Source organism: Ruegeria sp. CE9, assembly GCF_056537425.1.
The window spans coordinates 1-113232 of sequence record NZ_JBQFRO010000012.1; the positions used below are offsets into that span (position 1 = coordinate 1).

The window sequence follows — 113232 nt, forward strand, 5'->3', positions numbered from 1 at the left end:
ACGGCCGTCGACTGTGGACCAGAAAATTCAAAAATGAAGTGGGTCAACGCATGAGAACCGGACGTCTGTCAACACGCGATGTCGCAAAGACCTGTGGCGTCAAACACGAGACCGCAGCCGGGTGGAAGAAAGCGTCCGAGAAAAAGGCGTCAGGTCCGCATTCCACGTTAAAACCCAAATCCAAACCGACGTTTCGCGCCTTTTTCAAATGGTGGATAGAGCAGGCAGGAATTGATGAGGCGATTTCCATTTGGCGGCAGGTTCAGGAAGTCGCGAAACGGTTCATGCTTTGATCGCAGCTCGGATAATGCCTGATTTGCATTTCTCGAAGTAATTTCAGGTAAGCCGGAAGTGGCCACACGAAGAACGTCACCAGCAAGTTCTACATCGATTGCCGTTGTCTTGTTCGACATTGAAAAAGGTGCCATTTAGCTATCCAACCCGCCCTTCAGGCGTCGTCTAAATCCATAAGTTCGAAAACGCAATTTGGGCTCGTTAGTGTTTTTTGTGGCGTGCATGAGAGGCTGAGCGACCGGGCACGAGTCTGTCATTCGGTTTGATTTGGCGTACCTATCAATACCCACGGGCAGGGTTCACGACATTGAGCAGTTCTTCACCGCGTAACCAGCGACCGAGGTTTTGCATGAACAACTCGAATGAAGCTTGTTCCCAATCGGAAAAGACCGATGAGCAATGCGGTGAGATGATCACGTTTTCAAGCGCCCAGAGCGGATTAGTCTCGGGCAAGGGTTCGGTCTCGAACACATCGAGCGCCGCAGCCGCTATGTGTCCGGCCTTCAGCGCGTCGTACAGCGCGCTCTGATCCACTACGCCTCCGCGCGAGACATCCGCGAAGATGACGCCGGGCTTCATCGCCGCAATCTCTTGCGCGCCAATCAGACCGCGCGTTGCTGGGGTAAGCGGTGTCGAGACTGCGATGAAATCTGCACGATGCATGAGGTCGTGTAATTCATCCGCTGCATGAACCTCATCGACATGCTCCATCGGCACGGGGCGGGCGCGGGTTCCCACGACTTTCATGCCAAAGGCCTTAGCGCGCGCCGCCACCGCCTGGCCGGTATGGCCCAGCCCAACGATCAGAAGCGTCTTGCCCGATAACGGTCTAACCATGCGGGTGTTCCAAACCCGGGCGGCTTTGTCCTTTTGCAGCCCCGGAATATCCAGCGTGAAATGCAAAAACCCACCGAGGATATACTCGGCCATCATCCCAGCAGCCACGCCTGCGGCATTGGTGATGGTGGTCTTCTGGGGATCCCATTGGCCGTAATGGTCAGTGCCGGCACCGCCATTGGCGATCCAACGTGGGCCATCAGGCCCAATCAACGCATCCCGCGGAAAGCCTGGCGTACCCGCAAAGCGGACAGAATATACAATCTCGGGGCGGTAGCTTTCGATCAGGGCGGGGAGCGCTTCATAACTGTTGCATTCGCGGTAATCTGCATGCGGGTATTCAGCGCGCAACCATCGGACCAGCGGAGTAGTATCGCCGTTATGTAAAACGATACGCGGGGTGTCAGACATGGTTTTCCTCCGTCGGGGCGCGGACAAGCTGAGCCAATTCATCGAACTTGGCCTCCGGCTGCAATAAACGCTCGCGCATTTTCCACAGCGCCATGACGCGAGGCTCGGGGAGCGACGCAGCCATCACACGGAATTTCGCTTCGACTTCGCTCAGCGCCATTGGTGCTTCGGGCCCGCCGCGCGCTTGTACATCGCCCGAGGCAAGCTGGGAGCCATCTTTCAACGTGACAACGACATCAGACCACCGCCCGACGGGAAAGCGCTGGCTGTGCCGGGGCTCCTCGCGCACCGAGACCTTTGCCAGAACAGCGGCTATCTTCGGATCGCTCAGTGCAGCTCCGGAAATGTCCTTTGGCCCGATGCGGCCGCGCACCAGCATCACCGCAAGCGCGAAGGGCAGGGAGTACTGCGCTTGCGATGTGGTCGCGGGCATGTCGGGAAACAGCGCCGCCGCTTGCGAAAACGTGTTCACCTCGATCCGGATTACGTCGTCTGCGCAGAAGGCATGATCGCGCATCAGCCCGGACAGGGCATCAAGTGCTGCATGCGCCCAGCGGCAAATCGGATAGGGTTTGATGTAGTTCCGCTCAATCGTCCAGACCTCGCCCAGATCGGCCCAGTGCTGGGCAACGTCATCGGCCTCGACCGTGATCGAAGGTGCGCCTTCAAACCCGTCCTGCGCCATCAACGCTGCCATTGAACCGACCAATGCACCCATGCCCGAGCCGTCGTGCAGCATGGTCGGGTTGGCAATCTCGCGCATCATCTGGCTGCGCGGGCCGTGGTATTCGGCAATTCCCAGCGCATGCCGAAGATGATCGGGATCTGTACCCAACAGGCGACAACCCAGCGCAGCCACCCCCAGCGCATTCCATGCACCGGAGGTGTGATAGTCGCTGACCGTCGCATGAAGGGCCAAGGCAGCCCGGGCGGCGACCTCATAGGACATGACCAGCGCAATCAGTGCATCGCGCGCGGTCAGTTCTGGCCGGGTTTCGGCGAAGGCAAAAAGCGCGGGCACCACGGCGCATCCGATATGGCCCTTGGTCGGGTTATATCCGTCATGGGCATCTAGATTGTCGATCTGCGTGGCCCCGGCAAAGGCCGCCCCCGGGGACGAAGCACGGCGACCATCGAACATCATGTGGGCGGCGTGATCCGGGGCACCTGCGCCGTGAAAGGCAAACGCATGATCGCGCGCGATCCGCCCTGCGTCCATGTCGGCGGCCCCTGCCGCTACGCCAACCGTGTCAATAAGCAGCGTTGCTGACATGTTAATCGCGCTTTGCGGCATGTCCTGGCGCGAGAGCACAAATTCTGCGATTTTATCAAAACTCATAGCAGCGTTCTCTCCAAGAGCTGGCCATATCCCGGTAAGGCCTCACCGAAACCTGCAAGCTGCATGGCCTGAAAAGCCATCGCCTGATTTGACGTGATGACCGGTTTGCCTACAGCCTGCTCAAGACGCGCGACAATCTCGACGCTGCGCATGTCAGTACAGGACAGCACAATCGCTTCGGCCTTGGGATGGTTGGCGGCAAGGCCCAGATCGAACACCGCCTGCGGGTCCAGATCGCCTTGACCGTAATTGTCGAGCTCACCACTCACCTCCGACCGGGCTACGGTTTCAATACCGGATGCGGCCAGAAATCTGATGGCCATGTCGTTTATCGTGGGCACGTAAGGCGAGGCAAAACCGATGCGGGTCGTACCCAGAGTTTGCAGCGCATGCACCAATGCCCCAGCTGCCGTTACCGTCTCGGCCCCGCTTTGGGCTTTGATCCGCTCAGCGAGTCCCCGGTCGAAGGCCGGGCCATGGGTCAGCGTGGCTGAGGTGCAGCCATACATGATTACATCCGGGCGCACGCCCTGCAGCAGGCCCAAAGGCTCGTCCAGATCGGCCGCGCCAAGCCCGTGCATTTGGTCAGCATCCGGAATCTCATCCTGATCATAGCCCCCCATTCGGGCGAAATGCAGCGACACACCATCGGGCCGCAGCAGCACCATGTCAGGTTCGAGATTGGTGTTGGTGAAAGGCACCAGAATGCCAAAGCGGGCGCGTCCGCGAGAACTGTTCATGGCGTTTCCTCCTTTGCCCAGCGTTCCAATAACCCGGCTGCGATGTCGAGATGACCTGCGACACCAATGGTCGCGCGCAGGCAATTGGCAAGCCCGGCGCCGCCCTGTGGACGTAGAAAGACACCTTCGCTGCGCAGTGCTTCATCGGCGCGATTTGCCACCTCGGGGTTAGCCATTCGGATCAGCACGAAATTGGTGTAGCTTTCAGGCACGTCGAACCCGGCCTGTCGTAGCCTGTTCCGAAACCTGTCGCGCAATGCAGCCGTTTCCCTGCAGGTTGCGACCATGTAAGCCCGATCCGCCAACGCAGCAGCGGCAGCGGCCTGTCCAGCGACCGATATGTTGTTGGGGTTCATCACCTTGCGAAGCTCGCGCGCGATGTTGAGAGGGAACAGGCCCCAGCCCACCCGCATTCCGGCCAGACCGTATGCCTTGGAGAAGGTGCGCAGAATTACCGTGTCGCCTCGCGCGACTAGATCGAACGTGTGCTCACCCAGATGATCGGCGAATTCACCATAGGCTTCATCGATCACCAGCAATATATTGCCCGGCAATCCGTCGCGAAGGCGCAATAGCTCGGCGCGCGGGATGCGGGTACCGCCGGGGTTGCCGGGATTGGCAACAAATACGATGCGTGTGTCTGGTCGGACAGCCTCTAGCAGGGCATCCACTGATACGCGGCCATCCTCCTCCAGGGCAGTGTCGAAACGCGCCCGCACCAGCTGCGCGGCAGTTCGGAAGAACGGATAGGCATGCGCCGGGGCCAGTACTGCATTTCGCTCATCGGCAAAGACTTGCGTCAGACCAGCGATCAGTTCCATCGACCCATTGCCGCAAAGGATGCCCTCGGCCGGGATGCCGTGCAGTGCGGACAGGGCAGCACGCAGTTCGCCCCAGTCCGGATCGGGGTAAAGATGCCCCGCCTCCAAAGCCTTGGCAGCAGCCTGGATTGCACGCGGGCTAGGTGGGTGCAGGCTTTCGTTCTGCGACAGCGAGATCAGGCGCTTGCCTTCGGGCACGTTCAGCTCGGCCAGTGCATATGGCGACATAGCATTGATATGGGCGACGGGGTTGATCATGGATCGATACCATAAATTTCGCGCGCCACTTTTTGACTTATCAGTCCCTCTTCAAGGTCGCGCTGAACATCTTCGCGCGGACGATCCTGCGGATCCCCAAAGCCGCCACCCCCCGGAGTTTCAAAGATCAGAGTTTCGCCCGCCTTCACCCGGACCTCGCCTTTGCCCGGCAGATCAGATCCATCCTTGCCAATGCGGATGCGTCCAGGTGCGCCTTCTCCTCCGCCGAACCGGCCCCGCGCGGGGTTCAAGACCCGTTCAACCGAAAGGAACAGCATGAAATCCTCGTCCTTTGACGAGCGCATTTCGATATGCTGTCCCAAACCTCCACGTGTCCGTCCGGACCCGCCGCTGTCCGGCTTGAGCTCGCGCCGGGTGATCAGGACCGACGCGACCGCTTCGGTGGTTTCCACCTGGCTTCCCCAGACGCCTGACGGAAACGCGGTGGCCGACAAGCCGTCCAGACCGGGTCGCGCGCCTGTTCCACCGCTGAACACAAGCTCTAACGCAAACTGCTCATCGCCGCGCGAAACCGCCTCGGGCGCATGCCGAAGGGGTAAATCATACATACACGATGCCCCTTCGGCCGGTACGGAATCCGGCGCAGCCTGCGAGAGGCAGCCATAGACCAGATCGGGCGTCATCTGCCCCAGCGTATGACGCATGGCCACTGGTGCGGGAGGCTGAGCGTTCAGGATGCAATCCTTCGGCCCGGTTACGTGAAACGGTGCAAGTGAGCCTGCATTGTTTGGAATATCCGGCCCGATTATGCAGCGAAGGGCAAAAACCGAATAGGCGGTCGCATAGTTGAGCGGCACGTTGATGCCCTTGCTGGACAGCCCCGATGTTCCGGTGAAATCCAGCTCAACACGATCCTCGCCGATGGTCAGGGCTGCGTGCAGATCAATCCCATGCTCATAACCGTCCACCTTCAGCACATTGCACCACGTCCCTTTCGGAAGTTCTGCGATGGCTTCAACGGTAGCGCGATATGAGGCATCGATGATATAGTCGGCAAGTTCATCCAAATGGTCTATGCCGAACTCATCCATCATGCCCGCAAGCCGCTTTGCGCCAGCTTCGCAACACGCGATCAGCGCATAGATGTCGCCCTCGTTGGCGACGGGTTCGCGTGAGTTGGCTTTGACGATCTCCATCAGGAGGGTGTTCAACACACCCTCTTCCATCAGTTTGCAAGGCGGGATCAGCAGACCTTCGTCATAGATATCTGCACCCTCAGGGCCCATGCCTAGCCCACCCAGATCGACCAGATGCGAGGTGCAGGAGGTGAACCCGACCACCTGATCCCGGTAGAACACTGGCATCATCAGCAGAAAATCGTTCAGATGGCCCGAGGCGATCCATGGGTCGTTGGTAAGGTAGATATCACCTGGCCGCATGTCCTGAAGCCGGAAGCGCCCGCGCAATGTTTTTACTGCCTCGGCCATAGTGTTGATATGACCCGGTGTGCCGGTCACCGCCTGGGCCAACATGCGGCCCTGCAGGTCGAAGATACCAGCTGAAATGTCCCCGCATTCACGCACGATCGGGCTGAAAGCCGCTCGGATCAGTGCCTGTCCCTGTTCTTCAACCACGGCCAGAAGCCGGTTCCACATCACCTGAAGACGCGTGTTTGTTGTGTTCATCGGTTGCCCTCCCGATTGCGTGTGAGCCAGATATTGAGGCCGCCGTCGATTTCGGCGGAGAAATCGGCGCTCACGAAAGTTGTGGTCTGCGGCTCGATGATCAGGGCGGGCCCGCCCAGTTGATCGCCCGGGCGAAGCGCAGAGCGATCATAAAGCTCCGCGTTGCGCCATTCACTGGATACATCACACAGGATTTGGCGCTGACCGGTTGGTTGTGCAGGCTGTTTCGCAAGAACTTCAGAATGGGACGTAAGCGCGGGCGGCTCCGAGGAGACCTCAAGAGCCCAGTTCAGGATCTCGACCGTCATTCCTGGAACGGCACGGCTGAACTGGCGGCTGTATTCCTTTTCGAATGCCCCAAGCAATGCAGGCATGTCTGTCTTTTCCAGCGCCCGGTCAGGCAGCGGGATTTCAATCTCGTGCCCTTGCCCGTGATAGCGCATGAAAGCCCGCCGTCGTCGGGTCAGCCGTCCCTCAGGCGCGCCTGCCCTTACCACGGCCTCAGCTTCTTCAATCATCGCGTCAAAGAAGGCGTTGAGCGCGTCGAGATCGAGCACCTCAAGCGTGGCATAGCGCGACCGTATGATCTCAAAAGATACGGGTGCGAACAGAAATCCGACCGCTGAGCCCACGCCGGGATCGCGCGGGATCAGGATGCGATCAACCTGTGCGCGCCTTGCAACCCGAGTTGCATGCAAGGGTCCATTCCCACCGAAAGCAATCATCAGCCGCGCGGCCAAATCCTTGCCCGATTCCACCGCGTGCATCCGCCCGGCGGCGGCCATATTCTCATCGACAATTTCGCTGACCCCATTGGCCGCCTGCACCGCGCCAAGCCCCAGAATCTCTCCAATACCCGAGGCAAGCGCGGTTTTCGCCGCGTCCATGTCGATCCTGAGCCGCCCTTCGGCAAAGCGCTCGGGTTCGATCAGCCCTTGCACCACATCGGCATCTGTCACTGTCGGTTCGGTTCCGCCCTTGGCAAAAGCGGCCGGCCCGGGCTCAGACCCTGCGCTTTCTGGTCCGACCTGCAGGCGACCCAAACGGTCGACATGCGCAATAGATCCGCCGCCCGCGCCAATCTCGATCATCTCGATCACCGGAATGCGTACCGGCATGCCAGAGCCTTTGATGAACCGCGCAGCGCGCGCGATTTCAAACTTGCGGGCTGCCTGTGGGCGATACTGGTCAATCAGGCAAAGCTTGGCGGTCGTGCCGCCCATATCGAAACTCAACACCTCGCGCTCACCAGTCTCGGCGGCGAGGCGCGCGGCCAGAATCGCCCCGCCCGCAGGACCGGATTCAATCAACCGGATGGGCAGACGCGCTGCGGTTTCTATCGTCGTCATGCCCCCGGCCGCAGTCATCATCAGGATTGGGCAAGTCAATCCTTCTTGGTTAAATCGCGCCTGGAAATCAGCCAGATAGCTGGCCATCTGCGGTTGGATATAAGCGTTGGCAATCGTGGTTGAGAGCCGATCGAACTCGCGTGCCTCGGGGCTGACTTCGTGAGATAGTGAGATCACCAGATCGGGCAACCTCGCGCGCAGAAGATCACGCAACCGCAGTTCATGCGCCGGGTTGGCATATGCATGCATCAAGCAAATCGCCACGGCCTCGGCGCGACAGGCCACAAGCTCTGCGGCCAATCGGGAAGCGGCTTCCTCTTCAAGCGATTGCAATTCCTGCGCGCGCGCGTCCATCCGTCCACGGATAGTAAAGGCACGCGAACGCGGCACGATCAGATCAGGTTTGACAAGGTTGATCTCGTACTGGTTGTAGCGGCGTTCATAGGCGATCTCGAGAATATCGCGAAATCCCTCGCTCGTGACCGTTGCCACAACCGCGCCGCGCCGCTCGATCAAAGCATTGGTGGCCAGGGTCGTGCCATGGATGAAACCAACGATCTGTGACCAGTCCGACCCGGATTCAGCTAACACATGTTTTGCACCCGCAAGTGCTCCTAGGGTCGGGTTTTCTATGGTGGTCGGTGTTTTAGTGGTGGCAAGGATGTACCCACGGCCATCAACCAGAACCGTATCGGTGAAAGTACCGCCGATATCGACGGCAAGGCGTAGCCCGTTCTCTTCGCGCATGTAGGGATACCAGAAATGGAGAGAAATCAGAAGGAATGCACACTCTCGCTCCGGCACCGGCCGAAGCGACAAAAACCAGCTTCACGTCAGACGACGAGATCGCAGCCGGTCGCCCGGCGCCCCTGATTTTCCGTCATGCCTTGCGTCATAGATGACCGCTCTCGCGCAATTCAGTTTCGAAAAAATGCTGCCCGAGCACAGGACGGGCTGTCAACATAAATTTGAAACCGTCCAGCAGGCATTCGCGATCTCAGCGGCGATCGCAGAAAGCGGCCAGCTACTCATATGGTGTTGGCCGAAATTCAGGAATTCTTCCTAAGAATGCTTCTTGATTTCACTGTATTTCGTAACTTCGGGCAATCTGCAGCATTTGTATTTATGGACCCAACGGAAGCCTTGGCGTTGTCTTTTGCAGCAGGATAAGTGCCACGTCATGCCTTGGTGTTTTGATGCGTTGTCCGCAAAACTGATCGCACAAGCAGGGTATGAACTTGACATTCATGTCAGGATTTGGCGGCTTCGGCGAGCCGGATTGGGACGCCTGATCTGAGTTTGATGAGCTATGGTGAAGTCGTCGATCAGGCCCGCAACATTGCCGACGCGGTTGATATCCCTCTGATTGGTGATGGCGACACGGGGTATGGCAACGCCATGAATGTACGCCGCACCGTCGAAGGCGGTGAAACGCCTGACTAAAGTTGCATTCGCTACGATACAAAATTGGCAACAAAGCGAACCCGGGCATTGCGGCGCGAAGTGGACCTTAGTTGTCATCGCAAGAATTGTGGCGTCGTGCAAAATCAAAAACTTGACCAATGCAGTAACTTTGCTGAACAAGCCCTAGCAGTTTGACATCGATGACCATTCGTACCCATTTGAACTTATGAAACAACTAGATCGAAAAATCGCGTTAGTCACTGGCGCCTCCGCACCTCAAGGGATTGGCCGCGCAATCGCAATGAGATTGGCTGCAGATGGCGCAAAGGTTGTTGTGACAGACCGTGTGGGCACGTCCTGTAAGGACAAGACGATTGTGCGCCTCGAAGAGATCGCACAGGAAATTCGAGATGCTGGGATAGAAGCGCTGGCGCTGGCGCTCGATGTGACCAAGGCCGAGGAAGTAGCTTCCGTGGTTAACCGGTGTATCTCCGAATTCGGCAGTTTGGACATTCTGGTCAACAATGCCGGGTCCCTCGCAGGCTCGGCAGACTTTCTGACGACAACGCCAAGCGAATGGGAGATGAGTTATCGCGTAAACGTGCTGGGGCCGATGATGCTGGCGCAAGCAGCCATCCCACACATGCAAAAGCATGGTGGAGGGAGGATCATCAATATTGGTTCAACGGGCAGCCTTGGAGCAGAGCCAGGCTTTGGTGCATATACGGCGACGAAACACGCGCTCGTCGGCCTCACAAAGACGCTTGCGGCAGAATTTGGACCGGATGGCGTTCTCTGCAATACCGTTTGTCCTGGCTATATAGAAACCGACATGCATGAGGCGGCAAATGCACGGCTCGCGGCGGAAGCAGGAGAAAGCCTGGCGGAGACACAAAAACGCCGATACGCAAGCGTTGCGCTTCGTTCCGCTGGCCTTCCCGATGATGTTGCCAATGCCGTCGCATATCTGGCGGGCCCAGCCGGACAGTATGTCACCGGTATAAGCCTACCTGTCGCAGGTGGCGTTCCGATGGGTATCTGACACCTGTGCTTACTGCTCGTTGCCGCACCCGCTTCTGTGGCCATATTCCTTTGAAAACTCTTGGTTGGCGATGTCGTAAGTCGCTGACTCAATCCTTCCTAAGAGGAGGGATCGGCAATAATGGGGCCGAGGCAGGAAGCATAGGTGGCACTGCGAAGATGGGCATCTGAACCTCAGCTAACAGGCGGCGTCCGTTGGGCTGTGCACTGTTTCAGAACACGCGAGGGGGGCAATGATTGGTCAGTTGTGAATGGCGTCGTCGGATTGGCGCGACAGTGTTTCTTTGATGCCATTTACGCCATCAGTTTATGTACGGTCATACGAGAGGCTCTAAAGGTCAGATCCCGCAAGCGATCATGGGGTGTCCGATTTGACAAATCCCTTGGCGCAAACCTAACAGATGCGTGAGAATTCGGAGCTAGCACCAAGAAAGCTTTGCGCTCATCTCAGTCTCAATCCAATACTGATGTAAATGGCTTGGATGTCGGAGATTTAGTTGCGATTTAGCGTGGGCATTGCAGTGTCAATTCTGGTGGCTGTGTCCATTGGGGTCTCGACCTTTATTGTCCATTCCCTGTGGTGGACGACGGCGCGCGACAACAGCCGTATGCTGGCGGCTGAAATAAACGGCCAGATTGCAAATACCGTCCGTATCGAGGTCGGCGTGACCCTTAGATCAGCCGAGGCAGCCTGGGCCGCCGTTCGCACCATCTTTGTCCAGAACGTCATCGCGACACGGCAAGCCGACAAGCGAGAGTTTGTGTTTTTGTCCCAACTGCAGGCGCAGCCAAATATCTCGTGGATGTTCTTTGGCTGGCCAGATGGGAACTTTTTTGCGTCACATCGCCTGGGTGACGGCGGGCTTGAGATGATTGAGATCGACAGCGCGATCCGAGACCGCATGCTGCGTAAAGACCGCTACATCTTCATTCCCGGTGACATCCAGTTTGAAGATCGGACCTTTACGGAAACAGCCTATGATCCGCGCGAACATGCCTGGTTCGAAAACTTCATGGGCCTCAGCTCTGCCGGATGGATAGAAGTGCGAGACCTTCCCGATAGTGACAAAACCATTTACGCATATGCAGGTCCGATAGACGTTAACCGAACGCGGCAAGGGGTTCTGGCCGTTGCAATCGAAACGGACCGTTTGTCTCGCTTTCTTGCCACTCTGGCACCGGGCGAGTTTGGCGCAGCGTTCATTCTGAATGCCGATGGAAAGGTCATTGCTGTACCTGATGCCCAAGCGGATGAGACAACTCCGGCGCGCATGGGCGAGGGTAAGCTTTACGAAGCCGCCATGATCTCGGGCGAGAGGCTGTTGGCTGACCCTGAAACAAATTCACCGGGTACGTTGACGAAGCGTATCGTCATCGACGGAGTGCCTTATGCGGTGGCCCTTACGCCCCTGGGGTTTTATGGCTGGCGCGTTGCCACCGTCATTCCTGAAGCGGCCTTTCTTTCGAGCATTGATGAAACGCTGATTAACCTGATTTACGTGTTGATCATCGTTGTGGTTATTGCAACCGGACTGGCGATCTGGCTGATCCGCAGTATCGTGGCAAACCCGCTGGCCCGCATTGCCGAAGATCTGGGCAAAATCGAACGCTTTGATGTCGAGCGGATTGCGCGCAGGCCTTCCAAACTGTCTGAGCTCGAAAATCTATCTGCAGCGACCGCGAGTATGGCTGCGGGACTGTCTGCCTTCCGGAAATACGTGCCTACCGATCTGGTGCGCATGCTGGTCGCAGAAGGTATCAAGACGCAGCCGGGTGGTGACGTAAAACAGATTTCAGTGCTGTTTTGCGATGTCACGGGGTTCACGGGAATGTCTGAGAAACTCGGCCCCAAAATTGTCCACTTGATGGAGCCATTTTTCAGCGCGGCCTCAGCGGCGATCATTCAAAACGGTGGCACGATCGATAAATTCATCGGCGATGCCGTGATGGCGTTTTGGGGCGCGCCGCGCAAAGATGCCAACCACGCAGTTCATGCCTGCCGCGCAGCGTTGGACCTTGTCGCTGCTGTGGACGCGTCTGGTATCAAAGATGAGGCTGGCAATCCCCTGCGTGTGAGGATCGGGCTGAATAGTGGTGATGCTCTGGTGGGAAATATCGGCTCAAAGGAACGGCTAAATTACACGGCAATCGGAGATGTGGTGAATGTTGCCAGCCGATTGGAAGGCGCCAACAAAGACTATGGCACCTTGATCCTGATCGGGCCGGAGACGAGACGCCAGGCGGCCGACGCCATAGTGGTTCGCGAGTTGGACACGGTGGCCGTATTTGGGCGCGCCGAGGAACTGGTGATTTATGAACTAATCGCGATGCAGGATGGGGTTGACGGATCACTTGACTGGATAAAGCTTTATGAACAAGGTCTTGAACACTATCGGGCGAGGCGGTTCGAAATGGCTATTTCCAACTTCGAGGCCGCAGACCAGGCGCGAAATGGCGACCCCGTTTCAGTCGCAATGGCGGCCCGCGCCCAAAGCCTTTTGGCCAGGCCTCCTACGGAGGACTGGCGCGCAGTATCGAGGACAAAGAAAAAGAGCTAGTTACCTTCGTTCAAACCTAACCGCTTCGATCCCAAGATATTTCGTTGACTGTTTGTTTGTTGGCTGCCCTTGACGCATACGCGAACTGGATTGCGAGTTGCGGACGATTGCCGCGGTTCGAATGGTGTATGTTTAGCAGGAGGAAGACTTCGTCTTTGAAGTGAAGGTCCAGAACAAAAGCTAACAGCGGTACCGCAATACTTAGCCAAATGACTGATCTGGACCGAATTTGGCTAATTGTCGAAAGCCAAAAGAATGACACTAGTTTCGCACGCCGAAAACTGCTCAAAATTATCGAAGCAGTTGAAAGCTAAATTCTGATTCAGGCCATAGTCTTCAATTCTTGGCGTGGTGCGTTAATCAGCTCTGTGCGAGATTACATTGTCGAACCTTCTACTTGATCCTCACTTCCTTATCTTTGGGGTAGACTAACGCAAAAGCGTAGCGTCATCGCAATCTCCATCTGGATATCACTTACTTTCTTGTTAGTGTGCTGCCAGTACAGGCATTTATCTGCAGTCATTGCGCCCAACGTTTTTGCCGGAGTTGCCCTTTGATTATTCCATTTCATGTGCGCGAGATGCTGCGACGTATTAAGATGCGATACGATGTTGATCGCACGCCAAAACAAATGGCTCCAAGCGATGAAGTGTTTTCGCCTTTACGCCCGTCTCGCAAGGCTGATGGCACGACAGTCGCACGCTTCTGGGGTCAGTTGAAACCGAAGGCAAGCGATGCAGATCAAGCATTGATCGCGGACAATGCAACCATCGAAGCAGCTGAGGTTTACAGCGCCAATATTGAAAACTTCATAGGTACCGTCAAAGTGCCAGTTGGGATCGTTGGACCGCTGCGTTTGAACGGAATGAACGCCAACGGAGATTATTTTGTGCCGCTCGCAACGACCGAGGCAGCGCTTGTTGCTTCCTATGCGCGAGGGGCCTATGCGGCTGGTCGATCCGGCGGTGTAAGTACAGCCGTCCTGTACGAAGGTGTGTTGCGTACGCCAGCCTTTGTGTTCGAAAGCCTATTACAGGCGGGTCAATTTGTGGATTGGGTAGTCAGCAATGTTGACGATCTCCAGTCGGCAGCTGAAGTCACAACGCGGCATGGCAAACTTGTCTCTCTGGAACCTTTTATCGATACGAACATTGTTTTTCTGATCTGTCGTTACACAACGGGTGATGCGGCTGGTCAGAACATGGTGACAATTGCAACGGATGCGCTGTGCCAGGCCATTGCCGCAGAGTGTCCAGTTCCAATTGATAATTGGTACATCGAAGGAAACTTTTCGGGTGACAAAAAAGCTTCTGCTCTGGGCATGGTGACCGGTCGCGGGCGCAAGGTGAGTGCGTCAGTTACTTTGCCTGCGGATATTGTCGAAAAGACGCTTGGTACTACGGTGGATGCGATGTTGGCGTATGGGCGCGTTGCCAATCTTGGTTCGCACCTGTCAGGTCAGCTTGGGGCCCAGGCCCACTATGCCAATGGTCTTGCAGCCTTTTACATCGCGACCGGGCAGGACGCGGCCTGTGTCGCCGAAAGCGCGATGGGGGTGACACGGATGGAACCCAGAGGAGACGATCTTTTCTGCTCGGTAACGCTGCCAAATGTTCTTGTTGGATCGGTGGGTGGCGGCACCGGCTTACCCAGCCAATCTGCGGCGTTGAATATTTTAGGGCTGAAGGGCGCGGGCCACGGGACAGCATTAGCCGAAGTCGCCGCAGCCGTCTGCTTGTGCGGAGAAATTTCGATTGTCGCTGCGATCGCCGCGGGGCATTTCACGCGGGCGCATGAAAGCCTGGCACGTCAAAGATGACCTTTTTGAACCGCGTATGGATTTATCAATCTGAACGCTTTCCACTTAAGAAAACTGTACCACTTTTGCTGGTGTTTTCAGCGGCAAGTATCTGCGTCTCAGCGCGGCTTGCTGATCGCCCGTTGCCCGAATGGCCCGCTTTTGTGGTTGGTTTTGTGTTGGCAATGGCGCTGTTTTTCCAGATGCGGGTTTGCGACGAATTCAAGGATGCCGAAGACGACCGCCGCTACCGGCCGGAGCGCCCTGTTCCAAGTGGGCTGATATCCCCGGCAGAGCTTCTAACCCTTGGCCTACTGACTGTGCCGATCGCAGCAGCAGCTGCATGGTTATGGTACCTGCCGGTTTTGTGGTTTCTTTTATTGGTTTGGGTTTGGCTGGCAGCGATGACAGTCGAGTTTGGCGTTCCTATCTGGCTAAAGGCGCGACCAGTTCTGTATCTGATCAGCCATATGTCGATCATGCCGTTGATCGACTTACTGCTGACAAGCATCGAATGGCTTCCGGCTGGTGCCGCTGCATCAAATCTGTGGTTGTTTCTGGCACTGTCTTTCGTCAATGGCTGCGTTCTTGAGATCGGACGCAAATTATGGGCGCCTGAGAACGAAATTGACGGGGTAGACACTTATTCGCGCCATTGGGGGTATCGCCGTGCCGCCATCGTCTGGCTGTCCTGTGTCGTGTTATCTTTCGTGTTTCTGGTGGCTACAGGGTTTGCGTGTGGCGTTGGCTGGTTAACCGTCGTGGTCGGCGCCGCTGCGTTTGCACCCTGTTGTTTAATTGCCCGTAGCTACGTGAAGGCGCCAACGCCCAAGGCGCAAGGCAGAATGGATACAATCGCAGGGCTTTGGGTCTTTTTTTGCTATGCCACAGCAGGTTTTTTACCGTTTCTGGTCGGAGGCTTTAGATGACCTTTATCGTCAATCAATCCGATGCAACTGACCCGACATTGGTCGGTGGGAAAGCGGCTGCGCTGGCACGTCTTGCGCGTCACGGTTTCAATCCACCTGCGTTTTTTGTCATCACTGATGCTGCATTCCGCGCGGGCAAGTCAGGGCCTGTCGCGGCAAATGAACTGAGTGTGGCGCTTGCTGCCGCATTGGATGCGCTGGGTCCAGGGCCCTATGCGGTGCGCAGTTCCGGTCGGGCGGAAGATGGTGCCGATCACAGCCATGCTGGGCAGTTCGATACGGTCCTGAATGTCACTGGCAGTAAGGTCTTGCAGGCCGCTAAGCGGGTCTGGCAATCAGGTTTTTCGGATACACTTGAAGCTTATCGCTCGGTCACTTCCGGGGGCGAGGCAGAAGCCCCCGCGATCATTGTGCAGTGTATGATTGATGCAACGACGGCCGGTGTTGCTTTCTCGGCCGATCCGGTGACCGGGCAACGAAATACCGCAGTTGTGTCTGCCGTCAAAGGGTTAGGCAATGCCCTCGTGGCAGGTGAGGTTGATGGTGAGGATTGGACCATTGATCAAACCGATCACGTAGCGTGCTCCCAATCCGAGGCTCAAGTTCTGACACCCGATCAAGCGCTTCAGGTCGCGAAGTTGGCACGCAAAGCGGAAGAGGCTTTTGGCATCCCACAAGACATTGAATGGGCATTCGATGCCGCGCTGGGACTGCACATTCTGCAGGCGCGACCGATTACGACCCCGCTGCAACCCAAAGCGGTGCCGGATGATGCGCTAACCATTTTTGACAATTCAAACATCGTTGAAAGTTACCCCGGCATGGTCAGTCCGCTGACCTACTCCTTTGCCCTGCACGTATATTCTCGCGTCTATCGGGCATTTGTTCGGCTTTTGGGCGTATCAGATAAAACCATCGCGCAGAACTCAACCATCTTCGACAATTTCCTCGGGCGCATTGATGGGCGCGTCTATTACAATCTGGTCAACTGGTACCGAGCGCTGGCGCTGCTGCCGGGGTTCTCGCTAAATCGCGACTATATGGAGACAATGATGGGTGTGTCCGAGCCCATGCCGCGTGAAATCACGGATGGGATCGGGCCTGCTCCTGCCAAAGGTGCGCGCAAGATATTGGAATACGCAAAACTGGCTTTGGTTGCGGGTAGCTTGACCTGGCAGGCCGTGTGTTTGCCTCGAACCCGGCGCAACTTTTATGCAAGGCTGAACGAGGTTCTGGATCGTGATCTCGACATAGAATCAGCGAATGCGACTGAGTTGGCCGCCGAGTATCGCCATATCGAAAGCGCCCTGTTGGATCGTTGGGACGCGCCGCTTGTAAATGATTTCCTCTGCATGATCGCATTTGGTGCCTCGCGCAACCTGTTGCACAAGTGGTTGGGTGAAGAAGGGCTGTTGCTGCATAACGATGTTATGATTGGTCAGGGCGATATTGTCTCAGCTGAACCGGCGCAGCGAATTGCGCACATGGCTCACTTGGTCCGCGAGGCTGGAATTACTGGTCAACTGAGCGCGGAATGTCGGGTTGAAACCCTTGCCCCCTTTCCGCAAATCGAGGCTGAGGTTCGCTCCTATTTAGACAAATTCGGGGATCGATGCACAGAGGAGTTGAAACTGGAGAGCATTCCGCTGCGCGATGATCCCACCAGTCTGTTGATGGCCGTTGCAGCCAGTGCCGCCCGTCCTGAAGGTAAACGACACATCGGCACTGAACCTGAATGGAAAACCCTGTTTCCCGCCAATCCGCTGAAACGTCGCCTATCCAAATGGATCGTGGGCTGGGCCAAGGCCCGTGTACGTGACCGAGAAAACCTGCGATTCGAACGCACTCGAATCTTTGGTCACGCCCGGCGTGTCTTTCTGGGGATCGGTAGGGAGTTTTCAGCCAGGGGGCTGCTCAATAAACCCCGCGACGTGTTTTATCTGACGACCCATGAAGTCTTGGGAGCCGTCGAAGGGTTCAGCCTTTCGCCTGATCTGAAAGCTATAGTTGCGCAACGACAACATGAAGATGTCGCTGCGTCCCAGCGTCCGGACCCACCAGAGCGGATTGAGGTCAGGGGCCCGGCCATCGCTCCGATCTGGGTGGATAACGAAGAGGTCAACAGCGATCCGGAACGTGTGAAAACCGGCACCGGCTGTTCGGCCGGACACGTGACCGCTCGGGCGCGTGTGATCAGCGATCCGCGTACTGAGGCATTGCGGCCTGGCGACATCCTTGTGGCGCGTCACACCGATCCGGGTTGGATCGCAGTGTTTTCGAATGCTGCGGCCATAGTCGTGGAGCGGGGGTCGTTGTTGTCACATTCCGCAATTGTGGCGCGTGAGTTGGGCATTCCATGCGTTGTCGGTCTGAAAGGGGCTACGCATTGGATTAAGGATGGCGAAACCCTTTCGGTTGATGGTGCAAACGGCAAAGTGGAACGATGCGATGGCGCATAGCGAAATCGCAAGCAAGGCAGATTTCGACTACATCCGATATGCGCAGCTGTGGGAGGATGCGGACGTTCTGACCGACGCGCTGTGCGATTGTGCAGGCGGTACACTGGTATCCATTTGTTCTGCAGGGGACAATGCACTGGCTATGCTGACGCTGGACCCTGCGAAGGTTGTGGTTGTCGACCTGTCACCGGCGCAGATTGCCTGCCTAAAGCTAAGGATCGGCGCATTCCAAAGCCTGACGCACCCCGAGTTTCTGGAACTGACAGGATCGCGGCCCAGCAAGAGGCGAACAGAGCTGCTGACGAGGGCTTTGAAGGCCACTGATCCTGAAACAAGCGCCTTCTGGGCCGGTCTTGCCCCAGATGTGGAGCGGTACGGGATAGGCGGGGTCGGCAAGTTCGAGCGGTACTTCCGCATCTTCCGTACCAGGCTTTTGCCGTTTGTACATTCCAGACGTACGATTGATGACGTCTTTGCGTCCCGGTCGCCGGATGCGCGCGAGGTTTTCTTCGATACGCGCTTCAATACCTTCAGATGGCGGCTGTTACTGAGTGTATTCTTTTCCCGCTTTGTGATGGGACGCATGGGGCGCGACAAGGCGTTCTTCGATCACGTTGAAGGTAGCCCCGCTCAGCACGTGGCTCGTCGTATTCGCCACGCGGGCGTTGATACTGATCCGTCGCAAAACCCTTATTTGCACTGGATCCTAAAAGGTACGCATGGTGACGCGCTGCCGATGGCCTGGCGGCCCGAAAACTATGAAACCATTCGCGCCCGCCTTGATCGTCTCGATATCAGGCCCGGATCATTAGAGGCTTTTGTGTCGACCGGTGAAAGAGCAAACGGATTCAACCTATCCGACATTTTCGAATACATGTCGCCCGATGTGTTTGAGCAGGTCTACGGATCAATTTTGTCAGCTGCCGCGCCAAAGGCGCGTCTAGTTTATTGGAACATGATGGCACCGCGCCGCGTGCCCGCTTCATTTGCGGGCGAAGTCGAAACACGTCGCGCGATTGAGGATCAGCTAAAAGCGCGCGACATGGCCTTTTTCTACTCGGACTTTGTCGTCGAAGAGGTGCTGGCGTGAGTGTTCTGGCTCAGATCCTGCTGGCCTTGGTGTCTATTCTGGCCCTGTTGGGATTGATGGCAATTGTCCGACGGCTGGCGCAAAAGGTTGGCTTGAACGCTGAAGTACAACGTAAACTGATGCATGTTGGAACCGGTTTGTTCACGCTGGTTCTGCCGTGGATTTTCCCGGATCGATGGCCGGTCTATATGCTGATCGGAGTAACCATGATCGTTATGATGATTTTGCGTTTACCCCGTTTCTCAAAAGGTCTGGGCGCAGCGTTGCACGGCGTCGAGCGCACCTCATACGGTGATTTCTTGTTGGCGCTTTCCGTGGGACTTTGTTTTTTGCTGGCCGGGGAAAACACTCTGTACTACGTGCTTCCGATCGCCGTTTTGACCCTGGCGGATGCTGCTGCTGCGCTTGCCGGTACGACATACGGAACCAAGCGCTACGTGGTTGAAGACGGTGACAAGAGCCTTGAAGGGTCAGTCGTGTTCTTTGTCGTAACGCTGTTGGTCTCGATCATCTGCTTTTTGTTTTTGTCGAAACTCCCGCCGTCCAACATCATGATGCTGTCCCTCATGGTTGCGGCCTTTGGCACATTGGTCGAGGCACAAAGCTGGCGGGGCTTTGACAATCTGTTCCTGCCGCTAGGCTTGTTGGTTTTTCTGAAAGCCCATTACTACAGCTCGTTGGCAGAGCTGGCGGTGCTGACCATTTTGTTCTTTGCTGCCCTGGTCAGTTTCGGCGTGGTGGGAACAAAGCTGGGCCTGACTAAACATACGACCCGTGTCTATGTTGTTGCGGTATTTCTGCTGCTCGCCGCAGCAAAATTACAGAACACGGTACTGCCAATCATGGTTCTTGCCGCGCACGGTTGGGCGCGAACCGCTTCTCCTTGCGACAGTAAGTATCCAGATCTGGATGTCGTCGCCGCCTTGGGGCTTTTGGGGTTTGGTTGGCTTGCGGCGGGAAATGCAACGGGATGGGATGCGATATCCTTTTTTGGGCTCAGTGCGATGGGGTTGGCCATGGGGCTTGTTGCTGTAGCATTGCGTACCATTCCGATTGCAATACCGATTGCTGCTGCAGTTTTGTTCCTTACTCGAGCCTGGGCCGTATCCCTGAATTCTGAACACTCAAATTGGGCCGAGCCCTTGACCACGCTCTCGCTTGTATCACTCGCGATCATGGCGATTGTGCCTTTGTTGCTTCCGCAACTGCTCCAAAAGAACCGTGTTTCGAAGCTCACGCTTTTGGCCCTAATCCCCCCGCTGGCCTATTACATCTGGTCCACAGCAGGGTTTTTTGGCGACGAGATTATCGCTGGAGCTGTATCATGACGAAAGAAAGCATTCAGACCGACGGTGCTAAACTGTGTGTTTATCTGCAGGGACCGGATTGGGATGGCGTACCCGCTGCTACAATCGGCGATTTTTCATGCCAGAGCCATGAGGCTGGTTTAGAGGCTCTGCAAATGGCTATTGGGCGTGTCCGGCACACCGGGGTTGATCGGATCATTGGACCGATGTCGGGCGATACGTGGCACAGCTATAGGTTTGTATCCGACAGCGACGGTTCAGCTCCGTTTTTGATGGAGCCGACGAACAAGCCCCATGAGCCCGACGTGTTTGAGGCAGCGGGATTTACCACCATCAGCAAGTATTTCTCGGCACGTGTGTCATTGGAACAAACGGCCCAGTCTACTCCTGCCGCAACCGACGCATTTGATGTCGAACCCTGGGACGGAACCAACCCAGAAGAGTTGTTCCGGCAGGTTCATCAACTATCTGTTGAGGCGTTCGCCCGAAACGCCTTTTATAAACCCATTTCTGAGCGCGATTTTCTCGCAATGTACATGCCTGTTGTTCCGATGTTGAAGCGCGAGCTTATCTTCTTTGCCCGTCGGCCGGATGGCTCATTGGCGGGCTTTCTGTTTGGCATTCCGAACTATGCAGAAGGCCCAAATCCGACAACGGCAATCCTGAAGACTTATGCAAGCCTTGAACGTGGCGCAGGTCGCCATTTGGCCAGTCATTTCCACAAGTCTGCCCTGAAACTTGGTTTTGGAACTGCCATCCATGCGTTGATCCATGATGATAACCAATCCGCTGACCGCAGTGTCGTTGAAGGGGCCAAGATATTCCGGCGGTACAGCCTGTTGGGGCTGCGGTTGGATGGCTAACCTGCTGGACCATTTTGCCGCCGCTGTCGATCGACACCCAGACCGGACGGCCATTATTGAAGGCAGTGGCCGTGAGATCACCTTTCGTAAGCTTCAGAAACGCGCGCGACAACTGGCCAACGTGTGGAGGCGTAAGGGCGTCGACCCCGGCGATCGCGTTCTGCTGGCGATGCCAGTCAGCGCTGATCTCTATGCCAGTCTTGCTGCCTTATGGTCATTGGGGGCAACGGTGGTTTTGCCTGAACCGGCGATGGGGCTTGCGGGATTGCGCCACGCAGCGAGAGCGACCCGACCCAAGGCTTTTTGCGCGTCTGGTTACTTTGCTTTGCTCAAATTCGTTGTGCCGGAGCTATTGAAACTGCGCCTTTTGCGGCCAAGCAACGCCAGCAAGTACCCCGGGGTTGTGGTTGTTCAAGACAGTGACACGGCGCTCATTTCATTTACATCGGGAACCACAGGCCGGGCTAAGGCCATCCCCCGAAGCCATGCGTTTCTGATGGCTCAACACGATGCGATTGCGCCGCTTCTTGACAGCGATGCCGTCGAACGGGATCTGGTCGCATTCCCCGTGTTTACGCTGATCAACCTTGCAGCTGGGCGTACGACTGTTCTGCCAAACTGGAATATGAGCAATCTGGATCGAGTATCCCCCGAGCAGTTATCGAGCTTGATATCGAAGCAGCAAGTTACGCGGCTATTGATCCCTCCGTCTTTGTGCGAAAAGCTTGCTCAGTGTAATGATACGGGCCCTTTGCACACAGTTTTCACTGGCGGGGGGCCGGTGTTCCCAGATCTGATCGAGAGGCTTCTCGCCAAAACCCGACTGGACGTAGTCTGCGTATATGGGTCGACCGAGGCAGAACCGATTACGCATCTTGATGTGCGTGACATCACTGAAACAGATCTACGTGAAATGGAGACGGGTAAGGGGCTTCTCGTCGGTCGTCCGGTTTCGCAGATCGAGCTCCGAATTCGGGATGATGAAGTTCAGGTGGCGGGCAATCACGTGAACGATGGCTATCTTGACCCCACCCACGCCGAGGAAAACAAAATCAAGGAAGACACCAAAATCTGGCATCGAACCGGCGACGCGGGCCAGTTGGACGGTCAGGGACGATTGTGGCTGTTAGGTAGGCTAGGGAGCGACGTGACAACCTCGACTGGTCGCATCTTTCCTTTTGCAATCGAAATAGCTGCCAGGCGATGGCCGAGCGTGACGAACAGCGCACTTATGAACCTCGACGGAAGTCCCGCTTTGTGCATCGAAGGTGACAAGGATCAGCTTTCAAACTGGGGTAATCTAGCGCAGAAGATAGGTGTTGCCAAAGTGATCCATGTGAAAAAAATACCAATGGACAAGCGACACAGATCCAAAACTGACCGGGCAAAGCTCGCCCATATCTTAGGTTACTAGTCGACGATATATTTCCTTCAAGGTTTCGACAAATAACTCCAGTCGAGCTAAGTTTTGTCATTGCGGGCTACCAAAAACATATTGCCAATCGTTATGTTCTTTCAAACCATTCCGAGCCACCAGATCACCGATCTCAGAAAAGGCCGTTTAGCCACTTGCGCCCGGCATCACGAGATCCATCAGGTAAAGCCCACAGGTTTCATCGGGCATCATTTATCGTGCCGCCGGCACTATTGGCATGCGGGCTTCCCCTGGGGCTGTTGAAATCAGAACCATGGATGGTAAACCCGGTTTGCTCGCCAGACTACTGGTCAGCATGTCACGAATATGCAGGCTTTAGATTACCTTTCGCCGGAACTGGAACGCATGACGCAAACTCGTACGATACCTTTGGAAGACGCTGTCCAATTGGGTGTGTCGCATTTCAATAAAGGCGACTATCAAGCATCAGGAACCATTTTTTCCAACATCGTTCAAAAGGTTCCTGCGCACGCGCTTTCCCACCAGATGCTTGGGCTGATCGCCTTTCGTTCTGGCAAGAGAGAAGAAGCGGTACGGGCGATGGCGGAAGCCGTTCGCCTTCAGCCAGCTGACGCGGGTTTCCTCGCGAATTACACCGAGATATTGCGCTCTGCAGGGGCGGTCAATGAGGCCGTCGAAGCCGGGAAAAAGGCGGTCACTATTGCTCCGGACAGCGCTATTGCGCAGTCCAATCTCGGCCTTGCATATTATGATCAGGGCAATTTGGACGAGGCTGAAGCATCGCAATCCCGTGCTCTGGCTTCGGATCCGAAATTCGACCGCGCGCTCAACAATCTGGGCAGTATCGCAAGGGATCGCGGGGATCGAGAGAAGGCGGCCGAATTCTATCAACAAGCCTTGGATATCGCGCCTGGGTCGGCTGAAACCATCAACAATCTGCTTTCGGTTCTCATCGAGGACGAAAGACTGAAGGACGCGCGCGCATTCGCCGAGGCGCAGCTCAGACAATTGCCGCGAGACCCAGAACTTCACCGAAACTTCGGGCGCATATTCCTGTTGGAAGGCGATTTGGACAAGGCCGAGAGCGCCTTTCGCAATTCAATCGCTTTGGATCGAAACAAAGCTGACAGCTACACCGGTCTGTCGCAGGTATTGTTTGAAAAGAACCACCCCAAGCTTGCCCTGGTTGAGGCCGAGCAGGCGGTACGCCTTGATCCAGACTCCGCTTCGGCCATTCACCAGCTTGCTATAGCGACGGCACATCTTGGCGATACCGACCGTGCAGTCGCTTACTATCACAAGGCACTTGAGCTGAAGCCAGACATGGTGGCAAGCCGATTGGCGCTTGGGCACCTTGAACTGGAACAGGGAAACTCTGAAAGCGCGCGCGCACATTTTGAGATCGCCGCTGAAATGGACGGCGACAAACTGAGCGCCCTTATTGCCCTTTCCAAACTGGAAAAGGCAACGCCTGACGGTGAGGTGTTCACAGCGCTGCAGCAGAAAATCCCGTCAGCAGCTGAGATGCTGCCCCAAAAAGCCGTCGCGTTTCATTTTGCGATAGGGGAATGCTTCGAGCAATTGAAAGACTTCGATAAAGCGTTTCAGCACTTCGATACAGGTGCAGGACTAAAGCGGCAGTTGATCAAATACGATCCCGATGAACTGGATCGTCTGACGGACTCACTAATCGACACCTTTGGTACCCAGACAATCAGTCGTCTCCGAAGATGCTCGAACGATAGCAGCTGTCCGGTGTTCGTGGTTGGTATGCCCCGATCTGGGACAACCATGACCGAGTCCATTCTGAACGCGCATCCCAGCGTTTTTGGAGCCGGTGAACTCAACGATCTCCAATTCCAATTTGGTTTGGTCGGAGACCAGCAGACAGATGTGCCCGACGCGCTCGCAAGGTTGTCAGATGCTGAGCTGAAACGGCGTGCGGAGAATTACGTTGATGTTCTGAAGCAACACGCCCCCGAAGCCGCATATGTCGTCGATAAGATGCCCGCAAACTTCCAGCTGGTGGGCCTGATTCACAGTATCTTACCAAACGCCAAGATTATCCACGTTGCCCGCAACCCCTTTGATACCTGCCTGTCCTGCTACACCAGATTGTTCGAACGCAGCCAGTTGCACAGCTATGACCTTGTCGAACTCGGACGTTATTTCAACAATTACGTCCGCATCATGAACCACTGGCAGCGTATCTTGCCGTCAGATGCTTTTCTGACTGTGCATTATGAAAACCTTGTCGATGACCTTGAACACGAAGCACGGCGGATCATTGCACATTGCGGGCTGGACTGGGATGACGCCTGCCTGGACTTTCACAAGTCAAAGCGCCGCGTGCGTACCGCAAGTGTACAGCAGGTGCGAAAGCCATTGTACAACTCGTCAAAAGCGAAATGGCGCAATTACGAAACGCAGCTACAGCCCCTGATCGATACGATTGGCGACAACGCTATCCGGTTCTGAACATAGGGTTACGGACGAAAATGGCCGGTCGACTGACCGGCCATTCTTGCTGCGACTAATATGGCTTGTTGTCCAGTTAGAACCGCCACTCATATGACGCCCAGACCGCCTGGGTCGTCACATCGGCACCTGCAGTTGAACGGGCCTCAAGATTTAAGGTGCCGCCGTGGTCAAACGCTTTTTGGTAGCCCAAACCTATCTCGCCAAAGGTCTCGCTGCCAATGCCGCCGGACGCCAAAGCAAGCGTGTTGCCAAAGATCGTCACATCAAACGTAGACGGGGTTTCCGAGTCGCGGTGCACCGCCGCAAGCGAAGCTGAGAATGTTCCACCCGCAACTGAGGTCGAATAGATTCCGCCCAAACGTGTTTCGTTAAATGTGACGTCTCGCTCGCCGACCGTTGCGTTGGCGGATGAACCGGTTTCGGTATAGCCGTCCAGATCTTGCCGACCGTACAGGAAGCTCGCCCGAGGCGTAAGTACAGCGCCGTTTTGCAATGAGAAATCCCGCTGAGCCGCAACCAATGCCGTGATCATGTCGCTGGAATAGTCAGCGCTTGCATCCGAGCCGTCAACGGCGCGCGTTTCATCGTGATCAAGATGGCCATAGCCCAGCCCGAAACTCAGATCCGCGAAGCCGAAGTTTTGGGCGACCAGCCCGCTGAGATACACACCCGATGTATCGAAAGATGTCGTACCGAAGGTCCCATCATTTTCCAGGTAACTGACCCCGATACCATATCGCAAACCTGTACCCAGATCGCGGGTGACGCCGGCACTGACGCTCCACATATTTGATGACAGCGCGGGCGCATCTGATCTCGCATCTGCGTCACTTCGGCTTCCGCTGATCAGGAAATAGGGGCGGTAACCTTCGATCGGGCCGCTTCCACTTGTGCTGAGCACCGTTTGTTCATTGCTACCGCCCAGATTAGGGGCTCCTTGCACCTGATTGGCAAGGTCATAGGACAAGCCTGCGATCTCGAAGGATTGGCTCAGGTTCGGGCGGGCGTCCTCGGTGTCAAAGGACGCATAGACCGGCGCTGATCCGCCTTCGCCCTCTACGAACCAACCTTGGGTTGGTGCTGTGACGCGAGTGCTAAAAGTACCTTGCGAGGTATCATCGTCTTGAAAGCGATAGACCTCTCGACCACCCACGTTGATCAGATTGACATCGTGATCGCTGACCCTGAGCTTTCCTTCGATCGAAGCCGTGGTCTCGACGTTCAGCGTGCCGCCTCCGTCACCCAGAAACACGGCATAGCTTTCGCCCGACGACGTTGCCGAGATATCGCCGGTGATGTTGACCGTACCTTGCGCCTCTTCGACGTATATGCCGTAGGCTTCTGCAATGTCGCCATCAGCCGATGCATTGATCTCACCGCTATGGGTAATCACGCCGTCCATTGACAGCTGATCAGCATAAATCCCGTAGGCGTAGGCCTCTCTCTCCCCGGACACAGAAACATCGATATCACCGCGGTTCTCCAAGGTGCCATCAATGTCATTGGCTGATATCCCTAACGTCGCTGTCTCAAAAACAGATTGCGTCGTCGCGCTGACAGTTATTGAGCCACTGTTCACGAACGAGCCCCCGGTCTCGATATCGCTTGGTTCGATGCCCACGGCCTCCGCTCGCGATGCGTTGTTCGCACCTAGCGAAACCAAGATATCGCCCGTGTTATGATAACTGCCCTCAACGTCAGAAATATCGATCCCGTAAGCGAAAGCGCCCCACAGGTTTTGCGCAGTCACATCGACTTGGATCGCACCGGTGTTGTTGAATGAACCGGAGGTCGAGATGTCGCCCAAATCCAGACCAAAAGCCTCGGCGACAAATCCGTCCTGAGTTTGCAGTGTCACTTCTATGTCGCCGGTGTTTGAGAACGCTCCGTCGACATCGTCTCCGTCGATACCATTTGCTGAGGTTATGAATGATCCATTGGATTCAACTGAAACAGATAAAGTCCCTGAATTCGAGAAGGATCCTTCGTCTTCAAGCGTGCCCATGTCGATCCCGGCACCATAGGCTGACGAAGAGTTGCTAATTGCACTGACTTGAATAGCGCCCGAATTGGTGACGCTGCCGCTAATGTCGTCGATTTCAAGTCCGGCCGCATTGGCCGAGGAACTACCAATCGCCTCGACTGTGATTGTGGCCGAGTTCTGGAAGACTCCGGAAACTTCGCCTGTCTCGATGCCATCTGCATAAGCAAACTCACCATCAGCGATAACCTGGATCGAACCAGAATTGGAGACCTGCCCGGTAATGTCGCTCAGGTCGATACCGTTGGCATGCGCGGATGATCCGGCATCAGCCCGAACCTCGATACTTCCGCTGTTTACGAGAGTGCCCGAGACATCGCGCAGATTGATGCCCTCGGCGAATGCGCTGGTTCCATCTGCACTCACGGAAATCGTGCCCGAGTTTGTTAACACCCCGGAAACATTGCTGCCATTGATCGCGGCTGCCGTAGCCGAAGTTGTTGCATTGGCCGAAATCGTCAGGTTACCGCTGTTTCGCAATTGGCCGGAAATGTTGCCAACGCTTATTGCATCACCATTTGCTTGGGTCGCGTTGTTAATGCTGACACCTATCGCTCCGCTGTTTTGAAGGCTTCCAGAAATGGTGTTCGCCGAAATGCCTTCGATACGTGCGTCAGACCCGTTAGCACTGATGGCGATTGTGCCGCTATTGGTCACGGACCCCGAAATGGTAGACAGGCGCAACCCGTCTGCCTCTATGCTGGATCCCTGCACATTTATTCGGATCGTTCCGGAATTTGTAAGGCTGCCTGATACATCCCGTGTTTCGATCCCGTAAGCAGTTGCGTGGCTTGATGCGGATATAGTGAGGTCCAGCGTGCCCGAGTTGTTCAACGAACCTGCAATGCTTCCGGCGACAATTCCGTAAGCTTCACCACTGGATGCGTTAACAGCACTTGCAACGATATCTCCGGTGTTTGTGAGGCTCCCACTTATGTCGTCAACCACAATACCGAAAGCGTCAGCACTGGCGCTTGTGTCGACGTTGATGTCAATGGTACCCGAATTCGAGATTGCTCCGACCACGTTGCCGGCCAGAACACCCGTAGCTGTTCCGAAAGTCAAAGCCGAGTTTGCAATGTCGATTGTCCCGGTGTTTTGCAGCGTACCGTTAACGTCGCCTTGGACATCGACACCTCTCAAATCGGCCGAGTCACCAATCGCGGCACCCATTGTGATTGTGCCTGAGTTCAGAACCGAACCGGACAGGTCTCCGTTTATGTCAATCGCTGCGCGGGTTCTGTTGATCCCTTCTGGTGACGACAATAGCCCAGCATTGGTAAGGTTGCTGGTATAGTCCGGCACATTTACGACGACCAATCCCGATCCGGGCAGCGGGTCTACTACGATCGACCCCGTACTGGTGATCGTATGGTCTTCGTCCACTGCGCTGACTAAAGGAGTAGTCCGTGCGGTCGAGATGACTTCGGCGCTGCCGTTTCCTGCGGTAAGCGCCACCAGGGAGACCGTGCCCAGGAAAAACGATGGCGCGATACTTGCCACTTTACCTTTAAATTTCGTCAAACGACCACTGCGCGCAACCGCGCGTTTACTTTGCCCAGTCAGCATAAAACCCCGCCTCAACCAGCTATGTTTCCATTCCCCGTGCCCTCGGTTTGCTCCGAAGTACACTCACGTAACGCTTCCCTTTTAGGCACGCGTTCGAAAATGGTTAAAGGGTTAATAGAGGCAGGAATAAGGCTGAATCAGCACTTTAGAACTTTGGTTTATGCCTTATTTTATTAGGCTTTATGCCATTTTGAGACTTGAGGCTCGATTTCGGGCCTGTTGACTTCCCAAGCGTACCGCAGATGGTACCAAACACTCAGGCGACTGATCCGCCATCCGTCAAGTCTTCCAGTAGTGCGCTCAGCAGCTGCGCCTTCCCGGCGTATCCCGATTTTTTATAGATCGAGTTGGTTTGGGCCTTGATCGTACCTTCCTTGGCATTGCGAATCTCGGCCATTTCAGCAGTCGAGCAACCCTTGATCAAAAGCCGAGTGACTTCTCGTTCGGCATCCGAAAAAGACCACTCTTCGAAATAGGCGTTCAAAAGATCTTCGAACGCGCCAGAGGCCCGTGCGACCTTGTCCTCCAGCGTCTCTTGATAGCGACGCAGTTTGCGGACCTCATTCCCAAGCACCAAGATCGCGCCGAACAACGACATCATGATCAGCACTTCCCAGACATGGATATCGTCCCACTCGTCAATCCATGCCACCCCCATTGCTTCGCCGATATCTTCAAACAGCATCACGCACGCGCAAAAGAGCGAGGCGAAGAACGAGAATGTCAGACGTTTTATTGAAGGCATCGTTGGGACCATGGCAGTTTAGAATTGTCGTGGCTGCCTAAGTAAATCCCGTAAGACGTACAAGCCCACGAAAGGCGTTTCGATCAATATGTCGGCTGAAATTCCGGGGGTAGCGTGTGAGCCCGTTAAGTTTGCCTCGGGCAATGTTCATTTTTTAACAATGCGAACCGGGGCCGGCAATGGACATTCCGGCACGCAGAATAAGGGCACACGCCGTGACCACTGTAATTAGAGTTTTTTTCCCTTATGTCTCCTTCAGATGGGCAAATGATCAAAAACCCGGTTTAGTCAGCCCCCACACGGTGAGTACTTATGGTGGTGGATGCCGATAGGTGGAAGCTCGCTGCATTGACCCAAAAGACCCGGTTCAAACTCTTTGTTGATCGCCGCCTGAGGGGTGTCATTCACTGCAGCCTGGCCTGCGCCATCCAACCCGACCATTGGCAACTCATCATTGAATGTTTGATTTGACTCGATCTGAGTCTCCAGATTGGTATGAGACAGTTCGCCCCCTTTAAACACACTGCGACCTATCGCTGGGTGAGCGAGAGACATTCCAGCATTCAGTACAAGGGCGATCGCTGTTGCGGTTGTTATCGTCGCCTTTTTCATTTTCGTCCCCTTTCAGTTAAGCGTGTTTGAAACGCGGTGTGTGCAACCAACTTGGCAAACTGCGGTTCAGATTTATTGCGATGGCAGATCAAGGTTTTGGGAAAAGGCATCAAACTAAGATCAGATTGCCTCGACTATTGCGGTGAGCAACGAACCGCGAATTTATCAAACTCGGGATGTTTGTGCGCCGATCCTATGTAGGTCCTGCCGTATGTTGATTTTCAGAGCGAAGAGGTTCTCCGAAACATTGTCGCCTCGAATGGAGCGATGAAATGAACTTGAATTGGTCGCCCGCTCAACGATTGGAAGCAAAGATCAGATTTGCGCAGGCCTACGGCACCGAATACGCCCGCAGAAAGTCAATCTTGCTAGAAGGTGTTCATCTGGGCATGGTCAGGGGAGTTTGAAGCCGGTGTCGAACCTCTGCTTCTTAACTATCGATCAGGAACGCAGATGTGAAATCTAAGGCAAATCAGGATCAGACCACCGTTCAACTGAAGATCATTGTGACCCAAGGCTTTAATCTGGCTGCCACGATGAGCTTCATAGATCCCTTTCGCGCAGCTAACTATCTTGAAGGCCAACCCCTTTTCAACTGGGAGCTCTATTCGGAATCAAATGGGTCATGCCTCTCTAGCAGTGGCGTCAGTGTTGCGACCAAAGCAGTGCATGAAATGCCGGATGTTTCGGAAGGAATACTTCTGGTTTCCTCAAGCTGGACCCCCGAAGCCCATGCGACACCGGCGCTGTTGTCAAAGCTCCGAAAGGTCGCGCGCAGGAACATGGTGATTGCGGGGATCGATACAGGCGCGTTCATTCTGGCCGAGGCTGGTCTGCTCAGCGGGCGAAGCGCTACGGTGCATTATGAACATATGGATGCCTTTCAAGAACTCTATCCAGATGTAACCTGTACTGAGGCGCTGTTTGAACTTGATGGCGATCGACTCAGCTGTTGCGGCGGGGCGGCATCGGTCGATTTCGCCTTGCACATCCTGCAGGGCACGCATGGTAACGCAGTCGCCAACGCGGCGGCGCGCTATGTCTTTCATCCCACCCTGCGCGAGCGGGGCGCGCCACAAAACCCGCAACAGGCCGAGCCATTGGGCGCGCATGTTCCGACTACGGTGCGCCAGGCGATCAAAGTGATGGAAGAAAACCTGGAAGACCCGATGCCGATCAGCGAAATCTGCCGAGAAGTGAAGATTTCGCAACGCCAGCTTGATCGGATGTTTGCAAAATACCTTCAGAAGACGCCGAAGCTGTACTATCGCGACATCCGGCTGGATCGGGCGCGCGGTTTGGTCACTCAGACATCGCTTCCGATGTCAGAGATCGCTATCGCATGCGGATTTTCCAGCCAGGTCTACCTTAGTCGCGCCTATAAAGAGCGATTTGGCCTACCGCCAAGCAAAGATCGGATTGAAGGACGTGTCCCGTTTGAGTTCCGCGCATGGCCGATGCACCGTAGCCCAATGCGTGAAGAATAGTTGTCCATTTAATGACAAAGTATGGCCATTCAGGTAAAGTTCTACTCGTACTCTGAAGGCAAAATATCTTCATCCGGTGGAACATGAATCACCACCCGGCTGCGATTTGATGAGGATCACCATGACCGACCTGCCATCGGCAAAGGAATTCGCGTGCATCGATCAGGGGTTCGATGAAAATGCCTCGCGTTCGATGTCTTTGCGCAAAGAGGCTTATGTCGAACCGGCTTGGTACGCTGCTGATTTGCAAGCGATCATCGCCAAGACTTGGCAATGGGTTTGCCATGTGGAAAAGCTGCGCGCGCCGGGGTCGTATACGACGACCGAAATTGCGGGACAGCCTATTGCCGTGGTGCGCGATCGCGAAGGCGTACTGAGGGCGTTTTATAACGTTTGCAAACACAGGGCGCACGCGCTTTTGTCTGGTGACGGAAACACCACCCGGATCATGTGCCCCTATCACGCCTGGGTTTATAAACTGGACGGTGCGCTGGTTCGGGCGCCAGAGACCGACAACTTGGAGGATTTCTCTCCCAAGGACATTTGCCTTGATCAGGTGCAGGTCGAAGAATTCTGTGGCTTCATCTATGTCAATCTGGATCCAGATGCGGCACCTCTGGCTGAGATAACAGAGGACTTGGCGACGGAAATTCGCCATTGGGCCCCGGACATTGACCAACTGACATTTGGCCATCGGCTGACCTATGACATCAAGTCAAACTGGAAAAACGTCGTCGATAATTTTCTGGAATGCTACCACTGCCCAACTGCGCATAAGGACTTTTGTGAGCTGGTTGATATGGACACCTACAAGGTGACCACTCACGGCATTTATTCCAGTCATATGGCCGACGCGGGCAAGACCGAGAACAGCGCCTATGATGTGTCGAACGCCACGGTGAAAACGCATGCGGTTTGGTGGCTGTGGCCGAACACCTGCATCATGCGATACCCCGGCCGGTCGTCGATGATCATCCTCAATATCATCCCGGCGGGTCCGGACCGGACGCTTGAAACCTATGATTTCTTTCTCGAAACGCCCGAACCGAACGAGGCCGAGGTTGAGACCATCCGTTATCTGGACGAGGTTCTGCAGGCAGAGGATATCGCCATTGTCGAAAGCGTCCAGAAAGGGATGACGACGCCGGCCTTTACCCAAGGCCGTATTGTGAATGACCCTGATGGCTCGGGCAAATCCGAACATGCGGTGCATCATTTTCATGGCCTTGTTCTGGATGCGTATAAGCGGATCGCCGGATGACAGCCCCTCGAAAACCCATGCGATTTGAACCGCCGCCCATTTGAGGCAGTGTTCAAAGAGGATGTGGCCAACAGGGAAAACGAATATGCCAAAGCAGCCCAATATCGTCGTCGTGATGGCAGACCAACTCGCCCCGCATTTCTGCGGTGCATACGGTCATCCGGTGGCAAAGACGCCTCATATGGATGCTTTGGCCGAGCGGGGAATGCGGTTTGACGCCGCTTATTGCAACTCACCCCTCTGCGCCCCGTCCCGGTTTGCATTCATGTCGGGCCAGTTGATCAGTCGCATCGCGGCCTATGACAATGCTTCGGAATTTCGAGCCTCGGTTCCGACCTTTGCGCACTACCTGAAAGCATTAGGGTATCGCACCTGCCTAAGCGGCAAGATGCATTTTGTCGGCCCGGATCAAAAGCACGGATTTCAGGATCGCGTAACAACCGACATTTATCCGTCCGACTTCGCCTGGACCCCCGATTGGGAGGCCCATGATGAGCGGATCGACAAATGGTACCACAACATGCAGACGGTCAAGGAAAGCGGTGTCGCCGTGGCGACGTTTCAGACCGACTATGATGACGAGGTTGGCTTTGCCGCGCGGCGCTGGCTGATCGACCGAGGCAGGGACCGGGCGCAGGGCGATGACGACCCGTTCTGCTTGGTGGCGAGCTTTATCCACCCGCACGATCCCTATGTGGCGCAGCCCGAGTGGTGGGATCTGTATTCCGATGAAGAAATCGACATGCCTGATCATGTGTTGCAGGCAGAAGATCAAGACCCGTTTTCGCGCCGATTGATGGACGGCATTGAGGCCAGTTATGTGCCGCTTAGCGATGAAGAAGTCCGGCGTGCCCGGCGCGCCTATCTGGCCAATGTCAGCTACTTCGATAGCAAACTTGGCGAAATCGTACGGACACTCGAAGACATCAACGAATTGGACAACACGATTGTCATCGTGACCGCGGACCATGGCGATATGCTGGGCGAGCGCGGTTTGTGGTACAAGATGAACTTCTTTGAACACTCCGCCCGTGTGCCATTGATCATGGCCGGGCCGGGTGTGGCGCATGGCGTTGCAGAACACGCGTGCTCGCTCGTTGATCTGTTGCCCACCTTTGTCGAGATTGGTGGCGGTGATGCGGTTATGTTTGGCGAGCCGGTCGATGGGCGATCTCTGCTGCCCCTAGCTCGGGGAGAGCATGACCCCATGGATGAGGCCATCGGTGAATACTGCGCCGAGATGACACCTTATCCAGTGCTGATGATCCGGCGTGGCGTATACAAATACATCCATTGCGATGTCGACCCACCGCAGCTGTATGATCTGAACGCTGACCCATCCGAGATACGCAATCTGGCGAGCGATCCTGCCTATTCAAAGGTGGCCAAAGCCTTTGCGGCTGAGGTCCAAGAGCGGTGGGACAGCGAAAAGCTACGCGCTGACGTTATGGCAACACAAAAGTCGCGCCGCTCCCTGCATGCCGCGATGGAGGCCGGGGCCGGAGAGCACTGGGACTACAACCCGCCCTCGGACGCCAGTCAGCAATATGTACGAAACCACATGGATTGGACCGAAGCCGCCGGACGCTATCGGTTTCCTCCTTTGAAAGACGGGGATTGAGATGAAGCTGCAAGGTAAGACCGCGCTGGTCACGGGTGGCCGCGGTGGCATAGGCCGGGCCATTGTCGCCCGCTTTCTGCTGGAAGGGGCCAGGGTCTACGCGGCTGATCTGACGCCCCAAGGCTCTTTGTCCGCGCATGACGATGACGGCAGCCGGTTTCTTTCGATGAATGTGGCGGACGAGCAGGCGGTGATTGCTGCGATGGCCAGGGTTCATGAGGAATGCGGCCAATTGGATATTCTGGTCAATGCCGCGGGTATCGAGATTGAAAAAACAATCGAAGATACGACGCTGGAAGAGTGGAACAGATCCTTTGCCGTGAATTGCACCGGTACGTTTCTGACATCCAAATACGCGCTGCCCTTGCTGCGAGCGGCTGCAAAAACCGGCGCCAGCGCGTCCATTATCAATTTCGGTTCTTATGACGGCTTCATCGCCGATCCCGGGCTGGCGGCCTACTGCGCAACCAAAGGTGCAGTACACGCATTGACCCGCGCCATGTCCTGCGATCACGGGCCAGAGGGCATCCGCGTCAACGCCATCTGCCCCGGCTATATCGACACCCCCATGCTGCAAAGCTTTTTCCAGGGCGATGGGTCCGGCGCTGGCGGCAAGACCATCGACCAGTTGCAGCAAGCCGTGCGTGATGTGCACCCCATGCGCACCTACGGCACACCTGAAGATATCGCAAATCTGGTCAACTGGCTGGCCTCGGACGAGGCGCGCTATGCCTCGGGTCAACTTTGGGTTCTGGACGGCGGGCTATCCGCGCAGGTCCAGCAGATGAAGCTTTAGGGGCGGGGCCATGACTAAACAGAAATCCGTCATCATCACCTGCGCCCCAACTGGCGGGATTCACACGCCCACCATGTCCGAGCACTTGCCAATTACACCAAGCGAGATTGCCACCGCCAGTATCGAGGCGGCCGAGGCCGGGGCTTCGATCATTCACCTTCATGCGCGCAATCCAGAGGATGGGCGCCCCGATCCCGACCCGGACCTGTTCATGGAATTCCTGCCACGGATCAAGCAGGCGACTGATGCGGTGATCAATGTCTCAACCGGGGGCGGGTTGGGCATGTCGCGCGAAGAACGACTGCGCGCTGCCGTCACCGCCTCGCCCGAAATGGCAAGTATGAATATTGGGTCGATGAATTTCGGCATCTTCCCGATGAAACAGAAATACACGCGGTGGAAACATGCCTGGGAGCCTGAGTTTCTGGACATGACTCGGGATTTCATTTTCAGAAATACGTTTGCCGATATCGAATATTGCCTGAAAGAACTGGGGCAGGGGCATGGCACCCGGTTTGAGTTTGAATGCTATGATCTTGGGCATCTCTACAACCTGGCCTGGATCAGGGATCAGGGTTGGATCAAAGGGCCGATATTTGTCCAGATGGTGTTTGGCATTCTGGGTGGCGTTGGCGCTGATCTCGACAATCTGATGCACATGCACACCATTGCCAACAAGTTGTTTGGGGACTCGTACGAATGGTCGGTTCTGGCCGCAGGTCGTCATCAGATGCCATTCACGACGCAAAGCGCCTTGTTGGGTGGAAATGTCCGCGTCGGACTTGAGGACAGCTTGTATATCGGACCGGGTGAAAAAGCTGTTTCCAGTGCGCAGCAGGTCACAAAGATTCGAAGCATCATTGAAAACTTGGGCCACACCGTGGCCACCCCGGCCGAGGCGCGTGATCGTCTCGGGCTGAAGGGTGGCGATCAGGTCGCGTTTTGACGGAGGGACAAATGCAGACAAACCTTTTGATCAATGGCGAACTTGTTCCGGGTGATGGAGAGGCGATCGCGATCGTGAACCCCGCTAATGGGGAAGAGATCACTTCGATCGCAGCTGCCTCGGCGGAACAGGTGGATGCCGCTGCCGCCGCCGCGCATGCGGCGTTCGAGAGCTACGGTCAGACCAGCCCCGCAGAACGGTCTGCGTTGCTAACCGCCATTGCTGATGTCTTGGAGGCCAACGCTGAAGAGCTTGCCGAACTTGAAAGTCTGGATGTCGGCAAACCCTGGCCATCAGCTTTGGACGATGAAACTCCGCTGACCTTGGATACATTCCGGTTCTTCGCAGGTGCGGCCCGTACTATGGGTGGCGTTGCTGCAGGGGAATATGTGGCGGGCCACACCTCGATGATCCGTAAAGATCCGGTTGGCCCTGTGGCCGCCATCGCGCCCTGGAATTATCCGTTGATGATGGCTGCGTGGAAACTGGCAGCACCTCTTGCTGCTGGATGCACGGTGACCCTGAAACCATCGGAAATGACCCCGCTTTCAACACTTAGAGCGGCGCAACTGATCGCAGAAGTCGCACCGAAGGGCGTGGTCAACGTACTCCATGGTACGGGCGGTACTGTTGGCCAACAACTGATCAACGATCCGCGAAACGAGGCTATTACCGTAACCGGATCAAACGCCACCGGTCGTGCAGCGATGCAGGCGGCATCTCGCCAGATTAGACATGTGCATCTTGAACTGGGCGGCAAAGCACCAGTGATCGTGTTTGATGACGCCGATATTGATGCCGTTGCTGAAACCGTGCGGTTCGGATCGTTCTTCAATGCAGGTCAGGACTGTGCCCAGCCTTGCCGGATCATGGTTGCTGAGGCGGTATACGACAAGGTTTTAGCCGCCATCGTGGATCAGGTTGGCCAGATCAAACTGGGGGCACCAAAGGCCCAAGGGACCGAGATGGGGCCAATCGTGTCTTCGGCTCAACGAGACAGGGTCGCCGGATATGTGGATCGTGCTCGGGCGAGTGCCGAGGTCGTCTTGGGCGGCAAACTGGTTGAGGGACCGGGTTTTTTCTATGAACCCACTGTCATTGCGGACGTGGATAATGATGCCGAAGCCGCTTGCACCGAGATATTCGGGCCCGTCGTAACCATCTCGCGGTTCAAGGATGAAGAGGACGCATTGCGGATCGCCAACAGCGGACCCTACGGGCTGGCCTCATCCGTTTGGACGCAGAACTCTGGCCGGGCAATGCGGATGTCTTCGAAGCTGCGCTACGGTTTCACCTGGGTGAACACGCATGGCGTTGCAACGCCGGAAATGCCCTGGGCTGCGATGAAATCTTCAGGAACAGGATGCGACATGAGCGTCTATGCATTGGATGCTTATACGGCGGTTCGGCACGTCATGATCGCACACGGGTGAGGAATTATGGAAAAACCAACCGTAATCGTAACAGGCGGCAGTCGCGGCATCGGGCGCGCAATTGTTGATCGGTTTCTGGCTGATGGAGCCAGCGTTCTAACTTGCGGACGCGGGCCGCGTCCGGGTGACTTGGCTGAGGATGTTCTGTGGCAAACGACGGATGTCTCAGAACCCGATCAGGCAAATGAACTGGTCGGGTTGGCGACCAAGACGTTTGGCCAGGTGGACCATCTGGTTAATAACGCAGGGGTTCAGGTCGAGAAAACCGTGACTGACAGCTCGGACGCGGATTGGGACTTGGTCATGAACGTCAATTGCAGAGGCGTTTTCAATATGTGTCGGGCTGTGTTGCCTCAGATGAGCCTACATGGCGGCACCATAACCAATATCGGATCGATCTCGGGTGTGGTCTCTGACCCGTCTATGGCGCTCTACAACGCGTCCAAAGCCTTTGTTCACGGTCTGACGCGATCCATAGCCGTTGATCACGGCCCCCAGGTCCGCTGCAACGCCGTGCGACCGGGATGGATCATGACAGAAATGGCTGAAGACGCCTTTGCCCTGGCCAGGGATCCCCAGGTCGCGATGGATGACGCGCTGGCCCGCCACCCCGTTGGCCGCTTTGGTCAACCAGCGGACATTGCGAACATGGTGGCATGGCTGGCATCCGATCAAGCTGCTTATGTGTCGGGCGAATGCTTCACTGTGGATGGCGGCATGACGGCGGCGTCTCCTCTCAATCCGGGTTTGTTTTGATGAAGTATCCTCACACAGCGTGCCTGGGCGGCGGCGTCATTGGTGCAAGTTGGGCAGCCCTTTTTCTGGCCTCGGGACGCTCCGTCGCCCTGTTCGACCCTGCGGCTGACGTGGAAAAGCGTGTCAGAGAGTACATCGAGAATGCTTGGCCAACACTGACCGAACTGGGGCTGAACGACAACGGAAACCCGAATGCCATCACCTTTCATGCAACAGTTGCTGAAGCGGCGGCAGGTGCCGGGTTCATTCAGGAAAACGTACCAGAACGGCTAGCAATCAAAACCGCCACATTTGCAGAGATCGAGCCGGTTCTGGATCGCGATGCCATTGTCGCCAGTTCGGCCTCGGGATTAATGCTAAGCCAGATGCAGGGCGGCTGGGGAAATCCTGCGCGTTTCGTATTGGGGCATCCCTTCAACCCTCCGCATCTTATTCCGCTGGTTGAAGTCATGGGCAACGATCTGACGGATGAAAAGGCCGTAGCTGATGCAGAAGCGTTTTATCAATCCGTCGGCAAGGTCACGATCCGACTGCGCAAAGAAAAGAATGGGCATGTGGCCAATCGCCTGCAAGCCGCAATCTGGCGCGAAGCCATTTCCCTTGTGGTCGAAGGCGTGGCTTCGGTCGAGGACATCGACAAAGCCGTATGGGCAGGCCCCGGCCTGCGCTGGGCGGCCATGGGCCCGACGATGCTGTTCAACCTTGGCGCAGGGGAGGGTGGACTACAATCCTTCTGCGATCACTTCGCTGAGACCTTTAATGGTTGGTGGGACGATTTGGGTGAAGTTACGCTTGACCAGCAAACAGCCGATATCCTGATCAGAGGTATCGCAGATTCCGCTCGCGGCAAGACCCCTGCAGAACTGTCCGCTGAACGAGATGCGCTTATCACCGCGATGCAGAAATCCACGAGAGATTTGCGCTGATTCACCGTGCTCTGTCCACGACCTAAACCCACCGAGCTTGTAGGAAGCGTGATCCTGAGTTCTTAGTCTTGCATGGCTTGGCCATGGCACAATCGCCGACCCTAAGAGCGCTCGGTTTCGGTTTTCAAGATTCTTGGGAATGGTGCCCGGGGGCGGAACCACTGTCACAAAATTACCTTATTTTTCTCAGTGACTTAACGGCATAAATGCGCGATCACAGTCCAAAAACTGTACATAGAGCTGTCTATAGGATTGGCCCATTTGACCCGCACCCTGCACAAGTTGAAAGACAGCGCATTGCGCGCCGCCATGAACAAGGATGTCACACTGCATGACGGGGGCGGCCTGTACTTCGTCAGCACTGCGACTGGTGCTGCGTCATTCCACTACAGATACCAAATCAACAAACGTACATCTCGGATCAACTTCTGGCCTCAGCGAGATGGCAGAAGATGAATGGGAAGACCTAGAAGAACACTTGCAAGCGCCTTCCAGCGACCCACGATCAGACTGGGAGCTTGCTGCGGCATGTCTAGCAGCCCATGAACTCTTTTCAGAACATGGGTTGCACGTCGATCTGACCTGTCAAAACTGGCAACCGACCAAGAAGCAAGCAGCGATCCTGATCGACTTTGTAGAACAGAGGTTTTCCGATTGGCCTCTGGGCGACAGAACCTTGGAGTTCGCATACCGCGATGCACGCTGCATCCTTTTCCAACAAAAGTTGGAGGTCTATGATCGTCAAAGAGTGGCTAAAGAGAAATCAAGGCAGCCACGAGCCAAGGCAAAGAAACCTACGGCCTTCGCACAGATCGACAAAGCCCTTGCCGGGGTCAAGGCGCACGTCGACTCGCTGGAACTCGACGCCCTAATCCGCCGCCTGTGTCGGTCGATCAACTTCAAAACCGACCTTCAAGCGCTAAACTACCTTGTGGATCGCTTTGTCGAGAGCAATCACATCCACTTGGGGAAGCGCGATGCGCGAAAAGTTGTAAATCGAGTTGTGGCCGAACAGGCCTCGGCAAACCGCCCAAAGCGCGGAGCGGATACAATCCCTGTGGTGAACGAATGGTCTGACCATGAAATGGCTGAGTTCGCACAGGATCGGCTTGGCGACGCATTAGATGCAAATGGTGATCCTGTAATCTATGTGTTCAAGGGCGATGTATGTGATCTGCACGAAGGCAGTCGCAGAATGCTCAGTGAAGCACAATTCGGTACAATTCTCGACTCAAATACGCAGTGGCTTCGCAGGAAAGGCGAGGATGACGAGAGGATTGAATTCGCCCCAAAGCAGATCGTGAGACACAACTACAATAGGCTGGACAAGAAATATGCTGCCCTTTCTGAGGTAAAGTCTTCGCCCTTCTTTGCTTCGGACGGACGTCGGGTCGACACTGCTGGATATGACAAATTATCCGAGACGTTCCTTGACTGCGAGTTAGATGTGCCAGCCGTTAGCGCTGTACCTTCGCCCGAGGAAGTCAACGAGGCCAAGCAGTTATTGATCGAAGAAATGATGGGCGATTTCCCCTTTGAAGGGATTGTTGACCGACACGAACGCATGAATCGCGGTTTGCACAATGTACCCGGCAGCCAGCCGATGCCTTCTATTGCTCACGCTGTTTGTATGTGTATCGAACGCTCCGTTCGGGATCTAATCGCAGGCCCAACTCCTGTTTACGCTCCGACAAAGCCTGCACCCGGGACCGGAGCTGGCAGATTAGTAGGCGCAATTACACTCGCAGCGACGGGAAGAAAGGCAGCGGCGGAGCCTATGCCGACGTCAGATGAAGAGTACGCCAAGGTAATGGGCGCACACATCAATCATTCATCTGAGTTCACCTTCTTCGACAACATGAACGCAGCAATCTCTCTGGGTTCGTTCGCGTCAAACGTGTCTGAAGGCAGGGTGCGGACGCGCCTTTTGGGGTCCAGTCGCATGGTGGAGGCAGACGTCCGCCATACATGGGTCGCCGCCGCGAACAACATCAAGGGATCTAGCGAAATCCTTCGCCGAATGGTCATGATTGAACTCGACGCGAAGACGCCGAACCCTGAAAACAGGACGGGCTTTCGCCATCCTGATCTGGAAGCTTGGACTCAGGAAAGCCGACCCAAGCTGGTTTGGGCGATCTTGACATTGGTGCAGAACTGGGTCGCCAAGGGAATGAAACCATGGACCGGGAGACCGAAGGCGAGCTTCGAGTCCTGGAGCCGCGTTATGGGAGGAATCCTTCGCGACGCGGAAATCCGAGGGTTCTTGGAGAACGAGGCGCGTCTCCGCTCATATGGAGCGACCGGTGGCGACAATGGCGTCGAGATGTTCATTCAGCACCTTGCATCTACCCATTGCGATGGAACCTTGTTCCGAGCTGGCGGTACTGCTGAGATACGCGGACGTAGAGGAATTGCAGTCTTTAGCATAAAAGATGAGTTGAACGTAGCGGATGACGGCAAACCTCTCCCGTTGGACGGCTGGGGTTACAACCGTGATGACGGGAGTTACAATCATGCGCGCGGCATCGTCACTGCTTTTCGCGAAACTGCCCGCCGTGCATACGAGGTGACTTCGTTCGAAGGTGATGAGGAAGTGCGGTACGCGATTAGTTTTGCGGAGGCTCCCGACCCGCAGTCTCAAAACCAATACTTCTGGGAAATGAGCAAGCGTCGGATCGACTGATGCTCCATACTTACCACCTCCCGCGTTAGCGGGGGGGGGCAATCATGTGCCGAGTAGCGGACCGAGTTGGCGATTGCGGGGTTCAGCGGGCTTGATGGTCCGCAGCCCCGCCCCCCTATTTTCCTTGGTTCTGTTGCATCGAGGGACCCCTTTGCGGGCTTGCAATTCGTCTTAGGTGTTCTTTCGGATTCTGATTTCTTTCGGTGCATCAACAGATAGGACCGCTTCGGTAGGCACGACGAACGATCCGATCAGGTGAAAAAATATACTCACATCTATCCGTAGGTTCTCGCGGAATATAGTCCGCAGTCCGCAGGCTTCGACCAAATCCATGAAATATATAGCTTTATTGATGCGGGCATGTGCCCGCACATCCCCGCTACTAGCCCGCGCGTTCAGATGGTCGGGAGTGCTAGGCTGGACACTTCTCGGCTGCAAGGCGCTCACTGCAATGTGTCCGAATTGGGTTCAACTTTTTGGTCGCCTTTGATCATGCGTTGCGCCGCGTCCGAAAAGGGTCGGAATAGGCTCACGCTCGACATCGGTTTTGCTAATCTGACCTACTATTCGGGGTTTGTATTAGTCAATTGAAGCTGTGTATAAGGCGGCTCAACTAACTGAAAAGTAATAAGGATCTACAATGAAAATCTATGGCGTTGCCCTAGTACTGGCATCACTCATCCTGGGTGCGGTCGGATTTGCAAATCTCGTCAGCGATCGTACACCAAAGAACTACAGCGATGCCTTTGTGGTCATGCTAAATTCCAATTCATTGTTTGCGAACTCAAACTCGTTTGAAAGCGCTGCACACATGAAGCTGCACGAGGAAATAATAGGTAATTGCGCCAATGCGGTGTATCCGTCTTTATCAAGAAAGGCACTTGATGCAAAAATTGGACTTACCCTCGACCGCCTTCCTATTGCAGGTGCGCTCTCGGTTGGTGACATAAATACCGCTCTTGGCGGACCCATTCAAACAAAAGAGACCCCTGCAGAACTCCGCTGTCTGATCGCCCTCAATATCTACTTCACGAGATTTCCAGAGTCTTGGAATCTGATCTTTTCCTTAAGCGAGGATGCCAAATCTGCTCGCCCGGAGATTGAGGCGCTCTTGGAGCAAAGGTCTACAAACTAAGGATCTCGAAAGAGAGTAATGTATTTTGCTCTTATGCCCGCCATTGGAAAGCGGGAATGCCGGAAAATCGAAGGTCGAGTCCAATGAGCTGATTGAGCGACCTTCAAAGCTGATCAGGCCAACGGGGAAGCTCAAGATGCAGCTCTTGCGCATGTTGTAACCGTCGAAACGCTGCTGCTGAACGGAGTCGGTTTCTACCGGCTCCGTATTGTCCGTTTTGTGTATACTCGAAAAGGACGCCCCAAGTTTCTCCAGATATGTCCTAATAGACTTGAATCTATACTTATCGGACACCATATATTTTTGAGACACTCTAATCGGACGCAGGAGGACAACATGGGCGAACTCATTGGATATGCTAGGACCAGTAGCCGTTCTCAGTCTCTGGATGTACAGAAGGATGCACTAATGCGCGCTGGCGTAAAGCCCGAGCACCTCTATGCCGAACAAATATCCGGTACATCACGCAAAGGCCGCGAGGCTCTTCATGAACTTTTGAACCGTGGCGTGCGGAAGGGCGACACGGTTGTATGTGTTCGTTTGGATCGTTTGGCAAGATCCACCCGCGACCTGCACAACATTGCGCACACACTAAATGAGAAGGGTGTAGGCCTTCGCGTGCTAGAACAAAACATTGATACAACTTCTCCCGAAGGGCGCCTCTTTTTCTCGATGCTTTCCGCCATTTCTACTTTTGAAACCGAAATTAGGCAGGCTAGGCAACGTGAAGGCATTGATGCAGCCCTTGCCAAAGGATCAGACAGCCCGTTCAAGGGTCGACCAGCCACTATTGATGGTGACGAAATCCGGATGGCGGCAAACAATGGGGAAAGTCCGAGTGCGATTGCCCGACGGCTAGGTATCGCCCGTTCTTCAGTGTATCGGTACCTCTCTCCCAGCGCCTCCTAGACAAGCTTAAAGTGGAACTTCTGTAAGGTGACATCTTGGCCGGTTTGTCCTAAAAGCGTTGGCTGATAAAATCCTGTGCTTGGCCGCCTTTCAATTCAACCGTTGCTGCGACCGAACGAATGTAGAAACGTTCTTCGTTTCCTTCTTTAAGGTATACCGGTGAACGCGCCGGGAGACATTCAACAACAAGGACGCGCTTGTCTTCATACTCATCGAAATGCGGATGGATGTAGAGCATGTATTTCGCGCCAATCCGGTCTTTGATCAAGTTGTTCAAGTGTAGGTACATTTTGTCTTCGTTCTTGAACGAGTCCGCGTCAATACCAAGGGCAACTCCATCATCCGTCACACCGATAAACAGGGTCCCACCTCCCTTAGAGTTAAGGAACCCGACGATAGTTTTTAAGGCTGAGTTCTCCATGCGGATGTCGTTATCGCCGGTATGAAGGTTCTTACGCAGAGTAGATTTAAACTCAGTTAATCGTCCATAGGACTGTACACTGACTAGTATGCATTTTTCATCAAGCATTTGTAATATAAACGATATTCTTGGAGTAGTGGTGCCCGGGGGCGGAATCGAACCACCGACACGAGGATTTTCAATCCACTGCTCTACCCCTGAGCTACCCGGGCACGGGAATGGCGTTTGCCATTGGGTGGAGGCCTTCTATGACTTGCTACTGGCAGTGTCCAGAGGCTTTTTGACATTTTTTCAGTGTGGGCGTTGCGGTCGGCTTTCAACGGGTTCGGAACCTGCCTCTGCGTCTTCTTCGCGTTGTGATGGTACCGCATATGAACCGTTCAGCCACTTTGCCAAATCGATATCCGCGCAGCGCTTTGAGCAGAATGGGCGAAAGGCATGGCGGGAGTCTTCGCCACAGATCGGGCAGCTCATTTCAGTATCTCCGTCAATGGGATACGACCACGTTTGCGCTGAAGTTCGAAATGACCCAGCGGGGTCCAACCGGCCAGAATTGTCTCGTCCGGATCGGACTTGAATGCGGCGCGCAAGGCAGACTCAAAGCCCCGGCGGTCTTTCTTGGGCATGGGTGCGAGGTCCAGAGTGATCTGCCCTCCCAGCCCGCGCACGCGCAGGGCGCGCGGCAAGGCCTTCGCGCAGGCGAAGTTGGCTTTGGTGCCTGCGGCCAGAGATGTGTCAGCTCCGGTGTTCACGTCCACCGCGACCAAGGCCCGGGTTGGTTGGATATAGAGATGACCGCCGCCGGGCAGCGTCTCGGAAATCCCTTGCGCAATATCAAGCGCATCTAGCACGCCATGATCTTCGAAACTGCCGGATGCAGTCACCACCTCGGCCGGATCGGTCCAGTCGCGCCATGCAAGGATATGTGGACCGTCGCCCTCGCTGAGTAATTCGGTATCCGAACCGGAATCGCCCAAGACCTGATCGGCCAAGGCAAGCATGGCCGAAATATCCTCGGCAATCTCGTGGGTCTCGGCCCCTTGGCAGCAAGAGCGGAGGATCAGGCCGTGTGCGCTGTCACCCATCTGTTCATGGGCAATTTCGAGCAATTGGTCTCGGACATCTTCGTCCCGAATGCGGCGTGAAAGGTTCAGGCCCGGCGCATCCGGTGTCACAATCGCATAGCGGCTTTTGAACAGGATGCGGTTGGTCACCGGGATGGCTTTGCCGGGCTCGGCATAGCCGGTTACCTGAACCAGCAGCGTGGCGCCGGGGGCCAACCCCTTGACTTGCCGCAAAAATGCTTGGCCATCAGGGGTTGAAAGGAACATGCCGCCCTGACCTTTGACCGGTCGATCGGCGCGGGCGCGATAGATTGTACCGGGCGCAGGAGCGTCGGTGGCGATCAGGAAATCATCAAGAATGCCGTCCACCATCAAGGCTGCGGCCTCACGCCCCTGGATGTGATCCAGAATGATGGTCCGACCCTTCATGATGCCTCGCGATACAACGGATAGCCGATGCCCTGCAGCAATGCGGCGGTTTCGGACAGGGGCAGGCCGACGATACCGGTGAACGATCCTGAAATCCACGGGATGAAGGCGCCGGCAGGGCCTTGGATGGCATAGGCTCCGGCTTTGCCTTGCCAATCATTCGTCGCAAGGTAGGCGTTGATCTCGGTGTCGGACAGGCGTTTCACCTTGACTTGAGAAACAACGTCTCGCTGCAGGATCTTTTCTCCGCACCGGACTGCGACCGAAGTGATAACCCGGTGGCGCCGACCGGATAAGGCGTACAGAAACTCGGCCGCCTCGCCAGCATCTGAGGGCTTGCCCAAGATGCGGCGTCCAAGGGCAACGGTTGTATCTGCGCACAGCGTGATATCACCGATATTCGATTGAATAGCCTGCACTTTTTCGCGAGTTATACGATTGCAATAAGGAACCGGCAGCTCGCCCTTTAGCGGCGTTTCATCGATATCCGGTGGGCGGATCGCATCGGGCTGTACGCCAAGCTGCGCCAACAGGTCCAGCCGCCGTGGGCTGCCCGATCCGAGGATAAACGCCATGTGTCGGGCGTTACTTGAAACGATAGTTGATCCGACCCTTGGTCAGATCATAGGGGGTCATCTCGACCTGAACTTTGTCGCCGGCCAGAACACGGATGCGGTTTTTGCGCATCTTGCCTGCCGTATGTGCGATGATCTCATGGCCGTTTTCCAGCTCGACCCGAAACGTCGCATTAGGCAGGAGTTCCTTCACGACACCGGGAAATTCGAGCGTATCTTCCTTGGCCATGTTGTCTCCACATTTAAGTTGCACCTGCAGAATCTGCAGTTCGTGCGCTTAAATGAGCCTATTTCGGCCTTATTTCAAGGGCGGAATCGCCTAAAGGGGTGATATTGTGACGGAATTGACTCGCGGTTCTTGCTCGGTCCAGTGGGCGCGGTTCAGCACATGCCCATCGGCGCGGACATTTGCGATGGCGGACAGATCGACCTCGGCATAGGTCCAGCCGGGGGTATTGAGCGTACCTTCGGCAAGCACCCCGGTCGGCGGAAAGCCGATATCGGGCGGGCCAAATACACCGCCCATGCCGGTGTTCATATCGACCGCTTCGGACCAATCGTTGTTGCCGACCAGCGATGACATTACCGTAACACATTGATTTTCAAGGGCGCGTGACATGGCGCCAATCCGCACGCGCCAGTAACCTGACAAAGCTTCGGTGCAAGAGGGAACAAGGATCAGATCGGCATCCTGAAGGGCGCGACCCAGCAGAGGAAACTCGCTGTCATAGCAGATGAGGATGCCAATTTTGCCCAAGCTGGTGTCAAACAGTTTCAGCGGGCCGCCGGGGGCGATGTCCCAGGGCGAACGCTCGAACCGCGTCATGATCTGCTTGTCCTGATGATCGACGCGGCCATCAGGTGCGTAGAAGATGGCGCGGTTCACCGGGCGGTCTGATCCGTCGATAACTGGCGCTGAAGCTCCCAGTATGTATGTGTTGTACATCTTCGCCAGGCGGGAATGTACGACTTGTACATCTTGCATGCGGTCAGAAACGGCACGGATCGAGCGTTCAAGATCACCAGCCACCGCGCGGCCATCGAGCGTCGACAACTCCATCGCGCCATATTCGGGGAAAACCAGAAGGTCAGCACCCTGATGCGCGGCGTTCGAAACCCACGCCTCAAGCTTGTCTTCGTACTGCGCCCAGCTGTCGAGCCAATCGAGATTGTAAGCGGCGGTGGCAATTTTCATTTCGTCATCCTGCGTGTGGTCGCAGCGCGACCTTAGAGCAACGGGATGTTGGGGGCCACATTAAACCAAAGGCGCTCGGTTCTGGAACGTGGATCGCGACAACTGGATCAAGGATGATTGGCAAGCCTACTCGGCGGGGTGAGCAGTGGCCGGGTCTGGCGTTAGATCAGCAGGTGCTTTGAGTTGTCGCAAAACCTGAATGAATCCGGCAAGGAATACCGCTTCGGCCATCAGCTTTGCCACCTCTTCAAGCGCGCGCAGGGGCAGCTTGACGTCCAGCACATGGGCTTCGGGAATGCAAAACCAGATTCAACCGATCTTGAAAGGGAGGACTTCAGATAGATAGGCTCCAGAAACACGCTTGGCACCGCCCATAGACAAGCGACGCAGAGGAATTATATGGTACCATTGGCCGATCTGACCAGAGTGTTCAGATCATTCCGGATTTTCCGCACGAAACAGGGCCCATGCGTCCTGCGATGTGCCGTCTGGTTTTGTGCAGATGCCTACCTGTCCGGTGCCGGTATCCTGGATCTGATAACTTCCGCCGATCTCAAGGCAGTAAGCTGCCGCCGGGTTCACCAATTGTTGGGTTTTTCCATGCGCCGTTCGGTAGAGCGCCCAAGCATCCTCAGAGGTGCCATCAGCCAGCGTGCAACGAGAAGTTTTGAGGTCATATTCTCCACCCAGCGACCCGCAATACACTGCGGCGGGGTTTGCCAGACCGACGGTCTTGTTGCTTTCGGTCTTGGCATGCTGTTCGCGAAAATAAGTCCACGCGTCGATCTTTGTACCATCGGGCAATTGGCAGATCCCGGTCTGCCCGTCGGCGCCGTCTTGAATGCCATAGAGCCCACCTTGCGCGATGCAATACGTTGCGGCAGGGTTGGCCAAGCCGGTGTTGGCTATGCTGTCTGCTGGCAGGGCCAGCGAAAGGACCAACGCCAGCGCCGCAATTGGACCTGAAGAATTCGAAAGACGCAGTGTCATGTTCACCTCACGCGGTTTGGTGTCAGGGCAGGTTCTTCGGGTCGTATCCGTTTTGCAAGTCGATCCTCTCCCGTACTGAGGGATGTATGATCGCATCAGCTGGAATGAAACGCGGCTCTTTCAATGGAAAGTAGAAACCGGATTGGTCCCGCATCTCGGGATCGTCATGCCATTTCTTCCGCTTTGGCAGATATTCCAGCAGCCTCCACCAGAAGGTCATGGAATCGTGCAGCATGGCCCGGATGCTGGGCGGAGCGTAGTCGCGTTTGCTGCCAGCCTCTACATTCTTGGGGTTCTCGCCCAGGACCAGTCGTTTGACCATGGTTTCGCGGAACACCAGCCCGTGGGCGCGCGCTTCGTCAACCATCCATGCCAGCGGGAATTTGGCAGCGCCGCTTTCCTGTTCGGGATAGCCGCTGCCATTGTCGCCGTGAACACCGGCAAACCAGACTTGTTGTATGTCCTGCGGTTCGGCGTCTTCATCTTTGACGAACGGGTTGGTTTTGAACAACTGCGGCTCTTGCCAGCGGGACAGGCGAAACATGCGGCGGCGTTCATCAATCGCGCAGGCATGCCGGAAGACGCGCACGCAAGGATTGGTCTGGGTATACGGCAACGCTTCGAGCGAGGGCAGGTACATCCGGTCGGGGCGGGGCACGATGACCGAGGCGACCGTATCCCAGCATCCCATAAAGCGGATGGTGATGCGGCGCGTATTCAGAACCTCTTGCACACGCCATGCGACGTCAAACTCATCCCGGGCACCGGATTGTTTGTAGGCCGTCAGGGCATATGAACACAGATGATCCTGATGCGTGTGCAAAAGGCCGACCATGTTGATGAAACCGGCCAGCACCCGCACGGTATGCGCGCCGCGCGAAAAGCCGAACAGGTAAACCTCATCCCCGTCTTCGTAATGGTGGATCAAGAACCGATACGCATCCAGCACATTGGCATCCAGCCCGTAACCGGTGGCCAGCCCGAACACGCCCTTGAGCTGGTTCTTGAACCGGCTCCACGCCCCGCTGTTCGAGATCGTTCCAACACCCGGATCATAGAACCCGATCTGATCTTCGCTTTCCTGCAGGACGCGATAGAATTTGAGGACGTTGGATTGGTTTTCCTTGATCTCATTGCCGGTGCCGTCGCAGCAGATAACGATTTTCTTCAAAGCGGATCCTCGGGCAATTTGATCAATCAATGCCCGCAGTATATCCAACTGCCTTTGGGTTGTTAACTGCCGTGACGACACGTCTCATGCTTGTGCATGCAGATCAGAGTTGTTCCACCTTGATCGACTCGACCGGATAGAAAGCCAGATAGTCTTTGAGTTCCGAGATCACGTCGTTCGGGCTTTCATAGCTCCAGGCCGCGTTTTCGGTGACCGAGGATTTGTTCACGATCGAGAAATGCGTGGCCGCGCCTTTATGCTTGCATTGGGTGACCTTGTCGGTCCGGTCCAGAAAGGCCATCGCGATGTCCGCGCGCGGGAAATAGATTACAGGGTCATGGCCACCTTCCTGCACTTCCAGCGCTGCGGTGGTCTCACCCAGAATGGCGCCGCCTGAGCGGACGCTCCATTTGCCCGGTGCTTTGCGGATCGTGATGGTCTCTGTCATTCCTGTTCCTTCCCTCGTCGTGTCAGGGCCTCTCCTCTGCCCAAACTATGTAACAATCCGGTGTCAGACCGGAGCAGTTGCGGCATCCAACCACAGTTGAGCGGCGTCGCCCAGCCTTGGCCGGATTTTTTCTGTGACCTCGCCGTGATAGGCGTTCAGCCAGGCGCGTTCCTCGCGTGTCAGCATGTCGACCACGATCAGGCGCCGGTCAATCGGTGCATAGGTCAGCGTGCGCCAGTTCAGCATGGCACGTTCGTCATCCCCGCTGGGCAGGGCGGGGGCGTCTTCCACGACGACGAGGTTTTCCAGACGGATGCCAAAGGCACCCTCGCGGTAATAACCCGGTTCGTTCGACAGGATCATTCCCGGCTCAAGCGGGACGTGGCTGACCCGCGACAGGCGCTGAGGGCCTTCGTGGACGCTGAGATATGTACCAACCCCGTGCCCGACCCCGTGGTTGAAATCTTGCCCGGCCAGCCACAAAGGCAGCCGCGCGACGCATTCGATATCGCGCCCGGCCAGGCCAACCGGCCAGCGGAGCATGGACATGGCGATCATGCCTTTGAGGACGCGGGTGAAACACGCCTTTTCCTCATCCCCCACATCGCCGATAGCTATCGTGCGGGTGATGTCGGTTGTGCCGTCCAGATATTGCCCGCCGCTATCCAGCACCAGCAGGTGACCGTTTTCCAGCGCGCTGTCGGTTTCCTCGGTCACGCGGTAGTGCATGATGGCCCCGTTCGGGCCGGTGCCCGCGATGGTGTCGAACGAAATATCCTGCAGGGCGTTGTCGCTGCGGCGGCTTTCTTCCAGCTTGGTGACCACTTGGGTCTCGGTCAGGGTGCCGGGTGCCTGCGCATCGAGCCAGCAGAGCAGTTCGACCACGGCCGCCGCATCGCGCAGATGCGCCTCGGCCGTGCCAGCGATTTCGGCCGGATTCTTGCGTGCCTTGGATAGGGCGCAGGGATCGCCACCACCCACCATCCTGTCCCCCAGCGCATCCGCCACGATCTGTGGAACGGTGCCCGGATCGACCTGCACCTTGCCTTCAAGTGCACCAACGGCTTCCAGAAACGCATCGGGTTCGTGTTGGGTTACCTGATCGCCCAGGTGGTCCTGCAACCCGGTCAGTTTGGCGGCGGCCATGAACAGGTCAAGGCGGCCATCGCTGTGCAAGATGGCGAACCCATGCGCCACCGGATTATACGCGATGTCCGAGCCCCGAATGTTCAGCAGCCACATGATCGAATCCGGGAGGGTGATCACCGCTGCCGCGTGCCCCGCATTCAGCAATTCGGCGGCGAGGCGTTTGATCTTGTCTTCGGCGCGTTCACCCGCAAATTCAATCGGATGCACCCTGACCGGATTCATGGGAGGGGCGGGTTGATCTGCCCAAACCCGATCCACGAGGTTATCGCAGCGCAGCAGCTCGACCCCGCTGCCCTCAAGCTCTTTTTGTGCAGATGAAATCTGGCCAGCGGCGTGAAGCCATGGGTCAAACCCGACCTTGCCGCCATTTGGTAGCTGTTCTTTCAACCATGCGCTCAGGCTGACATCGGGCCACGGGACCGGCGTGTAGTCTTCAGCGACCTGCGCTTTCACCTGCGTGCGATAACGTCCATCAATGAAGACCCCCGCAACATCCGTGAGTGCCGCACAAAATCCGGCAGACCCCGTGAATCCGGTGAGCCAGGACAGACGTTCATCCCGAGGGGCCACATATTCCCCCTGATGCGCATCTGCGCGGGGGACCAAAAAACCCTGCAAACCTTCGCGCGCCAATTCTTCGCGCAGGGCCGCCAGTCGCGGGGGGCCTTGTTCCGGGCGGGCGGTCACTTCGAAACTTTGGAACATGGGCGGCCTCTTCGGGTGGATTTGGATGCGGTGAAACCTGAGGGCTGCGCCAAAGAATGTCCAGCGCCAGATCAGCTATCCGAGGGCGCTCCAAGAAATTCGATGAGGCTTTGCATGTAGATCTCGTATGCGGGGTTTCCGGGCAGCGGAATTTGATTGGCGGTTTCAAGGATAACAAGCGAGGCATTTGGAATGCCTGCAGCCAGTTTGCGTGCCTCGGTCAGAGGGTGAACTTCGGTGTGGCGTCCGTGCAGGATCAGGGTTGGGCAAGTGATCTCGGACAGCAAATGCAGGGCGGATGTGCTGTTTCCGATGTCTCGATACAAAAGCTTTTGCTCACGCGAATAAAGCGCCTGCATCTCTTGCACCATGTGCCGGACATCATCGAGCGGACCATCGGGAAAGTAACTGAGCGTTGAGCCCATCGCGTATCCGCCGCCCGGTGTTTGCCAACCTTCTGCAATCAGTGTTCGGATCGAATCGGGTTGTTTCGTATCACCCCGGTGGTCTCGCCCTTCGGCCCAGCCGCCAGCGATCACCAGCTTATCAACGCGATCCGGATGCCGCGCTGCGAAATGCAGGGCTGGGAAGGTTCCCCCAAACTCGCCGATGATCGAGAAGCGCTCGAATCCGGCGGCCTTGGTCACTGCCAGAATTTCCTGGATCCTGAGGTCAAAGACGGCTTGATGGTCCGAGTTCGAGCTTACTCCGTGATCCTTGTTGTAGCGCAGCAGGCGGAATTGCTTGGCCATATCCATCAACCGGGTGCGTTCAGAAGACAGGCGCCATTCGGCTTCCAGATCGTGAATGACCGAGCCGATGCGAAGAACGGGGTGACCACTGCCCGAGAGCGCGTAGGGGATTGGTCGTCCATCGCTGCCTTGGGCATAACGTAATTTTTGGGTCTGGCTGTTCTCGTCAGAGTTTGAACCAGCGTCGCTTTTGACCTCGGCTGTCATCTGCAATCCGCGCCGAACGATTGTTCGAATGATCCGTTGTGATTTGCCATCATCACCAACGGCGCGACGGGCTGCCGCAATGCGCGCACTGATCGTTGAATCCGAGACAAACCGGCCGTTCCAGACCCGATCGATGATCTCTTCTCGGACAACCAGTTTACCGGGGCTTTCAGCCAGCAATTCCAGTAGATCAAAGACCTGCGGTTCGACCCGCACGGTCTCGCCGCCCCGCAGCAAAACGTGGCGGTCCACATCAAGAACACAGTCTGCAAACTCATATCGCATGGGCTGAATACACTCTGTTTCGGCGCAGGCCTCAAGTTTCAATGATTATCCCAAGGAATTCTCGGGGGTTTCTCAGGATCGCCTTCAAGCGGGCGCGCGGCATAGTGACCACATTGGAAGCAATAGACAGGAGATCAAGATGATGCTTCCCTTTGACACCGCGTTATTGCACCACCCGGCTACCCGCCATCGGCCAAGCATATCCCGCCCGCGCGCTGAACCCTCGGGCAGGGCGTTAACCATGCCCAATTGGCGGGTCATTCTGGTGCTTCGTTTGACGGCGCAGGGCGGGCGGGCTTAGCTGGCCCGCTTCATCCCCATGACCCGTGCCCGTGCGCGGGGATCACTGTCGAAGAGCGCTGCCAATTGCTCGGTCATGGCTCCGGCCAGTTGTTCCACATCGGTGATGGTCACGGCGCGGTCGTAGTACCGCGTCACGTCGTGGCCGATGCCGATGGCCAGTAGTTCTACCATCTTGCGTTTTTCGACCATGGCGATCACGTCGCGCAGGTGCTTTTCAAGATAGTTCGCCGGGTTCACGCTGAGCGTGGAATCATCGACCGGTGCGCCATCGGAAATCACCATCAGGATCTTGCGGGCCTCGCGCCGCGCCAGCATCCGGCGATGTGCCCATTCCAGAGCTTCACCGTCGATGTTTTCCTTCAGCAGGCCTTCTTTCATCATCAGCCCCAGATTGGGCCGCGCACGCCGCCATGGGGCGTCGGCACCTTTGTAGATGATGTGGCGCAGATCGTTCAGTCGCCCCGGTTGCTGTGGGCGGCCATCGTTTAGCCACGCCTCGCGAGCCTGACCGCCTTTCCACGCGCGGGTGGTAAAGCCCAGGATCTCGACCTTGACGTTGCAGCGTTCCAGCGTTCGGGCCAGAACATCCGCGCAGATCGCGGCGATCGAAATCGGACGCCCGCGCATCGAGCCCGAGTTGTCCAAGAGCAGCGTCACGACCGTGTCGCGGAATTCGGTGTCTTTCTCGACCTTGAAGCTTAGAGGCGTGGTCGGGTTGGCCACGACACGCGCCAGACGTCCGGCATCCAGAATGCCCTCTTCGCGGTCGAACTCCCAGCTGCGGTTCTGCTGCGCTTGCAGGCGGCGTTGCAGTTTGTTGGCGAGACGACTAACCGCGCCTTTCAAGGGCTCCAATTGCTGGTCCAGATAGGCGCGCAGGCGTTCCAATTCAGCTGGTTCGGCCAGATCTTCGGCTGCGATCTCTTCGTCGTGGGTGTTGAGATAAACCTTGTAATCCGGGTCAGCCTCTGACGCGGGCGGCGGGGCAGGCGGCTCCAGCGGGGCCTCGCCTTCGGGCATTTCCGCCTCATCGCCCATCTCATCTTCGGCCATCTCGTCCATCGAGACCTGGGCCTGAGACTGGTCCTGCTGCTCTTCCTGAGTTTGCTCAGGGGTTGCGTCAGCGTCCTGTTCGTCCTGATCATCCTGACCGGTGCTGTCGGGATCGGGCTGTTCTTCGGCGTCTTCCTCGGCCTGATCCTCCTGCTCGTCGTCCAGCTCATCAGGGTCTTCGCCCAGCTGGTCGCCATATCCCAGGTCCTTGATCATCTGGCGGGCGAACTTGGCGAACTCGGCCTGATCCGAGAGGATTTCGTCAAGGTTCTCCAGCGTACCGCCGGCTTGCTCTTCGATGAAGCCGCGCCATAGGTTCATGACATTCTCAGCCGCAGGCGGCATGTCACGGCCCGTGGCCAGATGCCGGATCAGATAGCCTGCCGCCACAGCCAATGGCGCATCCGCAGGCTGCTTACACTGGTCATAACCGCGCCGGATCGCCTCATGTCCGATCTTGACGTCAATGTTCGATGCGGTACCGGGCATATCGCGCGCGCCCATCGCTTCGCAGCGGGCGGTCTCCATCGCCTCATAGAGATCGCGTGCCATATCACCCGGCGGCGCATAACGCGCATGGGTCGCGTCGTCGTGGTACTTGCGCTGCAATGCCAGAGCATCTGCCGTGCCGCGTGCCAACAACACTTCTTCACGTGTCATGCGGCGAGAGACCTGCGGCAATCGCATCGACTCGCCAGACACGCCCGACGGATCGACCGTGTAAGTCACCGACAATTCGGGATCGTCGGCCATGACCTTAGTGGCTTCGGCCAGAGCCTTCTTGAACGGATCAGCAGGATTGTCGTTCTTCTGCACCATGTTCAAACGCCCTTTGTGTTGCAGTGACCCGCCGCATCAATGCGAAACCGGATCCCCCTTCATCTGGCCAAAAATACCTCCGCCGGAGGCATTGCGCCCCGCAGGGCGCAATTCATATTGCTTAGCCCAAGCTCGCGCTCGCCGCGCTTTCCGGCAGTTCCTCGTCAAAGCAGCGCTGATAGAACTCGGCAACCGTCTGGCGTTCCAGCTCGTCGCATTTGTTCAGGAAGGACAAGCGGAAAGCATAGCCGATGTTGCGGAAAATCTCGGCGTTCTGCGCCCAGTTGATCACGGTCCGTGGGCTCATGACGGTGGATAGATCACCATTCATGAAGGCGGTCCGCGTCAGGTCGGCGACGGTGACCATCTGGCTGACGGTCTTGCGGCCCTCGGCGGTGTTGTAATGCGGCGCTTTCGACAGCACGATCATCGTTTCTGCATCGTGGCTGAGGTAGTTCAGCGTCGAGACCAGCGACCAGCGGTCCATCTGCGCCTGGTTGATCTGCTGTGTACCGTGATAGAGGCCGGTGGTGTCGCCCAGACCGACGGTGTTGGCAGTCGCAAACAGACGGAAGTTGGGGTTCGGCGTGATGATTTCATTCTGGTCCAGCAAGGTCAGCTTGCCGTCATGCTCCAGCACGCGCTGGATCACGAACATCACGTCCGCACGGCCCGCGTCATATTCGTCGAATACGATTGCAACCGGGTTGCGCAGAGCCCAGGGCAGGATGCCTTCATGGAATTCGGTGACCTGCTTGCCGTCGCGCAGTTTGATCGCGTCCTTACCGATCAGGTCGATCCGGCTGATATGGCTGTCGAGGTTCACACGAACGGCGGGCCAGTTCAGGCGGGCGGCAACCTGCTCGATATGGGTCGATTTCCCGGTGCCGTGATAGCCCTGAATCATTACCCGGCGGTTATGGGTAAAGCCCGCAAGAATCGCCAGCGTGGTTTCGGGGTCGAACTTGTAGGTCGGGTCGATGATCGGCACACGGTCGCTGCGCTCGGCAAAGCCTTTGACTGCCATATCGCTGTCAATGCCAAACACCTCACGAACCGAAATGTCTTCGGTGGGTTTTGCGTTGATGTCGATCGATCCGTCAGCCATGCGCCTTGTCCTTATCCTTTGGCCCGTTCACCGGGTTTGAACCCGTGTGTGGTGCAACATATTGCGGGCAAGGGCAAGGGAAAGAGGCGGTCGGATCACGCTAGCCGGATGTTTCTTTGAAACTGGCCTTATGTTGGCGCGGGTTCTAGTGAAAATCCCGGCTTGGAAACAGCCGTTTGGCCTGTTCACGCGGATGGCGGGCGCTTGGTCCGTTCTGGCGGGGGCGCGGGGTGTCATCCGCTTGGGGTTGGGTGATGCCGATAGCTTCGTCCAGCGGATGCCCAAGCTCGGACAGTTTGTGCGACATATCGGTGATTTCCTGCGCGATCAGGTGCACAACGATTCCCTCGCGTTGCAGATATCCACGGACCTGCAGCAGCCGTCCGCCCATCACGATGCGGCGAAATCGTTCATAGACCTTGGGCCAGACAACCACATTGCTGACCCCGGTTTCATCCTCAAGCGTCAGAAAGATCACGCCCGAGGCGGTTCCCGGCCGTTGGCGTGTGATCACCAGCCCGCACACGTTGTAGCGGCCCAGCGGGATGTCCTGCAGCGTGGCATGGGGCACAAGGCCGGGGATGGAGGGGCGCAACAGCTCCATCGGGTGCGAGCGTAGGGTCAGACGGGTCGAGACGTAGTCTTCGACAACCTCCTCGCCCAGATGCATCACCGGCAGGTTGACCTGCGGCTCATTGATGCTTTCGCCATCGATAGGGTCATTGAACAGCGGCAGGGCGGTCCGGCTGCGGATGGCTTTGACATGCCACAGGGCGTCGCGCCGGGTCAGGTCCATGCCGGAAAACGCATCCGCTTCGGCCAGACGGGTCAGCACATCCGGGCGCAATCCGGCCCGCAGCCACAGCGTTTCGGGGTCCGGATACCCATTGCCCCGCGCGGCCACGATCCAGTCTGCGTCCTCCTGCTTGAACCCCTTGATCTGGCGAAAACCCAGCCGCAGGGCCAGAGCCCCGTCAGCGCGGCGTTCCAGCAGATTGTCCCAGGTCGAGGCATTGACGCAGACCGGACGAATCTCGACCCCATGCTCGCGCGCGTCCCGCACGATCTGGGCGGGGGCATAAAACCCCATGGGCTGCGAGTTCAGCAGCGCGCAGGCAAAGATCGCCGGGTGGTGGCATTTCATCCAGGCCGAGACATAGGCCAGCATGGCAAAAGCTGCGGCATGGCTTTCGGGAAAGCCGTAATCGGCAAAGCCTTCGATCTGGCCAAAGCAGCGGTCGGCGACCTCGGGCGTATAACCATTGTTCAGCATCCCCGCGATGAACTTGTCGCGATATGTACCAATCGTCCCCATGCGCCGAAACGAAGCCAAGGAGCGGCGCAGGTGGTCAGCCTCTTCCGCCGAAAAACCTGCCCCAACCACGGCGATTTGTAGGGCCTGTTCCTGAAACAGCGGCACGCCCAGCGTGCGCCGCGTCACCTCTTCCAAGGCGGGGCCGAAAGGTTCGGATTTCTCCAGCCCGTTGCGCCGCCGGATATAGGGTTGCACCATATCGCCCTGAATGGGGCCGGGGCGGACGATGGCGACCTCGATCACCAGATCGTAGAATTCGCGCGGTCGCATCCGGGGCAGGAAATTCATCTGTGCCCGGCTTTCGACCTGAAACACGCCCACCGCATCAGCGGCGCAGAGCATGTCGTAGGTTGCCGTGTCCTCTTGCGGGACGGTGGCGATGCTGAGGGTTTCGCTGTTGTGCTGTTGCATCAGGTCAAACGCCTTGCGGATACAGCTGAGCATCCCCAGCCCCAATATATCCACCTTCAGAATGCCAAGCGCGTCGATATCGTCCTTATCCCACTCGATCACGGTGCGGTCTTCCATCGCGGCGTTTTCGATCGGGCAGAGCTCATCCAGCCGCTGCTTGGTGATGACAAACCCGCCCACATGCTGCGACAGGTGGCGCGGGAAGCCGATGATTTCACCGATCAAGCGGACCGTCTGCATCAGGCGCCGGTCTTTGAGGTCGAGGCCCAGTTCCTGCAGCCGCTCGGCATCAACGCCGCCATTGCTCATCCCCCAGATCTGGCCGGACAGACCTGCGGTGACGTCCTGAGACAGGCCCATCACCTTGCCCACCTCGCGGATTGCCGCGCGGGATCGGAAATGGATGACCGTGGCACAGAGGCCCGCGCGGTGGCGGCCATATTTCTCGTAAATCCACTGGATCACCTCTTCGCGCCGCTCGTGTTCGAAATCCACGTCGATATCCGGCGGCTCGCCCCGGTATTTCGAGACAAAACGCTCGAACACCATGGCGATCATGTCGGGGCTGACATCGGTGATGCCCAGCAGATAACACAGGATCGAATTGGCGGCAGATCCGCGCCCCTGGCACAGAATGCCTTGCGAGCGGGCGAATTGCACAATGTCATGCACGGTCAGGAAATAGGCCGGGAAATCCAGATCCGCGACTAGGGCCAGTTCCTTTTTCATCAGGTTGATGGCCTTCTCGGTCGGGCCATCGGGATAGCGCCGTTTCAACCCCTCGCGCGCCAGACGTTCCAGTCGCGCCAGCGGGGTTTCAGTGCTGGCGATCTCGTCTGGGTATTCATAAGACAGCTCGCTCAGGTCAAAGCTGCAGCGGTCGGCGATTTCCAGCGTGCGGCGCAGTGCGCCGGGGTGATCCTGAAACAGCCGGGCCATATCCGCGTAGCCTTTCAGTCGCCGCTCGGCATTGGGCAGGGCGCGGGTGCCGATCTGGTCAATCGTGATGTGTTCGCGCATGCAGGTCAGCACATCGGCCAGTTGGCGACGGTTGCCACGGTGCATCAACACATCGCCTACCGCCACCATCGGGGCCGAGGCCCGCAGCGCCGCCTGCGCACAGGCCGCCAGATAGGCCCGGTCACTGCCGTCATAACGGGGCACCGCCCCCAGAAAGACCGCATTGGGGAATTGCCGCCGGACGGTCTGAATATCGGGGATGGCCTGTTTCAACCCTGCCTGAGGCAGCGCAATCAGGATCATTCCCTGACAGGCCGCCAGCATGTCCTGCAGGTCCAGATGGCAGTCGCCTTTCTCGGCTCGTCGCTTGCCCAGCGTCAGCACCCGGGTCAGCCGCTGATAGGCGGCGCGGTCGCGGGGCAGGGCCAGCCAGTGCACCGCGCTGTCGCGCAGAACCAGACGGCAGCCAACGATCAGCTTGGGCAGGGCGGGTACGTCCGGTTTGTCGATTGGCTGCACATGCCCGACCTCTTGCCGGGATGAGGAATCGAGCCGGTGTTGCGAGCGGATTTGAACTGCGCCTTCCGCCTCGCGCCGCAGCTCTTTCAATGCGCTCCAGCCCCGGACCACCCCGGCCAGTGAGTTCCGGTCGGTGATCGCGATGGCCTTCAGGCCCAGCTCTGCCGCGCGGGTTACCAGCTCTTCTGGGTGTGAGGCTCCGGTCAGGAAGGTGAAATTTGTGGTTACGCACAACTCGGCATAGCCGGGGTCCTGCGCGTGGGAACTGGGCGGGTTCGGTTTGGTCATGCGAATTCCCCATGCACGAACCATCCCGGATTTTGCGGCGTATAATACAGCCACAATCGCCGCCCCTGCCGGGTTTCGACCTGCCAGTAATCGCGCAAGCCCGTGCGCCAGTTCTCATCTTCCAGCCACCATTCGGGGCAGATGCGTTCGGGGCCGGTTGAGCGGCCTGTGGTCAGCGACATGCGTCGCCAGCGAAAGCGGCGCGGCGGGTGTGGGCCTGATCCGGCGATGGGTTCCGGCGGAAACAGCTGCAGGGGGCGCGGGCGCAGGGCGGCCCACCCGCCTGCAGGGTCGGAATAGGCGGCGGGCGAGATGATGAAGCTGCGTTCGGGGATATGGCTTTGCGCGGGCAGCAGGCGGTGGACCTGTTCCAGCCCGATCCGGGTGCCGATGCGGGTGATCAGGTCATCCAGTTGATCTTTGCCCCGGCTTGCGGCGCGGCTGATCTGGCGCACCGGCAGGGGTTCCACCAGCGTAGCCTCCAGCCGCAGCTGATCGACGCCAAAGCCTGCATCCACCTCGGCCAGCCCGCGTTCGAACAGGGGCAGGATGCGATATGGATCACGCAAGGGGCGGGCCAGCCGCAGTTCGACCTGCTGATGGTCCTGATCCACCCGGCGTAAGGTGATGCACAGCTTGCGCGCGCCCATTTCCTGCGCTTTCAGCTTGTCGCAGAGCCGTTCCAGCAGCCGTTCCGCCCCGGCCATCATGTCGGACAGTAGCCCAATGGGCTCGGGCAGGGTCATGCGCACGCCGTAATGGGGCGGGTCGGCCAGCGGGGTAATCTGTTCAGGTTGATCCCCCAGCGCCTGATCCAGCCGCATCAGCACCTCGGGGCCAAAGCGGCGTGTCAGCGGCGCGCGCGGGGTTTGCGCCAGCTCACCAATCCGGCGCAGGCCCAGCCGTTGCAGCGCGACCGAGGTATCCTCATCCAGCCGCAGCGCTGCCACCGGCAGGGCGCGGATGGCCTTCAGCGTATCCTGGGTCGCAACCCCTTCGCCATAATGGGCCAAAGCCCAGGCCGCGCCGCGTGTCGGGGCCAGACCGATCTGCACCGCCAGCCCGGCGCGGGCCAGACGCCTGCGCATGTCGGTCAGCATCATCTCTTCCCCGCCCGCAAGATGCGCCGATCCGGTGATGTCCAGAACCAGCCCATCCTCACCCTCGAGCCCGACCCAGGGGCAATAGCGCGTGGCCCAGCGGCGCAGGGCGTGCAGAAACCGCTGATCCCCTTGCGGATCGGCGGGATGGCTTTGCAGATCGGGGCAAAAGGCGCGGGCATCGGAATAGGGCATGCCGCTGTGCAGGCCTTGCCGCTGGGCCTGCACATTCAGGCAATACACCCGGTTTGCATTGTTCTGTTTCAGCGTCAGAACAAACGGCCCATCCACCGGGCGCAGGCGCAAAGCCCGGTCGCTTGCCAGCCGGGGAAACCAGAGTGAAACGATGCGGCGCTGCATCCCGCCGAACATATAAAACCCCCAAATGTTCTACATTTGTTCTTATATGTTCTTGACCCTCAAAGAGTCGAGTCCTTGAGGGCCAGATCGTCAGGAATTCAGAGCCCGCGCGCTTACTTCAACGCCCGCGCCAGAAAGGCCTGCGTGGTCTGGTGCGAGGGGTGGTCGAACACCGCCTCTGGCGGGCCTTCTTCAATGATCCGTCCGCTGTCGAGGAAACAGATCTTGTCGGCAGCTTCGCGGGCAAAGCCCATCTCATGGGTGGCCATCATCATCGTCATGCCCTGTTTTTTTAGCATCAGCAGAACATCCAGCACCTCGCCCACAAGTTGGGGATCGAGGGCCGAGGTGATTTCATCAAACAGCATGACCTCAGGCTGCATGGCCAAGGCGCGTACGATGGCGACGCGCTGCTGCTGCCCGCCCGACAATTGGTCAGGGTAATTATGCATCCGGTCGGCCAGCCCGAACCGGGCAAACAGCGCCTCGACCTCGGGCTGCAATTCGGCGCGTGTCAGTCCACGCACCCGGCGGGGGGCGAGCATGACATTCTCAAGCGCAGTCATATGCGGAAACAGGTTGAAGCTTTGGAACACGATCCCGATCCGGGCGCGCACCGATTGCGGGTTCAGACCGGGGATCGAGATATCCTCGCCGTCCAAAAAGATCGCGCCGTCTTCGATGGGTTCCAGCAGGTTGATACAACGCAGCAGAGTCGACTTGCCCGACCCGGATGCGCCGATCAGGCAGACCATTTGGCCCTGATCCACAGTCAGGTTGATCCCGTCACAAACCGTGCGGTCGCCAAAGCGCTTGACCACGCCCTGAAGTTCCAGTTTTGGCATCAGCGCCTCTCTCGCATTTGGCGCGCCATCAGGTGATCGGCGTAGCGTGTGGCGGGGATGGTGACGATCAGGAAGATGATCGCAGCGCCTACATAAGGGGTGAAATTCGCCAGCAGCGACTTGAACACCCCCGCCTGACGGAAGATTTCGACCGGACCGATGAAGCTGAGCAGCGAGACATCCTTTTGCAGCGCGATCAGCATATTCATCTGCGAAGGCACCACGTTGCGGATAGCCTGCGGCAACACCACATCGCGCATCACCTGCCGTTCCGACAGTCCCAGCGACAAGGCGGCGGCGCGCTGGCTGTGGTGGACGCTGTCGATGCCAGAGCGGAAGATCTCGGCCACATAAGCCGAATAGGTCAGGATCAGCGCCAGCGAGCCCCAGATATAGGGCGAGTTCCACGGGCGCGGCAGGCCTAGTCCCGGAATGCCGAAGCCGATCAGATAGACCGTCAGGATCACCGGGACGCCGCGAAAAATGTCGGTGAACGCCGCGCCAAAGATGCGCAGCGGAAACAGGGCGGGCGATTTGGCATCCCGTGCCAAGGCGATCAGTAGGCCAAGTACCGCGATCGCCGGTGCGGACCACAAAAAGATCATCACGTTGATCCGAAACGCCTCAAGCAGTTTCGGGAAGGTTTTGACCAGCGTCTCGCCGTTGAAAAAGCTCTGCTGAACCTTCGACCAGCCCGGAGCCAGCGGCACCAGAAAGTAAATCGCGGCCACAACTGTGACCGTGCTTATCGTGGCGATCACCAACGCGCGTCTACGTTGGTGCGCCTCATACCGTTCGCGGCGGGTCATCCCCGCCGCCTTGTGATCTGCCATGTTACTTGATCAGAGGGACACCGGTGGTGTCCTGCAGCCATTTGGCCTCGATCTCGGCCAGTTTGCCGTTTGCCGCCAGTGCCGCCAGCGCTTCGTCCACGCACGCCTTCAGCGGGTTGCCTTCCTCCATGAGCATTCCGAAATGATCAGGATTGTCATTTTCATCCGCTGGAAACTGGCCGATGACCTTTGAGCCTTCGATCATCACCGCGCTCAGGAACAGGGCGGTGGGCAGATCGAACAGGGCCGCATCAATCTGGTTGGCCGTCATCGCGGCGTTCACATCCGCATTGTCGCCATATAGCAACGGATCGCTGTCGGGCTGGATGATGCTGGCCAGTTTCGGAACCGCCGTGGTGGAACCAACAGCCCCCCATTGCAGACCCTTCAACGCTTCGAGCGTTGGGGCCGTTTCGGTTGAATTTGGGCTGACCAGAACCGCCATCGGGGCGGTGTAGTAGGGGGCAGAGAAATCGACCACCTGATCGCGCTCGGGCGTGATCGAATATTGCTGCATGTTGACGTCGAATTCCTTGGCGCCAGGCTGGATCGCCTCATCGAAGGACGAGCGGACCCAGACAACATCATCCGCCGCGAACCCCATCTCTTCGGCGACCGCGTAAGCCACGGCGGCCTCAAACCCTTCGCCGCTTTCGGGCGCGTCATCAATCACCCACGGGTAATAAGCCGGGTTGCCTGTTGCGATGGTGAACTTGCCGTCTGTCAATGTTTTGCCAGCAGCGCATTGCTCCTGCGCGTAAGCCGCCGTTGACAGTAACAGAACCGAACTTGCCGCGATGGTGAGTGTCCTGGACATCCGAGTGAATCCTTCTGTTGGAACATTTGCCGCTACGGTAGTTCTGCCGGTCGGGCCTGTCCAGCAGATGCGTGGCAGTTGGTCTGCTTTGTGGAATCGCACAATATTGACCCCCAAGTGCCCGCTTGTTATCTGTCGCCGTAGAAGAGGAGTGCCCTGTCGGTGATCAAGTAATTTCCATCTCAGTCGAAGCCGTGCGGCTTTTTTGGAAATTATTGAACAGGAGCACATGATGCATCCCATTATCTATGACGTGGCCGTTTCTCTGGACGGCTTCATCTCTGGCGTTGCCGGAGATATCACGAAATTTGCCCATGACGGACCGGTTGTGGAAGACTATGCCGCGCGGCTTGGAACCTACAGGACGGCAATCATGGGGCGGGCAACCTATGAATTTGGCTATAATTTCGGCATGAACCCCGGTCAAAATCCATATCCGCATATGGAAACGACCATTTTCTCTGACACGATGGATGTGCCCGATGGTGCGGAGGTCGCCGTGCGAAAGCGCCCAACGACTGACCAAATTCGGCAATTGGCCCGCGACGCAGCTGGGCCAGTCTACCTATGCGGCGGGGGCGATTTTGCGGGGTGGATGCTTGAAAGTCGCCTCATTGACTGTTTGATACTCAAACGTGCGCCCTGTGTCTTAGGGGCCGGGACCAAGCTGTTTGGTGAAATTTCACGCCCAATGACCATGACCCGCTCAAGTACAAAAATGTATGAAAATGGGTATCTTCTAGAAGAATTCGAACTGCGGTAATACACAAGCAGCGGACATTTGGACAGATGGTTCATTTGTCCGCTTCGCCTGTTTACCGGACAATCAGGCGGGTTGGTCTGACGATAGTTTCTATAACGCTTGAAACTCTAAATCACAGCATTCGGAGATCGTATTAGCAAAGTCGAGAAAAGTGTCGACGCGCCACACGGACCCGAGCCGCAATGACTACGGTGATGCCCGAATAAGAAACCCGCCTAAATTTGGCGGGTCTCGGTGTTCTGTTTAATTGGCTGCGTTGCCGGATCAGCCGAAGACCCGACCCAGCGCGCCATCCACCGCGTCGGTGATCTGGTCGATATCATCTGCCGTTGCGATCAGCGCGGGCGAGAAGCACAGTGTGTTGTTGCGGCTGGGGATCGAACGGTTGGTAACCCCGATGATCACGCCTTGGGCCATACAGTCGGCAACAACCGCCTGGGCCATTTTCTCGTCCACAGGCTCTTTGGTACCGCGATCTGCGACCAGTTCGGCTCCCAGGAAAAGGCCCTTGCCGCGCACGTCGCCGATGACCTTGTGCTTTTCCATCAGCGCCTGAAGGTTGCCTGTCATGCGGTCGCCCATGTCGATACAGTTCTGTAGCAAGTTCTCATCTTCGATGATCCGCATGTTTTCGATTGCCGCAGCCGGACCGGCGGTGCAGCCACCAAAGGTCGAGATATCGCGGAAATAGTTCATGGGATCGTCGGCGTTGTCTTTGAACATGTCAAAGATCTCTTCGGTCGTGACCATGCAGGCGATGGCCGCATAGCCCGATGCCACGCCTTTTGCCATGGTGACGAAATCGGGCTTGATGCCGTATTGCTGATAACCGAACCAGGTGCCGGTCCGGCCGACGCCGCAGACAACCTCGTCAATATGCAGAAGGATGTCGTACTTGTCGCAAATCTCCTGCACACGCTGCCAGTAGCCTTCGGGTGCCTCAATCACGCCACCACCTGCGGTGACCGGTTCAAGGCACAGCGCGCCAACGGTGTCGGGGCCTTCGCGCAGGATGACCTCTTCGATCTGATCCGCAGCCCATTCGCCAAAGTTCTCTTCCGGCGCGCCGTCCAACTCATGCTTGCGGTATTCCATGCAATGCGGCACGCGCACGAAATCCGGTGCGAAGGGGCCGTATTGCGCGGTGCGCTCGTCCTGACCGCCCGCCGACATGGTTGCCAGGGTCGAGCCATGATAGTCGCGGTCGCGATACAGGATCTTGGTTTTCTTGCCGCCGTATTTCTTATGCGCGATCTGGCGGACCATCTTGAAGGCTTTCTCGTTCGCCTCAGAGCCCGAGTTCATATAGTAGACGCGGCTCATCCCAGGCATCTTGCTGATCAGCTTTTCCGCAAAGATCGACCCCGGGATCGACCCGGCCGAGTTGGCGAAATAGCACAGCTTCATCAACTGGTCATAGACGGCCTTGCAGATTGATTCGCGGCCATAGCCGACGTTCACTGTCCAGACGCCACCCGAAACCGCATCCAGATGTTCTTTGCCCTTCTGGTCCCAGATACGCATCCCCTTGCCTTCGACAATGATGCGAGGGTCATTGGTTTCGAACGGCTTATGCTGGATCAGGTGATGCCAGATATGGGCGCGGTCGGCCTCGACCACGCGGGAAAGATCGTTTTCGTTGAACGTGCCGTCCATGACATGTCCTTTCAAAAATAGGGCGCGCAGGGAATCATTTAGCTCCCGGTGGGCGCATAGTGACGTGATGCTGCAGATCAACGCGAATGAGACGCGTGAAGTAGGGCCAGATTACCCCATAGAATATCTCCAGTGTAGCTCAAACGCGTATTAATACGGGTTTGTTATGTCGCAAACTTTGTGCTCAATACGACAATCTGACGAGTTTGGGAGGATCGCCGGATGTCAGCCACATCAATTTACCAGCAGCATCTGGACAAAACCCCTGCGAATTTTACGCCCTTGTCCCCGCTCAGCTATCTTGAGCGGACGGCGGCGGTGTATCCGGATTATCCGTCGGTTGTTTACGGTGCGCGCCGGTATAGCTGGGCCGACACCTATGCGCGCAGCCGACGACTGGCCAGCGCGCTGACCGCGCGTGGCGTGAGTGTTGGCGATACGGTGTCGATCATCGCGGCCAATATTCCCGAGCTGTATGAGGCGCATTTTGGTGTGCCCATGGCTGGCGCGGTGCTGAATGCGATCAACACGCGGCTGGATGCGCCGGTCATCGCCTTCATTCTGAACCATGCCGAAGCCAAGGTTCTGCTGGTTGATCCCGAATTCTCAGGCGTTGTGAAACTGGCGCTGGAGCAGGTGGATCATGACTTGCTGGTGATTGATATCGAAGATGACAGCTTTGACGGTGGCGAGCGGCTGGGCGATCTGACCTACGAAGCTCTGCTGGCCGAGGGTGATCCGGAGTTCGACTGGTCTTTGCCCGCGGATGAGTGGGATGCGATCACGCTGAACTATACCTCGGGCACCACCGGAAACCCCAAGGGCGTGGTTTATCACCACCGGGGTGCGGCACTGAACGCGACGTCGAATATCCTGACATGGGGGATGCCGCAGCATTCGGTGTATCTGTGGACCCTGCCGATGTTTCACTGCAATGGCTGGTGCTTCCCGTGGACCATGGCGGCAAATGCGGGCACATCGGTTTGCCTGCGCGCCGTGCGCGACGAGCCGATCTATCGCGCCTTCCGAGAAGAGGGCGTAACCCATTTCTGCGGCGCGCCGATTGTGCTGAACATGCTGGCCAACGCGCCGGATCACCTCAAGGATTTCACGCAGCAGATTAAGGCGATGACCGCTGGCGCCCCGCCACCTGCCAAGGTGATCGAAGCGATGGAGGGGATGGGTGTTGAGGTTACTCATGTCTATGGGTTGACCGAGACCTATGGGCCGTCCGTCGTCTGCGCCTGGAAGGACGAATGGAACGAGAAGGGCGCGGAAGATCGCGCTGCGCTGAAGGTGCGTCAGGGTGTGAAATACGTAGCGCTTTCGGGCCTGATGGTCGCTGACCCCGAGACGATGGAGCCTGTGCCTTCGGATGGCGAAACCATGGGTGAGATCTTCATGCAGGGTAACATCGTGATGAAGGGTTATCTCAAGAACGCCGAGGCGACGGATAAGGCCTTCAAGGGCGGTTGGTTTGCTTCCGGCGATCTGGGTGTGATGCACCCGGATGGCTATGTCGCGCTGAAGGATCGATCCAAAGACATCATCATTTCGGGGGGCGAGAATATCTCATCCGTTGAGGTCGAAGACACGCTTTATAAACATCCGGCCGTGATGGAGGCTGCGGTGGTGGCCCGCCCAGATGAGAAATGGGGCGAAACGCCTTGTGCATTTGTTGAATTGAAACCGCAGGCAGATGCGAATGAGGCTGAGATCATCGCTTTCTGCCGCGATCACATGGCCCATTTCAAAGCACCCAAGACGGTTGTGTTTGGGGCGTTGCCCAAGACGTCGACGGGGAAGATTCAGAAGTTCATCCTGCGCGACCGGGCGCGTGAATTGGGTTAATCGAAGATCGACAAATCAAGCGGCAGCATCTCGCCCATCCAGATAGCGCGATCCCGATGATCGGCCAAGTGATCGCCGGTTTCTGGATGGGTAAAGATGGTCAGCCCTTGCCGGTTTAGGATCAGCCAGGGAAAGACCTGATCAAAGGCCCCGGAGGGAAAGCCCAGCTGGCAACTCCACCGTGGATGAGGGCCAACATTGCGCGCATGCATGCGGCCCATTTGCACGGTGGGAAACAGACGCGCGGCCTCTTCACAGACCTGCTGTGCAGTGTCCTGCGTATCGGCATCGAAATAGACATGGGCGTGGTAACCGGTGATCTCGGGCATAGGGGTCTACGTCTGTCGTTGCGGAAAACCTAAGGGCGACCCGAGCGCTTGTGCACCCGCATCGCCACACAGACCCTGTGCGCCGGATCAGAGCGGAGCGTGAAGATCGGGATGGGCTGCGGCAAAGGCAGAATGCTCGGCGCAGACGGCCTCGACTGCTGTCAGGCGTGGCATATCGGATAGATCAACTTCCCACCGGCGCGCATTATAAAGCTGCGGGATCAGGCAGATATCGGCCAGACCGGGGGTGTCGCCGGTACAGAACGGGGATTGATCAAAGCCTCTCAGCAGCGATTCGAACGCCAGCAGGCCCGGCCGGATGAAGTGGCGCATCCAGTCGCCGGGCATGTCACCTGCACTTTGGCTGAGCGCGGTGGCATGTTTGGCAACCGACAGGTTGCAGACCGGATGGATATCCACCGCGATACTGTGCGCTAATGCCCGCGCCGCGGCTCGCTTGGCCGGATCGGTGGGCAGTAGGCCCAGTTCGCGGGTCTCGTCCAGATAGTCGAGGATCGCGAGCGATTGGGTCAGCCGAACCCCATCGATATCCAGCACCGGAACCAGACCCTGCGGATTGCGCGCCAGATGATCAGGGGCGCGATGCCCCCCTTTCACCAGATCAACCACAACAGGGCGATAGGTGATGCCGGCCAGATTCAATGCGATCCGCACTCGGTAGCTGGCCGAGGATCGCCAGTAGTCAAACAGAACCACGTCGCTCATTCAGAATTTAGCCCTTGCTCAGTTCCTTGGCATGCAGCCAGTCGGCATGCTGGGGCGCTCGTTTGGTGCGCGACCATTCTTCGAGCATCTCCCATTTCACCGAATCCAGCCGGGCCAGCATGGCCTCTTCCTCGGGGTCGGGGCAAGCCAGTTCCACCCGGTGACCGTTCGGATCGAAGAAATAGATCGAATGGAAGATCGAATGATCCGTGACACCCAGAACCTCGACCACGTTGGCTTCGAGATGCTCCTTGAATGCAATCAGTTCATCGCGGTCTTTAACCTTGAAGGCGATATGCTGCACCCATTTCGGAGTGTTTGGGTCACGCCCCATCTCCGGCTTGGTGGGCAGTTCAAAGAACGCCAGCACGTTGCCGTTCCCAGCATCCAGAAACAGGTGCATATAGGGATCGGGTTCGTGCGTCGAGGGCACATGGTCTTCGGCAATCGCCAGAATGAAATCCATGTTCAGCATCTTGCCGTACCATTCAACGGTCTCTTTCGCGTCCTTGCAGCGATAGGCGACGTGGTGAATCTGTTCGATTTTCATAAGGTTTACTCCTGTTTCAGGGCTGCGGCATCCAGCGCCTGTTTCAGCACCGCGTTGTCGCCGATGTGGTTTGCCAGAACCAGCACAAGGCGCGCGTTGAACGCATCGCTTTCGGTTTTCTCAAGCCCTTCATGGGCGGCCACCAGATCGGCATAGAAATCGTCTGCCTGGGTCAGATTGGATGAGAGGATCAGATCAGCCATGTCGCTTACTCCTTGCCTGTGGCGCGGCGCACCGCGTGCCGGAATGCGTTTTCTTCGTAGGTGTCGCGGCGGGCGGCCACGTGCTGATCGGGTCGGATCAGATAGACCGCGCCTGTCGCATCGCCCAGATAGCGGCGCTTCAGCGTCAGGGTTGGGTCGTCCTTGACCGAAAGCGCAAGGCGTTTGACGGTGATCCCGTCAACCTCCATCTCATTTGGCGCATCGGCATCGATGGTCAGCAGCGTGAACTGCCCCGCCAGTTTTGGCAGAAGGAAGTCAGCGCCCAACGGGGCATCGGGACAGGGTGCGCCGGGACGCGTCTGCGATGGTCCGTTCAACGCATCCGCTGAATTCAGCGGCGAGCCATCATAGACGCAAGGTACGCTGAGCCGGCCTGAATTCACCATCGGGCGGGCAAAATCGTAATGCTCGCTCAAGTCCAGCACCGCGTCGCGCAGGATGCGGGACATCTGCGACTTTGGCGTGATGAAATCGGTTGAGCGGGTCGAGTTCAGGATGTTCTCGTCCGCGCCGTGAATGCGTTCCTGATCATAGCTGTCGAGCAAAGATTCAGGCGCTTGGCCGTCAATGACCAGTTTCAGCTTCCAGCACAGGTTGTCGGTGTCCTGCACGCCCGAGTTCGCCCCACGTGCGCCGAACGGGCTGACCTGATGCGCACTGTCGCCTGCAAAGATCACGCGGCCGTGGCGGAATTGCTCCATCCGGCGGCATTGGAATGTGTAGATGCTGACCCATTCCAGCTCGAACTTCACATCCTCACCCAGCATGGCTTTGAGTCGTGGGATCACGTTTTCAGGGCGCTTTTCGCGTTCCTTGTCGATGTCCCAACCCAGTTGCAGGTCGATGCGCCAGACGCCATCGGGTTGTTTATGCAGCAGCGCCGATTGGCCTTTGTTGAAGGGCGGATCGAACCAGAACCAGCGTTCCGAGGGGAAATCAGCCTCCATGATCACATCGGCGATCAGGAAGTTGTCTTCGAACACCCGGCCCACAAAATCCTTACCCATCATGGCACGCATAGGTGAACCCGCACCGTCGCAGGCGATGACCCAATCGGCCTCGATCGTGTAGGAACCCTCGGGCGTTTCGACCTCAAGCTTGACGTGATCGGGATGCGTTCCGACGGCTTCAACTTTGTTGCGGCCTCGAATTTCAATCGGTGCGCCCTGATCCTGCAATTCACGCACGCGGTCGACCAGAAACTGCTCGAAATAGTATTGCTGAAGGTTGATGAAGGCCGGGCGCTGATCGCCGCTGTCGGGCTGCAGGTCGAACTCGTAAACCTGACGTTCGTCGAAGAACACTTTGCCCTTGTTCCAAAGAACGCCTTTGTCCACCATCGGCTGCCCGCAGCCCAATCGATCAAGAATTTCCAGCGGACGCTTAGCAAAACAAATGGCGCGGCTGCCAAAGCTGACCTTGTCATTGTCGTCCAGCACCAGCACTTCTACCCCCTGCTGGGCCAGATCGATGGCGGCGGCCAGACCAACCGGACCGGCCCCGACAACGATGACCTTGTGGCGCACCGGTGCGGGGGCGGATTGGTCCGGGCTAGCCTCGTAGGCGTAAAGTGGAACTTCGAAAATCTTGTTCACGGTCTCTCTCCCAGTTCTGGTGCAGCGGGCGCACCTCATCTGTTCTCCGGCAGCACAGCGCCGGAGGGGTGGTCTTAGAGTTTCACTGTCAAATCCGGGCCGCCACGATCTGGATCAAATCCGGCCCGGAATTCTTAGCCCTGCAGGGCCTCCCACATCTCGAGATCGCGCTGGGCGGTCCAGATGCGGGGTGTGTCGATGCCGCGGGCCTCGTCATAGGCGCGGGCGACATTGAAGGGCAGGCAGTGTTCGTAGATCGCGTAGTCGGCGAATTTGGGGTCGCATTCGGCGCGAACCGCGTCCCATGCTTCTTTCAGGCTGCCACCGCGCGCCGCGACTTTGGCCGCCGGGCGGTATGTGCTTTCTACGAAATCGCGAGTGTTCTCGATGGCCGCATTGACCATGTCCTTACCGACCAGAGCGTCGCCCCGACCCGGAGCGATGGCGTCCACGTCGAACCATTTGATCTCGTCCAGAGTATCGCCCCAGTCGCTGAAATGCCCATCGCCGCAATAGCAGGCCGAGTGGTATTCGACGATATCACCGGTGAACATGACGTTCTGATCGGGCACATGGATGACGATATCGCCAGCAGTGTGCGCACGGCCCAGATGCATCAGGTCGATCCGGCGGTTGCCCAGATAAACCGTCATCGTATCGCTAAAGGTAGTGGTGGGCCATGTGAGGCCGGGGATGCTTTCATGCCCTTCAAAAAGGCGCGGGAAGCGTTGGAATTCGCTGTCCCAGTCTTCCTGACCGCGTTCAACCACCATGGCGCGCGCCATGTCGGACATCAGGATCTGTTGCGCACCAAAGGCGCTCGCGCCCAGCACGCGTACTGCGTGGTAATGGGTCAGCGCCACATGGGTGATCGGCTTGTCAGTCACCGACCGCACGCATTCGATCACCTTGTTGGCCAGACGCGGCGTCGCCTGCGCCTCGACAATCATCACGCTGTCATCGCCGATGATCACGCCCGAGTTCGGATCGCCTTCGGCGGTGAAGGCATAAAGCCCTTCACCCACCTCGGTGAAGCTGATTTTCTTTTCCGACATGTCCCCCTGGGACGCGAATGCTTTGGCCATGTGATTGGTCCTTCTTTACGGTGCGCCGGTTGCTGGATTGGAATGCCTCCGGCGGGAGTATTTGGGAAAAGGTGAAGTTAGGGGCTTACCTTTCGTACGGATCGCTTAACGCGGGCAGGACGGTGCCGGTGCAGTCTCCGAACCCGATTGTGTAGCCATCGCCTTTGGCCGCGCCGCTCAGCGTCAGAGTGTCCCCGTCTTCGATGAAGCTGCGGGTTTCTCCGGTGTCGAGCGTCAGTGGTTCTTTCCCGCCCCAGCTGAGTTCCAGCAGTGATCCGCGTTCGGGTTTGTTTGGCCCTGAAATGGTGCCTGAGCCCAGCAGATCGCCGGTATTCATCGGACAGCCCGAGGTGGTGTGATGGGCCAGTTGTTGCGCCGCCGAATAGTACATTTCGCGGTAGTTGGTCCGGGCGATGGTGGTGGCGTCTTTGCCGTCGGGCGCCATGGTCACGGCCAGATCGATGTCATAGAGCATCGGCCCGCAATCTTTCAGGTGATCGAGCAGGGCAAATTCGCGATCCGGCGTATCGCAGCGGAACGGTTCCAGCGCGGCTTTGGTCACAATCCACGGGCTGATCGAGGTTGCGGTTGCTTTGGCCTGAAACGGGCCCAGCGGCTGGTATTCCCAGGCCTGAATATCACGCGCGGACCAGTCGTTCAGCAGGACATAGCCGAAGATGTGGTCATCCGCTTCCTGTACCGAGATCGGACCGTCCGAGGGCGTGCCCACGATCGCGCCCATCTCAAGCTCGATATCAAAGCGGCGGCAGGGCAGGAAGGCGGGTAGGTCATGATCGGGGGATTTCAGCTGACCCCAAGGGCGACGGATATCGGTGCCTGAAACGACCACGGATGAGGCGCGCCCGTTATAGCCGATTGGTATGTGCAACCAGTTGGGCGGCAGCGCATTTTCGGGGCCGCGAAACATGGTGCCGACATTCTGGGCGTGGTTCCGACCCGCGTAGAAGTCCGTGTATTCACTGACGGCAAAGGGCATATGCATCTCGGCCTCGGCCTGCGGGATCAGCAGGCCTTCGACCTTATGCTGTTCGTCCGAGCCTTCGGCCAAAAGCGCGATCAGGCGGTCGCGCAGCGCGGCCCAAACGGCGGGGCCTTCCTCCATCAACGGGTTCCAGAAGGGCAGATCGAACAGCGGCTCATCCGACAGGGCGATCAACCCGTCTGACTCTGCGGCAGTCACGTCGAATATCATATCACCGATGGCGACACCGCAGCGGGGCTCGGTGCTTTCGGTCGAGAACACGCCATAGGGCAGGTTGTTCAGGGGGAAGGGGTGGTCGGCGGAATTGGCCGATGCGACCCAGGAATTCATCAAAGGCATGTTGCGTCCTTATGTCTTTCAGTTACGAGGCGGCGCGGAGGGATTTGAAACCCAGCAAGACCGCCGCCAAAATCATGAAACTGCCCCCGACCCGGTCGAGCCAGAGCCTTGCGGGGCCCTGCAGACGTTGGGCCAGCCAACTGGCGCTGGCGCCATAGGCGGTCAGAAACAACCCGTCTATAATCAGGTAGGTGGCAGAGAGGATGGCGAATTGCGGCCAGAACGGCAGCGCGCCATCGATAAACAGCGGAAACAGAGCGGCAAAGAACACCACAGCCTTCGGATTCGCGGCAGATGTGATGAAGCCTTGCATCCAGAGCGCTTTGCGGCTGGCGCGTGGCGCATCGCTGGCTTCGGCAACGCGTGCTTTCACGATTTGCTTGACGCCGAGATAGACCAGATAAGCCACACCCAGCCATTTGATCACGGCCAGCGCGGTCCCGGATGTGGCAATCAGGGCGGCCAAACCTAGCCCAGCGGCCAGCATTTGCAGGAAGTTCGCCGTCAGATCCCCGGCGGCAGTGAACACTCCACGCCCCAATCCATTGGTCGCGGAATTGGACAGCATCAGCAACTGGCTTGGCCCCGGTGTGCTCATCAGCAGCAACACCGTCGCGACATAGGTGATCCAGAGTTCAAAGCTCATCTTATCTCCGCTGGTCCTTCAACTTGTTACTTGTCGAATAATAGTTGATTTTGTAACTAACAAGGATGACACAGCCAAATAATGACGAAAAAGATGAGTTTGATTTGCGAAATTTCCTGCCGTTTCTGTTGAATCAGGCGGCCGAGGAAAGCTCGCTTGAGTTTCAGCGCGTTTACAAGGATCGCTACGGGATGCTGCGCACCGAATGGCGGGTGCTGTTTCACCTCGGCAATCACGGTGAGATGACGGCACGCGATATCGTGGTGCGCGCCAAGATACACAAAACCAAGGTCAGCCGCGCCGTGAGCCGGTTGCAACAACGCCGATACCTGCAGCGGTTGCGGGATGAAAATGATAGGCGAGTCGAAAGGCTGTCACTGACCAATGCTGGCCAGAAGGTTTATCGTGAACTAAGTGGCATCGCGCGCGATTATGACGCTAAGCTGGCGTCGCGCTTTACGACGGGCGAGGCGGCATTGCTGCGCATGATGCTGCGGCGTCTGGCCGGAATGGAATGAGCCACTGGAAATTCGCGACCCCTACCCCCAGATCAACCACGTAACGGACACAGGAAGATAATATGACAGCGCCGGTTTCCCCAACGGCAAAATCCCATGACCTGATCGATTGGTTGGTGACCCGAGGCCTGGAAGGGGCCGACAAACAAGAACTGCTGGACGGGTATTGTAACCGTTTGGTTGATCTCGGTGTACCTTTGATGCGTTTCCACGCGGCACAACCCGCTTTGCATCCTGTCTATGGCGGAACGGGCTATAGCTGGTACCAAAGCAAAGGGAGCAATCTGGAAACCTTTGAGTATTCCGAAGAACCCAGCGAGGTTTGGACGCAAAGCCCGCTATATGCCATTTTGCACGAAGATATTGACTCGATCCGCGAACGGCTGGTCGACCAGAATGAACCCAGCCGCTTTCCTCTGCTGAATGATTTGCGGGAAAACGGGGCCACGGACTATTTCGCGACCGGTGTCAGCTTTGACGTACCGGCGCAACGCAATCCATATGACGAAAAGCACGCCATCGACGGGGTTTTGATGTCATGGTCGAGCAACGCCCCCGAAGGATTTTGTGATGATGATCTTGAGGTGATCAATACGGCGCTGCCGCATCTGGGTTTGGCGTTGAAATCAGCGTCGAACGCGCGGGTGTCGAAGGACTTGATGCGCGTTTATTTAGGGCGCGATGCCGGTCGGCGGGTCTTGTCCGGCGAGATCAGGCGCGGATCCTTGCAGCAAATCGATGCGGTGATCTGGAACTTTGACCTAGAAGGGTTCACCAGCCTTTCGGAAGAACTGCCGGGCATCGAGGTCATCGATATGCTGAACGATTACCTCGCCGCGGTTGTGGATGTGGTTCATCACTGTGATGGCAATATTCTCAAATTCATGGGCGATGGCGTCATGGCGATGTTTGATGTCGGTGAGATAGATGCCGACGCGCGCGCCGCGTTGGCCGCGGCGACCCTGCTGCAAACCCGAATGGCCGAGTTGAATACCGAGCGCGCATCCAGAGGCCAACCCGTATCAAACTATACTCTGGCGCTGCATTCGGGTGAGATTCTTTACGGCAATATCGGTTCAGACAGCCGTCTGGACTTTACTGTGATTGGTCCTGCCGTGAACCAGACGGCGCGGATTGCGGGAATGCATCGATCCCTTGGGCAGCGTATTTTGATCTCGGATGATGTGGCCCGCGCGGCGCAGCCTTGTGAGCACGACCTGATCTCGGTCGGGCGCTATATGTTGCGGGGCGTGGTGGAGCCGAAAGAGTTGTTTACAGTCTATGCCGGCGCTGCCTGACCATTGCTAATCGGGTCGCCAGTTCGAAATGTCATAGCGGTGCACGATTTCATTGAATGAAATCGGTCCGGAAACTTTCAAAGTTTCCGGGCTGCCGTTATTTAGAAATCAATCTCGACACCCGGCAGGTTCAGCTCTTTCATCATATCGCGCAGTTCCTGACGTGCAGCGATGTTCGAGATGTTGAGCTGCTTGACCCCGATATCCTTGAGATCAAGCAAAGTCAGGCCACGCGGGAAGAGTTCGCGGAAGATGACCCGCTCGGAAAAGCCCGAGGCGACGCGGAAACCGATGCGCTGCGACAGCATTTCGATCGCGCGTTGCATCTTTTCCTTGTTGACCATGCGCTGGGTGCCGACCCGGTTGCGTACCACCACCCAATCGATGGGTTTCAAACCGGCCTGCGCGCGCAGCTGGCGCGCATTCCAGACCATCTCGGAATAGACTGAAGGGCCAAGGATTTTCTCACCTTTTGAATCGATCCGTGCCAGCAGATCGAAATCGATGAAACTGTCATTCAGAGGCGTGATCAGCGTATCGGCCAGCGAATGGGCCACCTGGCTGAGGCGGGTATGCGAGCCGGGGCAGTCGATCAGGATGAAATCGCTGTCACTCTCCAACTCGGCCACAGCGGCTGACAAGCGGTGATCATAGATGTTTTCACCGGGTTTCAGCGCGCTGGCGTCGATCTCGGGCAGGTCATGGTGGCGAGGACTAGGCAGAGACAGGTCCGAGCCGTTGAGGAAATTCAACCGGTTTTCAAAATAGCGGCCCAGGCTGCGCTGGCGCAGGTCCAGATCCAGCGTGCTGACCTTGTGCCCCAACCGAGCCAGAGCGGTGGCCACATGCATCGACACAGTCGATTTGCCTGCGCCGCCCTTTTCGTTCCCGACCACAATGATATGTGCCATGCCTGTATTCCCAAGTCCCGCCGTGTTTGCCTACACGTTGTTGGCAGCCACTATATGTTGTGTAGGACGGGAAGGGAAGAACCTCGGGCCGTCTTGGGCGCTATTATCAGGCCTCAAATTGGAAAAGTGCGTGGTACATGGGGGTTAGGGTAAATCCTTGCCAAACACACACCCCTGTTTCACTGTCCATCCTATGGATTTGTGATCGAGGGCAGCCATTGGATCATCTGTTTCTGAACGTCCTGAACGTGGTTCTGCCTGTATTGATCTGCGCTGGAATCGGCTATGTTCTGGCCGTAATCAAAGCCCCTTTTGACAATAAGGTCATCGGTGGAATTGTCTCGCGTGTGGGGTATCCGACGTTGATCATCTCACATTTGTCGACCACCCAGATCGCCGTGGGCACCTTTCTTGACGTCGTGACAGCGGCGGCATTGGCGATTGCGGGATTTGGGCTGTTGGGATTTGTCGCGCTCAAGCTGATGCAACTACCAGTGCGGGCGTTTCTGACGCCCCTGATGCATGGCAATGTGGGCAATATCGGCTTGCCCATAACCCTTTTGGCGCTGGGCGATGCGGGCATGGCCTATACGATGGGGTTTGTGGTCGTTGTGCTGATCAGTATCTTCACGATCGGCATGTGGATTCCGGCCGGAGAGTTTTCGCCCAAGAAATTGGCGACATCGCCGATTATCTACGCGGTGGCATTGTCTCTGGTGCTGATGGCGACGGGCATCAGCCTGCCGCAACCGGTGGCCAAATCCTTTGACATTCTGGGCGGGCTCTCGATCCCGCTGATGTTGCTGACGCTGGGCCACACGCTGGCGACGCTGCGGATCAAGAGCCTTGGGCGTGCTGTCTTGCTGACCGTGCTGCATCTGGTGATGGCGGTGGTGATTGCCAGCGCGTTGGTCTGGTCTTTTGGCTTCACCGGGGCCGAGCGGGGCGCGGTGATCCTGTGCTGCTTGATGCCGTCCTCGGTCGCGACCTATCTGTTCATCGATCAGCATGTGCCGGAATATGGGCCGGATGTGGCCGGGTTTATTCTGGTCTCGACGCTGACCACGATCCTGGTGCTGCCAGTGGCGCTGTCTTACTGGGTCTGATGGGCGCAGGGTGCGCCATCCGGTAAAAATTATACCTATCGGCAAAAAATCGTTTAATAATAGGCACAACACGCTGCCCGAAAGGTCAGTGCGCTATTCCTGAATGGGGGGCAGGCAGATGTTAAAAGACACAACCGAGGGCACATCCGGCGCGGCAGGGGCGCGTCTGGTTTTGGTGATGACGGCGCTGTGCATGATGGTTGTTGGCTTCAATACCACGGCCGTTGCGACGATCCTGCCCAACTTGAAAGCCGAGTTTGATCTGTCACCCTCTAGCCTGCAATGGGTGATGGCAATCTATACCGTGGTCAGCGCCACGCTTGTCACCATCGTCAGCCGGCTTGGCGACATCACCGGCAAGATGGGCGTTTTCTTTGCCGGGATGATCGTGTTTGCCGTTGGCTCTGCCCTTGTGCTGTTTTCACAGGACGCGGCCATGCTGCTGGCGGGCCGCGGGGCGCAGGGCGCAGGGGCGGCGGCGCTGTTTGGCACCTCGCTGTCGCTGCTGACTGCCGCCACGCCCGAGGAACAGCGCGCCAGCGTCACCGGTGCCTGGGGCGCAATCGTGGGGCTGGCAATCGGCGTTGGTCCGATCGTCGGCGGTGCCTTTGCGCATTACCTCAGCTGGCGGGGCGTGTTTGCCACCGATCTGGCGCTGCTGATCGTGGCCTTTGTGGTCGGTTTGCGGGTCAGTAAAGAGCATTACGTCCCCGACACCCGTCTTGCAGGCGCAAAGTTTGATCTGGCAGGTGCTATCGCCGTGGTCTTGCTGCTTGGCCCGTTATCCTTTGCGCTCAGCAATGGGGAAAGCCACGGATGGGCCACAAGATCGACCCTGATCCCGCTTGCCGTGTCGGCTGTGGCGGTGATTGCGCTGGTCATCACCTCGCGCCGCAGCGCAGACCCCCTGATCGAGCTGCGGTATTTCCGCCACCCCCGCTATTTCATGGCGGCGGCAGGGATGTTCATCACCGGCTTCGCGCTGTTCAGCTTTTTCGTCTATTTCAACGTCTTCGTGCAATCGCCGGATGCATTCGGCCTGTCTGCCGTGGGGGCCGGGGTGGCGATCCTGCCGTTAAGCCTCAGCATGTTCGTCGTGTCCGTGGTCGCCCCGCGCTTTCTGGCGCCTTACAGTTTTCGATGGCCGGTGATCTTGGGCATGGGGTTCATGGCCTGCGGGTTCCTGCTGTTGACCACAACGGCGAACACAACCGGAATGGGCGGGATCTGGTGGAAGCTGGTGATCATCGGGATCGGGATGGGCATCGGATTTTCGCTGCTGCCACGTCTGGGCCTGCGCTTGTTGCCAGAGGAGCATGTGGGTCAGGGTTCGGGCGTGGTAAATGCTTTTCTTTATTTTGGGGCCACGCTTGGTGCGGTGGTCGGCGGGTTGGCCGAAGCAATCACCACCCGGCGCGGCTTGACCGAAGTGATCAACGCCTTGCCCACTGGGTCCGAGCAGCGGGCTGATCTGGCCCATGCGCTGACACATGGCACCGCAAGTCAGGTGCAACAGCTTATCGCTGGGCTTGATCCGACCACAGGCGAAACGCTGGCGCGTGCCCTGCGGGATTTGCAGGATGATGCCTTTAACAGCGCTATGTTTGTCGCTGCCATGGCGACGCTTTTGGGGATGATCCTAGCCGCCGCGCTGCTGCGAGGCCCGGTGCCCCCACCACACAGCGCCGTTGATCTGACCAAGGACTGAATGCCCAATGGTTCCCTTGTGACCGCGGCCAAATCGGCCTAGGTTTTCGCCATGTGTGGAAAATTTGCAGCCGGTCACCTGACGCAGCGGGAAATGCTGGCGATTACCGAGTATTTTCTCTATGGCAAGGTCTCGCCTGATCTGCCCGAACAGCTGCCTTCGGGTGGGTACAATGTGTCTCCGACCAATCGGGTTGGCATGGTCCGTTGGGACGGAGACCGGGCCCAGCTGGCGACGGCGAGCTGGCAGATCAAAGACCCGCGCAGCAAGAAGCCGATGATCAATTCGAAGATCGAGAATGTCAGCTTCTGGCAGGAGTATTGGAACAAGGGGCGCTGTCTTATTCCGGCGCTGGGGTATTACGAATGGCCCAAGGATCAGGGCCATGATTGCCCTGTCTACATCACGGTTCAGCGAAATGCCCCGGTGATGTTCTTTGCGGGGTTTTACCGAACGGATGATGGCAGCCACAGCTGTACGATCCTGACCCGGCCACCCAGCCCTCAGATCGCGCATATTCACAGCCGAATGCCGGTGATCCTGACCCCGGATGAGATCGAAAGCTGGCTATCGGGCGTCACAACTGCGCAAGAGGCGCAGCAGTCGTTGGGCACGCAGTACGAAGGCCGGTTCGAATTTCACACCGTCAAACCCATCAAGCGCGGGGCCGAGGGTGAGGACATGATCGAGCCCTACACGCCGCCCGTCCAGACCGGGTTTGATTTCTGAGCCTGCAGTAAACGCAACGGGTTCACAAAAAAGGCCGCCCAAACAGGACGGCCTTTCGCATCTTGGTTAAAGTCCGGCTTAGAAGCCCAGACCTTCGTATTTCTTCTTGAACTTCGACACACGGCCGCCGGCGTCCAACAGGCGCGACGAACCACCGGTCCATGCGGGGTGCACGGAGGGGTCGATTTCCAGAGCCAGCTGGTCGCCTTCGCTGCCCCAGGTGGATTTCATCTGAACCACGGTGCCATCGGTCATTTTGACGTCGATGAGGTGATAATCGGGATGGATGTCTTTTTTCATCTTTCCGCTCCTTACGCCTCGGCGCCAGCCTTGGGCTTGTAGTTGGTGACTTCTGCGATACGTGCGGATTTACCGCGACGGGTACGCAGATAGTACAGTTTGGCGCGACGAACGCGGCCACGGCGGACAACGGTGATGCTGTCGATATTGGTCGAATGCAGCGGGAACACACGCTCCACACCTTCGCCAAACGAAATCTTGCGAACGGTGAACGAACCGGCGATGCCGCTGCCACCTTTGCGCGCGATGCAGACGCCTTCGTAGTTCTGCACACGGGTACGCGACCCTTCGGTCACTTTAAAGCCGACACGGATGGTGTCACCGGCTTTGAAATCGGGGATGTCTTTCCCCAGGGCGGCAATCTGTTCCGCCTCAAGCTGTGCGATCAGGTCCATCGCATTTACTCCTATCTGCTCGTGGTTGGTCCACGAAGTTTGGGCACGGCCTGAGAGCTCTTGGTCTTCACCGGGTCCTGTGTACAGCCCGCCAGAGGTCAGATCGAATGTTCCTTTTTGCTCGGTCCGCCCTGTCGCGCCGTGGCCGAAGAAAGCCGGGCGTCACGTCAGGATGCAAACCAAAACACCGGAGTCGCGTAGTGCGGCACCGGATTGCGCTGCTTTAAGGGCTTTGCGGGCAGGGATCAAGACTTATTCGTGGTGAAACAGGTGAGTTTTTGCCGCCCGTCAAATCCGCCGTTGCCTTGTCCGCCAGATCAGGCATTCTGGGATCAATTATAAGAGCAGATATTTAATACAGGATCATATGATGCGCAAAGCAATCCTGCTGGCCGTTCTGGCACTTGCACTTGTCTCTTGTGGCCGCCGCGGTCCGCAACCTCAGGCGGTTGAGCCGCAGGCCTTCGCGGATACGACCCCGCCTTCGATCATATACCCCGCCTTTGGCGATGCCGACCCGCACCCGTGGGAGGGGCGCCATCCCGGCCATTACCCGGTGCATGGATTGGATGTGTCGCGCTGGCAGGGACCGATTGACTGGCGCACCGCACAAAAATCCGGTGTCAGCTTTGCCTTCATCAAAGCCACCGAGGGCGGAGATTTTACTGACCCGATGTTCGACGAGCACCGACGCGGCGCGCAGGCCGCCGGGGTGCCATGGGGGGCTTATCACTATTACTACTTCTGCCGTCCGGCGCATGAGCAGGCCCGCTGGTTCATCCGGAATGTGCCCAAAGGGGCCGACCTGCCGCATGTGCTGGACATGGAGTGGACACCCCATTCCAAAACCTGCACTTTGCGCCCCGATGGCCGCACCGTCCGGGCCGAAGCGCAGCGGTTCCTCGACATCCTCGAACGCCATTATGGCCGACGTCCGATTGTCTACACGACGGTAGATTTCTACGGCGACACCGATATCGGACGACTTCCCAAAACCGAGTTCTGGCTGCGTTCGGTCGCGGGCCATCCGCGCAACGTTTATCCAGGCTCGGTCTGGCGGTTCTGGCAGTACACCGGCACCGGACTGGTGCCGGGAGTTCAGGGCAAGGTTGATATCAATACCTTCAACGGCACGCCCGAGACTTGGGCGTTGTGGAAGGCGACCCGTTAATCTTTGTCTTTTGATGACCGATAGGCGTCCCACAGATCGGGCCGCCGTTCGCGGGTGATCTGTTCTGACATCTCATGACGCCAATCCGCAATGCGGCCGTGATGGCCTGACATCAAAATATCGGGGATCGGGCGGCCTTTCCACTCGGCGGGGCGGGTGTATTGCGGATGTTCCAACAGGCCCGAGGAAAAGCTTTCTTCCTCTGCTGAGGCCTGATTGCCGAGCACGCCGGGGATCAGCCGGACTGTGGCGTCGATCAGGGCCTGTGCGGCGATCTCACCACCGGTCATGACGAAATCGCCCAAGCTGACCTCTTGCACGCCGTAATGCTCCAGCACCCGCTCATCGACGCCTTCGAACCGCCCGCACAGCAGGGTCATGCCATCGCAGCGGGCCAGGTTTTGCATCATTCTCTGATCCATCCGACGCCCGCGCGGGCTGAGGTAGATTAACGGCCAGTTGCCCCGGATACCCGCCATCGTATGTTCGATGGCTTCGCCCAGAACATCAGCGCGCAGCACCATGCCTGCACCGCCGCCCGCAGGGGTGTCATCCACATTGCGGTGCTTGCCGACCCCGAACTGGCGCAGATCAACGGTTTCCAGCTGCCATAGCCCGTCCTGCAGGGCCTTGCCTGTCAGGCTTTCGCCCAGAACGCCGGGGAAGGCGGTCGGGAACAACGTGATAATCTTGGCCTTCCACACCCCGTGCAGGTCTGGCGTGGGCGTCATCAACTCGCGCGGCTTCAGCGTCGGGCGGATGGCTTTGCGGCCATAGGACTTGCTGGGTTTTTCTGTCATTTCGAGCCGATCAGATCATTTTGGACGCTTTGCACCAGAGCCGCCTTTTGATCGATCAAGGCCGCATCGTCCAGAGCCGAGCGGTTTATCTCTAACATCTGCTGCAGGATATCTTCAGGCAGGCGTGGGTTGGATCGGGTCGGGCCGACCAATTCGGCGGCCTTGTCCTTGGGTAGGTCCAGGAATTCGGCAAAGGTATGTCCAAGTCCGTGGCGCAGGCCCTGCAGGTCCTCCAACCATTCCGTCCGGACCGAGACCGAGGGCAGGCGGTCGCGCACTTCTTCTGCCGCGATCTGTGGCGAGGACACCGGTTCGAGTCTGGCGCGAAAGGTCTCAAAATCCTGAATCAGGCGTGATCGTTGCAGATCATGCGCCCACAGGCTGCGCAGCCAGCTTCCGCGTTGGCGCAGCGAGTAGTAGATCGTGATATGCACCTCTTCCCCGGCAAACCGGTCGCGGATCAAGCCGACAAGGCACGAGGCGAGCTCGGGCGCGGCCTCATATCCCACCGCGACATTGCGGCTGGGGCGCAGGCCCGAGAAATTCTCTTCGCTCAGAACCAGCCCACGCTTCTGGCCGAACTCCAGTGAATTCAGGAAGCGCCGCATCTGATCCTTGAAATCGCTCATCGCGCCGGGGGTGCCGTAGACGGAATAGCGTGTGGCTGCTTCGGACAGGCCGGTTTCGCGGGTCCGATAGGGCAGGACCAACGCATGGTGCGGCCAGATCAATGAGCGATTTTCGAATAGAAAGGACTGCGCCGCCGTCGTCCCGGTCTTATGCAGACCCAGATGCAGCAACACACGGCGCATTACAGCAGGCCCTCGGGCGGATCAGCGATGATGCGGCCTTTGTCGAGATCAACGGTCGGAACGGATTCGAGTGTAAACGGCAGCAGCACGGTGGCCTTTAAGCCCGGCCCGTGCAGTTCCAACAGATCCGCCGCGCCGTGATTTTGAACCGATTTCACCCGGCCCAGCAGCGTGCCGCCGGTGTCATAAACCTCAAGTCCGATCAGATCGGTGTGGTAAAACTCATCATCCGGCAGCGAGGGCAACTGATCGCGCCGTGCATACAGGCGCAGGCCATTCAGCGCATCCGCTTGTTCCTTGGTCTCAACCCCACCCAACCGGGCGGCAAATCCGTTCTTGATCGCGCGGGTCAGGACCACGGGGTAGCGGTCTTTGCCGGTCTCGTCGGTCAGCGGCGCATAGCCCTCGATATCTTCGGGGACGGCGCAGAAGCTTTTCAGCCGCACCTCGCCGCGCACACCGTACGAGCCCGCAATGCTGCCCACGCAGATCAGATCACTCATTTCGACCATCCGTCACACATAGCCCGTCCCGCCATTGCCCGATCACCTCGCACGCCTCGCGCTGGTTCGAGCGCTCAAAGAACACGCCCACAATAAAGGCGATTGCCAGCAGGATGGGAAGTCGTAACAAACCGAACATGTTTAGCGCACCTCGATGGGCAGAGCGTCATTGCGGTCTTCCCAACCGGCCCGTTCCAACTCGGGCGTGTCGGACTCTTCTTCCGGCCAGCCAACGCAGAAATAGCCGATAAGCCGCCAGTTGTCCGGAACGTTCAGATCGGTGTTCATTTGGTCGGGATCCAGGATTGATACCCAGCCCAACCCCAGCCCCTGCGCGCGCAGGGCCAGCCAGAACAGAGTGATGGCCGAGACGACTGAATAGCGCCGCATCTCTGGCATTGTACCCGCGCCCAGCGCTTGCCCCTTGTCAGTGGTATCATCGCAGAACACGGCCAATTGCACCGGGGCTTCTTTCATCCCGGACAGTTTCAACTGGCTATACAGCTGCGCCTTTTCGCCGGAATATCCGGTCAGCGCCTGTTCGTTTGCGGCTTGGAAATTCTTCAGCGCCGCGTCACGCGCAGCCTGAGTTTCGACGCGGATCACGCGCCAGGGTTCGCTGAGCCCAACCGAAGGGGCCATTCGAAACGCGTCGAGGCAGTGCATCAGCACTGCCTCGTCAACTGCGTCGGTGCGGAACCGGCGCACATCGCGCCGGAGCCGCATCAACAGATCGAACTGCGTGCGAAAATCGTCGGTAAAAGCCTGATCCCGCACGCGCCCGCCTGCTTATTCTTCTGCCGCAGCTTCTTCAGCCGGTGCAGCAGCAGCTTCGGCAGCTTCAGCAGCCTTGGCCGCTTTCTCTTCTGCGCGTTCCTGAGCTTTCTTGCCCGGGGTGCCTTTGTTGGGGTTGTTGCGCTCGGCCTTGTCGCGTGCGCCAGCAGCTTCCAGCATACGTGCGATCCGGTCGGTGGGCTGTGCGCCCTGATCCAGCCAGTATTGAATGCGCTCCAGGTTCATTTTCACGCGCTCTTCGCTGTCTTTCGGCAGCAGCGGGTTGTAGGTGCCCAGCTTTTCGATGAAACGGCCATCGCGAGGCATGCGGCTGTCAGCAGCCACGATGCGGTAGAAGGGACGCTTTTTCGAGCCGCCGCGGGCGAGACGAATTTTCATTGCCATGGTGGTATCTCCTTTGAATGGCGTATCCGGCGTAGGTGCCGGTTAGTTCTGATGTTTCTTATGGTGTCGGATGACTTCCTGAATGATGAAATTCAGGAAAGCCTTGGCGAAATCGGGGTCCAGATCGGCCTCTTTCGCCAGGTCTTCTAACCGTGCGATCTGCGCAGCCTCGCGCGAGGGATCGGACGGGGGAAGGTCGTGTGCGGCCTTGAGCTTGCCAACAGCCTGCGTGTGCTTGAACCGCTCACCGAGCGTGTAGACAAGGATCGCATCCAGCCGGTCGATGCTTTCGCGGTGATCCTTCAACAGCGCGGCAGCTTGTGTCACGGGGTTGGTCATTGGCCGGTCCTTTCGGTGGTCAAGTCAATTTGCGGATGGCGCCAGATCTGAGCGTGCTTGCCCAAAAGCTCGGCACGCTCAATCTCCAGCGTTGCGCCCAGCCGTTCGGCCAACACGCGCGAGCGATCGTTGGCATGGGCGATATAGGAAATCACCCCGTTCAGGCCCTGATGCCGGGCAGCATAGTCGCGAGCAGCCGCTGCGGCCTCAAATCCCAAGCCTTTGCCTTCGGCCTCAGCCATCAGAGACCAGCCCAGTTCGGGTTCTGCCCAGCCGGGGACGTCGATGATTCCAGCCCAACCTACGAATGCGCCGCTGGCCTTTTCGGTCAGATGCCACAGGCCATAGCCCCGCAGCGCCCAATGTCCCAGCCGGTTCGACAGTGAATTCCAGCACTCGAATGCATCCTTGGGCCCGCCCACCATATGGCTGCGCTTGGTCGCGAAGAATTCGGTCATTCCGGGCAGATCATCCAGATGCGGCGCACGCAGGATCAGGCGATCTGTTTCAACGGAAGGGATCGTGAACGTGGTCATGCCGCCGCCTCCAGTTGTGGATGCCGAAAGACTAGGCAAGGCTTGTCGGGGTTGGGTTGCAGGGCGTTCGGATCGGCCACTGCGCCCATACGTTCCGCCAGCGCAATCGACCGCTGGTTTGCAGCGTCGATATAGCTGACGATCTTGGTCCATCCGAGAGTATTGCGCGCATGGTGCAGGGCGGCCTTTGCGGCCTCTAGTGCGATGCCTTTACCCTCGGCCTGTTCGAACAGAACCCAACCAATTTCTTTCTCGGGTCGGCCATCAGGGTAATACGGCCCAACCATCCCTAGCGCAGTGTCGTCCCCTTTTTCGGTAACGGCCCACAGCCCGTAACCACGCACCTGCCAATGGCCCAGCATCGCGACGGCCGCATTCCAGGCGCGCGCGCGGGGCAGATGCCCGCCTGCGTATTTCGAGCGCTCAGAGATATAAAACTCTGTCAGAGCGGGCATATCAGCCACCCGGGGTTCCCGGAGGGTCAGGCGCTCGGTTTCGATGATGGGAACGGTGAAAGAGGTCATGCGTAGGCCTCCATCCCGCCATTCACCAGATCGGCAGGCGCAGGATGCCGCCAGATTTCGGTTTTGCCGAACTTGGGGTGCTCATAGTGATATTCGAACTGTGCGCCCAACCGTTTGGCCACGGCCTTGCTGGCGTGGTTGTCCAGATCGATCAGCGAGATCGCTGTTTCCCAGCCCAGAACATCATAGGCATAGGTGCGTGCGGCCAAGGCGGCCTCGGTCGCATAGCCTTTGCCGGTGCCGTGGTTCAACAGTGTCCAACCGACCTCAGGCTCGGGCCAGCCTTCGGGGCACCAGAGGCCGATGCGACCGACATAAGCGCCGGTGTCTTTCTCATCGACGCTCCAATAGCCGTAACCGCGCATAACCCAATGCCCGAGCAGCGAGGCGACCACCCGCCAGACCTCATCCCGGCGCAACGGTCCGCCAACGAATTTGGCGGCATCACTGGCAAAAAACGCAGTATCCGCGTCCAGATCGGCCTCGGATGGCGCACGCAGGATTAGGCGCTCGGTCTCAAGCGTGGGGATATTCAGCAAGGTCATGCGATCCCCTCCGTGCCCGCTGGCATATGGCGATAGACGAGGGTGGTGCCGTCGGCTTCGGGAATTTCACGCTCAACGCTTGCGCCCAGGCGCTCGGCCAGTCGTTGCGACCGCGCATTTCCCTTCACGATGAAGCTTGCGATTGTGTTCCAACCCAACTGGTCGAAGGCAAAATCACGCGCCGCGCTTGCGGCCTCAAACGCATATCCGTGGCCTTCGCCCTCTTCGGTGAAGATAAAACCAAGCTCTGGCTCAGGGTCTTCCGGTTCGAAGCCAAGAACGACGAAGCCCAGCAGTTGGCCGTCCACCTTCGCTGCAACCGACCACAAACCATGGCCGCGCAAGGACCAGATGGCGACCATCTGAGCGAAATCGTACCACGCATCCTCGCGCGACATGACGGTCAGGTACCGCGCACGCGGGCTGGCGACGATTCGGGCGTAAGTGTCGAAATCCGACAATTGCGGTGCGCGCAGAACCAGTCGCTCGGTTTTAAGCGTCGGGATCACACCCGCAACACGAGCCGCCAGTTCGGCCCCCTGTGCATTTGGCGCAGCTTCGAACCGGAAGGTCATCGAAGAACCTCCGGATTGGCGCATGCGCGCAGGGATATGCAGGGGGCGAATGCCACGTTACTTCTTTTTCCCGAACCCGCTGAGACCCGGAGGCAGCGCCATGCCGCCGCCCATGCCTGGCAGGCCACCGCGACCACCCATCGCCTTGGCGGCGGCCTGTTCCAACGCCTTGGGGTCCATGCCTGCTGCCATGTCCTCGGGCGAGGGGCCGCCTTTGCCGAACATGCCCTTCATGGCCTGTTTCAGCATCTTGCCTTTGCCCATCTTGCCCATCTTCTTCATCATATCCGACATCTGCCGGTGCATCTTGATCAGCTTGTTGAGGTCGCTGACCTCCATCCCCGAACCCGCCGCAATCCGTTTCTTTCGGCTGGCTTGCAGCAGTTGCGGATTAGCGCGTTCGCGTTTGGTCATGGATTGGATCATTGCGATCTGCTGGCGCAGGATCTTGTCGTCCAGACCCGCCTGATCCATCTGCTTGGCCATCTTGCCCATGCCCGGCATCATGCCCATCATGCCCTGCATGCCGCCCATCTGGATCATCTGTTCCAGCTGCATTTTCAGGTCGTTCATGTTGAACTGACCTTTGACCATGCGCTTCATCATGCGCTCGGTCTGTTCCATCTCCATCGTTTCCTGGGCCTTTTCGACCAGAGCAACAATGTCGCCCATGCCCAGAATACGACCGGCGATCCGGTCCGGCTCGAAGGTTTCGAGCGCGTCCATCTTCTCGCCCAGACCGACAAAGCGAATGGGCTTACCGGTGACTGCGCGCATCGACAGCGCCGCACCGCCACGCCCGTCACCGTCCATCCGGGTCAGAACCACGCCCGAGATGCCGACCTTGGCGTCAAACTCTTCGGCCACTTCAACGGCGACCTGACCGGTCAAGCCGTCGACGACCAGCAGCGTCTCGCGCGGATCGACCACATTGCGGACCTGCTCGACCTCGTCCATCAGGACTTCGTCGATGTGCAGACGGCCTGCGGTGTCGAGCATATAGACGTCATACCCACCTAGCGTCGCCTGCTGCTTGGCGCGCTTGGCGATATCGACCGGCGTCTGACCGGGTACGATCGGCAGCGTATCTACACCAACCTGCGTGCCCAGAACCGCAAGCTGATCCATCGCCGCTGGGCGATAGACGTCCAGCGAGGCCATCAGGACCTTCTTGCCCTCTTTCTCTTTCAGGCGTTTGGCGAGCTTACCGGTGGTGGTCGTCTTTCCGGAACCCTGCAGGCCGACCATCAGGATCGGGGCAGGCGGGTTGTCGATCTTCAGCGCGCCGGGGTCTTCTTCGCCGCGCAGAGTATCGACCAGCGCGTCATGCACGATCTTGACGACCTGTTGGCCGGGGGTGATCGATTTGGTCACCGCCTGACCGGTCGCCTGTTCCTGCACCTTCTTGACGAATTCACGCGCCACCGGCAGCGAAACGTCAGCCTCAAGCAGGGCAACGCGAACTTCGCGAAGGGCGGTTTTGACGTCTTCTTCGGACAGCGCACCTTGTTTGGTCAACCGGTCAAAGACGCCGGAAAGGCGTTCGGATAGATTTTCAAACATGCCTTCGGCCTCCTATGCCTGTTATCGGTTGGCGTGCCCTAGATAGGATGCGCCGGTTAAATGCACAAACGCCCCCACGGGCGAAACTCGCTGGTGGGGGGCGATCCCTGAACGACTCAAGGGACCGGAAGATCAGACGCTTCCGGATGTGTGGCCGTCCTCTACGCTGATGGGCCGCCTGAGTCAAGGCGAGCGCTTTGAGCAAATGGCCGGTTGGTGTAGCGTCCTGAGGTCGGGGTTAGGTCTGGAGACTATTGATGAGTAATCCATTGCCGCAGCGCACCAAGGACTATGTTGGTGAAGTTACGAATACCGACATCTGGTCCAGTTTCGAAATCCGCCCGGACGATATTTTTGTCTGCACGCCGCCCAAGTGTGGCACCACATGGACGCAGTCGCTGGTCCGGATGCTGATCACCAAAACCGCCGACCCTGCAACCTATAACAACCGGGTTTCCCCTTGGGTGGATTGCGGGTTCAGAGACCGCGACGAGCAGGACGCTTTGCTGAAGGCGCAAACCCACAGGCGCTGTATCAAGACACATACGCCGATGGACGGGATCACCTATTCCCCAGAGGCGACCTATCTGGTGGTGCATCGTCACCCGGTCGACGTGCATTTTCACTGCGCAGCCATGTGGAGAATATGAAAGACGACTGGCTGGATTACCTGTTTCCCGGAGATATGTCCGAAGCTTTCGCGATGTTCCTTGATCGGCCCGCATCATCCAAGGGCACAGACGATCTGACTCTGGCTTCATTCATCCATCATTATCGGTCATTTTCGACATTCCGACATCTGCCAAACATCCATTTCCTGCACTACGCGGAACTCAGCCGCGATCTGCCGGGGCAGGTGGCGCGGCTTGCCCGGATTATGGGGGCCGACGTCAAACCAGCGATGATTGATGATATCGCGCAAGCTGGAAGCTTTGGCTCGATGAAGGAAAACGCGAGGCGGGTGTCACAAGAGCCCGGGTTCAAAAGCGGGTTTCAGGATTATGCGAAATTCTTCGCCTCCGGCACCAGCAACAAGTGGGAGGGCATGCTGACCGCAGACGACATGGCCCGCTATGATGCGCGTTTGTCCGAGATGGTCAGCACGTCCGAACGCGCCTGGCTGGAGCACGGGCAAATATTGTAAGCGTCAGGCTTTTATCCGGGCCTCCTCCTGTCGTGCGGGAAGCCATTCATTGACCGCATCCGCCATTTCACGCGCGCCACGTCCGCTCGAGAATGCCTCGACAATCGGATGCCGCCCGGCGCTCATGCCTTCATCCAGTATTAGGACAGGGCGATACAGGGTGGATGAGCTACTGTCTCGGCGTGACACCGTTTGCTCGGTTTCGGCATGGGACAGGTTTGACAGCTTGTGTTCGACCGCCTCATAGCCAAAGACCGATTGCCTGCGGATCACGATACTGTCCTTGTCCCGGTCCAGTATGACCTGAACACGGCGTACAAAGGTGCAGAATGCTCCGACCCCCATTCCGCCACCAAAGAGCGCGAAGAAGATACCAAACCAGATACCCTCGCCCCCTTGCGCAACCATGAACAGGCCCGCGCCGACAAAGGCGAGGATGAAGAACATCAATGAGATGCCAATGAACCATGGCGTATCAGACAGGATCAGTTGGTTCGGGGAATTGCGTGTGACTTTCATGGCGGCACGCTAGCATCGAATGCGGCGCCTGTCGTGGCTTGAATTTACCCCGCGGTTGCGCGATGTGCGCGGTGTACGAGGAGGTTCCCATGGACGCATCATCCGCATTTCAGGACACATTGCCGCTCAGCTCGGATGCGCTGCTGGCGCAGCTGGACGATTGGGGGCTGCCGTATCGCCTGCACACCCATGTGCCGCTGCGCACGGTCGAGGACGCCAAAGGGGTCGAAGATCAGTTCATGGTGCCGGGTGAAAACGCCCTGCGGCTCAAGAACCTGTACCTGCGCGACAAGAAAAAGCGGAACTACCTGGTCACGCTGGAACAGAGCCGCGAGATTGACCTCAAGGCGCTGGCTTCTGAATTGGGGATTGGCAATCTGTCCTTCGGTTCGGCCGATCGGCTAATGCAGAACCTCGGCATTCGTCCCGGTGCGGTCAGTCCGATGGCCATGATCAACGGGGTTCAGAATGACGTGCGGTTTTTCATGGATGCCGCGGCGCAGAGGGCAGACGTGATCTACATGCACCCGCTGGTGAATGACCGCACCGTCGCGTTCGCGCGCGATGATTTGATGACATTCTTCGCCAACATCGGATGCGAGGTGACCTGGCTGCCCTGATCACCCCTCAAGCGCCTCGTTCAATGCAGCAGCGACATGGGCGGCAGAGGGGTTGATGAACAAGTGGCCATCCGCCTCGAACACCGGATCGTCAAGATGGTTGGGGAAGGCCAGCGGCAACTCGGTACAGGCCAGCAGAATGGCCGTTCCGGGCGCGGCATGTTTATTGCAAAAGGCCAGCAGGCGCGCATGGGCGATGCGAGATGCCCCGCCGTAGAAATCGCTGTCGATCATTGCCTGCATCTCGGCAATCTCAGGATCGGGCAGGCGGGTGTTTGCAGTGATCCCTTCGGTAGCCAATCGATCAGCGTAATTGCTGTCCTGCATGGTCACTGCGGTGCCGAGAACCAACGCTTTGGTCGCGCCGGTCGTGGCGGTCGCTTCGGCGGTTGCATCGAATATGCTGAGAATGGGCATCGAGACCCCGTCGCGGATTGCATGAAGGCGCGCATGGGGTGTGTTCGAGGCGATGATGCCAAAATCGCAGCCTGCGTTTTGCAATGTCAGCAGGGCCTCTCGGAACACGGCATCGAAGGCGGCCCAGCTTTCCTCAACACCGGCCACGCCGCGCAAGGCGCGGGTTCTGGATTGGGTGACGGATTCGATGGTCATGGGTGGAATGGGCAGTGGCGATCCATGGCCGCGCTCTGCGAAATACCGGCCCGCGCCTTCGGCAATTGCGCGGTAGTAGTCCACGGTCGACGCCCAACCCACACCGCCCAAAATCCCGATCTTCTTCATGTGAAACGCCCAGTCTGCTGATTTGCCTTGGCGCAGACTGGACGGTTCAGGGGGTGCAGGTCAATCAGGCCGCCAACTCAGTGACCGCTTTCTGTGCCTTGGACAAAGTGGTCTCGGGGTCCAGTGCCATGCGGTCTGCGGCAATAACCTCGACATCATGGATGCCGATGAAGCCCAGAACATGGCGGGCATAGGTGGTGGCAAAGTCGATCTCGGAGCCAACAGCGGTACCGCCCGAAGCAACGGCGAGGATGGCGCGTTTGCCCTCCAGCAGACCTTTCGGACCTTCCTCGGAATAGGCAAATGTCAGACCAGCACGGGCGACCAGATCGATCCAGGCTTTGAACGCGGCGGGAACCGAAAAGTTGTAGATCGGCAGCCCAATGACAATGGTATCGGCCCTTTGCAGCTCGGCCACCAATTCGTCTGACAGGGCCAGCAGCTCGTGCTGTTTTGCGTCGCGCTGATCTGCGGGGGTGAAGTTGGCACCGATCCAGTCTTCGGTCAGCAGGGGCAGGGGGCTGGCCAGGTCACGGCGGATGATCCGGCTGGCGTTCAGGTGGCGCACCACCCGGTCAGACAGATCACGCGTCGCAGATCCGGTGCGGCGGGCAGAGGCGTCGATATGCAGGATGGTATTGGTCATTTCGGGGTGTCCTTTGTTGCGGATTTACCTTCTGTTGCCTCAATATGACTATTGCGAATGTGAACAAAACTCGGATATATCAACAAGCATTGTTAGAATTTGCACATTGGATCAGATGCAATGGACAATTGGGATGAAGTGAGAACCGCCTATCAGGTGGCGCGCATGGGAACGGTCAGCGGGGCAGCGGATGTGCTGGGCGTACACCACGCCACGGTGATCCGCCATATCGATGCAATCGAGGCGCGGTTGGGCGTGAAACTGTTCCAGCGTCACGCGCGCGGCTATACCCCAACCGAAGCGGGCGAAGATCTGCTGCGTGTGGCGCAGGCGACCGAGGATCAGTTCAACCAGTTGGTCGGCCGCATGAAAGGGCGCGGCGATGATGTCTCGGGCGAGCTGGTGGTGACCTCACTGGCCTCTCTGGCCCCGTTGATTGTACCGACGCTGACCGAGTTCCAGCAGACACATCCGGGGCTGATCGTGCGCTATCTGACGGGCGACCGCTTGTTCCGGCTGGAATATGGCGAGGCGCATGTGGCCATTCGGGCCGGGGCCGCGCCGGATCAGCCCGACAATGTTGTTCAACCCTTCATTCCGCAGGAGGTCGGGCTGTTCGCCAGCAAAAGCTATATCGCGCGCCACGGCAAACCCGCGCGGGTCGAGGATTTCGCCAACCACTTCTTTGTTGGCAATGATGATGAAAACAGCCGCGCGCCGTTTTCCCGCTGGTTGCGCGCCAACGCACCGGAACAGGCGATCACCTTCCGCTGCACAAACAACTTCTGCATGCGCGAGGCCGTATTGGCCGGGGCCGGCATCGGTTTCATGGCCCGGTGGGAGGCCGCGCGCGACCCCGAACTGGTCGAGGTGATGGCACCTCTGCCCGAATGGTCGGGCAAACTGTGGCTGGTGACCCACGTGGATCTGCATCGGACGACCAAAGTACAGGCGTTCCTGAGCTTCCTGAAAGATCAGTCCAAAGGCTGGCTGCCGTGACCCCACAAGCTCACGGCCATCTAGCCATGCTGTCATTCTCGGCTTTGGTGGCGGGAAGTTTCTCGCTTGGCTCGATGGTCGCGAACGAGATCGCGCCCTCGGCGATCACAGCGGCGCGCTTTGCGATTGCGGCAGTGGTGATCGGTATCGCAGCGCTTGCCACCACAGGCATATCGCGCAACGCAGCACAGGCGCCATGGCGCTATTTGGTGCTTGGCGGATTGTTCGGGACGTATTTTGTTCTGATGTTTTACGGGTTGCAATCCGCACCTCCGGTCAGTGCAGCTGCGGTCTTTACGCTGACCCCGGTCATGTCAGCGCTGGCCGGGTGGATGCTGCTGCGCCAGATAACAACGCCGCGCATGGCCTTTGCGCTGAGCGTCGGCGCAGTCGGGGCGCTTTGGGTGATCTTCCGGGCAGATTGGCAGGCGTTTCAGGCGTTCGAGATCGGTGGCGGAGAGATTATCTATTTCTGGGGCTGTGCTGCCCATGCCGTCTATACGCCCATGGTGCGGCGGCTGAACAGGGGGGAGCCTGCGGTAGTGTTCACCTTCGGCACGCTGGTGGCCGGGTGTTTGATCCTGACGGCCTGGGGCTGGTCGGACATTCGTGCAGTCGATTGGGGTAATCTTCCCGGGATCGTCTGGGTGACGCTGCTTTACATCTCGCTATTTGCGACTGCGACCAGTTTTGTACTGGTCCAGTTTGCAGCGTTGCGTTTGCCCGCGGCCAAGGTCATGGCCTACACCTACCTGACACCCAGTTGGGTGATCCTTTGGGAAATCGCGTTCGGACGCCCTGCGCCAACGGCACTGGTGTTAGTGGGCGCAGCGCTCACCGCTGTTGCGCTGTTATTGCTGTTGAAAGGTGAAGACGCGCCAGCCAACACGCCGGTGCGCTCGAATTGAAGCTTGTGAATTCTACCTGATGTGGCAGCCTGCCTGTCACCACCAAGGAGATGGGCCATGAAAACACTGTCACTTATTCCCGCATTGCTGGCGCTGTCCGCCTGCGCCCCGGGTGGTGCAAACGACTCAGCCGAGGCCGACCTGCAGGCCAGTTGCGAGGCTTTGGTGGGGGCTGAAACCGGCACCGGACCAGACGGCGTCAAAGCGATGTCGACCCAGTCCAGCCCGACAGGCTCGGTCACCAGCGTATTTGTAGCCGGGGCGGAAGCACCGTGGCTCTGTCGCGCCGACGCGACGGGGGTTGTGACCGGGGTGGAATACAGCCGCGAGGGCTGAGCCCGCTGCCCAAGTCGTAGCGGTGGGTCAGACTGGCGAATTGCGCGGGCTGACATATCTCAGGTTCAGGAGGACGCCACTATGTTCAAACACATCATGGTCCCGATCGATCTGCACATGCCACCTGAGGTCAAGAAGGCCACCGAGGTTGCTGCGCAATTGGCCAAATGGCAGGATGCCAAGGTTACCATCGTCACGGTCACTGGCCCGCAGCCTGGGGATAGCAAGCTGACAACAGACGCGATCGCCAAAGAATTGCAGACCTTCGCCAGCGAAATTGCGATGCAATGCGGCACACAAGTGGACACGCGCAACATTCACTCGGTTGATGTCGCGGTCGAGGTTGACCGGGATCTCACCCGCACAGCCGAAGAGATCGGGGCCGATCTGATCGTCGTCGGCACCCACGCGCCCCGGATCACAGACTACATCCTGTCGAGCCACGCGGGATATCTGGCCAAACACGCCAGCATGTCGGTCTTTGTGGTGCGCTAGGCCTCGTCTGAGGGCAATTCAACCTCAAGAAACCGTTCGAACGCGTCCAGATTGACCGGCTCGAATTGTCCAAACCCCTGCATCCACACCGACGCGGCGCGCAGGGCGTCAGGTTCCAGCTTGCACCATTTCACTCGGCCGCGTTTTTCCTGAGAAATCAGCCCCGCCTTGGTCAGGATCACCAGATGTTTCGAAATCGCGGCCAGCGACATCTCGAACGGTTCCGCCACGTCGGTGACGGCCATGTCGTCCTCAAGCAACATTGCAAGGATGGTGCGTCGAGTGGGGTCGGCGAGGGCGGCGAATACGGTGTCGAGATCATTGGACATATTCCTAACTCACCGCATAACCCCGGCGGGTCAAGAGCCAGCTTTGAAGAACGGAGTTTCCGGGCGCCCTCCGATTGTGGCCCGCTTCCAGTAGAAGCCGGGGTCAAACTTGATCTCCATCCCATAGCCGCCCCAATGTGTGAGCATGGCGTGGATCACCAGTCGATACGAGGCCTGACTGGACTGTTCAGCCAATTGCCACCCGGTCGTATCGCGGCGGAACAACCGGCTGCGGTGAAGGTTCTCAACCCAGCGTTTTCCGGCAGGGCGTCCGATGCGTCAATTCCAGATGGCGATGTCCATTTCATCAAGATGGCGGGTCTTGCCTGATAACACTCATCCCGATCAAACTGGGATACCATAGCGCCCGAATGGGCGCGCCGAAGCTCATCAATAACGGGATCTCACTGTCCTTGCGTGCGCATGAAAAATGACAAGCCCCCGACGTTGCCGGACAGCTGATCAAGTTGCCAGTAGTCCTCTCTTTGGTCGGGTATGAATACCACTTCAGCCCCTGCAGCCAGTAATTCACGGCAGCGAGTGCTGCATTTGCCGATGCGGCGGGTGCCCAACAGTGCAATACGACTTTCCCCGAAGGCGCCATCCCAGCCCGTGTCTTGCGCCAGCATCGCTTCGGCTTCAGCTTTGGCAGCGGGCCGCAGGACATATTCGGGCAAATGATAAAACCCGATGCAAATCGCAGCACCAAATATCCATCCAAATGAAATCCCAGCCAAACGACCTGCGGCCTGGGTTATCAGCAAGATTGCAATTGCGGCCGCAATTGTGGGCAAGGCAAACAGAAACAACGTGATTGGCAACCCGATCATGCTGATTGCGGCAACCAGCGCGATGGTTTCGCCAAGCTTGGTGTAGCTGAGAATCGACAGGCACAAGAGAATGCCCAGAAGAATGGCCTGTTTTTTGATAGGGGTCGTCACAATCGGTACCAGAAATCTCATTCCGAACATCTGTCTGCAAAACTGGGCGACAGTTTGGCGCTGGGAGAGCAAAGCTAAACTCAACCAAAAGGTTGAATATGCAGATTCAGGCCCATTTGCTCAATCCACAGTTCTTGCGCCACGAGGCTACCAAGCGAGGTTGAGATTTTTAGTATAAAAATCTTACACTTACCAGCATATATCCTGCGCGCTTAACGCCGTTGACTCTGCGCCCTCAGCCCCTTAGCACCCTACCCAAGACTGTGCGAGGGAAACGCCCGTGACCGATGATGACCAAAAGCAGCGTATGGCGCAGCTGGAGGCCAAGATCGAAGCGGCGAAAAAGGCCAAAGCGCCCAAGCCCCGCGCAGATGCTGACGTATCCGGGGGCGAGCTTGCCTGGAGGATGGTCATCGAAATGGTATCCGGTCTGGGGATCGGATTTGGCATCGGATACGGGCTGGACAGCCTGTTCGGGACAATCCCGATCTTTCTGGTGCTGTTCACATTGCTGGGCCTTGTCGCGGGCGTGAAGGTTATGCTCCGCAGCGCGAAAGAGGTTCAAGAGAAACAAGCGGCAGCGACGGCTGCCGAGAAGGACGAGAGGGACTGAACGTGGCAACTGAGACCACCGCAGCAGAAGGCAGCAGCCTGGTTTTCCACCCGATGGATCAGTTCATCGTTAAGCCGCTCTTTGGCGACGGTGCGATTGCCTGGTACACGCCCACCAACGTGACCCTGTGGCTGTTCCTGGCGATTGCGGCGATCTTTGCCCTGCTGGTGCTCAGCACCTCGAAGCGTGCGATTGTTCCGAGCCGGATGCAGTCGGTGGCCGAACTGGCCTATGGCTTCATCTACAAAATGCTGGAAGACATCTGCGGCAAGGAAGGCGTCAAGTACTTCCCCTATGTCATGACGCTGTTCATGTTCATCGTCTGCGCGAACTTCCTGGGCATGATCCCCATGTCCTTTACCACAACATCGCATTTCGCCGTGACCATCCCGTTGGCTCTGTCGGTCTTCCTGACCGTGACCGTGCTGGGCTTTGTCAAAAACGGTGCCGCGTTCCTGGGCCTGTTCTGGGTTTCCAGCGCACCGCTGGCGCTGCGCCCGGTTCTGGCGATTATCGAGCTGATCTCGTACTTCGTACGCCCGGTCAGCCACTCCATTCGTCTTGCCGGTAACGTCATGGCAGGCCACGCCGTGATCAAAGTGTTCGCAGGCTTTGCCGCAATTGCCGCGATCTCGCCCGTGTCCGTTCTGGCGATCACCGCAATGTACGGCCTTGAGGTCCTCGTGTCCTTCATCCAGGCCTACGTATTCACCATTCTGACCTGTGTATATCTGAAGGATGCGCTGCATCCGTCGCACTAAGGTCCGATACCCCAACATCGAAACTTCCAATTCGTAAGGAGATACATCATGGAAGGCGATCTCGCACACATCGGCGCAGGCCTGGCAGCAATCGGTTCCGGCGCAGCCGCAATCGGGGTGGGCAACGTTGCAGGCAACTTCCTGGCCGGCGCCCTGCGCAACCCTTCGGCGGCTGCTTCGCAGACCGCAACCCTCTTCATCGGTATCGCGTTCGCAGAAGCCCTGGGGATCTTCGCATTCCTGGTCTCGCTGCTGCTGATGTTCGCCGTATAATCTGCGGAACCTGATCCTTACGCGCAGGTGGGTCCAAGCCATAGCGGCCCACCTGTTGTAAAGACAAGTTTCCGACGGAGGATATCATGGCGACTGAACCCATTACAGAAGAAGTAGCCGGCTCGTGCGTCGACTCCTATGGCTCTGCCATCGGGATGCCGCAGCTCTGCTTCGATTGGTTCCCCAACCAGATTTTCTGGCTGGTCATCACGCTGGTCGTCATCTTTCTGGTCCTGTCCCGCGTGGCTCTGCCTCGCATCGCGGCAATCCTGGCTGAACGTCAGGGGACCATTACAAACGACCTGGCTGCGGCCGAAGATCTGAAGGCCAAAGCGGTCGAGGCCGAAGAGGCCTATAACAAAGCGCTGGCCGATGCCCGTTCTGAGGCGCAGCGTATCGCAGCGGAAGCCCGCGCCGAAATCCAGTCTGGTCTGGATGACGCGATTGCCAAGGCGGATGCGGAAATCGCTGCAAAGGCGGCTGAATCGGAAAAGGCAATTGCCGACATCCGTGCCGGTGCGCTGGAAAGCATTCAAGTGGTTGCCAAGGATACGGCGGCTGAACTGGTCACTGCACTGGGCGGCGAGGCGGATGCCAAAGCCATCAACAGTGCCGTAGACGCGCAGACGAAAGGATAAGTGACATGCGGAACACTCTTGCCCTTATCCTAAGCGTTGGCGCAGCCAGCCCTGCGCTGGCCGCAAGCGGCCCGTTCTTCTCGCTTGGCAACACCGACTTTGTTGTCACTCTGGGCTTCATCGTCTTCATCGCGGTCCTGTTCTATTTCAAAGTCCCCGGCATGATCGGCGGCGCTTTGGACAAGCGGGCCGATGGCATTCAGTCTGAGCTGGACGAAGCCCGCGCCTTGCACGAAGAAGCCCGCAGCCTGCTGGCCTCGTATGAGCGCAAGCAGCGTGAAGTGCAGACACAGGCAGATGCCATTGTGGCTGCTGCGAAGGACGACGCCGCTTTGGCCGCTGAGCAGGCCAAAGCCGATCTGGAGAAATCCATCGCACGCCGTCTGGCGGCTGCGCAGGATCAGATTGCATCTGCAGAAGCCTCGGCTGTGAAAGAGGTTCGTGATCAGGCCATCACCGTTGCTGTTTCGGCAGCCAACGCTGTGCTGGCCAAGCAGATGACTGCCACTCAGGCGAACAAGCTGATCGACGCCGCCATCGCGGATGTGGGTGAAAAACTGCACTGATCATCAGGATCACATGATCTGAAAAACCCGAGGGCTGCGAGGCGCTCGGGTTTTTTTGTGTCCGGAATTATGATTTTCTCAGTGATCTGCGCCACGCCGCCACAAGCACGATCAGAGCGACCACGGCGATCAGGATCTCAACCTTGAACGTCCAATGATTGAGAAAAGACAGTATCCAATGAGAATGTGTCGCCTGTACCGTTACCAATGGGTAAGTGGCGTTCGATAACGGCCACAACCAGGCAACTTCACCCGTGATTGAATCCAGCAACAGGTGTACCAGACCGCCAGCGCAGAGGAAGGTTAGAAATGTCCCGACCCGATAAAACCATTGTCGGATCAACAGGCCCGCCAGCAGAAAGCCAGCCCAGATGATCGGGCGGTGGGTCAGATAAGAATGATGATGGTGCCCGCGATCATCAACCAGATAAAACCATAGGATATCGATATCGGGTGCGACGGCCCCGATCATCGCGGCTGTAAAAGCAAGTTTGCCAAGGATTGGCGCAGTAGCCCGGAATATCAGATAAGCCCCCGGCAGATGCCCGATGAACATCAAGCCTCTCCAGTCTCGTGCTTCAACCTTTGCTGGGCGATCTCTTCGTTGCGCAGGGCCTTCTGCTGATCGGCCATGCAGCTTTTGACAAAACTCAGATGATCCTCGACCGCCTGGCGTGCGCCCTTGGGGTCACGGTCCTGCAAGGCGGCGTTGATGGCGCGGTGTTGATCCAAAATGGCATCGCGTGTGGTGCGCTGTTGGAACATGATCTGGCGGTTGTAGAACACGCCCCGCCGCAACAGATCGAACATTGATCGCATCATGTGCAGCATCACCACATTGTGGCTGGCCTCGATGATCGCCATGTGAAACTGGGCATCAAGATGCGCCTCTTCCTCGGCTGCATTGCGAGCATGGGCGTCTTCCATCTTGTCCAGAATGGTCTGCACCACCTTCAGATCACTGCCAGAGCCCATGCGCGCGGCGCGCTCGGCCGCCAGCCCCTCCATATCGCGCCGGAATGAGAGATAGTCGAACACCGCCTCGTCATGATTACCGAACAACCGGATCAACGCGGGTGAGAAGGCTGATCCCAGAACCTCGGCCACGTATATGCCCGATCCGGCCTTGGCGGTCAGCAACCCCTGATCCTGCAGGTCCGCGATTGCTTCACGTAACGACGGGCGTGAGACGCCCATGCGCTCGGCCAGTTCCCTTTCCGAGGGCAGGCGTTCGCCGGGGCGCAGGATACCGCGCAGGATCAGCAACTCGATCTGGCGCACTACGGCCAAAGACAGTTTTTCGGTCTGGACTTTTTGAAAGGGCATGAGGCTAACACTGGAAATTGGTCAACTCACCTGACCACGATTGTGGGGGAGGATCAAGTCGCTCACGGAGATTGAAATATAAGGTCAGCATTATTGACATAAGTTGCTCTTTGCCTAATCTGCTGCGCAAGGGCAGAGGAGGCCCGCTGAGATGGATCAACTCTACGCCACCCGTACCTCCCGGATGAAAGCATCCGAGATTCGCGAATTGCTCAAGCTTTTGGGTGAGCCAGGTATCATTTCCTTTGCAGGCGGCATTCCTGACCCCGACCTGTTTCCGGCAGAAGCCTTTGCCGACGCGTTCCAAAACGCGCTTGGCCCGGATCAACAGGCGCAGGCGCTGCAATATTCCGTCAGCGAAGGCTATGCACCGCTGCGCGAATGGCTGGTCGGATACATGCGCGGGATCGGGGTGGTGTGTGATATCGACAACATCCTCATCACCTCGGGCTCGCAGCAGGCACTGGATTATCTGGGCAAGTTGTTCCTGTCTCCGGGCGATACGGCGCTGGTCGGTTGGCCCACCTATCTGGGCGCGCTCAACGCCTTTGACGCCTATGAGCCGCGCTTTGACCAACTGAGTGTCAACGGCAATCGCGACGCGGCTGAGTATCGCGACGCGGCAGGCGGTAGCCCGATCAAGTTCGCCTACCTCTCCGCCGATTTTGCCAATCCGACGGGTGAGACCGTCGACCTGCGGGGCAGGGAGGCTCTGTTGGATCTGGCCGACGATCTGGACTGCGCCGTGATCGAAGACGGCGCTTATCAGGCGCTGCGCTATGACGGCGACCCGATCCCGCCAATTCTGGCGTTGGAACAGGCCCGCAAGGGATCGATTGAAAACTGCCGCACAATCTATTGCGGAAGCTTCTCGAAAACCCTGTCGCCCGGTCTGCGTGTTGGTTGGGTGGTGGCTGCCAAGCCAGTGATCTCGCAACTGGTGCTGCTGAAACAGGCCGCTGATCTGCATTCATCCACGATCAACCAAATGGCCGTTCATCAAGTGGCGCGGGACCATTTCGATGCTCACGTCCCGAAGCTGCGCCGCGCCTATGCCGCACGCCGTGACACGATGCTTGGGGCCTTGGCCCAACACATGCCCGACGGCGTCGACTGGACCCGGCCTGAGGGCGGTATGTTCGTCTGGCTAACCCTGCCCAAAGGCACCAATGGGGCCGATCTGTTGGCCCGGGCTCTGGAAACGGTCAAGCTTGCCTTTGTCCCCGGCGGGGCGTTCTATCCGGACGGCACCGGGGCCAATACAATCCGGCTGAGTTTTTCCAACTCGGATGAGGACACAATCCGTGAAGGCATTCGGCGACTAGGCGAAGTGCTGCGCACCTGATCGGCGAAAGGTTTCGTTAACCATATTGCCGCAAGAACGGCGGTATGATCCGTCTGCTCGCCTTCCTGCTGCTGGCCGCCTGTTCGGGTGGCACTCCCTATTTCCGCGACTTGCCCGCGATGCGGGTCTCAGTGAATGGCAGCGTGTTTGACGTCCGCGTCCGCAACGAACTGGCCGAGGCCGTCCGCGTGAACGCTCAATACGCCCCGCGCCTTGGTCCGATCCGGGACAGGGCCGCATTGGCGATGGCGCAGGTCTCGGGCTGCCCGCTTCTGGATGTTTTGGGCGATGCGGCGATCACTGTGGGTGTGCTCGGCTGCGACCAGGAACTGGGGGAAAAGCTGATTTTTGGTGCACTCCTTCGCCGTCCTTATGAATGCATCGACTATGGATACTACGAAGATTACGGGTATCAGGTCTTTGAATGCGCGTCGTACTGAGATACGCGAAACCTCACGTAGTTTTGCCAAGATATTGTGGATAACTTGACCAATCATCCCATATCCTGCGCAATCACGTTGACACCTTGCCCATCCCTTGCGCAGACTTTGTAGTCAGAGGAATCATAACACGAGCAGCCATTGCGCTTTAGCAAACTCAAACTGACCGGCTTCAAAAGCTTCGTTGACCCGACCGATCTGATCATCGCGGACGGGCTGACCGGAGTTGTGGGTCCCAATGGCTGCGGCAAATCCAACCTTCTGGAAGCCTTGCGCTGGGTGATGGGCGAAAACCGCCCCAAATCCATGCGCGGCGGCGCGATGGAGGATGTGATCTTTGCGGGTGCCGCCACCCGGCCCGCACGCAACTTTGCCGAGGTTGTCCTGACCATGGACAACTCGGAACGCCTTGCGCCCTCAGGCTTCAACGAAAGCGACCAACTTGAAATCGTCCGCCGCATCACCCGCGACGTGGGTAGCGCCTACAAGACCAACGGCAAAGACGTCCGCGCCCGCGATGTGCAGATGCTGTTCGCCGATGCCTCGACCGGGGCGCATTCGCCCGCGCTGGTGGGGCAGAACCGCATTGCCGAGCTGATCAACGCCAAGCCCCGCGCGCGCCGCCGCATTCTGGAAGAGGCAGCCGGGATTTCAGGCCTCTATCAGCGCCGCCATGAGGCGGAACTCAAGCTGAAAGGCACCGAGGCCAATCTGACCCGCGTTGATGACGTGCTGGAACAGTTGGGTGGCCAGTTGGCGCAACTCGCCCGTCAGGCCCGTCAGGCCGCGCGTTACCGCGAGATCGGCGAGCAATTGCGCCAAGCCGAGGGGATGTTGCTCTATCGTCGCTGGAAAGAGGCCGACATGGCCCGCCAAGCGGCAGAAGAAAAGCTGCGCGACCGGATCACCGAAGCCTCACGAGCAGAAGCTGCCGCCCGCGAATCCGCCGCCAAGCGCGCTGAGATCGAGGAAACCCTGCCACCCCTGCGCGAGGAACAGGCCATCGCCGCCGCCGTCCTGCAACGCCAGAAAGTGCAGCGCGATCAGCTGTCGGATCAGGAAACCCGCGCGCGCCAGACGATTGAGACGCTGACCAACCGGATCCAGCAGTTGGGCAACGACATCGAACGCGAATCCGGCCTGAACCGCGATGCTGGCGAGATGATCGAACGGCTGGAATGGGAGGCCCGCGAGCTTGCCAAAGCCGCCGAGGGCTACGACGAGAAGGTCGCCGAGGCTGCTGAGATTGCCCGTGAGGCGGCGTCTGTACTGCAGGATCGCGAAGATCGCCTTTCGCAGGAAACCGAAGACATGGCCCGTCTGGTCGCTCGCCATCAATCGGCGCAGCGTCTGGTCGAGGACAGCCGCAAGACCCTCGCTCGGTCCGAGGGCGAAGAGGAAAAAGCCCGCGCCGCCGTGGATGACGCACGCAATGCGCTGACCCGCGCAAGCGAGGCCTTTGAGACCGCGCAAGAGGGCGAAGAAGAGGCCCGCGAAGCCGCTGAAGCAGCCGAAGAAGCGCTTGCCGCCGCCGATGAGCTGCGCAATGACACGCAGGCCCGCGAGGCTGAAGCCCGCGCCAAACGCTCCGAAGCCGAGGGTGAATTGGGCGCGATCCGGGCCGAGACTACCGCGCTGGCCAAGCTGGTCGAACGCGACACGGCTGAGGGCGGGCAGGTGCTCGACATGCTGCGCGTGGCATCGGGCTATGAAAAGGCACTGGGAGCTGCGCTGGCAGACGACCTGCGCGCCCCGCTGGTCGAAGGTGATGGCCCCTCGGGCTGGGTGCAGGTTGCAGGATATGACAGCGATCAACCGTTGCCGGAAGGCGCTGAGCCTCTGGCGCTGCATGTCTCTGGCCCGGATCGCCTGAGCCGCCGCATCGCGCAGATCGGTCTGGTTGATGGGGATCAGGGTGCACGGCTACAAGCTTCGCTGAAACCCGGTCAACGGCTGGTCTCGCGCTCGGGCGATCTGTGGCGCTGGGACGGGTTCCGAGCTTGGGCCGAAGATGCGCCAAGTGCTGCGGCCCTTCGTCTGGAACAGCTCAACAAATTGGAAGCGCTGAAACAGGAACTCGCCCGCACCGAGGCACAAGCCGACGGGGCCCGCGCCGCGCATGAGGCACTTTCGCAGCAACTGGCCGACGTGACTGAAGCCGACCGCCGCGCGCGCGAAGCCCGCCGAGCCGCCGATCAGCGCATGGCCGAAACCGCTCGGATGCTGAGCCGCGCCGAGGCGGATCGCAATCTGGCGCAAGGCAAGCTGGAGACGCTAACCCTCGCCGTCGACCGGCACAAGGAAGACGCCATGTCCGCCCGCGCTCAGTTGCGCGAGGCCGAAGCGGCGCTGACCGGGCTTGGTGACCTCGACAGCGCCCGTGCGCAGGTCGAAGATATCAAACAAACGGTCGAGGCGGCGCGGATCACCATGCTGACGCACCGTTCGACCCATGACGAGCTGCGCCGTGAAGGTGAGGCCCGCACCCGCCGCAGCCAAGAGGTCACCAAAGATCTTAGCGGATGGCGGCACCGTCTGGAAACGGCCGAAAAACGTATTTCAGAACTGGCCGAACGCAAGGAAAGTTCCGAGGAAGAACTATCTGAAGCCATGGCCGCCCCCGGTGAAATCGCCGAAGCGCGCGAGGAACTGAACGAGCTGATCGAAACCGCCGAAGCCCGTCGCGCCGAAGCTGCCGATAAGCTGGCCGAGGCCGAAACCCAGCAGCGCGAAGTTGTGCTGGCGGAACGCGAAGCAGAACGTCTGGCCTCGGAAGCTCGCGAAAGCCGGGCGGCGGCTGAGGCGCGCTGTGACGCAGCCAAGGAAAGCGTGGTCGCAGCGGCGGAACGGATTGCCGAGGATCAGCAACTGACGCCAAACCAGTTGCTGAACCAGCTCGACACCAACCCCGATCAGATGCCCGCTGCTGACGCTCTGGAAGCAGAGGTCAATCGCCACAAACGCCAGCGCGATGCGATGGGCGCGGTGAACCTGCGCGCCGAAGAGGACAGCAAAGAGGTTCAGGAAGAATTCGACACGCTGAGCGGGGAAAAGGGTGATCTGGAAGAGGCGATCAAGGCCTTGCGCAGCGGCATTGCCAGCCTCAATCGCGAAGGGCGCGAGCGTCTGCTGACCGCGTTTGAACAGGTGAATTCGAACTTCGCAATGTTATTCAAGCATCTCTTCGGCGGCGGTGAAGCCAATCTGGTCATGGTCGAAAGCGACGATCCGCTGGACGCAGGGCTGGAAATCATGTGCCAACCACCGGGCAAAAAGCTCTCGACCCTCAGCCTGCTGTCGGGTGGAGAGCAGACCCTGACCGCAACCGCGCTGATCTTTGGCGTCTTCCTCGCCAACCCGGCCCCGATCTGCGTGCTCGACGAGGTCGACGCGCCGCTGGACGACGCCAACGTCACCCGCTTCTGCGACTTGCTGGACGAGATGTGCCGCCAGACCGACACGCGGTTCCTGATCATCACCCACCACGCGGTTACCATGGCGCGGATGGATCGGCTGTTCGGCGTGACCATGCAGGAACAAGGCGTCAGCCAACTGGTTTCGGTCGATCTCAAGAAGGCCGAACAGATGGTCGCCTGAGCGATCACTGCAACGTTATGACCCATTCGAAGACAGCCGGGTTAGGGTAGCGCATGACCCGATTTCTGATCCCATTGCTGCTCTGTGCCTCACCGATTTCTGCCGCCGAATGGGCCACCAAACCCGGAGACAAGCCGCTCAACCCGCAAGAGCTTGAGGCTTTGGCGGGCCAGACGCTGACATTCTACGATGACGGGCAGTCCAAATACTCGGCCGGAGGGGCCTATTCCTATACCTATGCAAGCGGCGAATCTGCCTTTGGCACCTATTCGATCGCCGAAGACGGCAGCATCTGCATCGCCTATCGCAACGGGTTCAGCCGGTGCGATCTGTTTGTGCGCAGTGGCGAGCGGCTGATTCTGATTGATGAGAAAGGCGACCGTTATCCGGTGCGGCCCGAATGATTGGCGTAAGTGACTGCGAGCTTCTTGCTTCAATGGCGGCTTTGCGGGACTTTTCTGCCGTTGGTCAATTGCATTCAAAAAGCTGCTCTCGGCACCTAAGCGGAACTTCGGCAGTTTTGACCGGCCTAAGAAAACAATCTACGTTTGTGCCAGAAAATGCTTCGGTTACAGGTCTCCCTGTGCCTCCCGCCACCGATCACGCCCGATACTTGGCAAGTTCATGCCAAACCAATTCAACCGCGGCAGACGTGTTCTGCGATTTGCGCGCGGCGCAAATGTTCCATGTAAGGTTCTGTTTCATCGACACGGGTTTGACAGCCTTTGCACGGATTAGCTCTGCGAATGTGTCCGGCCTCCCTCCAACGATAAATTCAGGCTCTGCTAGCAGCCCAGTCAGGAGGTTGTAGTCGTCGCATTCGATATGCGGCTGCGCATCAACCTTTTTAACCGCCTCCGCACCGCCGCCAAGCGCTTTAGTCAGAGCGGCTTTCCAATGTTTGTGGAGATGGGGCGATGCAAAGGGAAAATCGAAAATGCCTGCCATAGTTTGCGGGCCGAGCTGGTGAATCTCATGATCTCGATGAGCAACGAACTGGATGAGTTGTTTCTCCATCACAATGATCTCTACATCTTCTGCTTCAGGTGTGTAGGTCAGATCACCGAGGAACACGTCGAATTCCCCTGCCTGCAATAAATCCAGCGGGCGCGCGTAGGCACTCACCAGAATTTGGAAGCGCAGGTCAGGCATTGTTTTTCGGACGGCCCGCAAGACAGGCAGGATCAGGGTCCTTGTCGTGAGCGGCCCGCAACCGATCAGCAAAGTGCCCGGACCGGCTTCGCGCAATCCGGAAACACGGCTCGCATAGCGGTCCAGGTCTTCACGTAACGCCTGGGCGATTGGCAAAAACGCCTGCCCCGCGCGTGTCAACGTGCTGCTATTTCGGCTGCGATGGAACAAAACAAGTCCCGTGTGGTCCTCAGCCTGCCCGACATAGCGGGACAACGACGCGTTGGAGACACCCATCGCACGAGCAGCGTTTTGGAAACTGCCGGTTTCAGCCAATGCGAGAAAGGCGGTCAAAGCGTTTTGGTTCATCCTACGGCCTAAATGTTTCAGGTTTTGTGTTTTAGTTTTCACAATATGAAATCATGGTAAAGCACTGTTGCGACAAGAAAGTCTCAATCGATATCCCTGATGGACCCTTCGGTATTCCCACCATCGAATCGTCTTCCACGTCCACAGAGGTAACAATGTTCATTCTTCGATCTATTGCGGTTTCCGCCACGCTGGCCACGGCATCAGTCGGTGCCATGCCGGTTTTGGCCGAAACCGAGCAACCCAATATCCTTGTCATCATGGCCGACGATGTCGGCTGGGCCAGTCTTGGCAGCTATCATCAAGGCGTGAAGAGCATCCAAACCCCCAATCTTGATCAGCTGGCCGCTGACGGCATGCGTTTGACGGACTATTATGCCCAGCCAAGCTGCACCGCTGGGCGATCCGCCTTTATCACCGGACAATTGCCGGTTCGCACCGGAATGCACACAGTCGGCCTGCCTGGAGACCCCGAAAAAGGTCTGAGCGAAGATGATCCGACCTTGGCCAATATGCTAAAAACTCTGGGCTACACGACCGGGCAATTTGGCAAGAACCATCTAGGTGATATGAACAAATTCCTGCCAACGGTGAAGGGTTTTGATGAATATTGGGGCTGGCTCTATCATCTGAACGCGATGGAATACACATCCGACCCGGACTGGCCGAAAGATCAGAAATTCAATGACACGTTTGGCCCTCGGAACATCATCCACGCGTATGCCACGGATACAGTCGATGAAACTGTGGACCCGCGCTGGGGTCTTGTTGGCAAGCAACGCATCATCGACGATGGCCCGGCCCCGCCTGAACGGCAAAAGACGCTGGACAACGAGGTGACAGCCCACACGCTGGACTTCATCAACCGCGCAGTCGACAGCGATACGCCGTTCTTTGTCTGGATGGCACCGGCGCGGGCGCACGTCTGGACGCATCTGAGCCCCGAATACGAGGCCATGCTGGGCGAAGGGCGCGGTTTGCAGGACGTCGTGATGAAAGAGCTGGACGACAACGTAGGCAAAGTCATGGCGCGGTTGGACGAACTTGGCGTCTCAGACAACACAATTGTTGTCTTTACGTCTGACAACGGCCCCGAAACCATGACTTGGCCCGACGGTGGAACAACGCCGTTCCATGGCGAAAAGGGCACAACATGGGAAGGCGGCTTCCGCGTCCCAGCCATCATTCGCTGGCCCGGAAAAGTCCCTGCCGGAACAGTGAGCAACGGTATTTTTGCCGGACTTGACTGGATGCCCACCCTCGTCGCTGCTGCCGGAGGGCCCGAGGATCTGACTGGATCATTGCTGGATGGCTACCAAGGCTATCAGGTGCATCTCGATGGATATAACCAACTGTCTTTCCTGACTGGTGAGGGCGAGAGCAACCGGGACGAGATCATCTACTACGAAGGACCGGACCTGCAAGCCGTACGCCATGGTGACTGGAAAGCCCATTTCACGATCCAATCCGAAGGCTGGGCTGGCCCCAAGGAGGAACTGAACGCACCCCTGCTGTTCAACCTGCGTCGCGATCCTTACGAAAAAGCGGCCGAGGAATCCGGGATGTATACCCGCTGGATGGGCAACAAGATGTGGGCATTTGGGCCGGCGGCTAAAATCGTTCAAAACCATCTTTCTACGTTCAAGAACTATCCTCCACGGGGTTCGAACGTCACCAACCGAGGTCACGTTGAAGAACAAATCTCGACCGAAGGCGGGATGTCACAGTAGAAATCAATTCACGGGAGGCACCAATCCTTGCCTCCCGATCCTAACAAGAACTCGCGGGATACACTTGCCGACAAAGGACCGCTTATGAACCAAGATTTCATTTGGACCTAGAGCAGCATTGGTAGGTTTGGGCTCAAAGCCGACCTCGATAGCGGCCTGTCACCAAATCTCCAGTTCCAACCACTACGATTGTTGCGCAAGCTCTCCCAGACGGACTACCCCAACCACTCATCCGGCACAGCGATATCGGGTCGCTTCGAATGATGCGCCACGTCCAGTTGGTGCGGAAGCGTCGAAATCGGGCGTGGCTCTTTCACCCGGTCATTGCGGATGAATGTGGCCTCAACGACCCGGGGGAACTCGACCCCTTCGATCACCATTGAGCCGGACGCGTTGTTGGTGTGCAAATGGGCACATGTGAAATTGGCGCCGATCAATTCATATAGCGGTTTCGCTTTCTCGAAAAAGCGCGGCTTGGTCAGGATCGAGGGGATCCGGTGTAGCTCGATCACGATGATCCGGAACCGGTCGAGCAGCGCGCTAGGCAGGGTCTCAAAAACCGGGTATTCAGCGGCTTCGATGTCTATCTGCAGCATCAGATCCCCAGTCTCGGGCGCATGCTGCGCCATCCAGTCCTCAAGCGAGATCGTATCGCCTTCAGTGCGCGGGCCGAGAAACAGTTTCGAGAATGTCGCGCCGGGGATCGCCTCGGCGGGCCCATCCACCGAGGCATCGGCCATGATTGACGGAATGCCCCATTTGGCCAAATCAAGCTCAAAGCTCGATTGCCGGGAAACGCCCGGTGAAAAGCAGGCTTTGATCCCGTGCAGATCACTCGGCACCAGATAACCGCCATCGCCAAAGGCACCAATCCGGATCAGCGGGTGCCCCACTTCAAATGGGCGCAGAACATCGGCAAGCAGTTTACGGCGATCATCGATTGTCATGGAATGAACTCAGGGGGTTTCGGGCGCTGCGGCCAGCCTAGAGAAATGTCCAGTAGGCCGCAAATGGTAGATGGCGATAAGGGGGACGTTACAGCCGACCAAGCAGGTCAGCCGTTGGCCATGCATCCGCTGGCAAGCCCAACCGCGCCTGCTCGGCCTGTACCGCCGCCCGCGTGCCGGCCCCGAGGATGCCGTCAATCTTACCCACGTTGTAACCGCGCGCCTGCAGCTTGGTCTGCAGTTGTTTCATCTGCGCACCGTTCAGCCCGGGTGCCGGGTTGCCTGCGTTGTAGATCTGCGCGCCTTCCAGCCGTGTGCCGAAATACGCGGCGGTCAGGACATAGACAAAGCTTTGGTTCCATTCGAAATAGACGTCGAAATTCGGATAGGCGAGGAAGGCTGGCCCCTTGTGGCCTTGCGGCAGGATCAGCGAGGCGGGCAGGTTGGCCAGCGAACCGCTGCGTGGCTGCACACCCATCGCCTGCCACTCTGAGATCGGGCGCGGTTTTCCGGGGCCGGACAGGGACCAGTCCATCTGTGCGGGCACGATGACCTCTTGCAGCCAGGGTTGACCCGGTTGCCACCCCAGATGCGACAGCATCTTGGCCCCCGACATCAACGCATCAGGTGCTGAGGTTTTCAGAGAGACCTTGCCGTTGCCATCCCCATCCACGCCGTTTTCCAAGATATCGCGCGGCAGCATTTGCACCATGCCGATCTCACCCGCCCATGCACCGGTGGTGCGAGCAGGATCGAAATTGCCCTGTTGATACAGCTCGATCGCGGCAAAGATTTGCGGTCGAAACAGTTCGGGGCGGCGGCAATCATGGGCCAGCGTTACAAGCGCATTGCGGGTGTTGAAATCGCCCTGAAAAGAGCCGTAATCGGTCTCGAATGCCCAGAACGCCAGCAACACGCCACGCGAGATGCCGTATTCCCGCTCGATCTGGTCAAACACTGCATCGTATTTCCCAGACATGGCCTGCCCGCGGTCAATCCGGTTTTGCGAGATCAGGCGACGCGAAAAATCGATGAACGGTTTCTGGAACACACCCTGCGCCCGGTCGGCCTTCAGCACAGCACCGTCCTGCTGGACGCCTTGGAAAAAGCTGTTGACGGTGGATTTGTCGAACCCTTGTTGAACGGCCTCAGCCTTCAACCCATCGACGAAGGGATTGAACCCGCCGCCGCATTGGGCAAAGGCGGGTGCGGCGAATAGGGTGGCGGCGACAATGCCGGAAAGAAAACGCATGGGTTTGATCCGTCAGAAAATGAAGTTAAGCCCAACCCACACCGACACGAGCCCAAGCGCAAGCCCCCAGACCTGCCAGAGTATGTCTGATGCGCGAAAAACCTCTGCTGCGTCGATATTTTGCCGCGCATTTCCGTTCACCCAGGCAAGATCCCGCATCTTTCCGTCATAGCTGCGCGGCCCGGCCAGCGCGATATCCAGCGCCCGGGCCATCGCGGCCTCGG

The 113232-nt window shown here is 57.8% G+C and carries 114 protein-coding genes and 1 tRNA gene (1 of these 115 only partly in view); 49 read left to right on the forward strand and 66 right to left on the reverse strand.

The window, feature by feature from the left end; translation table 11 throughout:
- Positions 1-167: 167 nt before the first annotated feature.
- From ACR0B3_RS19005 to ACR0B3_RS19035, 7 genes are all read right to left on the reverse strand, one after another.
- Entirely contained in the window at positions 168-428 is a 261-nt protein-coding gene (locus ACR0B3_RS19005; RefSeq protein ID WP_480810422.1) for a proline racemase family protein, read from the reverse strand.
- 145 nt (positions 429-573) lie between these two features.
- Entirely contained in the window at positions 574-1542 is a 969-nt protein-coding gene (locus tag ACR0B3_RS19010) for a D-2-hydroxyacid dehydrogenase (protein ID WP_480810423.1), read from the reverse strand.
- The gene (locus ACR0B3_RS19015; protein WP_480810424.1) at positions 1535-2881 is read right to left on the reverse strand and encodes an MmgE/PrpD family protein; all 1347 of its coding nucleotides are present in this window, start codon (positions 2879-2881) and stop codon (positions 1535-1537) included. Before ACR0B3_RS19015 ends, ACR0B3_RS19010 begins: the two co-directional genes overlap by 8 nt.
- Positions 2878-3621, reverse strand: a complete 744-nt coding sequence (locus tag ACR0B3_RS19020) for a maleate cis-trans isomerase family protein (RefSeq protein ID WP_480810425.1) — start codon at positions 3619-3621, stop codon at positions 2878-2880. Before ACR0B3_RS19020 ends, ACR0B3_RS19015 begins: the two co-directional genes overlap by 4 nt.
- Entirely contained in the window at positions 3618-4700 is a 1083-nt protein-coding gene (locus ACR0B3_RS19025; protein WP_170761661.1) for an aminotransferase class I/II-fold pyridoxal phosphate-dependent enzyme, read from the reverse strand. Before ACR0B3_RS19025 ends, ACR0B3_RS19020 begins: the two co-directional genes overlap by 4 nt.
- Positions 4697-6346 (reverse strand): hydantoinase B/oxoprolinase family protein, encoded by a 1650-nt coding sequence (locus ACR0B3_RS19030; protein WP_480810426.1) that lies wholly within the window; start codon positions 6344-6346, stop codon positions 4697-4699. The genes ACR0B3_RS19025 and ACR0B3_RS19030 overlap by 4 nt, the downstream gene beginning before the upstream one ends.
- Positions 6343-8442, reverse strand: a complete 2100-nt coding sequence (locus tag ACR0B3_RS19035) for a hydantoinase/oxoprolinase family protein (protein ID WP_480810427.1) — start codon at positions 8440-8442, stop codon at positions 6343-6345. The genes ACR0B3_RS19030 and ACR0B3_RS19035 overlap by 4 nt, the downstream gene beginning before the upstream one ends.
- A gap of 555 nt (positions 8443-8997) precedes the next feature.
- Here ACR0B3_RS19035 and ACR0B3_RS19040 point away from each other — a divergent pair.
- The 11 genes from ACR0B3_RS19040 (at position 8998) to ACR0B3_RS19090 (ending at position 25018) form a co-directional block, all read left to right on the forward strand.
- A complete protein-coding gene (locus ACR0B3_RS19040) occupies positions 8998-9138 on the forward strand; it encodes a hypothetical protein (protein WP_480810428.1) in 141 nt (46 codons plus the stop codon).
- A 187-nt stretch (positions 9139-9325) separates the two neighbouring features.
- Positions 9326-10141 carry an SDR family NAD(P)-dependent oxidoreductase gene (locus tag ACR0B3_RS19045; RefSeq protein ID WP_480810429.1) on the forward strand — a complete coding sequence of 272 codons (816 nt, stop codon included), beginning with the start codon at positions 9326-9328 and terminating at the stop codon, positions 10139-10141.
- Positions 10142-10637: 496 nt separating this feature from the next.
- Positions 10638-12698 carry an adenylate/guanylate cyclase domain-containing protein gene (locus tag ACR0B3_RS19050; RefSeq protein WP_480810430.1) on the forward strand — a complete coding sequence of 687 codons (2061 nt, stop codon included), beginning with the start codon at positions 10638-10640 and terminating at the stop codon, positions 12696-12698.
- A 553-nt stretch (positions 12699-13251) separates the two neighbouring features.
- Positions 13252-14517, forward strand: coding sequence for a hydroxymethylglutaryl-CoA reductase (locus ACR0B3_RS19055; protein ID WP_480810431.1), 1266 nt, complete (start codon positions 13252-13254; stop codon positions 14515-14517).
- A complete protein-coding gene (locus ACR0B3_RS19060; RefSeq protein WP_480810432.1) occupies positions 14514-15425 on the forward strand; it encodes a UbiA family prenyltransferase in 912 nt (303 codons plus the stop codon). Before ACR0B3_RS19055 ends, ACR0B3_RS19060 begins: the two co-directional genes overlap by 4 nt.
- On the forward strand, positions 15422-17884 hold the full coding sequence (locus tag ACR0B3_RS19065; RefSeq protein WP_480810433.1) for a PEP/pyruvate-binding domain-containing protein: 2463 nt from the start codon (positions 15422-15424) through the stop codon (positions 17882-17884). Before ACR0B3_RS19060 ends, ACR0B3_RS19065 begins: the two co-directional genes overlap by 4 nt.
- Entirely contained in the window at positions 17823-18974 is a 1152-nt protein-coding gene (locus ACR0B3_RS19070; protein WP_480810434.1) for a BtaA family protein, read from the forward strand. Before ACR0B3_RS19065 ends, ACR0B3_RS19070 begins: the two co-directional genes overlap by 62 nt.
- Positions 18971-20302, forward strand: a complete 1332-nt coding sequence (locus ACR0B3_RS19075) for a hypothetical protein (protein ID WP_480810435.1) — start codon at positions 18971-18973, stop codon at positions 20300-20302. Before ACR0B3_RS19070 ends, ACR0B3_RS19075 begins: the two co-directional genes overlap by 4 nt.
- On the forward strand, positions 20299-21144 hold the full coding sequence (locus ACR0B3_RS19080) for a hypothetical protein (protein ID WP_480810436.1): 846 nt from the start codon (positions 20299-20301) through the stop codon (positions 21142-21144). The genes ACR0B3_RS19075 and ACR0B3_RS19080 overlap by 4 nt, the downstream gene beginning before the upstream one ends.
- Positions 21137-22558 carry an AMP-binding protein gene (locus tag ACR0B3_RS19085; RefSeq protein ID WP_480810437.1) on the forward strand — a complete coding sequence of 474 codons (1422 nt, stop codon included), beginning with the start codon at positions 21137-21139 and terminating at the stop codon, positions 22556-22558. The genes ACR0B3_RS19080 and ACR0B3_RS19085 overlap by 8 nt, the downstream gene beginning before the upstream one ends.
- Before the next feature lie 366 nt (positions 22559-22924).
- Positions 22925-25018 (forward strand): sulfotransferase, encoded by a 2094-nt coding sequence (locus ACR0B3_RS19090; RefSeq protein ID WP_480810438.1) that lies wholly within the window; start codon positions 22925-22927, stop codon positions 25016-25018.
- A gap of 76 nt (positions 25019-25094) precedes the next feature.
- On the opposite strand, the gene ACR0B3_RS19095 is transcribed toward ACR0B3_RS19090, so the two are convergent.
- From ACR0B3_RS19095 to ACR0B3_RS19105, 3 genes are all read right to left on the reverse strand, one after another.
- Positions 25095-28520, reverse strand: coding sequence for an autotransporter domain-containing protein (locus tag ACR0B3_RS19095; protein ID WP_480810439.1), 3426 nt, complete (start codon positions 28518-28520; stop codon positions 25095-25097).
- Positions 28521-28887: 367 nt separating this feature from the next.
- Positions 28888-29376: a hypothetical protein gene (locus ACR0B3_RS19100; protein ID WP_480810440.1), complete on the reverse strand. Its 489-nt coding sequence runs from the start codon at positions 29374-29376 to the stop codon at positions 28888-28890.
- A 288-nt stretch (positions 29377-29664) separates the two neighbouring features.
- Positions 29665-29988: a hypothetical protein gene (locus ACR0B3_RS19105; protein ID WP_480810441.1), complete on the reverse strand. Its 324-nt coding sequence runs from the start codon at positions 29986-29988 to the stop codon at positions 29665-29667.
- A 455-nt stretch (positions 29989-30443) separates the two neighbouring features.
- Here ACR0B3_RS19105 and ACR0B3_RS19110 point away from each other — a divergent pair, with 455 nt between their 5' ends.
- From ACR0B3_RS19110 to ACR0B3_RS19165, 12 genes are all read left to right on the forward strand, one after another.
- Complete coding sequence (locus tag ACR0B3_RS19110; protein WP_480810442.1) at positions 30444-31475, forward strand: GlxA family transcriptional regulator; 1032 nt, start codon at positions 30444-30446, stop codon at positions 31473-31475.
- 121 nt (positions 31476-31596) lie between these two features.
- The gene (locus ACR0B3_RS19115; RefSeq protein ID WP_480810443.1) at positions 31597-32736 is read left to right on the forward strand and encodes an aromatic ring-hydroxylating oxygenase subunit alpha; all 1140 of its coding nucleotides are present in this window, start codon (positions 31597-31599) and stop codon (positions 32734-32736) included.
- Positions 32737-32821: 85 nt separating this feature from the next.
- Positions 32822-34357 (forward strand): choline-sulfatase, encoded by a 1536-nt coding sequence (gene betC, locus ACR0B3_RS19120; protein ID WP_480810444.1) that lies wholly within the window; start codon positions 32822-32824, stop codon positions 34355-34357.
- 1 nt (position 34358) lies between these two features.
- Positions 34359-35153, forward strand: coding sequence for an SDR family NAD(P)-dependent oxidoreductase (locus tag ACR0B3_RS19125; RefSeq protein ID WP_480810445.1), 795 nt, complete (start codon positions 34359-34361; stop codon positions 35151-35153).
- Between the two features lie 10 nt (positions 35154-35163).
- On the forward strand, positions 35164-36099 hold the full coding sequence (kce, locus tag ACR0B3_RS19130) for a 3,5-dioxohexanoate:acetyl-CoA acetone transferase (protein WP_480810446.1): 936 nt from the start codon (positions 35164-35166) through the stop codon (positions 36097-36099).
- Between the two features lie 11 nt (positions 36100-36110).
- The gene (locus tag ACR0B3_RS19135; protein WP_480810447.1) at positions 36111-37532 is read left to right on the forward strand and encodes an aminobutyraldehyde dehydrogenase; all 1422 of its coding nucleotides are present in this window, start codon (positions 36111-36113) and stop codon (positions 37530-37532) included.
- Between the two features lie 6 nt (positions 37533-37538).
- A complete protein-coding gene (locus tag ACR0B3_RS19140; protein ID WP_480810448.1) occupies positions 37539-38288 on the forward strand; it encodes an SDR family NAD(P)-dependent oxidoreductase in 750 nt (249 codons plus the stop codon).
- Positions 38288-39214: a 3-hydroxyacyl-CoA dehydrogenase NAD-binding domain-containing protein gene (locus tag ACR0B3_RS19145; protein WP_480810449.1), complete on the forward strand. Its 927-nt coding sequence runs from the start codon at positions 38288-38290 to the stop codon at positions 39212-39214. Before ACR0B3_RS19140 ends, ACR0B3_RS19145 begins: the two co-directional genes overlap by 1 nt.
- 261 nt (positions 39215-39475) lie before the next feature.
- Positions 39476-39670 carry a hypothetical protein gene (locus ACR0B3_RS19150; RefSeq protein WP_480810450.1) on the forward strand — a complete coding sequence of 65 codons (195 nt, stop codon included), beginning with the start codon at positions 39476-39478 and terminating at the stop codon, positions 39668-39670.
- Positions 39657-41897 carry a hypothetical protein gene (locus ACR0B3_RS19155; protein ID WP_480810451.1) on the forward strand — a complete coding sequence of 747 codons (2241 nt, stop codon included), beginning with the start codon at positions 39657-39659 and terminating at the stop codon, positions 41895-41897. The genes ACR0B3_RS19150 and ACR0B3_RS19155 overlap by 14 nt, the downstream gene beginning before the upstream one ends.
- 640 nt (positions 41898-42537) lie before the next feature.
- Complete coding sequence (locus ACR0B3_RS19160; RefSeq protein WP_480810452.1) at positions 42538-43032, forward strand: hypothetical protein; 495 nt, start codon at positions 42538-42540, stop codon at positions 43030-43032.
- A 336-nt stretch (positions 43033-43368) separates the two neighbouring features.
- Positions 43369-43941: a recombinase family protein gene (locus tag ACR0B3_RS19165; protein ID WP_480810453.1), complete on the forward strand. Its 573-nt coding sequence runs from the start codon at positions 43369-43371 to the stop codon at positions 43939-43941.
- 49 nt (positions 43942-43990) lie between these two features.
- Here ACR0B3_RS19165 and ACR0B3_RS19170 read toward each other — a convergent pair whose 3' ends face one another.
- The 13 genes from ACR0B3_RS19170 to ACR0B3_RS19230 form a co-directional block, all read right to left on the reverse strand.
- A complete protein-coding gene (locus ACR0B3_RS19170; RefSeq protein WP_480810454.1) occupies positions 43991-44470 on the reverse strand; it encodes an AlbA family DNA-binding domain-containing protein in 480 nt (159 codons plus the stop codon).
- Positions 44471-44499: 29 nt separating this feature from the next.
- Positions 44500-44574, reverse strand: a tRNA-Phe gene (locus tag ACR0B3_RS19175).
- Between the two features lie 79 nt (positions 44575-44653).
- Positions 44654-44836: a DNA gyrase inhibitor YacG gene (locus ACR0B3_RS19180; protein WP_480810455.1), complete on the reverse strand. Its 183-nt coding sequence runs from the start codon at positions 44834-44836 to the stop codon at positions 44654-44656.
- A complete protein-coding gene (locus tag ACR0B3_RS19185; RefSeq protein WP_480810456.1) occupies positions 44833-45855 on the reverse strand; it encodes a ribonuclease E/G in 1023 nt (340 codons plus the stop codon). The genes ACR0B3_RS19180 and ACR0B3_RS19185 overlap by 4 nt, the downstream gene beginning before the upstream one ends.
- A complete protein-coding gene (locus ACR0B3_RS19190) occupies positions 45852-46430 on the reverse strand; it encodes a Maf family protein (RefSeq protein ID WP_480810457.1) in 579 nt (192 codons plus the stop codon). Before ACR0B3_RS19190 ends, ACR0B3_RS19185 begins: the two co-directional genes overlap by 4 nt.
- A gap of 10 nt (positions 46431-46440) precedes the next feature.
- Complete coding sequence (gene infA, locus ACR0B3_RS19195; protein WP_005978431.1) at positions 46441-46659, reverse strand: translation initiation factor IF-1; 219 nt, start codon at positions 46657-46659, stop codon at positions 46441-46443.
- A 90-nt stretch (positions 46660-46749) separates the two neighbouring features.
- Positions 46750-47625: a carbon-nitrogen hydrolase family protein gene (locus ACR0B3_RS19200; RefSeq protein ID WP_480810458.1), complete on the reverse strand. Its 876-nt coding sequence runs from the start codon at positions 47623-47625 to the stop codon at positions 46750-46752.
- Positions 47626-47751: 126 nt separating this feature from the next.
- On the reverse strand, positions 47752-47907 hold the full coding sequence (locus ACR0B3_RS19205; protein ID WP_170724677.1) for a hypothetical protein: 156 nt from the start codon (positions 47905-47907) through the stop codon (positions 47752-47754).
- A gap of 153 nt (positions 47908-48060) precedes the next feature.
- Positions 48061-48615, reverse strand: coding sequence for a DUF333 domain-containing protein (locus ACR0B3_RS19210; RefSeq protein ID WP_480810459.1), 555 nt, complete (start codon positions 48613-48615; stop codon positions 48061-48063).
- 22 nt (positions 48616-48637) lie between these two features.
- A complete protein-coding gene (locus ACR0B3_RS19215; protein WP_480810460.1) occupies positions 48638-49786 on the reverse strand; it encodes a DUF2235 domain-containing protein in 1149 nt (382 codons plus the stop codon).
- Between the two features lie 103 nt (positions 49787-49889).
- Positions 49890-50234, reverse strand: coding sequence for a DUF427 domain-containing protein (locus ACR0B3_RS19220; RefSeq protein ID WP_170686589.1), 345 nt, complete (start codon positions 50232-50234; stop codon positions 49890-49892).
- A 63-nt stretch (positions 50235-50297) separates the two neighbouring features.
- The gene (locus ACR0B3_RS19225; RefSeq protein ID WP_480810461.1) at positions 50298-52088 is read right to left on the reverse strand and encodes an aminopeptidase P family protein; all 1791 of its coding nucleotides are present in this window, start codon (positions 52086-52088) and stop codon (positions 50298-50300) included.
- A 71-nt stretch (positions 52089-52159) separates the two neighbouring features.
- On the reverse strand, positions 52160-53332 hold the full coding sequence (locus tag ACR0B3_RS19230; RefSeq protein WP_170686591.1) for an alpha/beta hydrolase: 1173 nt from the start codon (positions 53330-53332) through the stop codon (positions 52160-52162).
- Positions 53333-53471: 139 nt separating this feature from the next.
- Between ACR0B3_RS19230 and ACR0B3_RS19235 the strand changes: the two genes are divergently transcribed.
- A complete protein-coding gene (locus ACR0B3_RS19235; RefSeq protein WP_480810462.1) occupies positions 53472-53633 on the forward strand; it encodes a hypothetical protein in 162 nt (53 codons plus the stop codon).
- Here the strand turns inward: ACR0B3_RS19235 and cobT are convergent.
- From cobT to ACR0B3_RS19270, 7 genes are all read right to left on the reverse strand, one after another.
- Entirely contained in the window at positions 53630-55507 is a 1878-nt protein-coding gene (gene cobT, locus ACR0B3_RS19240) for a cobaltochelatase subunit CobT (protein WP_480810463.1), read from the reverse strand. The two genes, ACR0B3_RS19235 and cobT, sit on opposite strands and share 4 nt — an antisense overlap.
- Positions 55508-55628: 121 nt before the next feature.
- Positions 55629-56615 carry a cobaltochelatase subunit CobS gene (gene cobS / locus ACR0B3_RS19245; protein ID WP_170475680.1) on the reverse strand — a complete coding sequence of 329 codons (987 nt, stop codon included), beginning with the start codon at positions 56613-56615 and terminating at the stop codon, positions 55629-55631.
- Between the two features lie 145 nt (positions 56616-56760).
- Entirely contained in the window at positions 56761-60108 is a 3348-nt protein-coding gene (locus ACR0B3_RS19250) for an error-prone DNA polymerase (RefSeq protein WP_480810464.1), read from the reverse strand.
- Complete coding sequence (locus ACR0B3_RS19255) at positions 60105-61580, reverse strand: Y-family DNA polymerase (RefSeq protein WP_480810465.1); 1476 nt, start codon at positions 61578-61580, stop codon at positions 60105-60107. The genes ACR0B3_RS19250 and ACR0B3_RS19255 overlap by 4 nt, the downstream gene beginning before the upstream one ends.
- A 101-nt stretch (positions 61581-61681) precedes the next feature.
- Positions 61682-62413 (reverse strand): amino acid ABC transporter ATP-binding protein, encoded by a 732-nt coding sequence (locus tag ACR0B3_RS19260; RefSeq protein ID WP_480810466.1) that lies wholly within the window; start codon positions 62411-62413, stop codon positions 61682-61684.
- Positions 62413-63246, reverse strand: a complete 834-nt coding sequence (locus ACR0B3_RS19265; protein WP_480810467.1) for an amino acid ABC transporter permease — start codon at positions 63244-63246, stop codon at positions 62413-62415. Before ACR0B3_RS19265 ends, ACR0B3_RS19260 begins: the two co-directional genes overlap by 1 nt.
- 1 nt (position 63247) lies before the next feature.
- Positions 63248-64063 (reverse strand): ABC transporter substrate-binding protein, encoded by an 816-nt coding sequence (locus tag ACR0B3_RS19270; RefSeq protein ID WP_480810468.1) that lies wholly within the window; start codon positions 64061-64063, stop codon positions 63248-63250.
- Between the two features lie 229 nt (positions 64064-64292).
- Between ACR0B3_RS19270 and ACR0B3_RS19275 the strand changes: the two genes are divergently transcribed.
- On the forward strand, positions 64293-64826 hold the full coding sequence (locus tag ACR0B3_RS19275) for a dihydrofolate reductase family protein (RefSeq protein WP_480810469.1): 534 nt from the start codon (positions 64293-64295) through the stop codon (positions 64824-64826).
- A 264-nt stretch (positions 64827-65090) separates the two neighbouring features.
- On the opposite strand, the gene ACR0B3_RS19280 is transcribed toward ACR0B3_RS19275, so the two are convergent.
- A complete protein-coding gene (locus tag ACR0B3_RS19280) occupies positions 65091-66482 on the reverse strand; it encodes an aminotransferase family protein (RefSeq protein ID WP_480810470.1) in 1392 nt (463 codons plus the stop codon).
- A 222-nt stretch (positions 66483-66704) separates the two neighbouring features.
- On the opposite strand from ACR0B3_RS19280, the gene ACR0B3_RS19285 reads away from it, so the two are divergent.
- Positions 66705-68333 carry an acyl-CoA synthetase gene (locus ACR0B3_RS19285; RefSeq protein ID WP_480810471.1) on the forward strand — a complete coding sequence of 543 codons (1629 nt, stop codon included), beginning with the start codon at positions 66705-66707 and terminating at the stop codon, positions 68331-68333.
- Here ACR0B3_RS19285 and ACR0B3_RS19290 read toward each other — a convergent pair.
- The 8 genes from ACR0B3_RS19290 to ACR0B3_RS19325 form a co-directional block, all read right to left on the reverse strand.
- Positions 68330-68662: a DOPA 4,5-dioxygenase family protein gene (locus ACR0B3_RS19290; RefSeq protein WP_480810472.1), complete on the reverse strand. Its 333-nt coding sequence runs from the start codon at positions 68660-68662 to the stop codon at positions 68330-68332. The two genes, ACR0B3_RS19285 and ACR0B3_RS19290, sit on opposite strands and share 4 nt — an antisense overlap.
- 87 nt (positions 68663-68749) lie before the next feature.
- On the reverse strand, positions 68750-69388 hold the full coding sequence (gene maiA, locus ACR0B3_RS19295; protein ID WP_480810473.1) for a maleylacetoacetate isomerase: 639 nt from the start codon (positions 69386-69388) through the stop codon (positions 68750-68752).
- 7 nt (positions 69389-69395) lie between these two features.
- Positions 69396-69938, reverse strand: coding sequence for a VOC family protein (locus ACR0B3_RS19300; RefSeq protein WP_480810474.1), 543 nt, complete (start codon positions 69936-69938; stop codon positions 69396-69398).
- A gap of 5 nt (positions 69939-69943) precedes the next feature.
- Entirely contained in the window at positions 69944-70141 is a 198-nt protein-coding gene (locus ACR0B3_RS19305) for a DUF2783 domain-containing protein (protein WP_480810475.1), read from the reverse strand.
- Positions 70142-70146: 5 nt separating this feature from the next.
- On the reverse strand, positions 70147-71757 hold the full coding sequence (locus ACR0B3_RS19310; protein WP_480810476.1) for an FAD-dependent oxidoreductase: 1611 nt from the start codon (positions 71755-71757) through the stop codon (positions 70147-70149).
- A 134-nt stretch (positions 71758-71891) separates the two neighbouring features.
- Positions 71892-72842 (reverse strand): MBL fold metallo-hydrolase, encoded by a 951-nt coding sequence (locus tag ACR0B3_RS19315; RefSeq protein ID WP_039541551.1) that lies wholly within the window; start codon positions 72840-72842, stop codon positions 71892-71894.
- An 85-nt stretch (positions 72843-72927) separates the two neighbouring features.
- The gene (fahA, locus tag ACR0B3_RS19320; protein WP_480810477.1) at positions 72928-74184 is read right to left on the reverse strand and encodes a fumarylacetoacetase; all 1257 of its coding nucleotides are present in this window, start codon (positions 74182-74184) and stop codon (positions 72928-72930) included.
- A 22-nt stretch (positions 74185-74206) separates the two neighbouring features.
- On the reverse strand, positions 74207-74830 hold the full coding sequence (locus ACR0B3_RS19325; protein ID WP_480810478.1) for a LysE family translocator: 624 nt from the start codon (positions 74828-74830) through the stop codon (positions 74207-74209).
- 65 nt (positions 74831-74895) lie between these two features.
- Between ACR0B3_RS19325 and ACR0B3_RS19330 the strand changes: the two genes are divergently transcribed.
- Positions 74896-75348, forward strand: a complete 453-nt coding sequence (locus ACR0B3_RS19330) for a MarR family transcriptional regulator (RefSeq protein WP_170686608.1) — start codon at positions 74896-74898, stop codon at positions 75346-75348.
- A gap of 62 nt (positions 75349-75410) precedes the next feature.
- On the forward strand, positions 75411-76646 hold the full coding sequence (locus ACR0B3_RS19335; RefSeq protein WP_480810479.1) for an adenylate/guanylate cyclase domain-containing protein: 1236 nt from the start codon (positions 75411-75413) through the stop codon (positions 76644-76646).
- 101 nt (positions 76647-76747) lie between these two features.
- Here ACR0B3_RS19335 and ACR0B3_RS19340 read toward each other — a convergent pair whose 3' ends face one another.
- The gene (locus tag ACR0B3_RS19340) at positions 76748-77557 is read right to left on the reverse strand and encodes a division plane positioning ATPase MipZ (protein WP_170686610.1); all 810 of its coding nucleotides are present in this window, start codon (positions 77555-77557) and stop codon (positions 76748-76750) included.
- Positions 77558-77775: 218 nt separating this feature from the next.
- Between ACR0B3_RS19340 and ACR0B3_RS19345 the strand changes: the two genes are divergently transcribed.
- The 3 genes from ACR0B3_RS19345 (at position 77776) to ACR0B3_RS19355 (ending at position 81100) form a co-directional block, all read left to right on the forward strand.
- Positions 77776-78663 (forward strand): AEC family transporter, encoded by an 888-nt coding sequence (locus ACR0B3_RS19345; protein WP_480810480.1) that lies wholly within the window; start codon positions 77776-77778, stop codon positions 78661-78663.
- Positions 78664-78781: 118 nt separating this feature from the next.
- Positions 78782-80371: an MFS transporter gene (locus tag ACR0B3_RS19350; protein ID WP_480810481.1), complete on the forward strand. Its 1590-nt coding sequence runs from the start codon at positions 78782-78784 to the stop codon at positions 80369-80371.
- 51 nt (positions 80372-80422) lie between these two features.
- Entirely contained in the window at positions 80423-81100 is a 678-nt protein-coding gene (locus tag ACR0B3_RS19355) for an SOS response-associated peptidase (protein ID WP_480810482.1), read from the forward strand.
- A 78-nt stretch (positions 81101-81178) separates the two neighbouring features.
- Here ACR0B3_RS19355 and rpmE read toward each other — a convergent pair whose 3' ends face one another.
- Both rpmE and rplS read right to left on the reverse strand, forming a co-directional pair.
- Positions 81179-81400 (reverse strand): 50S ribosomal protein L31, encoded by a 222-nt coding sequence (rpmE, locus tag ACR0B3_RS19360; protein ID WP_480810483.1) that lies wholly within the window; start codon positions 81398-81400, stop codon positions 81179-81181.
- An 11-nt stretch (positions 81401-81411) separates the two neighbouring features.
- Positions 81412-81795 (reverse strand): 50S ribosomal protein L19, encoded by a 384-nt coding sequence (rplS, locus tag ACR0B3_RS19365; RefSeq protein ID WP_039541573.1) that lies wholly within the window; start codon positions 81793-81795, stop codon positions 81412-81414.
- A gap of 370 nt (positions 81796-82165) precedes the next feature.
- On the opposite strand from rplS, the gene ACR0B3_RS19370 reads away from it, so the two are divergent.
- Positions 82166-82966 (forward strand): glycoside hydrolase family 25 protein, encoded by an 801-nt coding sequence (locus ACR0B3_RS19370; protein WP_480810484.1) that lies wholly within the window; start codon positions 82166-82168, stop codon positions 82964-82966.
- Here ACR0B3_RS19370 and trmD read toward each other — a convergent pair.
- From trmD to ffh, 12 genes are read right to left on the reverse strand one after another with little or no spacing between them, the layout of a single operon-like run.
- Positions 82963-83766, reverse strand: a complete 804-nt coding sequence (gene trmD, locus ACR0B3_RS19375) for a tRNA (guanosine(37)-N1)-methyltransferase TrmD (RefSeq protein ID WP_480810485.1) — start codon at positions 83764-83766, stop codon at positions 82963-82965. The two genes, ACR0B3_RS19370 and trmD, sit on opposite strands and share 4 nt — an antisense overlap.
- The gene (locus ACR0B3_RS19380; protein WP_480810486.1) at positions 83763-84578 is read right to left on the reverse strand and encodes a hypothetical protein; all 816 of its coding nucleotides are present in this window, start codon (positions 84576-84578) and stop codon (positions 83763-83765) included. The genes trmD and ACR0B3_RS19380 overlap by 4 nt, the downstream gene beginning before the upstream one ends.
- Positions 84578-85081 carry a ribosome maturation factor RimM gene (rimM, locus tag ACR0B3_RS19385; protein ID WP_480810487.1) on the reverse strand — a complete coding sequence of 168 codons (504 nt, stop codon included), beginning with the start codon at positions 85079-85081 and terminating at the stop codon, positions 84578-84580. Before rimM ends, ACR0B3_RS19380 begins: the two co-directional genes overlap by 1 nt.
- Positions 85074-85220 (reverse strand): hypothetical protein, encoded by a 147-nt coding sequence (locus tag ACR0B3_RS19390; RefSeq protein ID WP_170392664.1) that lies wholly within the window; start codon positions 85218-85220, stop codon positions 85074-85076. The genes rimM and ACR0B3_RS19390 overlap by 8 nt, the downstream gene beginning before the upstream one ends.
- 2 nt (positions 85221-85222) lie before the next feature.
- A complete protein-coding gene (gene bluB / locus ACR0B3_RS19395; protein ID WP_480810488.1) occupies positions 85223-85858 on the reverse strand; it encodes a 5,6-dimethylbenzimidazole synthase in 636 nt (211 codons plus the stop codon).
- A gap of 12 nt (positions 85859-85870) precedes the next feature.
- Entirely contained in the window at positions 85871-86260 is a 390-nt protein-coding gene (gene rpsP, locus ACR0B3_RS19400) for a 30S ribosomal protein S16 (protein ID WP_170356106.1), read from the reverse strand.
- A 42-nt stretch (positions 86261-86302) separates the two neighbouring features.
- Positions 86303-86599 (reverse strand): chorismate mutase, encoded by a 297-nt coding sequence (locus tag ACR0B3_RS19405; protein WP_039541590.1) that lies wholly within the window; start codon positions 86597-86599, stop codon positions 86303-86305.
- Positions 86596-87135: a GNAT family N-acetyltransferase gene (locus tag ACR0B3_RS19410; protein ID WP_480810489.1), complete on the reverse strand. Its 540-nt coding sequence runs from the start codon at positions 87133-87135 to the stop codon at positions 86596-86598. Before ACR0B3_RS19410 ends, ACR0B3_RS19405 begins: the two co-directional genes overlap by 4 nt.
- Positions 87132-87659, reverse strand: coding sequence for a GNAT family N-acetyltransferase (locus ACR0B3_RS19415; protein WP_480810490.1), 528 nt, complete (start codon positions 87657-87659; stop codon positions 87132-87134). Before ACR0B3_RS19415 ends, ACR0B3_RS19410 begins: the two co-directional genes overlap by 4 nt.
- Complete coding sequence (locus ACR0B3_RS19420; protein ID WP_480810491.1) at positions 87656-88204, reverse strand: GNAT family N-acetyltransferase; 549 nt, start codon at positions 88202-88204, stop codon at positions 87656-87658. Before ACR0B3_RS19420 ends, ACR0B3_RS19415 begins: the two co-directional genes overlap by 4 nt.
- Positions 88201-88779 (reverse strand): GNAT family N-acetyltransferase, encoded by a 579-nt coding sequence (locus ACR0B3_RS19425; protein WP_480810492.1) that lies wholly within the window; start codon positions 88777-88779, stop codon positions 88201-88203. Before ACR0B3_RS19425 ends, ACR0B3_RS19420 begins: the two co-directional genes overlap by 4 nt.
- Positions 88780-88836: 57 nt before the next feature.
- Positions 88837-90342 carry a signal recognition particle protein gene (ffh, locus tag ACR0B3_RS19430; RefSeq protein WP_480810493.1) on the reverse strand — a complete coding sequence of 502 codons (1506 nt, stop codon included), beginning with the start codon at positions 90340-90342 and terminating at the stop codon, positions 88837-88839.
- Positions 90343-90599: 257 nt separating this feature from the next.
- On the opposite strand from ffh, the gene ACR0B3_RS19435 reads away from it, so the two are divergent.
- Positions 90600-90992: a sulfotransferase domain-containing protein gene (locus tag ACR0B3_RS19435; protein WP_480810494.1), complete on the forward strand. Its 393-nt coding sequence runs from the start codon at positions 90600-90602 to the stop codon at positions 90990-90992.
- Complete coding sequence (locus ACR0B3_RS19440; RefSeq protein ID WP_480810495.1) at positions 90989-91486, forward strand: sulfotransferase domain-containing protein; 498 nt, start codon at positions 90989-90991, stop codon at positions 91484-91486. The genes ACR0B3_RS19435 and ACR0B3_RS19440 overlap by 4 nt, the downstream gene beginning before the upstream one ends.
- Before the next feature lie 3 nt (positions 91487-91489).
- Here ACR0B3_RS19440 and ACR0B3_RS19445 read toward each other — a convergent pair whose 3' ends face one another.
- The gene (locus tag ACR0B3_RS19445; RefSeq protein ID WP_480810496.1) at positions 91490-92005 is read right to left on the reverse strand and encodes a hypothetical protein; all 516 of its coding nucleotides are present in this window, start codon (positions 92003-92005) and stop codon (positions 91490-91492) included.
- Between the two features lie 89 nt (positions 92006-92094).
- On the opposite strand from ACR0B3_RS19445, the gene ACR0B3_RS19450 reads away from it, so the two are divergent.
- Positions 92095-92625, forward strand: coding sequence for a prolyl-tRNA synthetase associated domain-containing protein (locus ACR0B3_RS19450; protein ID WP_480810497.1), 531 nt, complete (start codon positions 92095-92097; stop codon positions 92623-92625).
- Here ACR0B3_RS19450 and ACR0B3_RS19455 read toward each other — a convergent pair whose 3' ends face one another.
- Positions 92626-93366 carry an aspartate/glutamate racemase family protein gene (locus ACR0B3_RS19455; RefSeq protein ID WP_480810498.1) on the reverse strand — a complete coding sequence of 247 codons (741 nt, stop codon included), beginning with the start codon at positions 93364-93366 and terminating at the stop codon, positions 92626-92628. It abuts the gene before it with no gap.
- Positions 93367-93430: 64 nt separating this feature from the next.
- The gene (locus tag ACR0B3_RS19460; protein WP_480810499.1) at positions 93431-94012 is read right to left on the reverse strand and encodes an FMN-dependent NADH-azoreductase; all 582 of its coding nucleotides are present in this window, start codon (positions 94010-94012) and stop codon (positions 93431-93433) included.
- A 120-nt stretch (positions 94013-94132) separates the two neighbouring features.
- On the opposite strand from ACR0B3_RS19460, the gene ACR0B3_RS19465 reads away from it, so the two are divergent.
- The 4 genes from ACR0B3_RS19465 to ACR0B3_RS19480 all read left to right on the forward strand — a co-directional run bounded on the left by ACR0B3_RS19465 (position 94133) and on the right by ACR0B3_RS19480 (position 96750).
- Positions 94133-95011 carry a LysR family transcriptional regulator gene (locus tag ACR0B3_RS19465; RefSeq protein ID WP_170686629.1) on the forward strand — a complete coding sequence of 293 codons (879 nt, stop codon included), beginning with the start codon at positions 94133-94135 and terminating at the stop codon, positions 95009-95011.
- Complete coding sequence (locus ACR0B3_RS19470) at positions 95008-95919, forward strand: DMT family transporter (protein ID WP_480810500.1); 912 nt, start codon at positions 95008-95010, stop codon at positions 95917-95919. Before ACR0B3_RS19465 ends, ACR0B3_RS19470 begins: the two co-directional genes overlap by 4 nt.
- Before the next feature lie 57 nt (positions 95920-95976).
- Positions 95977-96255: a hypothetical protein gene (locus tag ACR0B3_RS19475; RefSeq protein ID WP_170686631.1), complete on the forward strand. Its 279-nt coding sequence runs from the start codon at positions 95977-95979 to the stop codon at positions 96253-96255.
- A gap of 81 nt (positions 96256-96336) precedes the next feature.
- Entirely contained in the window at positions 96337-96750 is a 414-nt protein-coding gene (locus ACR0B3_RS19480; protein WP_480810501.1) for a universal stress protein, read from the forward strand.
- On the opposite strand, the gene ACR0B3_RS19485 is transcribed toward ACR0B3_RS19480, so the two are convergent.
- The 3 genes from ACR0B3_RS19485 to ACR0B3_RS19495 form a co-directional block, all read right to left on the reverse strand.
- Complete coding sequence (locus tag ACR0B3_RS19485) at positions 96747-97079, reverse strand: metalloregulator ArsR/SmtB family transcription factor (RefSeq protein ID WP_170686633.1); 333 nt, start codon at positions 97077-97079, stop codon at positions 96747-96749. The genes ACR0B3_RS19480 and ACR0B3_RS19485 overlap by 4 nt on opposite strands.
- Before the next feature lie 30 nt (positions 97080-97109).
- Positions 97110-97274 carry a hypothetical protein gene (locus tag ACR0B3_RS19490; RefSeq protein WP_480810502.1) on the reverse strand — a complete coding sequence of 55 codons (165 nt, stop codon included), beginning with the start codon at positions 97272-97274 and terminating at the stop codon, positions 97110-97112.
- 209 nt (positions 97275-97483) lie between these two features.
- Positions 97484-98041, reverse strand: coding sequence for a hypothetical protein (locus tag ACR0B3_RS19495; protein WP_480810503.1), 558 nt, complete (start codon positions 98039-98041; stop codon positions 97484-97486).
- Positions 98042-98300: 259 nt separating this feature from the next.
- Here ACR0B3_RS19495 and ACR0B3_RS19500 point away from each other — a divergent pair, with 259 nt between their 5' ends.
- The 5 genes from ACR0B3_RS19500 to ACR0B3_RS19520 all read left to right on the forward strand — a co-directional run bounded on the left by ACR0B3_RS19500 (position 98301) and on the right by ACR0B3_RS19520 (position 100871).
- The gene (locus tag ACR0B3_RS19500) at positions 98301-98633 is read left to right on the forward strand and encodes an AtpZ/AtpI family protein (protein WP_170724522.1); all 333 of its coding nucleotides are present in this window, start codon (positions 98301-98303) and stop codon (positions 98631-98633) included.
- A 2-nt stretch (positions 98634-98635) separates the two neighbouring features.
- Complete coding sequence (locus ACR0B3_RS19505; RefSeq protein WP_170686636.1) at positions 98636-99394, forward strand: F0F1 ATP synthase subunit A; 759 nt, start codon at positions 98636-98638, stop codon at positions 99392-99394.
- 48 nt (positions 99395-99442) lie between these two features.
- A complete protein-coding gene (locus tag ACR0B3_RS19510; RefSeq protein WP_005981269.1) occupies positions 99443-99667 on the forward strand; it encodes a F0F1 ATP synthase subunit C in 225 nt (74 codons plus the stop codon).
- An 86-nt stretch (positions 99668-99753) separates the two neighbouring features.
- The gene (locus tag ACR0B3_RS19515; RefSeq protein ID WP_170686637.1) at positions 99754-100305 is read left to right on the forward strand and encodes a F0F1 ATP synthase subunit B'; all 552 of its coding nucleotides are present in this window, start codon (positions 99754-99756) and stop codon (positions 100303-100305) included.
- A 5-nt stretch (positions 100306-100310) separates the two neighbouring features.
- On the forward strand, positions 100311-100871 hold the full coding sequence (locus ACR0B3_RS19520) for a F0F1 ATP synthase subunit B (RefSeq protein WP_170686638.1): 561 nt from the start codon (positions 100311-100313) through the stop codon (positions 100869-100871).
- A 67-nt stretch (positions 100872-100938) separates the two neighbouring features.
- Here ACR0B3_RS19520 and ACR0B3_RS19525 read toward each other — a convergent pair whose 3' ends face one another.
- Complete coding sequence (locus ACR0B3_RS19525; protein WP_480810504.1) at positions 100939-101427, reverse strand: metal-dependent hydrolase; 489 nt, start codon at positions 101425-101427, stop codon at positions 100939-100941.
- A complete protein-coding gene (locus ACR0B3_RS19530; protein ID WP_170686640.1) occupies positions 101427-102197 on the reverse strand; it encodes an FCD domain-containing protein in 771 nt (256 codons plus the stop codon). Before ACR0B3_RS19530 ends, ACR0B3_RS19525 begins: the two co-directional genes overlap by 1 nt.
- A 151-nt stretch (positions 102198-102348) precedes the next feature.
- Here ACR0B3_RS19530 and ACR0B3_RS19535 point away from each other — a divergent pair, with 151 nt between their 5' ends.
- The 4 genes from ACR0B3_RS19535 to ACR0B3_RS19550 all read left to right on the forward strand — a co-directional run bounded on the left by ACR0B3_RS19535 (position 102349) and on the right by ACR0B3_RS19550 (position 107983).
- The gene (locus ACR0B3_RS19535) at positions 102349-103542 is read left to right on the forward strand and encodes an aminotransferase-like domain-containing protein (protein WP_480810505.1); all 1194 of its coding nucleotides are present in this window, start codon (positions 102349-102351) and stop codon (positions 103540-103542) included.
- A gap of 44 nt (positions 103543-103586) precedes the next feature.
- Positions 103587-103982, forward strand: a complete 396-nt coding sequence (locus ACR0B3_RS19540) for a hypothetical protein (protein WP_480810506.1) — start codon at positions 103587-103589, stop codon at positions 103980-103982.
- A 141-nt stretch (positions 103983-104123) separates the two neighbouring features.
- A complete protein-coding gene (locus ACR0B3_RS19545; RefSeq protein WP_480810507.1) occupies positions 104124-107579 on the forward strand; it encodes a chromosome segregation SMC family protein in 3456 nt (1151 codons plus the stop codon).
- Positions 107580-107632: 53 nt separating this feature from the next.
- The gene (locus tag ACR0B3_RS19550) at positions 107633-107983 is read left to right on the forward strand and encodes a hypothetical protein (protein ID WP_170686644.1); all 351 of its coding nucleotides are present in this window, start codon (positions 107633-107635) and stop codon (positions 107981-107983) included.
- Positions 107984-108179: 196 nt separating this feature from the next.
- Here the strand turns inward: ACR0B3_RS19550 and ACR0B3_RS19555 are convergent, their stop codons facing one another.
- Positions 108180-109079: a LysR family transcriptional regulator gene (locus ACR0B3_RS19555; protein WP_480810508.1), complete on the reverse strand. Its 900-nt coding sequence runs from the start codon at positions 109077-109079 to the stop codon at positions 108180-108182.
- A 155-nt stretch (positions 109080-109234) separates the two neighbouring features.
- Between ACR0B3_RS19555 and ACR0B3_RS19560 the strand changes: the two genes are divergently transcribed.
- Positions 109235-110809 (forward strand): arylsulfatase, encoded by a 1575-nt coding sequence (locus tag ACR0B3_RS19560; protein ID WP_480810509.1) that lies wholly within the window; start codon positions 109235-109237, stop codon positions 110807-110809.
- Positions 110810-111024: 215 nt separating this feature from the next.
- Here ACR0B3_RS19560 and ACR0B3_RS19565 read toward each other — a convergent pair whose 3' ends face one another.
- The 3 genes from ACR0B3_RS19565 to cbiB all read right to left on the reverse strand — a co-directional run.
- The gene (locus tag ACR0B3_RS19565) at positions 111025-111756 is read right to left on the reverse strand and encodes a class I SAM-dependent methyltransferase (protein ID WP_480810510.1); all 732 of its coding nucleotides are present in this window, start codon (positions 111754-111756) and stop codon (positions 111025-111027) included.
- Between the two features lie 88 nt (positions 111757-111844).
- Positions 111845-113008 (reverse strand): lytic murein transglycosylase, encoded by a 1164-nt coding sequence (locus tag ACR0B3_RS19570; RefSeq protein ID WP_480810511.1) that lies wholly within the window; start codon positions 113006-113008, stop codon positions 111845-111847.
- 12 nt (positions 113009-113020) lie between these two features.
- Positions 113021-113232 carry the 3' portion of an adenosylcobinamide-phosphate synthase CbiB gene (gene cbiB, locus ACR0B3_RS19575; RefSeq protein ID WP_480810512.1) on the reverse strand. 709 nt of this gene lie beyond the right edge of the window, so the window shows 212 of its 921 coding nt (coding positions 710-921); its start codon lies off the right edge, out of view — the gene reads right to left on this strand; it ends in the stop codon at positions 113021-113023.

Bases quoted from the DNA above. Each gene is read 5' to 3' on its own strand.
- ACR0B3_RS19290 (WP_480810472.1), bottom strand. From the start codon at position 68,662: ATGCCCGAGATCACCGGTTACCACGCCCATGTCTATTTCGATGCCGAT.
- ACR0B3_RS19115 (WP_480810443.1), top strand. From the start codon at position 31,597: ATGACCGACCTGCCATCGGCAAAGGAATTCGCGTGCATCGATCAGGGG.
- ACR0B3_RS19530 (WP_170686640.1), bottom strand. From the start codon at position 102,197: ATGCCCTTTCAAAAAGTCCAGACCGAAAAACTGTCTTTGGCCGTAGTG.
- ACR0B3_RS19045 (WP_480810429.1), top strand. From the start codon at position 9,326: ATGAAACAACTAGATCGAAAAATCGCGTTAGTCACTGGCGCCTCCGCA.
- ACR0B3_RS19105 (WP_480810441.1), bottom strand. From the start codon at position 29,988: ATGAAAAAGGCGACGATAACAACCGCAACAGCGATCGCCCTTGTACTG.
- kce (WP_480810446.1), top strand. From the start codon at position 35,164: ATGACTAAACAGAAATCCGTCATCATCACCTGCGCCCCAACTGGCGGG.
- ACR0B3_RS19035 (WP_480810427.1), bottom strand. From the start codon at position 8,442: ATGCGCGAAGAGAACGGGCTACGCCTTGCCGTCGATATCGGCGGTACT.
- ACR0B3_RS19565 (WP_480810510.1), bottom strand. From the start codon at position 111,756: ATGACAATCGATGATCGCCGTAAACTGCTTGCCGATGTTCTGCGCCCA.
- ACR0B3_RS19550 (WP_170686644.1), top strand. From the start codon at position 107,633: ATGACCCGATTTCTGATCCCATTGCTGCTCTGTGCCTCACCGATTTCT.
- ACR0B3_RS19185 (WP_480810456.1), bottom strand. From the start codon at position 45,855: ATGAAGGGTCGGACCATCATTCTGGATCACATCCAGGGGCGTGAGGCC.
- fahA (WP_480810477.1), bottom strand. From the start codon at position 74,184: ATGCCTTTGATGAATTCCTGGGTCGCATCGGCCAATTCCGCCGACCAC.
- ACR0B3_RS19200 (WP_480810458.1), bottom strand. From the start codon at position 47,625: ATGAAAATTGCCACCGCCGCTTACAATCTCGATTGGCTCGACAGCTGG.
- ACR0B3_RS19155 (WP_480810451.1), top strand. From the start codon at position 39,657: ATGGCAGAAGATGAATGGGAAGACCTAGAAGAACACTTGCAAGCGCCT.
- ACR0B3_RS19405 (WP_039541590.1), bottom strand. From the start codon at position 86,599: ATGACCAACCCCGTGACACAAGCTGCCGCGCTGTTGAAGGATCACCGC.
- ACR0B3_RS19425 (WP_480810492.1), bottom strand. From the start codon at position 88,779: ATGACCTTCCGGTTCGAAGCTGCGCCAAATGCACAGGGGGCCGAACTG.
- ACR0B3_RS19265 (WP_480810467.1), bottom strand. From the start codon at position 63,246: ATGGCAGATCACAAGGCGGCGGGGATGACCCGCCGCGAACGGTATGAG.
- ACR0B3_RS19355 (WP_480810482.1), top strand. From the start codon at position 80,423: ATGTGTGGAAAATTTGCAGCCGGTCACCTGACGCAGCGGGAAATGCTG.
- ACR0B3_RS19300 (WP_480810474.1), bottom strand. From the start codon at position 69,938: ATGAAAATCGAACAGATTCACCACGTCGCCTATCGCTGCAAGGACGCG.
- ACR0B3_RS19335 (WP_480810479.1), top strand. From the start codon at position 75,411: ATGACAGCGCCGGTTTCCCCAACGGCAAAATCCCATGACCTGATCGAT.
- rimM (WP_480810487.1), bottom strand. From the start codon at position 85,081: ATGAGTGATCTGATCTGCGTGGGCAGCATTGCGGGCTCGTACGGTGTG.
- ACR0B3_RS19560 (WP_480810509.1), top strand. From the start codon at position 109,235: ATGTTCATTCTTCGATCTATTGCGGTTTCCGCCACGCTGGCCACGGCA.
- ACR0B3_RS19370 (WP_480810484.1), top strand. From the start codon at position 82,166: ATGCGCAAAGCAATCCTGCTGGCCGTTCTGGCACTTGCACTTGTCTCT.
- ACR0B3_RS19030 (WP_480810426.1), bottom strand. From the start codon at position 6,346: ATGAACACAACAAACACGCGTCTTCAGGTGATGTGGAACCGGCTTCTG.
- ACR0B3_RS19280 (WP_480810470.1), bottom strand. From the start codon at position 66,482: ATGGACGGCACGTTCAACGAAAACGATCTTTCCCGCGTGGTCGAGGCC.
- ACR0B3_RS19440 (WP_480810495.1), top strand. From the start codon at position 90,989: ATGAAAGACGACTGGCTGGATTACCTGTTTCCCGGAGATATGTCCGAA.
- ACR0B3_RS19390 (WP_170392664.1), bottom strand. From the start codon at position 85,220: ATGTTCGGTTTGTTACGACTTCCCATCCTGCTGGCAATCGCCTTTATT.
- ffh (WP_480810493.1), bottom strand. From the start codon at position 90,342: ATGTTTGAAAATCTATCCGAACGCCTTTCCGGCGTCTTTGACCGGTTG.
- ACR0B3_RS19415 (WP_480810490.1), bottom strand. From the start codon at position 87,659: ATGACCTCTTTCACCGTTCCCATCATCGAAACCGAGCGCCTGACCCTC.
- ACR0B3_RS19535 (WP_480810505.1), top strand. From the start codon at position 102,349: ATGGATCAACTCTACGCCACCCGTACCTCCCGGATGAAAGCATCCGAG.
- ACR0B3_RS19480 (WP_480810501.1), top strand. From the start codon at position 96,337: ATGTTCAAACACATCATGGTCCCGATCGATCTGCACATGCCACCTGAG.
- ACR0B3_RS19475 (WP_170686631.1), top strand. From the start codon at position 95,977: ATGAAAACACTGTCACTTATTCCCGCATTGCTGGCGCTGTCCGCCTGC.
- ACR0B3_RS19190 (WP_480810457.1), bottom strand. From the start codon at position 46,430: ATGGCGTTTATCCTCGGATCGGGCAGCCCACGGCGGCTGGACCTGTTG.
- ACR0B3_RS19420 (WP_480810491.1), bottom strand. From the start codon at position 88,204: ATGACCTTGCTGAATATCCCCACGCTTGAGACCGAGCGCCTAATCCTG.
- ACR0B3_RS19410 (WP_480810489.1), bottom strand. From the start codon at position 87,135: ATGACCACGTTCACGATCCCTTCCGTTGAAACAGATCGCCTGATCCTG.
- ACR0B3_RS19255 (WP_480810465.1), bottom strand. From the start codon at position 61,580: ATGTTCGGCGGGATGCAGCGCCGCATCGTTTCACTCTGGTTTCCCCGG.
- betC (WP_480810444.1), top strand. From the start codon at position 32,822: ATGCCAAAGCAGCCCAATATCGTCGTCGTGATGGCAGACCAACTCGCC.
- ACR0B3_RS19275 (WP_480810469.1), top strand. From the start codon at position 64,293: ATGATGCATCCCATTATCTATGACGTGGCCGTTTCTCTGGACGGCTTC.
- ACR0B3_RS19085 (WP_480810437.1), top strand. From the start codon at position 21,137: ATGGCTAACCTGCTGGACCATTTTGCCGCCGCTGTCGATCGACACCCA.
- ACR0B3_RS19145 (WP_480810449.1), top strand. From the start codon at position 38,288: ATGAAGTATCCTCACACAGCGTGCCTGGGCGGCGGCGTCATTGGTGCA.
- ACR0B3_RS19210 (WP_480810459.1), bottom strand. From the start codon at position 48,615: ATGACACTGCGTCTTTCGAATTCTTCAGGTCCAATTGCGGCGCTGGCG.
- rplS (WP_039541573.1), bottom strand. From the start codon at position 81,795: ATGGACCTGATCGCACAGCTTGAGGCGGAACAGATTGCCGCCCTGGGG.
- ACR0B3_RS19040 (WP_480810428.1), top strand. From the start codon at position 8,998: ATGAGCTATGGTGAAGTCGTCGATCAGGCCCGCAACATTGCCGACGCG.
- ACR0B3_RS19025 (WP_170761661.1), bottom strand. From the start codon at position 4,700: ATGATCAACCCCGTCGCCCATATCAATGCTATGTCGCCATATGCACTG.
- ACR0B3_RS19315 (WP_039541551.1), bottom strand. From the start codon at position 72,842: ATGGCCAAAGCATTCGCGTCCCAGGGGGACATGTCGGAAAAGAAAATC.
- ACR0B3_RS19540 (WP_480810506.1), top strand. From the start codon at position 103,587: ATGATCCGTCTGCTCGCCTTCCTGCTGCTGGCCGCCTGTTCGGGTGGC.
- ACR0B3_RS19510 (WP_005981269.1), top strand. From the start codon at position 99,443: ATGGAAGGCGATCTCGCACACATCGGCGCAGGCCTGGCAGCAATCGGT.
- infA (WP_005978431.1), bottom strand. From the start codon at position 46,659: ATGGCCAAGGAAGATACGCTCGAATTTCCCGGTGTCGTGAAGGAACTC.
- ACR0B3_RS19285 (WP_480810471.1), top strand. From the start codon at position 66,705: ATGTCAGCCACATCAATTTACCAGCAGCATCTGGACAAAACCCCTGCG.
- ACR0B3_RS19125 (WP_480810445.1), top strand. From the start codon at position 34,359: ATGAAGCTGCAAGGTAAGACCGCGCTGGTCACGGGTGGCCGCGGTGGC.
- rpmE (WP_480810483.1), bottom strand. From the start codon at position 81,400: ATGAAAAAAGACATCCATCCCGATTATCACCTCATCGACGTCAAAATG.
- ACR0B3_RS19180 (WP_480810455.1), bottom strand. From the start codon at position 44,836: ATGAGCTGCCCGATCTGTGGCGAAGACTCCCGCCATGCCTTTCGCCCA.
- ACR0B3_RS19100 (WP_480810440.1), bottom strand. From the start codon at position 29,376: ATGCCTTCAATAAAACGTCTGACATTCTCGTTCTTCGCCTCGCTCTTT.
- ACR0B3_RS19170 (WP_480810454.1), bottom strand. From the start codon at position 44,470: ATGCTTGATGAAAAATGCATACTAGTCAGTGTACAGTCCTATGGACGA.
- ACR0B3_RS19220 (WP_170686589.1), bottom strand. From the start codon at position 50,234: ATGACAGAGACCATCACGATCCGCAAAGCACCGGGCAAATGGAGCGTC.
- ACR0B3_RS19380 (WP_480810486.1), bottom strand. From the start codon at position 84,578: ATGCGCCGTGTGTTGCTGCATCTGGGTCTGCATAAGACCGGGACGACG.
- ACR0B3_RS19305 (WP_480810475.1), bottom strand. From the start codon at position 70,141: ATGGCTGATCTGATCCTCTCATCCAATCTGACCCAGGCAGACGATTTC.
- ACR0B3_RS19350 (WP_480810481.1), top strand. From the start codon at position 78,782: ATGTTAAAAGACACAACCGAGGGCACATCCGGCGCGGCAGGGGCGCGT.
- ACR0B3_RS19090 (WP_480810438.1), top strand. From the start codon at position 22,925: ATGACGCAAACTCGTACGATACCTTTGGAAGACGCTGTCCAATTGGGT.
- trmD (WP_480810485.1), bottom strand. From the start codon at position 83,766: ATGACAGAAAAACCCAGCAAGTCCTATGGCCGCAAAGCCATCCGCCCG.
- ACR0B3_RS19165 (WP_480810453.1), top strand. From the start codon at position 43,369: ATGGGCGAACTCATTGGATATGCTAGGACCAGTAGCCGTTCTCAGTCT.
- ACR0B3_RS19520 (WP_170686638.1), top strand. From the start codon at position 100,311: ATGCGGAACACTCTTGCCCTTATCCTAAGCGTTGGCGCAGCCAGCCCT.
- ACR0B3_RS19495 (WP_480810503.1), bottom strand. From the start codon at position 98,041: ATGAGATTTCTGGTACCGATTGTGACGACCCCTATCAAAAAACAGGCC.
- maiA (WP_480810473.1), bottom strand. From the start codon at position 69,388: ATGAGCGACGTGGTTCTGTTTGACTACTGGCGATCCTCGGCCAGCTAC.
- ACR0B3_RS19225 (WP_480810461.1), bottom strand. From the start codon at position 52,088: ATGTTCCAAAGTTTCGAAGTGACCGCCCGCCCGGAACAAGGCCCCCCG.
- cobT (WP_480810463.1), bottom strand. From the start codon at position 55,507: ATGGTGCAGAAGAACGACAATCCTGCTGATCCGTTCAAGAAGGCTCTG.
- ACR0B3_RS19455 (WP_480810498.1), bottom strand. From the start codon at position 93,366: ATGAAGAAGATCGGGATTTTGGGCGGTGTGGGTTGGGCGTCGACCGTG.
- ACR0B3_RS19570 (WP_480810511.1), bottom strand. From the start codon at position 113,008: ATGCGTTTTCTTTCCGGCATTGTCGCCGCCACCCTATTCGCCGCACCC.
- ACR0B3_RS19230 (WP_170686591.1), bottom strand. From the start codon at position 53,332: ATGCGATATGAGTTTGCAGACTGTGTTCTTGATGTGGACCGCCACGTT.
- ACR0B3_RS19060 (WP_480810432.1), top strand. From the start codon at position 14,514: ATGACCTTTTTGAACCGCGTATGGATTTATCAATCTGAACGCTTTCCA.
- ACR0B3_RS19080 (WP_480810436.1), top strand. From the start codon at position 20,299: ATGACGAAAGAAAGCATTCAGACCGACGGTGCTAAACTGTGTGTTTAT.
- ACR0B3_RS19515 (WP_170686637.1), top strand. From the start codon at position 99,754: ATGGCGACTGAACCCATTACAGAAGAAGTAGCCGGCTCGTGCGTCGAC.
- rpsP (WP_170356106.1), bottom strand. From the start codon at position 86,260: ATGGCAATGAAAATTCGTCTCGCCCGCGGCGGCTCGAAAAAGCGTCCC.
- ACR0B3_RS19020 (WP_480810425.1), bottom strand. From the start codon at position 3,621: ATGAACAGTTCTCGCGGACGCGCCCGCTTTGGCATTCTGGTGCCTTTC.
- ACR0B3_RS19140 (WP_480810448.1), top strand. From the start codon at position 37,539: ATGGAAAAACCAACCGTAATCGTAACAGGCGGCAGTCGCGGCATCGGG.
- ACR0B3_RS19555 (WP_480810508.1), bottom strand. From the start codon at position 109,079: ATGAACCAAAACGCTTTGACCGCCTTTCTCGCATTGGCTGAAACCGGC.
- cobS (WP_170475680.1), bottom strand. From the start codon at position 56,615: ATGGCTGACGGATCGATCGACATCAACGCAAAACCCACCGAAGACATT.
- ACR0B3_RS19435 (WP_480810494.1), top strand. From the start codon at position 90,600: ATGAGTAATCCATTGCCGCAGCGCACCAAGGACTATGTTGGTGAAGTT.
- ACR0B3_RS19460 (WP_480810499.1), bottom strand. From the start codon at position 94,012: ATGACCAATACCATCCTGCATATCGACGCCTCTGCCCGCCGCACCGGA.
- ACR0B3_RS19340 (WP_170686610.1), bottom strand. From the start codon at position 77,557: ATGGCACATATCATTGTGGTCGGGAACGAAAAGGGCGGCGCAGGCAAA.
- ACR0B3_RS19005 (WP_480810422.1), bottom strand. From the start codon at position 428: ATGGCACCTTTTTCAATGTCGAACAAGACAACGGCAATCGATGTAGAA.
- ACR0B3_RS19070 (WP_480810434.1), top strand. From the start codon at position 17,823: ATGGCGAAACCCTTTCGGTTGATGGTGCAAACGGCAAAGTGGAACGAT.
- ACR0B3_RS19450 (WP_480810497.1), top strand. From the start codon at position 92,095: ATGGACGCATCATCCGCATTTCAGGACACATTGCCGCTCAGCTCGGAT.
- ACR0B3_RS19525 (WP_480810504.1), bottom strand. From the start codon at position 101,427: ATGTTCATCGGGCATCTGCCGGGGGCTTATCTGATATTCCGGGCTACT.
- ACR0B3_RS19135 (WP_480810447.1), top strand. From the start codon at position 36,111: ATGCAGACAAACCTTTTGATCAATGGCGAACTTGTTCCGGGTGATGGA.
- ACR0B3_RS19325 (WP_480810478.1), bottom strand. From the start codon at position 74,830: ATGAGCTTTGAACTCTGGATCACCTATGTCGCGACGGTGTTGCTGCTG.
- ACR0B3_RS19465 (WP_170686629.1), top strand. From the start codon at position 94,133: ATGGACAATTGGGATGAAGTGAGAACCGCCTATCAGGTGGCGCGCATG.
- ACR0B3_RS19445 (WP_480810496.1), bottom strand. From the start codon at position 92,005: ATGAAAGTCACACGCAATTCCCCGAACCAACTGATCCTGTCTGATACG.
- ACR0B3_RS19065 (WP_480810433.1), top strand. From the start codon at position 15,422: ATGACCTTTATCGTCAATCAATCCGATGCAACTGACCCGACATTGGTC.
- ACR0B3_RS19250 (WP_480810464.1), bottom strand. From the start codon at position 60,108: ATGACCAAACCGAACCCGCCCAGTTCCCACGCGCAGGACCCCGGCTAT.
- ACR0B3_RS19235 (WP_480810462.1), top strand. From the start codon at position 53,472: ATGATGCTTCCCTTTGACACCGCGTTATTGCACCACCCGGCTACCCGC.
- ACR0B3_RS19485 (WP_170686633.1), bottom strand. From the start codon at position 97,079: ATGTCCAATGATCTCGACACCGTATTCGCCGCCCTCGCCGACCCCACT.
- ACR0B3_RS19270 (WP_480810468.1), bottom strand. From the start codon at position 64,063: ATGTCCAGGACACTCACCATCGCGGCAAGTTCGGTTCTGTTACTGTCA.
- ACR0B3_RS19015 (WP_480810424.1), bottom strand. From the start codon at position 2,881: ATGAGTTTTGATAAAATCGCAGAATTTGTGCTCTCGCGCCAGGACATG.
- ACR0B3_RS19010 (WP_480810423.1), bottom strand. From the start codon at position 1,542: ATGTCTGACACCCCGCGTATCGTTTTACATAACGGCGATACTACTCCG.
- ACR0B3_RS19260 (WP_480810466.1), bottom strand. From the start codon at position 62,413: ATGCCAAAACTGGAACTTCAGGGCGTGGTCAAGCGCTTTGGCGACCGC.
- ACR0B3_RS19160 (WP_480810452.1), top strand. From the start codon at position 42,538: ATGAAAATCTATGGCGTTGCCCTAGTACTGGCATCACTCATCCTGGGT.
- ACR0B3_RS19330 (WP_170686608.1), top strand. From the start codon at position 74,896: ATGACACAGCCAAATAATGACGAAAAAGATGAGTTTGATTTGCGAAAT.